Genomic DNA, 115,343 nt, shown 5'->3' on the forward strand with positions numbered 1-115,343 from the left:
TTATGGAGTTTAATTTTAGTTATTTTTTTTTAAAATTAAAGTTGAGGGCTTCGCCGTTTGAAAACTTCATAAGTTTATCTAATCAAAAATTAGGTTTTAAATTCTAACGACCTGTAGTTCTTAAATTTCCTCCAACTGGAGGAGGATTTCCACGTCCTCCAATACCATCGAAATTAAAATATCTGAATTTATATTCATTATCGACAATTAATGTAACGTCAGCCTCTATTTGGTTAGATTTGGCATACAGTATGAATTTATAGTATTGACCGTTAAAGGATATGAATTTAATCTCGTTGATTTCTCCCATCATCATCCCATAGACCATCTTCATATTTTTTGTGAAACTGTCTAAACTAACTTTATCCTTATAAAATGGGGCATACAAATCATATGCTTTTTGATAATCTTGTTTATTGAAACAAGCTACCCATTGTTTTAAGACGTTGTCCACTTTTTTATTTTGAGCACACAAGCTGAAACTAATCAGGGAAAACAACGCTACAAAAATTATTTTTTTCATTTCTATTTAAAAGTACTTTCAATTAATCGCGTGATCAGAATAGTCTTCGACAGGCTCAGACTTACGAACTAAAAAGTTAATGGGATACTAGGAGACTTACGAAGTTTCGAAAACTTCGTAAGTCTATATAAGAGTCATTTAAAACAAAGAACCCTGTCCTTTATCATCTATTTTAATATCACCAGGATTGGTAATCTCGAACGATATTTTCTTTTTCTGTACTGGCGGCTCTGCTCCTTCAGCAGCAGGTTTTTCAGATTCAGTTTTAGGTTTAACCTCTTTTACAGGTTCCTCTACCACCAAAGGCTTGGCTGCTGATTTAAAGCTTGGCTTTGCCTTTTTAGGCGCTTCTTTTGGTTTGTCCTCCCCTTCTTCTTTTGGTTCAAAAGTAGGGCTATCTTCATTCGGTTCAGGGCTTACTTCCGCTACCCGAATTTCATTCACCGTTTCTTCCGCACCGTCTTCTGGTTCCGCACCTTCTTTGCTGGGGTCAGTATGTACCTCTACCACCTCAAAATGCGAGTCTTCCAAATGGTCAATACCAATTTCTAGCTCTGCATCAACCAAAGTAATGTTCTTTACCGTATGCGGTGTTAACCTATTTCCGTTCGCTTTCCAACCTTTTACATCAATTAAGCTGGCCAATTCCAGCTCCAACGTTTCTGGTATCTTGGTTTTACCCTTTTCTACATCAACGGTTAACTTGGCATCTGCTTTACCAGTAATGAAAACCATTTTCGAACCATTTTCTTCACTGATAAAGCTCACCACTTTACCAATTGGCTGTACATCAAAAACAAATCGTTTTACGAAATAATTTTTGGCCTTGCCATCATAATGCACTACACCGTACACATGTTCAGCATTAAATTTCTGCATCAGTACAATGCCTTCGTCAAAATGGTTGTTCAGTTCAAAGGTGCTCAACTCATAAGTACCGTTACTATACACCTGCAAGATTTTATCATCGCCATCAAATTCCCCTAGATATTTACCTCTGCCATCCACATTCAGACGTTTCAAAATATCATCGTACCAAATTTTAATACCCGCCAACGTAGAAACACCCTTAGATTTTAGCAATACCTTTTTAATTGGAAATTTCACTACAATGTTACCCATCGAGCTTCGGCCCTTAATGGCAATATTGGCAAAATCAATATCAATGGCCAGTTTCTTCAACTTAGAATGAGGTTTCAACTGTACGTTAACAATCTCTGCCTCGCCATTAGGATTAGCCGTAAAGTACAGCACTTTTGAGCCTTTGGTTCCCTTGGTAAGGTCATATTCCTTATCACGAGTTACCCCAACTACCGAAAAACGTTTGATATAACTGATGCCGCTTCCGCCATCCTTATAAATCATGTTGTAAACCGTACGTTCATCGCCCTTTTTAAACACTTGGGCATGGATAATCTGCTTACCCACAAAAGTTTTATCCGATACTTTGGTCACAATAAAACGACCATCCTCACGGAACACAATAATCTCATCAATATCCGAGCAATCTCCAATATACTCGTCCTTTTTAAGGCCAGTACCAATAAAACCATCTTCACGGTTCATGTACAGTTTCACATTGGCCAAGGCTACTTTCGCAGCTTCCACCCTGTCAAATAGCCTAATTTCTGTTTTACGCTCACGGCCTTTCCCATATTTGGCTTTAATTTTCTCAAACCAAGCAATGGTGTAATCCGTTAAATGACGTAAATGGCCACGCACCGTCTTCATCTCATCCTCCAAAGCTTTCATCATTTCATCGGCCTTTTTCACATCAAAACGGGTGATGCTACTCATCGGCTTGTCGATCAGTTTCTTGAAATCTTCAGGTTGAATTTCTCGATATAAAGAAGCCTTAAATGGTTCAAACAAACGATGCAAAACTTCCACTACGGTGTCAAAATCTCCAGAGTTTTCGTACTCAGAATTTTTGTACATCCCCTCCTGGATAAAAATTTTCAATAAAGAGCTGAAAAACACCCGTTCCTGTAACTCATGCAAACGAATCTCTAATTCCTGCTTAAGTAAGGACTTGGTGAATTTCGTGTTTTGCTCTAAAATGTCGTTAACACTTAAAAAGTGAGGTTTATCATCCTTGATTACACAGGTATTTGGCGATATAGATACCTCACAATTAGTGAAAGCGTACAAGGCATCAATCGTTACATCGGGAGAAATACCAGGAGCCAAATGCACTACAATTTCAACATTGGCAGCCGTGTTATCCTCAATTTTTTTGATTTTAATTTTACCCTTATCGTTAGCCGCTAACACACTATCAATTAACGACCCAGTAGTAGTACTATATGGAACTTCGGTAATCACCAAAGTCTTTTTATCACGTTCGGTAATTTTAGCACGTACCCTAATTTTACCACCCCGCTGACCTTCGTTGTAGTTCGAAAAATCGGCCATACCACCCGTAAAAAAATCGGGCAGGATGTTACTTCTATTGCCTTTCAAAATTTCAATAGAAGCATCAATTAACTCCACAAAGTTGTGGGGCATAATTTTGGTGGCCAAACCTACGGCAATCCCCTCCGCACCCTGTGCCAGCAATAAAGGAAACTTTACAGGCAAAGTAAGCGGCTCGTTGTTACGACCATCGTAACTCAGTTGCCAAACCGTCGTATCGGCATTAAAAACTACATCGTTTGCAAATTTCGATAAACGAGCTTCAATATAACGTGGCGCAGCAGCACTATCGCCAGTAATCGGGTCGCCCCAGTTACCCTGACAATCAATCAATAGGTTTTTCTGTCCAATTTGCACCATCGCATCCCCAATAGAGGCATCCCCGTGCGGGTGGTACTTCATGGTATTACCAATCACATTGGCCGCTTTGTTAAAACGTCCATCATCCATTTCCTTTAATGAATGCATGATACGGCGCTGTACAGGCTTAAAACCGTCGTTGATATGCGGCACCGCCCTATCCAAAATTACATACGAAGCATAGTCCAAAAACCAATTTTCATACAAACCGTTGATAGGAATCACCGTGTGCTTATGTTCCTGCTCTTCGGGCAAATTGGTTTCGTTTAAATCGTCCAGTTCTTCACTCATGTGCTAAAAAAATTTTTGGGATGCGTAAATATAAGATTTGGTGCTCATTTAAAAGAGATAAGTTTTAAACAACTGCATAAAAAACCTTGTTGCAAGCACTTGCAAACAACAAATTAACACCAATTTCAAACCTGTTAAACTCAAACGAAGACTAATTATTTTTTTCTGAAAAGCAGGGTCATTCGCTCTTAACTTTCCAATGTCCCGCTTTCCGTTGCAATCTTTTTGTGGCTGTTGCTCAAACCTCACAGATTTTAAAAAAACTGTGAGGTTTCTCTAGACGAACCAAAAAGTATTTCCACTACAATCGGGTTTAATAATCAATTGCAGTGCTTTAACTTAAACCTCGTAGGTTTCTAAAGTCTCCAAATCGCAAAAAGCTAATAAAAATGCTCTATCAAAACATTAATTTTGGGCATTTAAAAATTACTTACAAAACCATTCAATGAAAAAGTTGCTCCTATTATTACTCCTTATCCCTTTTAACATCTTTGCGCAAAGCATTCCGTTTCAACTCACTCCTGCTGGGCATATTTTGGTAAAAGCCAAAATAGAAGGCAAAGAGGGCAATTTTATTTTCGACACAGGAGGTGGAATCAACTTGTTTTTTAACAACTTCGCCAAAGACCTTTCCCAACAACAAACCTATAATTTTTTCACCGCCTTTAGGGCAACTGGCGAACGCATTGACTGCCCTATTTTCTATAGCAAAGAAATCAGCTTTGGTGGAAAAAGCTTCAAGAATACGGTTTACACCACTTTCGACATGAAGATTAACGGCATTGATGGTTTAATTTCTTTACCGATGTTGGAAGACACCGACTTCATTATCGATTACAACCAGAAGCAAATCATTTTGGGAGAAATCAAGTCCACCAAAAACATTAAATCATTCGATATTCAATTAGCCACACAAGCAGATAATGCCACCGACATTTTCACTTATGTAGTGCTAAATGGCAAATACAAAATCAAAGTATTGTTAGATTCTGGTGCGGGCAGTAACTCTTTCTGGTTAAGCGATAAATTAATAACCACACTAAATTTGAATAAGGGAGCGCTTGAAACCATCGAAAAGAAAAGCGAGTTTAACGCAAATCAAATCACCAAAATATACAAAGGCTCCATTACTTCCATCTCTAATGATTATGCTACTGTAAACAACCCCAAAGTACACTTTATTGAGGGATTAATTTACGAAGGAAAAACCAGCATCAACTGGTTAGGCAACAAAATTGGTTTTAGCTTAAAGAAAAAGAAAATCTATATTTTAGATTAAGAAATGTCGAAATTACAATATGAGAGGATTTTCAGGGGCTTTCAAAAATCTAAGGTTTTATGATTTTAAATTGGTGCGGTCTAACTTTCAGATTGGAAGCTTCCAAATTTAAATCGGAAGCTTCCAAATTCAAATTGGTAACGTCCATTTTAGCAAAACTACCTTATCAAAATAAATCTTCTTTCAACCCTAAACCGCTTTTCTTATCTTCGTAGCTATGTCAATGTTTGAGATAAAAGATAAAATGGATGCGCTGGTTACCGAGCTCAACCAACATACCTACAACTACTATGTTTTGGCCATGCCAACCATAGCCGATTACGAGTTTGACAAGAAATTGGAAGAACTGGCTCAGTTGGAACAAGCGTATCCCGAGTATGCAGATCCCAACTCGCCTACTCAAAAAGTTGGCGGCGATATTACCAAAACCTTCAATACGGTAAGACATAAATGGCCGATGCTCTCCTTAGGAAACACCTATAACGAGCAAGACCTTAGAGATTTTGACGAACGTGTACGCAAGGCCATCGGCGATGATTTTGAATACGTTTGCGAGCTGAAGTTTGATGGACTTTCGATGAGCCTGACCTACGAAAACGGTGCATTGGTGCGTGCGGTAACCAGAGGGGATGGGACACAGGGTGATGACGTAACGGCCAACATTAAGACGATTCATTCTATTCCCCACAAAGTTAAGGGCGAGAACATTCCTGAAACTTTCGAAATCAGAGGCGAAGTATTTATGCACAGAGCCGCTTTTGACCGTTTAAATAAAGAACGCGAAGAACTGGGTGAAGTGACCTACGCCAATCCACGCAACTTTGCTGCAGGAACGGTAAAAATGCAAGATTCTAAAGAGGTAAAAAAACGTCCTTTAGATTGCTTCCTTTATGGACTTTACACCGATAAGCAGGTTTTTAAAACCCACTGGGAAAGTTTAGAGGCCGTGAAACAATGGGGTTTTCATGTTTGCGAACACACCAAATTAGCTGGAAGTATTGAAGAGGTTTTGGATTTCATCCACTATTGGGACGAGGCACGTTTTAAGCTCAGTTATGACATTGACGGGATTGTGATTAAAGTGAACAGTTATGGTCAACAACAGGAACTAGGCTTCACGGCCAAATCGCCACGCTGGGCCATTTCGTATAAATATAAAGCGGCCGAAGTACAAACAGTATTGGAGAAAGTGACCTATCAGGTAGGCCGTACGGGTGCGGTTACGCCTGTAGCTAATCTAAAACCAGTGGTGTTAGCAGGTACCACCGTAAAAAGGGCAACCCTGCACAATGCGGATGAAATTACACGTTTGGATTTACATGAAGGTGATACCGTTCTCGTTGAAAAAGGTGGAGAAATCATTCCGAAAATCATTAAGGTAAATTTAGATTTACGCAAGCCTGGAACAAAAGCGATTCATTTTATTGAAAATTGCCCCGAATGCGGTACGCCGTTAATTAGAAAAGAAGGGGAAGCCGCTTACTATTGCACCAATGAAGATGGATGTGGTCCACAGATTGTTGGAAAAATACAGCATTTTATTGGTCGCAAAGCGATGAATATCGATGGCCTGGGTGACGAAACGATTGAAACTTTTTATAAACGTGGATTGGTTAGGCATATTAGCGATTTATACAAACTACACGATAAGGCCGATGAATTGAAAAGCATCGAGCGTTTCGGAGAAAAATCGATAGAAAACATGCTGAAAGGCATTGAGCAATCAAAACAAATGCCTTTTGAAAAAGTACTGTTTGGTTTGGGGATCAGATATGTAGGTGAAACCGTCGCCAAAAAACTAGCCAAAGGTGTCAAGAACATTGACAATTTAGCAGCGGCATCTTTAGAAGAACTTACTGCTATTGATGAAATTGGGGTTCGTATTGCAGACAGCATTAATGAATATTTCGCAAAAAACAGCAACGTTGCGCAGATAAACGAATTGAAAGATGCAGGTTTATGCTTCGAAGTCAAAGAAAGTTCAAATAAGCCCCAAAGCGATAAATTAAATGGAAAAACATTTGTAATTTCGGGCGTTTTCGAAAAATACAGCAGAGACGAACTGAAGAATTTAATCGAAGAAAATGGGGGTAAAATTTTAAGCAGTATCTCCGCAAAACTCGACTTTTTAGTGGCTGGTGACAATATGGGGCCGTCTAAATTGGAGAAAGCCACTAAGCTGAACATCAAAATGATTAGCGAGGTTGAGCTAGAGGAAATGATTGAATGAGAAACTTAATTTTGAATGAATGAGTCTTGAATGAGTAAGTAATTAGCAATAAGCATAACCTCTTCAAAATTCTATCATTCAATAATTCAATAATTAATAATATATAATGAACAAATTTCACGGAACAGGTGTAGCAATGATCACACCGTTCAACACCGATGGCTCGGTAGATTATCAGGGTTTAGAACGCCTGATCAATCACTTGGTTAATGGAGGTATCGATTACCTTGTGTCTTTAGGTACAACTGGCGAAACTGCCACATTAAGCAAGGACGAGAAGAAGAAGGTGTGGGAGTTTACCGCTGAAATTAACAATGGCCGCTTGCCTTTAGTGGCGGGCATTGGTGGCAATGATACTTTAGGTGTTGCCGAAGAAATTAGAACTTTTGAAAGCAATGGCTACAGTGCCATCTTATCTGTAAGCCCATACTACAATAAGCCCAATCAGGAAGGTATTTACCAACATTATAAATACCTAAGCGAAACAAGTGAATTGCCTATCTTGCTTTATAATGTACCTGGCAGAACTGGCTCGAACATGTTACCAGAAACCACTTGCAGGCTTGCACACGACTTTAAAAACCTGATTGGAATTAAAGATGCAGCGGGATCATTTGACCAGTTTAACCAAATCATGAGGGATAAACCTGCAGATTTCATGTTGATTTCTGGAGATGATCCTGTAGCCTTACCAATGATGTCTATTGGTGCTGTAGGTGTCATTTCTGTAATCGGAAATGCCTTGCCTAAACAATTTTCTGACATGATCAGATTATGTTTAAATGGTGAATTTGTAAAAGCAACGCCTGCACATTTAAGTTTATTAGAATTTACGAGATTATGCTTTGCCGAAGGTAATCCAGTAGGTGTAAAATCTGCTTTGAAACAACTTGGCATTTGTGGTGACGATGTTCGTTTACCATTGGTGAAAGCTACTGAAGGTTTGAACGCAGCTATTGCGGAGCAATTGAAACAACTGGCGTAGCCATCGTATTAAAATAAAAAAGCCCCGATTGAAATTCAATCGGGGCTTTTTCTTTGGACTTCTTCATTGCGAGGCACGAAGCAATCCTGCAACATTAGAATAACCACCACTTTAAGATTGCTTCGTGCCTCGCAATGACGACAAAGGATGACACAAGCCTTCGTCATTTCGACGAACGAAGGAGGAGAAATCTAACGTTATGCTATAGCGAAGTTAAACCTAGCTAATAATATTATTTATCCTTGCTAGATTTCTCCTATCGTCGAAATGACGGTTAGTTCCAGCTAATTTAAACCTCGTAGGTTTTAAAAACCTACGAGGTTTGTGTAAAGTGTTTGAAATGACGACAACGTTGGTTCAAAATACCTAGAATCAAAAAAGCGCCTTGGTCAGGGGCGCTTTTTCATTAACAATGCGTTTAAATTAAGCTTTGTTTTTAGTGTCTTGCACTTCTAAGCGGATGCTTTGAGCTAAGTTTTTCAAATCTTGCATACCTTTACGTACACGTGTTCCAGCTGCACTGTTTGACTTGTTGTAAAATTTGTCCACATCAGCTTCTAAAGCTGCTACTAGTGCCTTTACTTCAGCAAATTTTTTCATTTTTAAAATACTCCTATTAGTTTTTAAGGTTTTGATTAATACTCTATTACTAATGTAAGACGTTTATTTTATAAAAAAAACTTTTGTCAAAATAAAAAATGAGGGTTTTTGCGTTTTTTTTCCACAAAACCTACACTTATAAACAGCAATCCGCTGTAAATCAAAGCTTCAACGAAAAAGCCCCGCACGTACGGGGCTTTTTTAAATGCTATTTTTATTCTGCGGAAGAAAACTTATTCTGCTGATAATAACCACGTTTCAGTTTTTCGGACACTTCACTAAAGGCATCCAGCGTACGCTGTACATCTTCTAAGGTATGTACCGCAGTTGGAATCAATCTTAACTCGATCATTCCTTTTGGAATAACTGGATATACCACAATAGAGCAGAAAATTCCATAATTTTCACGTAAGTCGTGCGTAAGGGATGTAGCTTCTAACAATTCACCTTTCAAAAAAACTGGTGTGACTACCGTATTGGTTACGCCAATATCAAAACCACGCTCACGTAAGCCATTTTGCAAGGTAGTAGCAATGGTCCATAATTTTTCTCTTAGCTCTGGATTATTTTTAAGCAGCTCTAAGCGTTTCATTAGACCAATTACCATTGGCATAGGCAAAGCCTTCGCAAAGGTCTGAGAACGCATGTTATACCTGAAATAATCCGTTAATTGTTTGGTTGAGGCAACGAAGGCACCAATACCCGCCATCGATTTTGCAAAAGTGGCAAAGTAAACATCAACACCTTCAATGCTGTCTTGAGCTTCGTGAGTTCCAGCACCCGTTGGACCCATAGTGCCAAAACCGTGTGCATCATCAATTAACAAACGGAAATTGAATTCCTTTTTTAATTCGATCAGCTCTTTCAATTTTCCTTGAGCGCCAGACATGCCAAAAACACCTTCGGTAATTAACAAGATACCGCCACCACTTTGTTCAACCAATTTAGTAGCTCTTTGTAATTGTTTTCGTGCGTCTTCTACGTTATTGTGTTTATAAACAAAACGCTTGCCCATGTGTAAACGAAGTCCGTCTAAAATACAAGCATGCGACTCTCCATCATAAACAACCACATCATTACGGTCAAGCAGAGCATCAATAATTGACACCATCCCTTGATAACCGAAATTCAATAAAAATGCATCGTCTTTACCTACAAATGCCGCAAGATCTTGTTCTAATTGTTCATGGTATTTTGAGTTACCCGACATCATACGTGCGCCCATAGGATAAGCCATACCAAATTCAGCAGCACCCTGCTCATCAGCTTTCCTTACTTCTGGATGGTTAGCCAAACCTAAATAGTTGTTTAAGCTCCAAACCAAATGTTCCTTGCCTCTAAACTGCATGTGAGGCGCAATCTCTCCCTCTAGTTTTGGAAAAGAAAAATACCCATGTGACCAGCTTTGGTGTTGACCAATTGGTCCCATGCGTTTTGCTACTTTATCAAAAATATCCAATGTTAAATGTTTATGTAAGATGTTATTATACTGTGTTAATAGTGCGCAAATTTAAGTTTTAAATCACGATTTGACAAGCTTAATTAAACGCTCCTACCCGTCATCTCGACCGTAGCGGAGAGATCTTTTGACTTTTCTTTTCATATTCTTGATCTAATCCATCTATTTTTAACCTGAGTTCGATTAATAAGTTAACGACAACATACTCTAAAAGCTGATGCTGAAATAAATTCAGCATGACGGAGTGTAAAATTTAACGTCACCCTGAATTTATTTCAAAGTCAGTGTTATATATCGTCTATTATATCACCAATAATCAGTGCAACAATTATCGAACTCAAGTTTTTACTCAGATTATTATTTGCTCCCCAAAGATTTCTCGGCTTCGTTACGCTCCGCTTGAAATGACGATCAGCTAAATAAAAAAGCCTTAGCAATATAAATTACCAAGGCTTTATCAATGACTTAATTATTGTCATTAGTCCACATTATCGTGCAAAAATGAGTTATTAGGTCTAATTCCTGTTTCACCATCCTCATCATTGGTCAAAGTAAATCTAGATACTTGTGATTCAGATGAGTGTTGGATTTGTTGTAATTGCATTTGCTTGCGTTGATAAGCAGGTACATTTTCCAACTCTTGTAGGCCGTTCGTGGTTCTTAACTTCATGCTAAGATCTTTCAACCTCAAAATTCTCTCTTTTGATTTTCTCAATTGTTCTTCAATTGATTCATCGGTCTTATCTTGGTCAGCATTGTAAGCCTCTACTGGTGCTACTGGCGCTGGTTGTTCTTCTACAATTTCTTCTGGAATAGAAGCAATCGGCGTTTCAAAAACAAATTCGGTTTCGGCTACTTTTACTTCGAACTCAAAACCAGGTTCTTCAATATTGGTAGGTTCTTCTGCTGTGATTTTCTCTTCCACCAATTGATGGAAAACGAAACCTGGCTCTTCCGTTACTGGCGCAGGACTAGGTGCTGCCGCTACTGGAGCAGGCTTAGCGATATTAAATAAATCGCCAAATAAGTCTGGCTGTTTAGTTTCCTCTGGTTGAACTTTCAATACGGGCTCATTGCTCACTGGGGCCTCTTTAGGCGTGATGAATGAGTTTACTGGCTCTACTGGTCTTACCAATGGGGCTTCTTCTGGTGTTAACAAAGAGATTTTTTTAACGTTTTGTTTGTCTTTCTCTCTTTGCTCGGTAGTTTGGAAACCAGTAGCGATAATCGTTACCGAGATCTTATCTCCCAAGTTCTCATCAATACAGTTACCCCAAATTAAGTCGGCACTTAAACCTGCTTTATCTTGGATATAATCTGTAATCACCGAAACCTCATCCATCGTTACCTCTTTTACACCAGAACTGATGTTTAAAAGGATATATCTTGCACCTTCAATTTCGTTATCTTTTAATAATGGCGAAGCTAAAGCACCCTCAACTGCTGCTAAAGCACGGTTATCACCATCGGCAGCATAACTACCCATGATACACACACCGCTTTCTTTCATCACCGTACGCACATCTTTAAAATCGACGTTGATATAACCAGGCACTGTAATGATCTCGGCAATACCTTTAGCTGCCGTGGTTAAGATATCATCTGCTTGTGCAAACGCAGAACCTAAAGTTAGGTTTCCGAAAATCTCACGTAGTCTATCGTTAGAAATCACTAAGTAAGAATCAACGTATTTCTTCAATTCTTCCAAACCGTCGTCCGCTTGCATCTTACGTCTTTTTCCTTCGAAAGAGAAAGGCGTAGTAATGATGGCTACGGTTAATATATCGAGTTCTTTTGCTGCTTTAGCGATAATTGGACTAGCACCAGTACCAGTACCGCCACCCATACCTGCCGTAATAAAAAGCATTTTGGTAGTTGGGCCCAACATATTTTTGATATCCTCTATATTTTCTATAGCGGAGTTTTTTCCTACTTCTGGAATTGAACCAGCTCCCATTCCTTCGGTTAAGCTAGCACCCAATTGTACTTTGTTAGGAATAGGGCTAAACTCCAATGCTTGCGCATCAGTATTACAAATAATAAAGTCTACACCAGTAATTCCTTGACGGTACATGTGGTTTACCGCGTTACCTCCACCACCTCCAACACCAATAACTTTGATGATTGAAGATTTATCTTTTAACATTTCGAACTTCATATTGTTATGAATCAGTAGTTTAAAAATCTAATTTTTGCTGTTCATTCCTCTTGTAATATTAACACTTTTTTAACAGTCGTTTTCCACAACTGTTAAGAATGTGGAAAATTCCCAAATTGTGGAAAAATATTAAGGCTTGATATAATCTTCGTCGCTAACATTCATGTCATCTCTGATAAATTCTGATGCTTTCCCTAGTAATTTATCAAACAATCCACTTCTTTTTGGCTTCTCTTTTACTTCACGTGGTTTCTCTACAAAAACGCCTGGTTGCTTCATTTCTTCCAACAATTCTTCGGCTTTTTGAATTCCTTTGATCAACAAACCTACCGAGGTTGCATACATTGGACTCTTCAAATCGTCGTAGATATTTTTAGGCATTTCTTCGTATTTAGACAAGTGCTCGTTTGGATAACCCACACGGCAATCTAAGCCTGTCACATACTCTACCATTTGGTTCAAATGTTTCAATAAAGCGCCACCACCTGTAATAACCACACCGCCAATCAAACGTTTTTCGTAACCAGATGATTTGATCTCGTAATAAACGTGCTCCACAATTTCTTCCATACGGGCCTGGATGATGTAGGCAAGGTTTTTAACAGAGATTTCTTTTGGCTCACGACCACGCAATCCAGGAACACAGATAATTTCGTTTTCCTTGTTCTCTTCGGCCAGGGCTGAACCGAAACGAGTTTTCAATAATTCTGCCTGGTTACGCATGACCGAACATCCTTCTCTGATGTCTTCGGTTACACTGTTACCTCCAAAAGGAATTACTGCGGTGTGACGAATGATGCCTTCGTGGAAAATGGCCACATCGGTAGTTCCACCACCAATATCAACTAAACAAACGCCAGCTTCTTTTTCTTCTTCGCTCAACACCGATTCAGATGAAGCCAACGGCTCTAAAATGAGCTCTTGGGTTTGTAGTCCTGCATTGGTTACACAACGCATGATATTTTTAACGGCAGTAACCTGACCAGAAATGATGTGGAAGTTAGCTTCTAAACGAACGCCCGCCATCCCTACTGGATCTTTGATTCCAGGTTCATTGTCGATGGTAAATTCTTGCGGCAATACATGAATAATTTCTTCCCCTGGAGGCATTACCAACTTGAACATATCGTCAATTAATTTTTCGATATCTTTCTTGCTGATTTCATTGTTCAGCTCTCTACGGGTTAAAATACCTCGGTGTTGCAAACTCTTGATGTGCTGTCCGGCAATACCTACGTTTACTACTCTAATTTCGACGTTCGATTGCGCGCTAGCGATTTCTACTGCTGCATTGATGCCCTGCACTGTTTTTTGGATATTGGATACCACTCCACGGGTAACGCCCGCTGATTCGGCTTTGCCAATGCCTAAAACTTCTATTTTACCATGATTAGTTCTGCGGCCCACAATTACGCAGATCTTGGTAGTGCCAATGTCTAATCCTACTACGATTGGAGATTGAATGGTAGTTTTCTCTTTGCCCATAACCATTATATTTATTTGTTGAGTTTGATATTATCTGTTTGTTTTTGTTCCCTGCTTTTCTTTGGTAGCTGGTTTTTCTTTATTTGTTGTTTGCTTCTGCTCTGTTTTTGTTGTCGTAGCTTTTTTCTCACCGTCCTTTTCTACACTTTTCGAAGCTTTATTTTTGTCTGCAGTACGCTCTGCCTTCTTAGCATCTATTTTCGCTGGGACTGGTGCGACGTTCTCCTTGTTCTCTTCTTTCTTCTTTTCCTCCGTACTTATCTGTTTTGCTTTATTAATCTCGTCTTGTATGGTTGCCTTCACTACGTTATCGATCACTTGCCTTTGCTGCGTAACGGAGTCGGGAATTAATGGTTTCTCTAGCTTTTTAATGCTTGTTGAATCTCTCTTCTCGCAAACAATTTGGTTAACGTATTTCAAATTAATAGTGCGATAGGCATTCCAACCTACTTTTGGCATGGCTTGCTTATAAAAGGCTAGCAAATTGGCCATCTTCACGTCTATATCTTTCGCATTGCCTAGTATAATCCGTTGGTTACCCACTCTAGGCACCATTTCTATATCATTTTTATCATTGATATAAAGTTGTTCTACCTGCGCATCCCAAAGGGTATCTTGTTTGATGAACAATGCTGCTTTATATAGATCTTTGGCATTGGCTGTCATCAAGGTATCTACCCTTCCATTAAATCCTTCCAAGATATTTCCTGTAGCCACCAATACGTTTGCCGTAAAGTTTGGCGACACAGGCATTTTCAATCCATCGCTATCCACATAATAATCTTGCCCACCTGCATTTAAAATTCTTAGTACAGGCTGGCGCTGCCTTACTTCTACATAAACTGTCCCGTTCATATCGGCATAGACCTTTACAAAACCGATGTAAGGGTTTGCAGCGATACTTTTTTCTATCTCATGAAGATTGATTCCTTCCAAGTTCCGACCAATTAAATCGCCTTGGTTTTGTTTCAAAATGGCATCAATTTCTTCTATCTCTATAAAGTTATCCGCTCCCGGAATCAATATTTCAATTTTGGCGCACTTTACCGATTGCTTTTTCGCGTCGATAAAACTCATCAATACCACCATTCCCGCCAAGCAAACCAGCCAGGCAAACCCTTTAAATATCGCTTTCCAGTTGATCCTTTTAAGCATGGGTTAACGTATTTTTTAATGGTTCAATAATGGTATCTATATCTCCAGCGCCAACGGTTAACACCAGCTCTGGGTTTTTATCTTTAATTAGTTCTACTACGCTTTCTTTGGCACAAACTTGTTTATGTTCACTGGTAATTTTATCCAATAGCATTTGTGAAGTCACCCCTTCAATAAGCAATTCTCTTGCTGGATAAATTTCCAATAGAATGATATCATCAGCGGTAGACAATACTTTCGCAAACTCGTCTGCAAAATCACGCGTACGAGTAAACAAATGCGGCTGAAAAATTACTGTCAGTTTTTTATCAGGATGCAATTGTCTCACAGCATCAAAACAAGCCCTAAGTTCTTCTGGGTGATGTGCATAATCATCTATATAAATATGCTCATTGGTTTTTACGATCGTTTCAAACCTACGTTTCACTCCTTTAAAGCTCGCTATTGCTTTTTTCACACTCTTTGGATGAATGCCCAAACTCAAAGCCACTCCAATGGCAGCCGTGGCATTCTCCACGTTATGCTTTCCAGGCATCGCCAATTTCAAATCCTTAATGGTGGTATAACCATCTTCAAAGTCGAATACGAAACAGCCATCTTCTACCCTGATATTTTTAGCATTGATTGCAGAATTTCCTGTAGCGCTGTACGTAATTCCAGCAATAGGCAAACCATCCTTAATAAACAAACGACCTTCTGATTTCAGCTGTGAAGCAAACAGGTTAAACGATTCGTGCAAATGACTTTCATCTCCGTAGATATCTAAATGGTCGGCATCCATTGAAGTGATGACCGCTACATCTGGATGTAAAGTCAGGAATGATCTATCGTATTCGTCAGCCTCTACCACCACTACGTTATTTTTACCATAGAGCACATTGCTGTTATAGTTAGTGGTAATGCCACCCAAAAACGCTGTACAACCAAAGCCCGTATCGGTTAATAGGTGTGCCACCATTGATGAAGTGGTTGTTTTGCCATGAGTACCCGCCACACCAATGCAGTACATGCCTTCACTAATGATCCCTAATACTTCGGACCGTTTTTTCAAGTCGAAACCTTTACGCTGAAAGTAGTTAAGGATATGCGAATCTTTAGGAATAGCAGGCGTAAACACAATTAGAGTGTCGCCGTATTTCTCTCTAAAAGCAACTGGAATCATCTCCTCTTCATCCACAAAAGAAATCAAGATTCCTTCCTGCTCCAGTTGGGCCGTCAAAGCAGTACGAGTTTTATCATAGCCGCAAACTACGCAGCCACGTTTTGCAAAATAGCGAGCAAGCGCACTCATGCCTATCCCCCCTATGCCTACAAAATAAACCCTATTGATGTTTGACAATTCCATTTTTTAAGCCCCTCTCTGCCTCTGGCATCTCTCCCCCTAGAAGAGAGAGAAAAACTTTTAGCAACAGTCTTTACTCTTTGTTCCTTATTCCTTTATCTAATTAATTTCAACACTTCTTTCGCTATCACTTCATCGGCATTAGCAAAAGCCATTTTTCCTATATTTTCACTCAGCTGCGCTGATTTTTCTTTATCATTTAACAAGCTTAGCGCTTGGGCCACCAAAGTATCTTCCGCCGAAGCATCTGTAATTAAGATGGCCGCATTTTCTTTGACCAAAGCCAAAGCATTTTTAGTTTGATGGTCTTCTGCTACGTTTGGCGAAGGCACCAAAATCACTGGCTTTTTAATCAGGCATAGTTCTGCAATGGTTCCTGCTCCTGCCCTGGATATAATCACGTCAGAGGCAGCATAGGCCAAATCCATCTGATTTAAAAATTCCAAAATGCGAAAGTTAGGATGATAGTCTAAGCCTAGTCTCTCCACAATTCCTTTGTAATAAAACTTGCCCGTTTGCCAAATCACCTGCACATCTTGTGCGATGATTTCGGCCAAATGCTTTTCAACACTTTTATTTAATGTTCCAGCACCCAAACTCCCTCCAGTTACCAAAATGGTTTTCTTTAGTGGATCTAATTTCAACAACTCAGCTCCTGCATGGCGGCGACCTTCAATCTCCACAATGTTTTTCCGCACTGGATTTCCAGTCTTCAAAATTCTATCTGCAGGAAAGAATGCTTCCATCCCGTCAAACGCTACGCAAATTTTTGACGCTTTTTTCCCTAGCAACTTATTGGTAATGCCTGCGTAAGAATTTTGCTCTTGTATCAAATAAGGTATTTTCTTTAGAGATGCAGCGTAAAGCAAAGGGCCTGATGCATAACCGCCAACACCTACTACAGCATTGGGTTTGAAATCGGTAATTAGTTTCATCGCTTTGCGTACACTACCTATAACCTTAAATGGTAGCCCAAGGTTTTTTAAAATTGAACCTCGTTGAATGCCACTAATATTTAGTCCCACAATTTTATATCCAGCCGCAGGAACTTTCTCCATTTCCATGCGCCCTTCTGCACCAACAAACAGGATTTCGCATTGCGGCGAAATTGCTTTTAGCGCATTAGCAATGGCAACAGCGGGAAAAATGTGCCCGCCTGTGCCACCACCAGATATGATAATTTTTGGGAAATTATTCATGTTATTAATTTGATGATTGGTTGATCAGCTAATTAGTTAATTCCTCTCATTGTCTCTAATTTTATTCTCTTCTATCATTATCAAATTAGCTAATCTCCACATCAGCTAATCCATTTAAGCCATCGCAGGAATCTCACCTACAATTACTTTATTACTATTACTTTTTTCGGCGCTACTTTTTTCGCTTGCTTTTCCTTCGTTTTCCTCTACATCTCTACTCACACTTAAAATAATGCCAAACGCAATACTGGTAAATATCATTGAAGTTCCCCCCATACTTACCAAAGGCAAAGGCACACCTGTTACAGGGCCTAGACCTACTGCTACCGCCATGTTTGCAAACGCTTGAATGGTTAAACTAAAGCTTAAGCCTGCGGCCAACAGTGCCCCAAAGGCCTTGGGACTTCGGGTCACAATCCGCACGCACCGGTATAATAGCACCAAATAAAGCACGATAATGGCTAAACCGCCTACCGTTCCATATTCCTCAATAATAATGGCAAAAATGAAATCGGAATATGGATGCGGTAAGAAGTTTCGTTCAGTACTGTTGCCAGGTCCCTTTCCCAGCACACCGCCAGTAGCCAGTGCAATTTTAGCATGGTCAGACTGGTATGTCTTATCAGAGTGTTGTAACTCTGGGTGTAAAAATGAATTTATACGTGATTTGTATGTTTCTCTTCGTGGACCTAAAAACACCACAAAAAGCAACAACACGAAACCACCTGCGCAAACTGTCAATATTTGTTTAATACTAATACGACCGATAATTAAAAGCAAAATACTTACGCCAAACAGCATTAACGCCGTGGATAAGTTGGCTAACGCAATAAGGATGAACACCACGCAAACGGAGCCCATAATTGGGATAAAGGCACTTTTTACGTCTTTAATATTTTCTTGCTTACGCGTTAACATCCTAGCTAAAAAGGTAATTAAAGCCAATTTAGCCAAATCGGAAGTTTGAAACGTAAGGTTAATCACTGGGATTTTAACCCAACGTGATGCATCATTTAACGATTGCCCGAAAACCAAGGTATACAGTAATAATGGTAGGGTAACAATCATCAAAATTTTGGAAATACCTGCGTAGTACTTATAGTCAAGCAAATGCGCAATGTAAATCATGGCAATACCCAGCAACACGAAAATCACGTGTTTGTACAACAGGTATTTTTCTACCGTAACACCTTTTTTATAGGCAATAGCTCCAGTAGCACTATACACCGCCATAATGGAAACCATGGACAAGAGGATAATGATGATCCAGATCCAACGGTCGCCTTTGGTACGTTCTAAAACTGCGTTGATGTTAAACATTTTTTTATTCTTTAGTTGATTACACAGATTTTATGATTTCACCGATTTCAACTCTTTATTTTTCGCCACCTAAGACACCTTAGGTCATTTAAGTTTTAACTCTTCTACTTTAGTCTTTTTACTTTGAACTTTTTACTTCTTTTATAATTCTTTAACTGCGGCTTTAAACTGATTACCGCGATCTTCGTAATTTTTAAATAAATCAAAGCTTGCGCAAGCTGGTGATAACAACACCGTACTTCCTTTTTTTGCCAAATGATAAGCTACCTGTACGGCCTCTTCTGCAGAGAACGTATTCACAATTACTTCCACATCATCTTCAAAAGCTTCGTGGATACGTTTGTTGTCTTTACCTAAGCAAATGATGGCTTTTACCTTACTTTTCACCAAGTCCTTTAACATGGTGTAATCGTTGCCTTTATCAACACCGCCCATAATCAACACCACGTCGGTATTTACACTTTCCAATGCATACCATGTTGAGTTTACGTTTGTTGCCTTTGAGTCGTTGATGTAAGTCACATCCGATATTTTGGCCACAAACTCTAACCTGTGATCAATATTCTTGAAATCACCCATGCTTTCGCGGATAGTTTCGTTACGTAACTCCAATACTTTTGCAACGATACCTGAAGCCATTGAGTTGTAAATGTTGTGCTTACCTTGTAAGGCTAGATCCGAAATTGACATGGTTAGTTTGTTGTTTAATTGTGTGTTGATATAAATTGTATTCTCTTCTAAATAGGCTCCAGGTTCTACTTTCTCAATAATGGAAAAAGGATACTGTTTGGCTTGTATGTTGACGGCTTGCAAGGCCTTCTTTGTTTCTTCGTCATCGGCACAGTACACGAAAACATCTGCGGCAGTTTGGTTTTGAACAATCCGCATCTTCGAGGCGGCGTAATTCTCAATTTTGTAATCATACCTATCCAAATGATCAGGTGTGATGTTTAACAAAACAGCGATATCAGCTTTAAACTCGTACATATCATCCAGCATGAAGCTGGATATTTCGAGCACGTACCAATCGTAATGCCGATCGGCCACTTGCGCTGCGAAACTATGACCAATATTTCCTGCCAAGCCTACGTTCAATCCTGCTTTTTTAAGGATATGATAGGTCAACATACTGATGGTCGACTTACCATTTGATCCTGTGATACAGATCGTTTTTGCAGCAGTATAACGCTTTGCAAATTCGATTTCCGAAATCACAGATATACCTTTCTCCACCAATGCTTTCACAATAGGTGCTTTTGGAGGAATGCCTGGACTTTTCACCACTTCAGCAGCGTTTAAAATCAATGCCTCGGTATGTTGGTTTTCCTCAAAAGGAATGTTCATTCTCTGCAAATCGGCTTTATAAGCATCGGCAATACCGCCAAAATCAGACACAAAAACTTCGAAACCTTGCTTTTGCGCTAGTTTAGCTGCACCTACTCCGCTTTCGCCTGCACCAAGAATAACCATCCGCTTTTTCTCCATATCCTAGCGTAGTTTTAAGGTTACAAAAGCGATAACCGCCAATAAAATTCCAATGATCCAAAAGCGGGTTACAATTTTAGCTTCGTGATAACCTTTCTTTTGGTAATGGTGATGTAATGGCGACATTAGGAAAATCCTTTTCCCTTCTCCAAAACGCTTCTTCGTGTACTTGAAATAGGTTACCTGTAAGCTTACCGACAAAACTTCTACCAAGAACACTCCACATATAATTGGAATTAATAATTCTTTTCTAATCATGATGGCGAACACCGCGATGATTCCACCAATGGTTAAACTCCCCGTATCGCCCATGAAAATTTGCGCTGGGTAGGAATTGTACCACAGAAAACCGATACAGGCTCCAACAAATGCACTGGCAAAAATGATGAGCTCGCCACTGTTAGGAATGTACATAATGTTCAGGTAGTCGGCGATGACCGTGTTACCAGAAACATAGGCAAATATCCCCAAGCTAATCCCAATAATAGCGGACGTACCCGTAGCCAAGCCATCAATACCATCCGTTAAATTGGCTCCGTTTGAAACTGCTGTTACAATGATGATCACGAAAGCCAAAAACACGATGAACGCATATTTCTCATAACCTTCACCTAAGAATTTCACCACTTTTGCGTAATCAAATTCGTTGTTTTTGTAAAAAGGAATATTGGTTTTCGTCGATTTTACATCCTGTGTATAATAATAAGCTTCGCCTTTTTTACGCAATACCATTGGTGCAGCACTTTGCACTTTCGCTGTATCTATTTTCGTCGTTTCATCAACGGTTTGGCGAACGACAATATTTGGATGGAAATACATGGTAAGCCCAACGATAATGGCCAAACCTACTTGCCCAACTACTTTAAAACGTCCAGCTAAACCTTCTTTATTCTTTTTAAAAACTTTAATATAGTCATCTAAGAAACCAATAGCCCCCATCCATAAAGTGGTTACGATCATCAAAATCACGTAGATATTGGTAATGTTTGCGAACAAAATAGTCGGGATCAAAATGCCCATCAAAATCATGACACCACCCATGGTAGGCGTACCTTGTTTTTGCATTTGTCCTTCTAAACCTAGGTTACGAACGGTCTCACCTACTTGTTTAAGGCGTAGGTAGTCGATAATTCTGCGACCATATACCGTAGTGATAATCAGCGAAAGAATAATAGACAGCGACGACCTGAAGGTAAGATATTGGAACAACCTCAACCCTGGGAAATCGTAGTGTTTATGTAGATATTCGAATAATAAATATAACATTAGCTGATTTGGTTTAGTTGTTCGTTAATGATCTCCTTATCATCAAAATGGTGTCTTACACCATTGATTTCTTGGTATTTCTCGTGTCCTTTGCCTGCAATCAGGATAATATCTCCAGGTTGCGCCAAATGACAAGCAGTTTTAATAGCTTCTCTCCTATCTAAAATACTGATGGCCTTACGTTGGTTAGTTGGCGAAACGCCAGCCTCCATGTCTTTAATAATTGATTGTGGATCTTCAGTTCTTGGATTGTCTGATGTTAAAATCACTTTATCGCTCCAATCACAAGCTACTTGAGCCATCACAGGGCGTTTAGTTTTATCTCGATCGCCACCACATCCAATCACCGTAATGACTTGTTCTGTTCCTTTTCTGATGTTAGCAATGGTACTCAATACATTTTGCACTGCATCTGGCGTATGTGCATAGTCTACAATTCCTACAATACCCGTTTTAGAAACGATGTAGTCGAAACGACCTTCAGCTCCTGAAAGTGCGCTCAAAGTAGTCAACACTTTCAGTTTATCCTGCTCTAGCAATACTGCCGTAGCGTAGGCCGCCAACAAATTATAAGCATTAAAAGAACCTACCATTTTGAAAAACACATCGGTTTGGTCTATTTCTAAATGCAGGCCACTAAATTTATTTTCAATCACCTTCGCCTTAAAATCAGCCATTTGTTTTAAAGCATAAGTTTTTTTGTACGCCTTGGTGTTTTGCAACATCACCATTCCGTTTTTATCATCGGCATTGGTTAAGGCAAAGGCCGATTTTGGCAAGGTGTCAAAAAACTGTTTCTTCGCTTTTAAATAGTTATCGAAGGTTTTATGGAAATCTAAATGATCGTGAGTAATATTTGAAAATACCGCCCCTGCAAAGGTTAAACCCGAAATACGGTGCTGCACCACCGCGTGAGAGCTTACCTCCATAAAGCAATATTCGCAGCCAGCATCAACCATATCTTTCAACAACTGATTTAAAGCTATTGGATTTGGAGTGGTATGTGTGGCAGGCACCACTTTATCTTTAATCTGATTTTGAACCGTAGAAATTAAACCCGTTCCGTAATTCAGACCACTAAATAATTGATACAATAAGGTAGCGATGGTCGTTTTTCCATTAGTGCCAGTGATACCTACCAATTTCAAATCAGCTGATGGATTACCGTAAAAATTACAAGCAATAATTCCAAGTGCTTCAGAAGAATCGGCAACTTCTACATAGGTTACAGACTCATTCAATTGACCAGGCAACTCTTCACACACAATTACGCTTGCGCCAGCCGCAATGGTTTGCTCAATAAATTGGTGACCATCTACCGCTGTACCTTTAATGGCAAAGAACAAGGTTCCAGGATTCACCAAACGAGAATCAAAAGCCAAGGCTGTTACCTCTATCTGAGGCAAACCTTTTAAGCTTTTGATCGAAACTCCATAAAGTAAATCTTGTAAATTCATATATTTTTTAATTTTAAATGAGTGAATTTTGAATGATTGGATGTAGGTTAAGCGACTTAAAACATTCCATCATTTAATCATTCTCTCATTCAATAATTCCTCTATTGCAACAATATCTCCACCATTAAGCCTTTACCTATTCTACTTCCCGCTTGAATAGACTGGCTAACCACTTTTCCACTTCCTTTTACACGAGCTTTTAAACCTACATTTCCAAGTAAAAACATAGCATCTTTTAGCCCCATTCCATTGACATTCGGCATCACTCCCTTTACAGGTGTATTCTCTTCGTAAGCCACACCATTGTTAGTGTCCACCGAGTTAAAATATTCTGATTTAGCAGCGTAAAGTGCCTTTACACCAAAAGCATTGTACACTTTTTTGGTAGCTTGGCTTTGTCCAGCTTTTGCTTCTGGCGCTACCGTGTTTCCTGCAAGATGTTCTTCCACCTTGTTATACATATTCACATCACTGGCATAAATACGATCGGCCACTTCTCTAAATACAGGTCCCGAAACTAAAGCACCATAATAAGCACCTTTCGGATCGTTAATTACTACGATCATAGAATACTTAGGCTTTTCCGCAGGAAAATAACCCACGAAAGAAGCTTGGTATTGTCTTTTTGCTTTATATCCTAAATTGGCATCAGCCACTTGCGCTGTACCCGTTTTACCTGCAATTTTATACAATGGATTATAAACAATTTGTTTACCACTACCATTGGTTACCACACCTTCCAACATCGCTTTCAGCTTGGAAAGGGTTTCGTCTGAACAAATTTTTTCGTTCATCACCTTAGCCTTAAACTGCTCAATAGGGTTGCCCAATCTTCTAATTTCTCTTACAAAAATTGGCGCTATCATTTTGCCATTATTGGCTATGGCATTGTACAGTGTCAACATCTTCAAAGGCGTTAACTGCATTTCATAGCCATATGCCATTTGCGGCAGGGTCATATTCTTATTCCAACTTTTGAAAGTTTTTGGATTTTTAACTACAGGTTTAGCCTCACCAGGAATCTGCAAACCAGTGAGTTCATTCAAATGCCATCTATAAAGGTGATCCGTAAACTGTTTTGGGTTATCACGATAGTTATTATTGATCAGCTGCGCAATCGCCGAGTTTGAAGATTGTTCAAAGGCTCTTTTCACCGTTAAAATGCCTACACTTCCATGCGAATCCTTAATGGTATGTCCACCGGGAAGTCTATAGTTTTCGGTTCCAATTAGGGTATTGGTATCTACCTTTTTATCTTCCAACAAAGCCATGTAAGAAGCCAACTTAAAGGTTGAACCCGGATCTTGGTTACCCGCAATAGCATAGTTGAATTGCTCTTTATAAACACCTTCTTCTACTTTAGTAAAATTGGCTACTGCTCTTATCTCACCAGTTTCTACCTCCATCACAATTACAGAACCGTGGTGCGCCTGACTTTTGATCAATTGCTTTTCTAGCGCACTTTGTGCTAAATCCTGTATATTGATATCGATGGTAGAAATAATGTCCGCACCATCTTTAGGCGCTACCTCTGCTTCACTATTTACAGGAATCCAAACACCGCCACTAATACGCTGCATAAGCCTTCTGCCTGTTTCACCGTTAATATAGTTACCATAAGCACCTTCCAAACCCACACCATTCTTTACATTTTCATTTTTATATCCAATGGTACGTGCTGCCAATGCCTTAAATGGCAAAATGCGTTTGTTCTTTTGAATAGCCATTAAACCACCGCTATGCTTGCCTATGTTATATAAAGGAAAAGCCCTTACAACTTTCAAGTCCTGATAAGAAACTTTGCGTTTGATGAGCACATATCTTGCACTATCTTGCCTTGCCTTGCGCAAATAACGAGAATAGTCTTTAGCACTTTTATCCTTAAAAAAGGCCGACAGCTTCATCGCTAACGAATCTACTTTCGAATTGAAAATCTTATCATCCTGAATACCACCAGCGAACATATCCATTCTCAACTCATATTCAGGGACAGAAGTAGCCAACAAACTACCATCTACAGAATAAATATTTCCACGGGTAGCTTCAATATCAAATTCCTTGGTCGACAGGCTATCAGCCATGGCTACCCATTTATGACCTTGCCTAAATTGTACATCAATTAACCTCACGAAAACGGCAAGCGCAAAAAGCACAATTAGCCCGAAAGCTAAGTATACCCTCATCAATATGTTTGCCCTGATATTCATTATTTAACCTCTACTACTATTTTTTTTGGTGGCTCTATCAATTCCTTCAAACCAAGTGTATCCACCTTCTTCGCCACTTCGGTCATTTTACTCTTAAACATCAAATCGGCTTTAAGCGATTTATACTCCCAACTCAATTCCTTCACCTCTTTACTTAAGCCATCTATGTTTCTTATATTTTTCACTGCCATATGGCTATTGGCGATGTAAACCATCCCAAGCACACATAGGAAAATCAAATAAGGCAACATATCCGTTGCTGTTTCTTTTGATACTGCCCCCTCCACAAACAGCTTTCTAAAAAAAACCGTCGCACTTCCTTCTTTCGATGGTCCTTTTAACCTCGGTTCTTCTTGGGGTTCAATAGGCTCATCTTCCGGCTCCTCTGCTTTTACCCTAAACTGATTCATAGCTTTTCTCCTATCCTCAACTTCGCACTACGAGCTCTGTTATTACGAGCAACCTCATCTTCATCAGCCACAATTGCCTTTCTTGTAATTACATTGAATGGCTTTTGGTCATTTCCAAAAAAATCCTTTTCCACCTCACCTCTAAACTTACCCTTGGCAAGAAAATTTTTTACCGGCCTATCTTCCAATGAATGATAAGACATCACCACCAAACGACCTCCAGGCTTCAACACATCGGCACACTGCTCCAGGAAACGCTCTAACACTTCAATCTCCGCATTCACTTCAATGCGCAAAGCCTGAAAAACCTGCGCCATATATTTATTCTCTTTCCCACGGGGGATATGAGCTGCAATCGCACTTTTAAAATCAGCCAAGGTTTGTATCGGATTCTCCAAACGCGAGGTCACAATGGTTCTTGCCAGCGATTTGGCATTTTGCACCTCCCCATACAAGCCAAATATCTTATGCAAATCTTCTTCCACATAAGTATTGAGCACTATTGCTGCCGTTAACGGACGCTGCTGATCCATGCGCATATCCAAATCCGCATCAAAGCGGATAGAAAAACCACGCTCAGGCTCATTAAACTGATGCGACGAAACACCTAAATCAGCCAATATGCCATCTACCTGCTTGTAACCCAACAAACGAAGGTTATTTTTTAAATAGCCAAAATTTTGATCCACAAAACGAAAGCGAGGATCATCGATTTTATTTCTTTGCGCATCAGGATCCTGATCAAAAGCAATCAACACTCCCTTATCGTTCAAATGCTTTAAAATTTCTCGAGAATGCCCACCGCCACCAAAAGTCACATCCACATACACCCCATCAGGCTTGATCGCCAAGCCGTCAATACACTCCTGCAGCAATACGGGAACATGGTAATTATTCTCCATCGGCACCTCCCTTATGCTTACCACCCATCACCTCTTCCGCCAATGCGGCAAAGTTTTCAGGAACGTCATCAAACAAATTATCGTAAGCTTTTTTATCCCACACTTCTATCTTATCTAATTGGCAAGCCAACACTATATCCGATTCCATTCCCGCATATTCAACCAATGTTTTCGGAAGGAGCACACGTCCTGCAGCATCCAGCGACAACGGCATTGCCCCACGCTGAAACGCCCTCACGAACTCACGGTTTTTACGTTCGAACATATTGAGCTTACTTAGCTCAGCCACGGTTTCATCCCAAACTTTTTTAGGATAAATGACCAAATTCTTCTCGAATCCTCGATTCACAACCAAGCCATCTCGCTCTACATCAAGCAATTGCTTCTTCAGCAAAACAGGCAACATCAAGCGCCCTTTCGCATCCAATTTGCAATCAAATTCTCCGATGAGTTGGTTCATTATAGTAGCTACACTTTTTATGTAGTGTAAAAGTAAGTCACTTCTACCACTTTTTACCACTTTTTACCACAAAAAAGTTTTCAACATACATTTCTTCCCACCTGAACCCACTTTTCAGTGATTTAAACAAAGATTTAAAGGTGGTAAAAAAAGAAAGCGGCCCAGACTTTGAAGTCAGGACCGCTTATATACAGCGAGTTAACTGCTGTTTATTTTTGAATGGCTGCCACACCTGGCAATTCTTTACCTTCCATATATTCCAACAAAGCTCCACCACCAGTCGACACATAGCTCACCTCATCTTCTAAACCAAACTTGGCAATGGCCGCAGCCGAATCACCGCCACCAATTAGCGAAAACGCACCATTTTTAGTAGCTTCTACCACTGCCTCGGCAACAGCTTTAGTTCCTTGCAGGAAATTTTCCATTTCGAAAACACCCATTGGACCATTCCATAATAAGGTTTTAGAGTTTTTAATGATGTCGCTAAATAACTCTACCGTTTTTGAGCCAATATCCAAACCCATCCAGTCAGCAGGAATATGACCACTGTCTACTTGATCTTTTTGGGCTTCGTTATCAAATTTATCCGCAATTACGGTATCTACTGGCAATACTAAATTCACGCCTTTTGCTTTAGCTTTTTCTATAAGCTCTAAACACAAAGCCATACGATCAGCTTCCAATAACGAAGTGCCAATCTCACCACCTTGTGCTTTCGCAAAAGTATAAGCCATGCCACCACCAATAATCAGGTTATCAACTTTTTCCAACAAATTTTCAATCAATAAAATTTTATCAGAAACTTTAGCGCCACCCATAATTGCTGTGAATGGTTTTTCGGCACCATGAATCACCTTTTCTGCATTTTTAATTTCTTCGGCCATTAGGTAACCAAAATATTTTGCATCCGGGAAAAACTGCGCAATAATAGTCGTTGAAGCATGCGCTCTGTGAGCAGTACCGAAAGCATCGTTCACATAAACATCTGCAAGTTTCGAAAGCTTCTCCGCAAAAGCAACGTCTCCTTTTTCTTCCTCTTTATAAAAACGAAGGTTTTCTAACAACAAAACTTCTCCAGGGAACAGGTTCCTTGCTTTATTAACGGCATCTTCACCAATGCAATCATCCGCAAATTTCACCTGAAGGTCTAACATACGAGACAAATCGCCCAAAATATGTTTTAAAGAATATTTATCGCTAGGCCCATCTTTTGGTCGGCCCAAGTGCGACATTAAAATCACTGATCCGCCATCATTCAGTATTTTTTGAATAGTTGGCAATGCTGCACGCATCCTTTTATCATCAGTAATGTTGAAATCGGCATCTAAAGGCACATTAAAATCTACCCTTACGATAGCTTTCTTATCCTTAAAATTAAATTGGTCTACTGTCTTCATTTCTATATTAGGTTTAAAATCATGATATAATGTGGGCCTATTCCAGCGATTTCAAATTCATCAGAAGCGATCTGAAAGCCTTGTTTCTGATAAAAATCTACCGCGGAACTACGTGCGTTGCACCAAATATACTCAGCTTTTGCATTTTTAATGTACGAAACTGCATATTTTAATAAAGCTGCACCATAACCTTTTCCAAAAAATTGACTATCGGTGGCCATGCCTCTTAGTTGATAAGCATTCCCCTCTTTGCCGTCCTTTTGTTGCGGAAAGAAAGTCGCCACACTTGCCACTTCTTTATCGTCTACATAATAAGCCAGATGAAAAATACCCTCAATGCTATCCGTTGGAAGAATACATGTTTCCAATTCCGCACCATTTCTAAGCATTTTGCTTCTTAATGGCAAAACCACTTCTAAAGGAACAAACTTAATCATAGTTCAATTTAATTTTTTCTACCACATCTGCCAAGCGATTGGAATAGCCAGATTCATTATCATACCAACCTACTACTTTTACTAAATCGCCCACAATAGAAGTTAACTGCGCATCAAAAATGCAGGAATGCGGGTTATTGATGATGTCGACTGAAACAATCGGATCCTCGGTATATTGCAAAACCTTATTCAGCCTTCCATCGGCCGCATCCTTAAAAGCAGTATTAATTTCTTCGATTGTTGTTTTCTTTTTTAGAATACAGGTAAAATCCGTTAAAGAGCCATTTAATACTGGAACCCTAATGCCCGCCCCACCCAATTTACCATCTAAATGCGGAAAAATATGCGTAATTGCTTTTGCAGCACCTGTACTGGTTGGAATGATGGACGAAGAGGCAGCCCTGGCCCTACGTAAATCATGATGTGGGGAATCATGCAAGTTTTGATCACCCGTCATGGAGTGCACCGTGGTAATGTAACCATCTTCTATTCCCCAAAGATCATCCAATATTTTTACCATTGGTGCGACATTATTAGTAGTACAAGAGGCATTTGAAAGTATTGCTGAAGAGAAATCAACTTCCTGATCATTTACCCCCATTACTACCATCGGCACCTCTTTGTCAGCCACAGGAGCAGACACGAGCACCTGCTTAGCTCCAGCTTGAAGGTGTTTTTCGGCAGATGCCTGATTAGCGAATTTACCCGTTGATTCAACCACCAAATCCACTTCCAAGTCTTTCCATGGCAATGATTCAGGTTTTGAATTAGAAATAATATTGATGCGTTTACCGTCTACCACGAGATACTGCTCATCGACACTAATTTCGCCTGGGTAAACACCATGTACGGAATCGTATTTGAACAGGTGAGCCAAGGTAGCAGGCGTAGTTAAATCGTTGATGGCAATGACATCGAAATTTCGCTCCAACACAGTGCGCAAGAACATCCTTCCAATTCGGCCAAAGCCATTAATGGCAATTTTCATTTGGTCTTGATTATAGCTGAAACCAACGCGGTTTCATGCTGCAAAGCTAGCCAATATCTAGGGAAAGAAAATCTATTTTTTAAATAAAGATGAAACTATGACACCTTAAGGGTATCCTTTAAAAAAACGTCCTTAATAGTATAGTTCTTGGTTCGTTTCCGACCTTTCACATAGGTAAGCACGGTGTTAAAAATTACACAAACGCCAATCTGGAGAAATATCAAGACAAAATTACCCAAATCCTGTAACATCACCGTCAAAGCAATCATCCCTAAATTAAAGGACACGGTAACCAATAAAATTTGCTTAGCGTTAAGGCCCAAACGCAATAAGCGATGATGGATATGATTTCGATCACCTTTAAATGGCGATTTTTTATTAATCACTCTGATGAAGAATATTCGCAAAGAATCGAACACAGGAACTATTAGCACTGCTACTGCAATAGAAGGCGCAGAATAGAAATAAGGCGCTGGCGTAGCACCAAGCTTATTAATTTCAATAAACTTAATGGCCAACACTACCGAAACTAGCCCGATGATTAAAGAACCAGTATCGCCCATAAAAATTTTAGCTGGTGGGTAATTAAAAACTAAAAAGCCCAATATGGCACCCAACATGGAAAATGCAATAAAGGCATAGGCCATATCATTACCTAATGCAAAAAACACTCCAAAGCAAAAACTCACCACAGCGCCCACGGTTCCGGCTAAACCATCTACACCATCGATTAGATTAAAAGCATTGTTGATGAAAATAATAAGGGCGATTGAAAAAATACCTCCAGCAATCGGATCCACATCCCAAATATTAAATACTCCATAAAGACTGGACAACTTAAAATCACCCAGTGTAACCAAAATTAAAGACACTAGAATTTGAAGTCCGAACTTTGTGGAAGGACTTACTCCATAAATATCATCCTTAATCCCTAAAGCAAACAAAAAAATACTTGAAGCAATTAAAAAATTGGCCTGCTCGTAATGTACAGTAGTGGCAAACAGCAATACCGTAATCGTAAAACCGCAAAAAAGACCTATACCTCCCAATCTAGAGATACCATCTTTATGCTCTTTTCTGTGTAAATCAACACTATCGAACAGCTTATGCTTATTCGCAACGTGTATAATAGAGGGCATAGAAAACCTCACCAGAAAAAATGCTAGCGTTACAATAGAAACATAGAATATCAAAGGATATTCTTCAAATAGTTGTTTGGGCATGTCTTTCTTAAATGATTGACAGTCAAATTTATGAATTATTTAAACAAATAAGTTGTGTTTTTTCAAAACAACTGAAAATAATCCAACGCTACAATCCACATTAATAGGTATTTGACTAAAAGAATTGCCTTATTTTACGGAGCTTCTTTAAAAGCAGTGCTAGTAAGGGAAGCGGTATTTGATTATGCCTTAAGGCAGCGTAATCATTTTGCATGGCAGCATAACGATGTTTCAAAGACTGGTTGCTCATACCACCATTACGCATATTTACCATTAGCATTGGTAGGTGAACCGAAGAAATACGATGCTTGTACAGAAATCTAAGCATCAATTCATAATCGGCAGCAGAACCATAGTTTAACTGATAACCTCCCAATCTTTTAAAAAGTTCACTTCTTATATATAGTGTGGGGTGAGCAGGCATCCAGCCCAATGCTAAATCAGCGGGCTTGGCTTTAGATGATCGCCATTTACGCAAAATACGAGAAATGTTATCTGGAGCAACGTAATTTAGATCACCATAAAGCGCATCTACCTTTGCTTCTTCAAATTTTTTCGCGACTTCTGCAATCACAGTGTTATTGGCCAGCATATCGTCCGCATTTAAAATACCGATTACTTCTCCTGTAGCCAGAGCAATTCCTTTATTCAAAGCATCGTACATTCCTTGATCTGGCTCCGAAAGCAAAATCGACAGCTGATCTTTATACTGTTGTGCGATATGATAAGTACCGTCGGTAGAATTTCCATCGATAAGTATATATTCAATATCGGGATAACTTTGCGCCAACACTGATTCGATACAATCTGCGATGTGCTGTTCTCCGTTATATACGACAGTAATGATGGTTATTTTCAACGAAATACTATTTATTTACTCAAAAGTAAGTCAAGTATTTTTCCAAAACAAATGAAGTCTAGCATTATCCATCCTATAGTACTCAAATCACATACCTAAAGCACATCCAGATAAGAGATTTGCGATACGGCTCATCTAAAAAATGATGTAAAAAAGCAATACCTAGAACTATGTATTTTCAAAACAATGAGTTGTTATTTTTTCAATTATTAATTTGACTAACAACAAAAAGTTGTAATTTGCACCTTCATTCAAACTAATGAACTACAACAGATTATCCTTAACAACAACTCTCATATTTATTGGTTTTGCCGTCTTTTTTTTAAGCTCTTGCTCCTTCAAAGGGCGACAAGCTTTACTAAAAACCCCTTATGATGCAGACACTGTAAAAACTGTAAGGGTAATTAACAGCAATACGGAAGCTCCTGGCTATTACAATCTGATTAAACCAGAAGACGAACTTGCCATTAGAAATGTGCAAGACATGAGTTTGATTGTAAAGCTTCCAGAGGGGGCAAACAACAATACAGCACAAACTTATACCACTTTTAAAGTAGATGCCAATGGCGAGATTGTGCTTCCTAAAATAGGAACCATAAAAGTTGCTGGCCTAAACCGAAGTCAAGCGGCAAAAGCCATTCAAAAAGCATACGAAACCAAAGAACTTAATGCGCCACTTATTGATGTCCGCATTGCAAATGCTTATGTAGTAATGCTGGGCGAGGTAAGCAGACAGGGCAAATATATCATAGAACGTGAAGACTACCAACTAATTGACCTTTTGGCTGATGCTGGAGGGTTAACACCCAATGCAAACAATAAGATGCTACGTATTTTTAGGGGCGACAGGGCAAATCCAGAAATCATTATGGTTAACCTCAACGACTATAATTTTTTGAAGGATCCTAAACTAAAGCTTCAAGCTAAAGATGTCATTTATATTGAACCACGTAGAGCGGCCGCAAACAGCCAAAATTTCCAGGCCTATTCTACTTTCATACAGATTGGTTTTGTTGTAGTCAATACCTTATTGTTAATTTATAGTATCACTAAATAATGGAACAGCAAGTCGCGGGGAACGCAAACGTGCAGCAAGATATCGACTATGTTAAAATAGTGAAGATTGTGCTTAGCAGATGGTATTGGGTGGCCAGCACCATTATCATTTCATTAATTGCGGCGTATATTTATTTATGGTATACCCCTGAAACATTTAGCACTAGCGCTTCTTTAAAATTTGAGGAGAAAAAATCAGAAATCTCAGAGCTACTTAACGTAAGAAGTGCCTATGACCGTAATAACAAAATGCAATCGGAGCAATTTGTGATTCGCTCAAGAGATGTATTGTTAAATGCCATAAACGATTTAGACTATCAAATTTCCTTCTATTTAAAAGGCCGTGTAAGAACTTCTGATATTTACCCGCAAAAGCCTTTGGACATTGCAATTATTGAACAGGACTCTGTAAAATTTAGCAGAGAACTTTTTGAATATGAAGCGCAAGATGCTCACTCATTTAAATTGAGCTACCAAGAAAACGGGAAGGAGGTTAACAAAACCTTTCAAAATGGGCAAATCATTACTGTTCCAGGAATCAAATTCAAAGTCAATAATAACGCATTCAACAAAACCAATAATTCTATCTACTGCTTTAGATTTAATTCTAAAAGTAGCTTTTTAGGCCGTATTGTTTCGGGCTTAAACATGAGCGAAACGAAAGGCACTAACATCCTTTCTTTATCTCAAACAGATATCAATCCTTATTTTGCCACAGACATCCTTAACGCCATACTTAGATCTTATGTGAATTACGATCGTAATCAAAAGACGATCTCTGCCACGCAAACGATCAAGTTTATTGATACGTTACAGCAGAATATGTCCAAGGTGGTAAGATCTTCTGGATCAGAATTGGAGCAGTTTAAAGTAGCCAATAAAGTATTGGATATTTCGGCGGCGGGGCAAGATGTCATGAAAAAGCTGACCGAACTTGAAACCGAAAAAAACACACTCAACTTACAAGGCATTTTCATCAACCAATTGGAAAAAGAAATTGTGGGCAACAAGAACCTGAATGCGATTAATTACAACTTACAGGGCATCACCGATCAAATGTTGGCTTCCCTTTTATCGCAATACAATGGTTTGCTTTTAAAAAGAGAAGAGGCATTAGTGACCTACAAAGCCAGTTCTGATGTGGTACAACAGATAGACAAACAGATATTGGACATTAAGGCCGCTTTTGTGAGTAATGCCAATAGCCAGCGACAAAAAAACAATAAAACCATTACTTTTTTAGATCAGCAAATTGCCTCCATAAAACAAACTTTCAATTCAATTCCTAAAGCTGAGCGAGACCTGATCAACCTTCAATCGAATTTTACCATTAACCAAAAAGTATATAGTTATCTATCTGAAAAAAAATTAGAAGCACAAATCAGTAAAGCAGCCATTACCCCTGGTGCAACCATTGTAGATTATGCCCTGTATAATACCAATTCGATAGCGCCTGTGCACAAAAAAACATATATCAGTGCGCTAATGATAGGATTAGTAATTGGCGTTGGCTTAATCTTTTTAGTGAGAATGCTTAACCCTTTCATTTATGACAAGGAAACGATTGAAAGCCTAACCACCATTCCAATTATTGGAGTAATCAGGAAATATCAGGACGCCATAGACGAAGACAACCGTCAAATTCTGTCCATCAAAAACCCAAAATCACTATTTGCCGAATCTGTCAGATCTGTAAGGACCAATCTTAGTTTCTTGGCTGCCGAAAAGGAAAGTAAGATCGTATGTATTACTTCTGAAATTTCAGGAGAAGGAAAATCTTTTACTACTGTAAATTTAGCCAGCACATTAAGTTTAATCGACAAAAGGGTAATTGTGATTGCTGCCGATTTAAGACGCTCAAAACTGCATCATACCTTTAAAACAAACAATTTGAAAGGCCTGAGCTCTTATTTATCTAATCAAGCTGAACTCTCGGAAATCACTTTTGATACAGAAGTAGAAAATCTTACCTTTATCCCTGCAGGCCCAGTGCCTCCAAACCCATCAGAACTATTGTATTCAGATAAAATGAAGGCTCTTTTAGAACTACTGACAAAATCTTACGATTTTGTAATTGTCGACTCGGCACCAGTTGGTTTGGTTTCGGATGCTATTCCTTTGATCAGAATGGCTGACGTCAATCTATTTGTAATCCGCTCGGGCGTATCTCGCTACCAAGCTGCCTCTGTTCCCGAACGACTTTCTAAGGAATTCAATTTATCTAATATCGCCATTATATTAAACGCTTTCGACAATGATATTCTGCATAGCAGATATTACACCACCAATTATACGGGTAGCTATTATGCCAATTACTACTACTATTCAGATTATTCGAATACTGGATATGGAAACGGCTATTATAGTGATGGACCGACAAAAAGATGGTGGGAATTTTGGAAAAAGAAATAGACAATGATCGACAATTTGTACAGATGGTATCCAGTGTATACGAATTCTAGGGCGGAGAAAAAGGCTTATCAAGAACTACAAAGAAAAGGTATTGAAGCCTATTTGCCTCTGAAAAAAGAGTGGCGTCAATGGAGTGACCGTAAAAAAATAGTAGAAGAACCCCTATTCAAATCATACATTTTCGTACGCATCTCAAACAAAGAGCATGCGGAAGTGCTCATGACCCAAGGCGTGAGTCGTTTCCTCTATTTTTCGGGCAAAATTGCCGTGATGCCTGACAAGCAAATGGAAGATTTGAAGCTTTTGCTCACTTCAGGTGAAGACCTAACGCTTATCGAGCATGAAATTCAACCAGGCGAAAAAGTATTGATCCATGCAGGGCCTTTTAAAGGAATGATTGCGGAGCTTGTTTCCATAGAAAATAAAAAAAGCTTGGTATTAAAATTAGAAAATTTAGGCTATGCCTTAGAAGTGAAAACTTCGATGGCTTACATTGAGCCTTTAAAATAAACTTGAAAATTAGCTGAGGTGAGGTTTAGCTAATTTGATGATAACGATACTGGTCATTGTTGATTAAAGCATTGATCATTTCAGCACGCTAGGTCCCGAAATGGGACTGAAAGGGCGAAGCTGTGAACCAAACAACAAAAACTCCTTTAAAACATTCCGAATAAATGTGCCGTATAGCTGGAATTATCAGTAAAAAGCTAAACGACAAAGAAACAAGTGCGGCCATAAAGCGCATGTGTAACGCTATGCGTAAAGGCGGACCTGACGGAGAAGGTTACCTGCTGCTACCTGAACTAAATCTCGCTTTTGGACATCGTAGGCTATCACTCATTGATTTGAGCGAAAATGGCAAACAACCAATGCCCTATCAAAATCAGCTATGGATTACCTTTAATGGCGAAATTTATAATTATCCCGAACTAAAAGTAGATTTGATTGCCAAAGGTTTTAGCTTCAATAACGAAACGGACACCGAAGTGATCTTAGCAGGTTACCAAGCTTATGGAACCAGCTTCTTTAAAGAGCTAAAAGGCATGTTTGCTTTTGCCCTGCTAGATCAACATACCAAGCAAACCTTTTTAGTAAGGGATGGTTTGGGCATTAAGCCACTGTACTATGCGCTAAATGATGGCCAGCTTTGTTTTGCTTCCGAAGTAAAGGCTTTTACAGCGTTTAATAGCAACTGGAAAGAAAACACAGATTGGCCCATCTATTTTCTCTCCTTTGGTTTTATTCCAGAGCCCTACACTACGCTTGAGGGTGTTCACAACTTACCAAAAGGCCACTTTTTAACTTGGGATCATCAGAAACAGCACGCCACTTTACAAAAGTTTGCGGACAACTACCCATTCCCAAAAGAAGTAGAACTACAAATAGCGCAACAGGAAATTAAGACAAAATTAGATCAATCCGTTAAAAGACACCTTATCGCTGATGCGCCTATTGGTGTATTTTTAAGTGGTGGAATTGACAGTAGCTTATTAAGTATAATTGCAAGCGAACAAACACAGCAGGTGATCAATACCTTAAGCATTAACTTTAATGAGCCTGAATTTTCTGAACAAAAATACCAGGAAATCATTGCCAAACAAATCAATAGCAAACACATTCGCTATACGGTAACGGCCAATGATTTCGAACAACATATTGACCAGATCTTCAATGATATGGACCAACCATCCAACGATGGAGTAAACTCGTGGTTTGTTAATAAAGTAGCTAAAGAAAACGGGTTAAAAGCAGTACTTTCAGGCATTGGAGCCGATGAACTTTTTGGAGGCTATCCATCCTTTAAAAGACATCCGCTGATTAAGAAACTGAAAAAGGCTCCTCGCTTTCTATTAAAAAGCGCTAAATATCTTCCTTCGGATAAACTTAAGCGCATCAGCTTTTTAGCTTACCAAAATCCCATTGGCGAATATCTTTTTTTAAGAGGTTTTTATACGCCAAATGTGGTAAGTAAATTGCTAAAGGTTCCAGAAAAGAAGATAGAGCAATTATTGAACAATTATCCCTTAGATAAGGAAGTTGAACAACTAAGTGCCGAAGACAGAATTTCTTGGTTCGAAACCAATGTTTACATGCAGAACCAGTTGCTTAAGGATACGGATTATATGAGCATGGCACATGGCATAGAAGTACGTGTTCCTTTTTTAGATCAGGATTTAGTAGCCAAAACATTAGCCTTACCAAAAGAGGCGAGGTTCAACGAACAACCTAAATCGATATTGATCAAGGCTTATCAAAATATATTACCAGAAGCGATCTGGAATCGCCCAAAAAAAGGTTTTACTTTCCCGTTCCAGCATTGGTTTACAACTTATAAACCGATGTTAAATGAAGAGCATTATAAGAAAAATGCACAAGCTTTGGCACTGTTAAAACAGTTCAAAAACCATCAATTACATTGGTCTAAGCTATTTGCGGTTTATCAAGTATTTCATCATGCAAAAAAAGCGTAACGAAATATTGTTCTTGAACCTTTATGCTTTCAGTTTAACTGGTGGAGTGGAAAAAGTGAGCAGAAAATTCATTTACGCGATTGGCCAACTATTAGGCACGCAACATTGGATGAGCTACTCGATGCACGATGAAAAAAAAAATACCGATATAAGCTATATTGCTCCTAACCGATATAAAACATTTGGAGGAGCTAAGCTAAGTTTCGTTGCTAGCAGTTTTTTAAAAGGACTTAAAAGTAACGTATTGGTGCTTTCCCACATCAACTTACTCCCTGTCGCGAAGTTGATCAAATTATTTAAACCCAAGCAAAGGATCATCATGTTTGCCCATGGCATTGAGGTTTGGGACGCATTGCCAAAATGGAAAACAAAATTCCTTCAGGATAAGGTGCAAATTTGGGCAGTAAGCAATTATACCCGTGATAAAATGATCGCACAGCATCAAATATCACCGCAGCAAATCAAAGTATTGAACAATTCTTTATCGCCATTCATTCAGCTGCCCCATCATTTTGAAAAACCACAACATCTACTAGAGAAATATCAAATTGGCGATGTTCCCGTAATCTTCACCTTAAATCGTTTATCGGCCTCCGAAAAATATAAAGGTTACGACAAGGTGATTACAGCACTAGGCAAATTAAAACAGCAAAATCAAGCTTTTATTTACCTTTTAGCTGGCAAAGCCGATGACGCCGAACACATTAGATTAACCAAACTAATTGAAGATAATAATCTCGCTAATGAGGTGAAAATGATTGGTTATCTTTCAGAAGAAGAGTTAACACCACATTTTTTATTGAGCGATTTATTTATCATGCCTAGTAAAGGCGAAGGTTTTGGCATTGTATTTATCGAAGCTGCCGCACATGGTTGCAAAGTGATAGGTGGTAATATAGATGGCAGTACTGATGCATTACTTAATGGAAAATTAGGGCAATTGATCAATCCTAATGAGGAAACTGAAATCCTTCAGGCCATTCAAAATGCATTAGCAGACAAGGCACATCAGCCTCATCAACAACAGCAAATGACTATCGAGCATTTCGGTTTCGATAGTTATCTGAAAAAAGTAAAAGAACTATTAAATCATCCTGTAGTCAATTAAGCAACCATCAGGTCGCTCGCATAATATAATGAACAACCAACAACACGATTGGAGTATAGAACCACAAAACTCACTATTAGACCTAAAATTAAAAGATACTTGGGCCTATAGAGATTTGCTTTGGCTTCTGGTACGTAGGGATTTTGTTTCCTTTTACAAACAAACCATCTTAGGGCCACTCTGGTTTTTTATACAACCGCTACTTACTACAATCATTTTTACGTTCGTATTTGGCAATTTAGCGGGCATCAGCACCGATGGTTTACCCCAGCCCCTTTTTTACATGGCTGGCATTACGGCTTGGAATTATTTTTCAGAATGCCTAACCAAAACTTCTACCGTCTTTAAAGACAATGCCAACATCTTTGGTAAAGTTTACTTCCCACGTTTAATTATGCCTTTGAGTATCGTAGTGAGTAATCTGGTAAGGTTTGGCGTGCAGTTTTTACTGTTTTTAATAGTGATGGGCTACTATTACTTTATGGCTAAAGAAGATTTTAGCATTACTTGGGCCATTTCGCTTTTCCCTCTGGTAGTCATATTAATGGCTTTATTGGGTTTAGGTTTAGGAATGCTCATCTCTGCAATGACTACTAAATATCGCGACTTGGCATTCTTAGTGACTTTTGGCGTACAACTGCTGATGTATGCGACCACCGTAATTTATCCACTAAGTACCGCGGTCGAAAACTATCCTAATTATGCTTGGATTATCGAATATAACCCCATGACACCACTCATAGAAACTTTTAGGTACGGATTTTTAGGTAATGGGACTTTTAGTTGGAGCGCAATTGGCTACACTACAGTGGTTACTTTGGTAATTTTGCTAGTTGGTATTGTGGTATTCAATAAGGTAGAAAAGAATTTTGTAGATACGGTTTAGCTATGCTAACGTTTTTGTCATTTCGAACAAAGTGAGAAATCTATATTAACATCATGAGTAACATTGCTATAAAAGCGGAAAACCTATCTAAAGCCTATCAACTAGGCGAAATCGGCACAGGTACCATTAGCCGGGATTTAGAACGTTGGTACGCTCGTATCCGTGGTAAAGAAGATCCTTTTTTACGCATTGGTGAAACTAACGACCGTACAAGTAAAGGTAGTTCCGATATTGTTTGGAGTTTAAAGGATATCAATTTTGAAATTGAACAAGGTGATGCTGTGGGCATTATTGGACGCAATGGCGCTGGTAAAAGTACTCTATTAAAAGTGTTAAGTAGAGTAACCTCCCCTACTTCTGGTCGCATTACTGGTAAAGGTCGCATTGCTTCTTTACTAGAAGTAGGTACTGGTTTTCATCCAGAATTAACTGGTCGTGAAAACATCTACTTAAACGGTGCCATTTTAGGTATGCGTAAAAAAGAAATCACTCGCAAGTTCGATGAAATTGTAGATTTTGCTGGTGTGGAACGGTATATAGATACACCCGTTAAACGTTACTCTTCTGGAATGTACGTACGCTTGGCCTTTGCGGTTGCTGCTCATCTAGAAAGCGAGATCTTAATCGTTGACGAGGTTTTAGCTGTGGGTGATGCCGAATTTCAGAAAAAGTGTCTTGGAAAAATGGGAGAAGTGAGTAAAGGTGAAGGGAGAACGGTATTATTTGTGAGCCATAATATGGTTAGCGTAAACCTGCTATGCCAAAAAGGAATTCTACTTAACCATGGTAATCTACAATTCATTGGGGACGTAAATAAAGCTATAGAAAGATATACTCAAATAGAGCAATCAATGTCATCTATCTATATCAATAAAAGTACAGCAAATTATTCTATCGAAGAGGTCAGACTGTTAAGAACTAATGATAGAGTCAGATTAAGTTTTTCAGATTTGATTAAATTTAGTATTAAGCTAAATATTACAGATTCAATCCAAAATGTTCATCTTGGCGTAGCATTAATTGACAAATGGAAAAGAAAGCTTTTTACCTCAACTATACCAATTAATCAAAAAGCTATTTACCTTCTCAGTTTTCCGCTAAATCTGCTGCTATCGGGGACTTATACCTTAGATATAGCCACATTTATTCCAAATGGAGCTAATTTTAATTATATAAAAGACATTTGCCCCTTTGAAATCGAAGACTTTGAATCAGAATCAGCTATTTATGGACACGCAGATGTTGGTGTAATAAATGTAGAATGTGTATGGGAGTAGCTAGTAAAATGAAATATTTAGGCAAAAAAATTCAACAGTACTTTCGAATCACTTGTATTAGACAAAATAAAAATATTTCAATTTTAAATCACAATTACATATCTCCATTTGTGCGCATCGAAACTAATTATGGAGGCAAAATTGATATTGGATCTAATAATGAGTTTTTATACGGTGTTTGCCTTATGACGTATGGTGGAAAAATAACAATAGGAAATAACTGTAGTATCAATCCTTACACTATTATTTATGGTCATGGGAACGGCGTAGAGATAGGGAGTAACGTATTAATTGCAGGGCATTGTATGATTATTCCATCCAACCATAATTTTAGAGACAACAAAGTACCAATCAATCAACAAGGGAGTACAAGCAGGGGAATCAAGATAGAAAATGATGTATGGTTAGGCACAGGTGTCAAGGTTTTAGATGGGGTGACCATAGCAAAAGGGTGTATTATTGCTGCGGGGGCAGTAGTAACTAAATCAACTGAAGCTTACGGTATCTATATGGGTGTCCCCGCAAAAAAAACAAAGAGCAGACTAGATGTATAAATTATGGAATAAGGCTATCAAGAGGATTTCTTATATTTTAACCCACAAGAAAACCCTATCTGAGCAAACTATATTAGGTAACTTGAAAAGTAATGAGAATTATGTCAAAGAAGATAATGATTATTATTATTTAGAGAATACTGAATTTAGCTATCAATTAAGAAAAAAAGGCAGTGATGTCAGGGTTCATAGGCAAATAGTTATTGAGAAAGAATATCAATCACTAATAGATTGCCTTATAGTTAATGACAAAAAGCCTAAGCTTATTGTAGATTGCGGGGCCAATATCGGTTTAACGGCTATACAATTTGCTCGAAATTTCCCTTATGCTCAAATAATATCTATCGAGCCCGATGAAATGAATTTTAGACAATTATCAATCAATACTCAAGATTTCCACAACGTCTACCCACTCCGAAATGCAATATGGACGTCGTTAGAAACCCTAAAATTAGATAAAAATTTTAGAGATGGTGAGGATTGGTCTATTCGCACCGTAAAATCAAGCGACGACTTTTATCAAGAAGTACAAACTATTACCTTACTCGATTTGCTTAAAGAGCTAGGACAGGAAAAGATAGATTTACTTAAAATAGATATCGAAGGTACTGAAAAAGAATTATTTAAAGACAAAAACACATACAGATTTCTGGATAAAACAGAATGTATTGCTATAGAAATTCATGACGAGTGTGTCGACCGTTTAAATATATATAAAATTTTAAGAGAACATGATTTCACTTTGTTTAATTCAGGAGAACTGACAATTGGCCTTAGAAAGTAAACCTGGGGTATCCATTATTGTTTGCTGTTACAATAGTAGTAAGAGATTACCAGAAACCATAAAGCATATATCCTCTCAAAAGGTTCCAGATGAAATTTCTTGGGAACTTATTATCATAAATAACAATTCGTCAGACGACACGAAAACTGTTGCCAAAGAAGAAATTGAGAAATACAAGGTTTTTGAGAACAGAAGTTTCATCATTGATGAATCAAGGCCCGGTTTAACTCAAGCCAGAGACACGGGGTTTAAAAATGCAAGATTTGAATGTGTCATAATGTGTGACGATGATAACTGGTTAAACTCAAATTATGTAAAACTAGCATATGAAATCATAAACCAGTCTCCGGATATTGGAGCAATTGGGGCTCTAGGGACGGAGTATTTAGAAGTCGAAAAGCCCTATTGGTTTGAACAATATAAAGCAACTTTTGCGGTAGGCAGGTTCTCTAATGTTAGTGGAAATATTACAAACTCCAATAACGGCTTGTATGGTGCAGGAGCATGCGTTAGGCGTTCTGCGTATTTAAGCCTTGTCGAAAATGGCTTTACTCCTCTTTCATCCGATCGAATAGGGGACGTATTGATGAGTGGTGGGGATTCAGAAATCTTTTGGGCTCTTGAATTAGCGGGTTTTTTCATTTGGTATGATGATAGACTTACCTTCACTCATTTTATAAGCAAAAAAGCATTATGTCCAAAAAATTTCTTAAAGAAAATGTACTATGGCACACGGTCTGAAATAATCCTAAGGCCATATAGTTATTTAATGAAAAATAAATCTTTTATAGTTCGCTCATCAATAAAAAAAGATTGGCGGTGGTTATTCTTGGCACACCTGATACCCTTTTTAGCAAAAGGAAGATTCCTAGATATCCTCATATTTAAAATAACTCAAAAGATAAATAATCGCATAGTGACATCGCATGTTGAGTACGGTAAAATTATTCAAATATTTACGGAAAAAAACTACAATTTGGTACAATACGCAAATCTTAAAAATTCAAAATGGTTGAATCTGAAGCACAAATCAAGCGAAAAATAATTTGTCTTACTCCGATAAAAAACGAAGCTTGGATTCTTGATTCTTTTCTTAAAGCTGCAAGTTTATGGGCTGATCATATAATTATTGCAGACCAAAATTCAATCGATAATTCAGTTGAAATTGCAAAAAAATATCCAAAGGTAAAGATAATACATAATGAAGAAAAGTCCTATATTGAATCTTCAAGGCAAAAACTTCTTATATCCGAAGCTCGGAAAATTGAAGGAGATAACAACATTTTCATTGCTATAGACGCTGATGAGTTCTTGATAGATTGGCAGGAAAGTCCAGAATGGCAAACAATTTATACTTTAGCTCCTGGAACAACAATTTGGATGGACTGGGTTAATTTATGCCCAGATTATGAAAGCATATTTTATTCTAGAGGAGGTAAAGCATTATTTGGCTACGTTGATGACGGTACTGAACATGAAGGACTACAAATACATAGTTATAGGGTACCCTTTGACAATAAGAAACCACAGGTCAGGTTTTCAGCAATAAAAAATCTTCATCTTCAATATGCATTTACAAATAGGTTAAAAGCAAAACACCGTTGGTACCAGTGCTTAGAAAGAATAAAATTTCCGAAAAAAAGTCGAATAGATATTTACCGCCAATATCATCATATAGACTTACCGATAAATGATAAACAACCAATAAAAAAATATTGGTTACATAATAACAATATTTTTCCAGAAACTATAAATGGAAATCAGTTTCCTTGGTGGGATGACGAAATTTTATTCTTTTTCGAAAGAAATGGAATAGAATATTTTCAGAAAATTGCAATTTGGGATAGAGAGTGGCTTAAATTAAATCCAAATATTTCCGACCCTAGAACTATATTTCAAAAAATAGTGCACCTTTGGTTAGCTAAATCTCAGTCCAATCCATTTTCTATCTACAATAAAATAATAAATAAATTATTAAGATATATAAATTGGTAAATAAACTATTTATAAAAAGTTGGCTTAAATTACTTAAGCTACACCCTATATCTGTGATTAAAACAATATATTTCAACTTCAGATTTCTCGATTTTCAAACAGCTCTACCACTTCCCTTCCTAATAGCTCGAAATGTAGTCGTAACATCAAGTATAGGTAAATTTATTTTAGAAAAAGACATAGAAGCGGGTTCAATTAAAATAGGCTTTGGAAACGTTGGGATGTATCCAGAAAGTTTAACAAAGACTATCATTGAGCTAAAAGGAACTATACACTTTAAAGGGCCAGCAAATATTGGCCCAGGTAGCAAGTTAATTGTAGGAATGGGTGGCTTTTTAACTATCGGACCAGGCTTTACAATAACAGCAAACTCTTCAATAATTTGTTTTGACAAAATTAAGTTTGGCAACAACAATCTAATTTCTTGGAACTGTCAATTTTTAGATACAGATTTCCATAAAATAGTTTCAAATGGAATTCCATCAGCTTCAAATAAACCAATTGAAATTGGCAACCATAATTGGTTCGGATCTAATGTTTGTATCTTAAAAGGAACAAAACTTAATGATAATAATGTTATTGGAGCAAATAGTACATTGAATAAGAACTATGATACATCTGAGAGTCTCATTGTTGGAAATCCCGGAACAATAAAAAAAACGAACATCAAATGGCAATAAATGCTTAAAAGAATATTATTTGTACATGACCAAATACCAGGTCAAGGAATATCTGGAATGATTATTTTTTACAGACATTTCGTACAATTAACTGATTATGAAATACATATATTAGTTCCAGACTATTGTCATTATGACAAATCTGATTTACCTCCTAATTTTTATATTCATTATTTTTCTCTTCGGAAAAAATATTGGCCACCTTTTAGAGAACAAAGTAGTTTATTAAGAAATATCCGAATAACCCAACTTTCAAAGTTAATAGTTAACAAACTAGACGCTATACAACCTTCAATTGTAATAACTGTACTCTATCATTATTTTGCTGTTGCAACTTTCAAAGCTTTGAAAAAACGAAACATTCCTCTTATAACTTTTCTACATGATAATTGGATGTTAAAAACAAATTCACTACACCTAAAAAAAGTCAGAAAAAAATTAGGCTCTAAAATAATAGAAAGATCAAATTTAAATCTATCTGTTACAAGGGAATTAATAAACGAATACTCTTCACATAGTAATGCTTCAGATTTATTTTATCCGATTCCTGCAGGTTTTACATATCCATATGCACCATCTAAAAACAGAATATTAAATCTCTTTTATGCAGGCACTATTGAGGAGCACCATTTCAAACTTTTTGAAAAACTTGCCGAAGAAATGAACAAATTGCCGCTCAAATTTTCTATTATAACCAACAGCACTAACAAACTTGAGCATTTAACTGATATTCAATATGTTCCCAGTTTCAAAACTAATACCGAGGCAATAAAATACATGCATGACAATGCAGATTGTATTCTCGTTAATTATGGTAGAACGTTTGATGAAAATCCATATGCCGCTACAAGCTTCCCAAGCAAATTTATTGAGTTTTCTCACTTAAGTAAGCCAATTCTAGCCGTAGCTCCTTTTAATAGTCCATTCAAAAATTTCTTAGAGAGTAAAAATTACGACTTATGTTGGGATGGCTATGATTTATCAGCGTTGGAAATAATAGTTACAAAACTATTACAGCCAGACATTTATCTTGAATATGCTAAAGCAATAAAAAAAATTGCTTTGGAAGATTTTTCATCTTTTCATTTACAGAATAAATTCAAAAACTATTTAATCTCCCTAGAAAAAAAAAATCAAAATGAAACATAAAATTTCGATTTTGATACCGTGTTATAATGCAGCTGCATTCCTACCTGAACTATTCGAAGGCATATCTAAACAAACTTGCCCGTTTGATGAAATAATATGCTATGACGATTGTAGCACAGATGATACAGCCAACGTCGCTAGAAGACTGGGTGCAAAGGTGCTAGTAGGAAAGATAAATCGTGGCCCAGCCTTTGCCAGGAACAGGATGATAGAATGTTGCGAAAGTGATTATATACATTTTCATGATGCTGACGATCTTATTGACGAAAGATTTGTTGAGATAATGAAGAAAAATATTGTTAATAAGAGTATGCAGCTTTTGTGTAATACTCACGTCCTCGACAGGACAGATCGTTTAAAAAATCTTGGAGACATAGTTTATACCGCACTAAATCATCAAAACGATCAACTAAGGTTTTTTTTAGAAAATATAGGGTTCGCAAGTATGGGATTATACAGCAGAAATGCATTACTATCAGTTGGTGGATTTAATGAAAATTTAAAAGGAAACGAAGATCCTGATCTTCACATCAGGCTCTCACAAAAAGGTTTTGTTTTTAAGTCCATAAAGGAATTCCTCGTTACGAAACTGGAACATAATGATTCTTTTTCACATAAAAACTGGTTTCAATGTTTATCTGATAAGTTTAGATGTTTAGAAAACTATTCTAAAATCCTAGATAAAAAATACTATCCTATACTTGCTTTCCAAGCTGCAGAATTATCAAAATACTTTTATCGAGAGGGTGACAAAAATCTAAGTAAAAAAGCGAGAATGCTATCATTTAACTTAGGAATCCGAAATATCCAAACCTCTAATTTTTCAAAAATAATAAGCCGAATATTTGGCCCAAAATTTTATCTGTGGCTATATAGAAAAAGAGTTGATTTAAGACTTATATGATTAATCACCTAGTATCAATAATAATACCTTTATATAATGCAGAAAAATACATATCTGAAACTATCAGAAGTATTCTTAATCAAACCTATAAAAACTGGGAGCTAATAATTATTAACGATGGAAGCTCAGACAATAGCTTAAATGAAGTCGAAAAATTTTTTGATCATAGGATAAAAATCTTTTCAATTAGTAATTCTGGTGCATCAGTGGCTAGAAATATTGGATTAGCGAAAGCAAACGGGGGGCTTGTACAATTTCTAGATGCTGACGATGTTCTATCTAACGATAAAATTGAAATTCAAGTTGAAGCAATAAAAAACAATGCAAATTTCATTGCTGTATGTTCCACAGCACATTTTAGTGAAGATGCTTGCTTTAAGCACAGTAAACCAAATCCATACGAAGATGCATTCTTAACCTATTCGACGGTTCCATCGGACTTTCTAATTAACCTATGGGGTGGAAACGATGGAAAAGGGAGCATGATTCAACCAAACGCTTGGTTGATCCATAAAAATCTAATTGATAAGGTTGGAGGGTGGAACGAAAAACTAACTTTAGATGATGATGGAGAATTCTTTGCCAGAATTATTCTAGGAAGTGAAAAAATTATAAAAACAGATGGGACCAACTTCTACAGAAAATATAGCAATAAGAATAATCTTTCTGGATTACGTTCCGAAGCATCATTATATAGTTTGTTAAATTCAGTTTTGTTAAAAAAAAAGCATTTACTAGAACGTGATAATTCTCAGCCTGCAAAATTCGCAATTCAAAGAATGTTGTTTGATGTAGCACTATTATCCTATCCGAAATTTAATCATATAACAAAAATTGCATTTAAGAACAGTGTAACCCAAAATCCAAAGGATATTCAATTAGGTGGACGTGTAATAAATTTTATTGCAAATCATATTAGTTGGAAGATAGCAAGACATTTACAAATAATCTTCAGATGACATTTTTCTTATCATTTTTCCAAAGTAAAAAAGAGCACCCGATTCCTGCATATAGCTTTTGGGAATATTACATCAAAAATGGCATAGAAGAAGCAGGTTACGATTGGATCGAAGATAAATTTATTGACTGGGCCGAGGGTTTAATATATGATGAAGACAGTATTGAATTAGCAAACTGGAAAGCAATAGTATGGGAAAGAGCAATAAGTTATATAAAGAAAAGTAGGCCATCTGTTTTCTTGTCATACCTTTATCCAAAGCAAATAGATATCCAGGCAATTAAAGAAATTCAAAAACTTGGGATACCCTGTGTGAATTTTTTTTGCGATCATGTTAGAGACTTTAAGTCTTTACCTAAAGAATTCTATGTTTTCGATTTAAATTGGGTACCGGAAGTAGAAGGATTAAACCTTTATAAAAAAAACAAGCTAAATTATATCCACTTACCTATGCCTATGTGGGTAGATCCAAAATTCAGATTTATAGAAAATACTTTTAATAATGACGTTACTTTTATTGGTTCTAGAGATATACAGCGTACATTATTATTTAATAAATTATTAAATGATAATAAAAACGAAAGTATTAAGATATATGGGAAAGGATGGTTCAAGAACGACCTGCATGTAAATAACTTTCCAAAAAGAAAAAATCTTGGAGAAAAAATCAAAAACCAAGCTAAATCATTAGTTAAAAATGGGTTAAAACCATATTTAAGGTCTCTCTCTCAAAGAAATTTAAACATTCTTCCGTCGCTTGAAGTTCAAAAGAATATTTATGGTACCGTTAGCTTCGAAGAATATATAAAAATCACTAAATCCAGCTGCATTACACTTGGCATTAATCGCTATCCTAACATTAATTTTCCGCTACACAAGCCTCATACTTATTCAAGGTTAAGAGATATAGAAGCACCAATGCTTGGGGCCTGTTACCTCACGGAAAAAGCAGAAGACTTGAATTATTTTTATCCTCACAATAAAATACTGGTCTATGAGAATATAGATGAACTTAACGAAAAAATATCTGAGATAAGAGGCTATCGCAACAATGAAAGGTTTAATTATATTAAAAACATACAGGATATTTCAATCAATGAACTTAGTATCCCCTGTTCCATTTATAAATTGAAAAGTAAATTATAAATATGTATATAAATACATTTTTAAAAATAAAACCTATTAGCGATAAAAGTCAGAGTGATTATGCTTTCAACACTTCATTAGAAGGCTTACGGGGAATATGTGCAATTGGTGTATTGTTGGCACACGGCTTTGCTAAATCTTGGTTGGATAAAAACTACAGTCCACCTAGTTTAATTCCATATTTTTCTTTCGGAAGTTTAGCCGTTTATATCTTTTTTATGCTATCTGGATATGTAATTGGCTTAACTGTTTTGAAAATGCAATCTTTCCAAACCCCAAGCTTTTACAAAAAAAGACTTATTAGGCTGTATCCTATCTATCTTCTTACTTTTCTATCTTTATTATGGCTAGGTACAGATACAAGTACCTGGCAAACTATTGGCAACATGCTTATGCTCCAAAATTCAAGAGATTATTTTGGAATCCATATTCCTGTTATCAGTAATTTAGCTCCTATATGGAGCTTAAATTATGAAATAGTTTATTATCTTATTTTTCCAATAATTTTCTTTTTAAAACCAAATTTTATAGTTACAATATTAATTCTTCTAATTTTAAGCACGCTTGGTTACTATTCAAATTTCCCTACATTCATTGCAAATTACAGTATTGGTTATATTTTTTGGATAACTGGTTTAATGTTATGCTGGAAACTGCAAGAAAGTAAAGAAATTAAATATTCTGTTTTCAGTTATATCTTTCTATTTATTTCGAGTCATCATTTAGCCTACGGTGATATTATATTTAAAATGTTAAAGTTAAATTCAGAAAAAGACCATGTATTAGGCCTTGGAATACTTTTTTATCTGCCATTATGTATTTGCGCTCTAGCTGATTTTTCAGGTAAAACATTACCCTTCAAGAAATTACTACTAGCAATTTCTTATGCATTGCCAGCTATTATATTTTGTTATTTGATAAATAGCAATAGAATTTTTGAAAATGATAGATGGATATCTTGTCTAATATTTTATTTATTATCTATACTGACATATCGGTTTTATAGTCCTCACAAGTTTATAATAAATGCTTCTGCTAAAATAGGAGCTATTTCATATGCTTTATATATAACTCATTTACCTCTTATGCTCATCATAAAAAAATATTTCCCGTACAACGGTCCTTATTGGTACTGGTTAAAGTTCAGTATTTGGGCGAGCTTAACGGTGTTGGTATCATATGCATTAGAAAAGAAATTACAGCCGAAAATTGTTCAATTTTTAAGAGAGAAAAATGTCATATAATATTTGCATCTATTATAAATTAGAACCTGAAGAAGACAAATTCTTTAAAAATGATTATATAGTCCGTAGATTCTTAAGAAGGCTTCTAGGCAGGCAAAAAATAGGAGGGATTGGAAGAGTTTATCTAAATTTATTAAAAAGTTTAAAAGAACTAAATATCCAATTTTCTATAAATAAACCGTTTCATAAATTAGAAAAGAACGATATTCCGATTGTACTTGGAAGAGGGAAGCATTGTTTAAAAGGCTATAATCAACCGAATAAAATCATCGCTGGTATAGCGCTTATGACACACCCATCTGAATGGCCAGATTTATGTAAAGAGTATCCAGTTGTAAAATATTTACAACATTCTAAATGGGCAAATGAGGTATACGTTAAATATTATGGAAATCAAATATGCGACACTTGGTTTAGTGGTATTGATATAGAGAAATGGAAACCCGCATCATCTGAAAGAAAAATCGACTTTTTAATTTATCAAAAGTTTCATTGGGATATAGAAAAAAAAACCGAGGAACTACTTACTCCAATAATATCAAAACTTAAAGAGAATAATTATAGTTTTGATATTATTAAATACGGAAATTATAAAGAAAAAGATTACTTTAAAAAGCTATCTAATACTAAAGCTCTTTTGTTTTTTTCAGAGCATGAAAGTCAAGGTTTTGCTTGCTGTGAAGCTATGTCAATGAATATTCCAGTGTTAGCTTGGGAGCAAGGCTTATGCTTAGATCCAAATAGATTTAGATGGAATGACCCAATAATACCTGCCAGTTCAGTACCATTTTTTAGTGAAGTTTGCGGAATGACATTTAAAGACTCTGCAGATTTTAACGACGTCTTACCAAAATTTATCAACAAAATAAAAATAGACAAATTTCAACCTAGAGAATTTATCAAAAAACATCTTTCACTTAAAAAAAGTGGCCTCCGTCTTATAGAGATTATTGAAACAGTTTATAATGAATATTACTAAAAATAACAATCATTCATTTTAAATTTAGAGTGATAAAATATGATATGAATAAAGTTTCTCTTCAAATTTCTTTAGCTCCTTCAGACTATAGACACTCACTTTACTTATTAGAACATCAAATTAACGTTTTTAAAGATCAAGTTGATGAGATTTTATTAACGTATGATACACACAAAAGTAAGGGGCACTTCTCTTCAAATTGGGAGCTATACAATGAGAAGATGTGGCATTTTCTTTATAACGTAGAAAAAAGTTCTTCTAAAATAAGATTGGTGAAAATTGATTATAGCAGAGAAGTAAATTTTATAATAGCCAATACTTTCTTCAAAAAAAATAGAATCCCTGCAAAAGATTGGCGAGGAGGTCCATTCTACACTTACTTTTTTGGAATTTACGCTTCGTCGAATCCATTTGTGTTGCATATAGACTCAGACTTATTTTTTGGTGGATTAAGTAATACCTGGATTTCCGAGGCTATTGAGTTGTATAACAATGACAAAACTATTCTATTTATTAACCCTTTAGCAGGGCCTCCCAAACCAGATGGCCAACTTATCGGACAAGACTATAGGCAATATCAAAACTTGAGCTATCATTTTGCTTTTAAAGGTATGAGCACTAGAATTTTTTTCGTTAATAAAAATAGATTATCCGAACACACTTTTTCTAACATAAGAACGAAGAAAATCGAAGAATTAATAAGAGCCCTTTACCGAGGTAACCCACCTTTTATTTTGCCTGAACAATTTATTAGTGCTAATATGGCAGAACAGAAAAGAATTCGCGTAGATTTCAAAGGCAAAGCACCTGGTCTTTGGAGCTTACATCCTCCTTATCGCACAAACTGGTTTTATGAAAACTTACCAACTATCATCAGGAAAATTGAACAAAATGAAGTCCCAGAAAGTCAAAATGGCTTTTATGACATTGTAGATGAACTAGTTGACTGGTCAGAAGCGAAAGCTAAATTCAGAAAAATTTGAAAAAAATTGTCTTAGTGTCCCCGTTCCCTCCTGTACAAAACCCTCGTTTGTACAAAGAATATCTTCTTTTAAAAAACCAAGGATATGATGTGAATGTAATTTATGCTGTTAGGGATAAATGGGCTAATATTACACCACTAAATAAAGATTTCATTTTGGTTGCCGGCAAACATGGATCCCTTACACATTTGTTTTCCAGAGTATTTCACAAATTTATAAGACATTTTTTGGCCTACGAGTTTAGCTATCATAGATCGTCGTGGCTGATGCTTTTGAAAGCTTCTAGGATTAAGGCTGATCTCTATATAGGTCACGACTTAACCTCCTTGCCTATCGTTGTAAGAGCAGCAAAAAGACATAAAGCTAAATGTGGTTTTGATGCTGAAGATTTTCATAGAAATGAAGTGTCTGACGATATAAATTCTTCTTTTTACAAGGCCTCTAAAACTATAGAAAATAAATATCTACCCCAAATTGATTATCTCACCTGTGCCAGTCCTTTAATTGCAGATGCCTATCAGAAATTATATCCCCAATTGAGGGCACAAACTATTAACAATGTATTCTCTAAATCATATATCATTGAAAATGAATCGCTAAGATTACCAAACGAAAAATTAAAGCTTTTCTGGTTTTCGCAAACTGTAGGCGAAGGACGCGGGCTGGAAACCGTTATCGAAGCAATGGGTCTCTTACAGCCGTTAAATATAGAATTAACTATCCTAGGGGCAGCGAATAAAGAGATTCAAAAAATATTCAACACACTTGCCTGTACAAATAATTTGTCACTTAGTCAGATTATTTATCTAGATACTGTATCGCCTAATCAAATATTTGAGATAGCCGCATTACATCATATTGGCCTTGCGCTAGAAATTAGTAAACCTTATAATAGAGATATCTGTCTTACCAATAAAATATTTACTTACATTAATGCTGGCCTAGCAATTATCGCTTCTGAAACTAAAGCACAAAAAAAATTATTGCAAGAAAATAAGAATATCGGATTGCTTTTTCAAATAGGAAATGTTGTTGAATTAGCAAATCAGCTAAAAATCTATTATGAACATCCCTATTTACTGGATCAACATCGTAGAGCAGCGAAAAAACTAGCTAAGGATAAATTTAATTGGGAAAAAGAAAGTCAAACGCTTTTGAGTTTGATTAAAACAACTATGGAAAATTGAAAAAGTTACTAATTATTTCTCCATATTTTCCACCCTGCAATGCTGCCGATATGCAGCGTATACGAATGAGTCTTCCTTATTTTGAAAAATTTGGCTGGGAAGCTGAAGTTGTCACCTGCGAAACAAAACCACATGACATTGATACAGATGAACTTCTTTTAGAAAGTGTTCCACCAAGCACAAAATTACATTACGTTAAAGCATTTAACAAAAAAATAACCAGCAAGCTAGGTTTAGGTAGTATAGCTTTACGCAGTTTATGGTTCTATAAAAAAAAAGTGAATCAGTTATTAAAGGAAAAACAATTCGACTTAATTTATTTTTCTACCACCCAATTTCCCGTTTGTATCTTAGGAGCCTATTGGAAAAGAAAATTTGGCACCCCCTATGTCATTGATATACAAGACCCTTGGCATTCCGAGTACTATCGAGATAAACCCAAATACCAACGTCCAAAAAAATACTGGTTTTCCTATCATTTAAATAAATACTTGGAACCAATCGCCATGAAATCTGTTGATGGTTTAATTGCTGTTTCGGAACAATACATCATCGATTTGAAAAACAGATATCAACTCAGTATCCCAAGTGCCACAATTACTTTTGGGGCCTTTGAAAAGGACATGGAAATTGCGAAAAAAAACCAGTTAAAGTATCCATCAGTAGTTCAAAAAAATAATGAAATACAAGTAGGTTATATAGGCAGAGGTGGGTATGATATGCAAGAAGCTATTAACATCTTATTTAAAGCATTTAAGTTTGGTCAACAAAGCCAAGCTAGTTATTTTGAAAATTTCCACTTTAATTTTCTAGGAACAAGCTACGCTCCTAAAGGGGAAGGTGAAAAAACCATTGCCCCGTTGGCTGAGAGCGTAGGCTTAGAAGCTTTTGTGACAGAGCAAACTGATCGGATACCTTTTTATCAAACTATAAATACATTAGCCGCCATGGATATGCTGTTCATCTGTGGTTCTAACGATAATAAATACACCGCCTCTAAAATTTATCCATATTTACTTCTAGAAAAACCATTATTGGCTATTTTTCATGAAAAAAGCTCTGTTGTAGATATTCTAAGTAAATGTAGCAATGCAACAGTAATAACATTCCAAGAACATACCAGCATACAAATAGAAAAAATTATTTCGTTTTTTTACCTCTATAATAAGACGTCTTATAAGCTCAACAAAGAGACCTTCTTTTACTATACTGCAGAAGAAATGACCAGAAGACAGACTGATTTATTTCAAAATATAGCACCAACTCATAAAAACCCATGCTAAGTAATATTAAACGAACATTTTCATTTATTAAATCTCATCCAATTGGACGTCGAAAACCTTTAGTAGCATTTGTCAGACTTATAAAATGGCAGCTCCAATCTTCAATAAATAAAGATTTAATGATTAAACCATTCATAGGAAATGTTAATTTTTATGCTAAAAAAAGATTAACAGGAATAACAGGAAACATTTATGTGGGCTTACATGAGTTTAACGACATGGGTTTCCTATTACATTTTCTAAGAGAAGAAGACCTATTTTTTGATATTGGAGCTAATGTGGGCTCCTATACATTATTGGCAAGTGGGCATGTCGGTGCTAAAACAATAGCTTTTGAACCAATACCACATACATTTGAAATACTCTCCAAAAATGTATCTTTAAATAGATTAGAATCTAAAGTTACGCTTTGTAATAAAGCTCTGGGAAGCAAAATAGGAATTATAGAATTCACTTCTAACTTAGATACTGTCAACCACGTAATTTCAAATGATGAAGATAAAAATGATGTAATTAATGTAGAAGTATCTATTTTGGATGAATTTATAGAATCAGACCCTATTCTATTAAAAATTGATGTAGAGGGTTTTGAAACAGAAGTCATTAAGGGGGGTAAAAAAGTTTTAGAGAACAAAAGGTTAAAAGCAATCATTATTGAACTAAATGGAAGTGGCAACAGATATAACTATAAAGAAGAAGATATACATAATTACTTTATTTCAATGGGTTTCACTCCTTATTTATACGATCCTTTAAAAAGAGAATTTAAACAGGCTTCAGCATTTGGGGCGTTCAACACTATATACATCAGAGATATCGACTTTGTGAAAAACAGGTGTAATAGTGCTAAAATAGTAACAATACTTGGTATTAGTTTTTAAATTCAAAATGAAAAAACTCGTAATCATTGTTACTCATCCAATTCAGTACTATGTACCTATATTTAGGTTATTAGCAAAGCAATGTAAATTAAAGGTATTATATACTTGGGGAGAAGATGGTATACGACCTAAATATGACCCAGACTTTGGAAAAACCATCTCTTGGGATCTACCTTTATTAGAGGGCTATCAATATGAGGTATTAGAGAATATTGCTAAGCAGCCTGGCTCTCATCACAACAAGGGCATTATCAATCCAAACATAATTAAGAAAATAACTTCTTTCGCACCAGATGTAATTTTGATATATGGGTATAATTATCATAGCCATTTTAAAGTAATGCGTCATTTCAAAGGTAAGATACCTATTTGGTTCAGAGGAGACTCTACCTTGTTAAACGAACAGATTGGATTTAAAGCTATCATAAAAAAAATCTACTTACGATTAATTTATGGGTTTGTAGATAAAGCCTTTTACGTAGGTACAAATAACAAAATCTATTTCAAAAATTATGGTTTAAAAGAAAGCCAGCTCTTTTCTGCACCACATGCAGTAGATATTGAACACTTTGCTGAAAACAGAGCTGCAGAAGCGAGAGATTTAAGAAAAAAAATAGGGATAAAGCAAGATGATATTTTAATTTTATTTGCAGGAAAATTTGAGCCAAAGAAAAACCCAGAATTACTCATGACCGCATTCCTTGAGTTAACTCTTGGAAAATCAACAAATCTTGGCTCATTAAAAAATTCGCAATCTTTATTTGAAGTAACGAAAAAAGAAAATATTCATTTGTTATTTGTTGGAAACGGAATATTAGAAGAAAATCTAAAATCTATGCACACCAAAAACAGTACGTCGAAAATTACTGAACAAATTGTAAAGCAAATTCATTTTATGGATTTCCAAAATCAAAAGCAAATGCCGATAGTTTATCAAGCTTGCGATATTTTTTGTCTACCTAGTCAGGGGCCTGGAGAGACCTGGGGATTAGCAGTAAATGAAGCAATGGCTGCTGGAAAGGCAATTATAGTATCAAATAAAGTAGGTTGTGCAGTAGATTTAGTGAAAAATGGATCAAATGGCTACATCTTTAAGTCAAACAATATAAATGACTTAAAAGAAAAACTTTCCCTTATAATCAACCAAACGGATCTTATTAATAGTTTTGGCAAACAATCTCGAGAAATTATTGAAAATTGGAGATTCGAACATCAAGTGGAGCAATTCATTACAAATCTAAATGCAACAAACTAAAGGATTTTTCATTCCTGCATTTCTAGTTTTCTTTTTGTCACTAAGCTTATATGATTTACCTGCACTGAGTTATTTAGTGGCCTGGCTTGGTTCGTTTTATATTTTTTATCTTACTTGGCTTTCTCCTTTTAAAATCATTAAAAAAGACCTACCTCTAATACAGCAAATTATGCGGCCTATTTTCTTATTGCAATTGATTTTTGCAGGCTTCATGTGCTGTACCTCCATTTTCTATTTTCTAGATCACTTAGGTTACGAGTACTTCGAAAAAGTTAGTTCAACTAATTTTGTTACCAGTGAACAAACTTACCTAATAGCGAAGTGTCAAAGATTAAGTTTCCTTGGACATATAGCAATAGTTTGGGGAATTTTAATTGTCCAGCAACGAAAACAAAATAGACAATATTATTCCTTTGCCGCGAAAAAAAAAACAGATACAATTTGGTTAAAAATAGGCTTTATAAGCTATATCTCAGCTATTATGTTTCAGTCCTTTTCTGGTATGTTTCAATTTTCAATCTATTTAAATAATATTGCCATTTTTTGTGCGTCACTAACTCTTCTGAAGGGCTTAAGAAATAAAAATGGTTTATTGATTACATACGGAGCTATAATGTTTGGTTTCAATTTCGTCAATGCAACTCTAACTGGTTATAAAGAACATATTTTAGTAAATGTAATTATATTATTCGCATTACTATTTCCATACTACAAACGCACAATTGCCTTTTTTACACTACCAACAGTTTATATTCTACTATATATCTTACCTACTTATGCCTCGGTAATCAGATTACAATCATGGAGTGGAGAAAAATCTGCTCAAGAAGCAAGAAGCGAAGCGTTTGAAACCATCTTGCAAGATGAGAATGAGGAAGAAATCGTAGAAACAAATTGGGGTTTTTTAACTACTCGATTTTCTGAAATTAGTATGTTTACTGGATTTGCTTCGCATGTCCCAGAAAGAAAGGATTATTATGGTTTTCAAATTCTAGAAGATTCTTTCATAGCATTGTTGCCAAGGATATTTTATCCCAACAAGCCGATAACAGAAGTAGTGGCTATGGAGCGAGTTTATGAAGCTGGTCTCATAAACCGAGAAGCGAAAGTTTCTGCAAAAACACGTCCCATTGTGGATGGCTATTTATCCTTTGGCTATGTAGGTGCATTCTTTTTTCTATTTATTTTAGGTGTCCTTGCACAACTTTTAAACGATACCGCAGAACGCTGGTTTGGTGGTTACGAATTCGGTTGTATAGTAATGTTTAATGGCTGTTTCCAAGCACTATGGAGAGGTAATAATTTCGAATTCATGCTTAATAATATAGTCTACGGTTTCATTACGATGTGGATAGTATTTCTCGTACTACGCAAGATGAACATTTTAGTGCCAAAAAGGTAACTTTATCAAACAAATCCAAATAAAACATTTACCACCTATTTACGTTCAAAACATACAACATTTGATACCATGAACACCATTATTAAAAAACAAAGAACATATATCCCACAAGACCTCGAAATCAAATGGGAAAACCTATCTCCTATTTTTGAGGAACTACAAAATCGAAACATCGATAGCAAAACAGATCTGGAACATTGGCTTCGCGACAAAAGTGAGCTTGAAGCAGCATTAGAAGAAGATTTTGCCTGGCGTTACATCAAAATGAGTTGCGATACCGCTAACGAACAACTAGTAAAAGACTTCCAATATTTCGCAACCGAAATTGAACCACAAATAGCACCAATTGCTAACGAACTAAACAAAAAATTAGTAGAAAGTCCTTTTATTGAAGAGCTAGATCAACAGAAATACTTTGTTTACTTACGTGGTGTACGAAAAGCTTTAGAATTATTCCGAGAAGAGAACATTCCGCTATTTACCGAATTACAGGTAAAACAACAACAATACCAAGGCATTACTGGAGCAATGAGCGTTACAATTAACGACCAGGAATACACCTTGGAACAAGCTGGTAATTTCCTAAAAGATACCGATAGGAACGTTCGTCAAAACGCTTGGGAAACCATTCAGCAAAGAAGACTGGTGGATAAAGACCAATTGAACATCCTTTTTGACGAGTTGGTGAAGCTACGTCATCAAGTAGCCTTAAATGCTGGCTTCGAGAACTATCGCGACTACATGTTCCAAGCACTAGGCCGTTTTGATTATACACCGAAAGACTGTTACGATTTTGCCGAAGCCATCGAAAAGGAAATTGTTCCAATCTTAAAAGAACAGGCCGAAAAACGTGAAGAGGCATTAGCTCTGGAAGATTTACGTCCTTGGGATTTAGACGTGAGCACTACTGGGAAACCAGCACTGAAGCCATTTCAAAATGGCAATGAACTCATCGATAAATCCATTGCTTGTTTTAATAAAATAGACGCCTCGTTGGGCGAAAAACTTTCCATCATGAAAGCAAACCAGCTTTTTGATGTAGAAAGCAGAATGGGTAAAGCACCTGGAGGTTACAATTATCCATTGGCAGAAACTGGTGCACCTTTCATTTTCATGAATTCGGCCAACTCCTTCCGTGATTTAACCACCATGGTACATGAGGGAGGTCATGCCATCCATACATTTTTAACAGCCAATTTAGAGTTGAACGACTTTAAACACTGTCCTTCGGAAGTGGCCGAATTAGCTTCAATGAGCATGGAATTAATTTCTATGGATCAGTGGTCGGTATATTTTGACAAAGAGGAAGATTTAATAAGGGCAAAAAAAGAACAACTGATTGACGTGCTGAAAACTTTACCATGGGTCGCAGTGATTGATCAATTCCAACATTGGATTTACACCAATCCAGACCATAATGCCGCCGATCGTGAAGAAGCCTTTAAACAAATATACCAAAGATTTGGTGCTGGCTTTGCCAATTGGGAAGGTTACGAAAAGCAATTTGGCAATGTATGGCAAAAACAATTGCACCTGTTCGAAGTGCCTTTTTACTACATCGAATACGCCATTGCGCAATTGGGTGCAATAGCCGTTTGGAAAAACTACAAAGAAAATCCGCAAAAAGGCTTACAACAATACTTGGATGCCCTAGCACTAGGCTACACCAAGCCCATGAACGAGATTTATGAAACCGCTGGAATAAAGTTTGATTTTAGTGCCGCCTATATCAATGAGTTAGCTGGCTTTGTAAAAGAAGAATTGGAGAAGTTAGGTTAGCAGTTTAGCATAAGACAATCTCTTCTATAGCAACTAAAAATTAATAAACGATGTAACCAATGAACCAGTATACCAAAGCTAGGTTTCAAGTAGGGCTTAAGTAGGGTTTAAGTAGGGATAGTGTACCATGAGTGTACTATATTATGCATGCATAACAAAAACATTAATCTTAAAATAGGATATTCAATTCTTCGTTACATTCAGAATGATAAGAAGTCTATTTATTTTTTTAAGTTTGAAACATCACCAACCAAACAATAGCGCATGCTAAAAAACCTGTTCAGAAAAAAATCAGTTAATAAAATATTAGCCGATGCCGCAAAAGGCTATGGCGACCACGAGGCATCTTTACACAAAACTCTAGGCGTGAGAGACCTTACCGCTTTTGGAATTGCCGCCATTATAGGGGCTGGTATTTTCAGCACCATTGGTAAAGCAAGTGCCGACGGTGGACCTGCGGTAATCTTTTTATTCATATTTACTGCCGTTGCCTGTAGTTTTGCAGCTTTTGCCTATGCCGAATTTGCTTCAATGGTACCTGTTTCTGGTAGTGCGTATACCTATTCCTACGTTGCCTTTGGCGAATTGGTCGCCTGGGTAATTGGTTGGTCGCTCATTATGGAGTATGCCATTGGTAATATTACGGTAGCCATTTCCTGGTCCGATTATTTTACGGGACTGCTGTCCTCCATTAAAATACCCGCATTAGGCATCAATGGAATTCATGTACCTGATTGGGCGAGTATGGATTACCTGAGCGCCTACAATGGGCATAAACACGCCGAAGCTTTATTAAACGCTGGCAAAAGCATGGCCAACATTGATGAAGCGACTCGAGTCGCGGCCAACGCATGGAACACCGCCCCTCAAATCGGTGGTTTTCACCTTGTGGCCGATATTCCTGCACTAGGCATCATTATTTTCATCACTTGGTTGGTATACAGAGGAATGAAGGAATCTCGAAACGCCAGCAATGCCATGGTAATTGTTAAGCTAGCCGTAATTTTATTGGTGCTGGCGGTTGGTGTTTTCTATGTAGATACAGAAAACTGGAATCCTTTCGCCCCTAATGGTATTTCGGGCGTACTCAAAGGAGTATCGGCAGTATTTTTTGCCTATATAGGATTTGATGCCATTTCAACTACTGCCGAAGAATGTAAAAACCCACAACGTGATTTGCCTAAAGGCATGATGTGGGCCATCGTAATTTGTACGGTATTGTATATTGCCATTGCATTGGTACTTACTGGAATTGTAAAATACAATACTTTGGCCGTTGGCGACCCTTTAGCTTACGTTTTCGACCAAATAGATTTAAAACTCATGAGTGGCATCATTGCCGTAAGTGCGGTATTTGCTATGGCATCCGTATTATTAGTTTTTCAAATGGGACAGCCGCGTATTTGGATGAGCATGAGCCGCGATGGATTATTGCCAAAATCATTTTCTAAAATTCATCCTAAGTATAAAACACCTTCTTTCTCTACCATCGTAGTTGGTTTTGTAGTGGCCATTCCTTCATTATTCATGAACCTTACTACCGTAACCGATTTATGTTCAATTGGTACCTTGTTTGCATTTGTGTTAGTATGTGCAGGGGTATTGGTACTTCAAAACAGGCCCGATGTACAACGTGGTAAATTCAAAATCCCTTATGTAAATGCAAAGTTTGTAATTCCTGTACTTTTTGCAGGAGCAATTATTTTAGCCTTTACAAAATTTAACAAGGAAGCCATAGGTTTTATTTCAAACACGCCTAAAGTAATAAACCCCGTTAGTTTTGTTACTTCGTTAAATAATGAAGAACTAACCACCATCAAACAAGAAATCACTGCAAGTCCTGTAGTATTACAAGGCAAACAAATTGATGCGGAAGCTTATTTGAGTAACCTTAATTCAGATCAATACGAAAGCTTCTTGAGCAAATCATCAATAGATTATCATAAGAAATATGAAAGTGGTTGGCATTTGTTCAAACACAAAATCCCAATGTGGATTTTCTTGATCATTTGCTTAGTCATTACCTATTTATCCATCACCAAAAACTTGTCCTTAATCCCTGTATTAGGCTTAATTTCATGTTTATACATGATGTGCGAATTAGAACTCAGCAACTGGGTTGGTTTTGGAATATGGTTAGTAGTAGGTTTGGTGATTTATTTCCTATATGGTTATAGGAACAGTAAATTGGGGCAAGAAGAAAACAGTTCTTTAGTCCAGTAGGTGATTGGGTATTTACTCATTCAAAACCTTAATCATTAAATCATTGATCTTCCAGTGAAAATCATACAGATATGTGCGGCTTATAAACCTGCATACATTTATGGTGGGCCAACCATGTCGGTATCCAAACTGTCGGAAGAGTTGGTAAAAGCAGGTCAAGACGTAGTGGTGCTAGCTACTACTGCGAATGGAAAAACAGAATTAAATGTTCCTTCAGGTCTAGAGCAAATCGTTGATGGCGTAAAAGTCTTTTATTTCAAAAGACTAACTAAAGATCATACGCACTTTTCTCCTGCCCTATTTAGTTTTCTACGAAAACTGATTGTAGAAGAGAAAAAAGCGGGTCGTAAAAACGAGCTGATTATACACATCCATGCCTGGTGGAATTTAGTCTCTATTTTTTCGTGTTTAGTTGCTAAAATACATGGTGTAAAGGTTGTCTTATCACCTAGGGGGATGCTAACCAATTATAGTCTTAACAACAGAAATTCAAAGCTTAAAGATGCCATCCACTTCTTTCTCGGCAAAAACCTTTTAAAATATTGCCATATCCATGCCACTAGTGAAAAAGAGCAGGAAGACATTTTGGAAACTTGCATACCAAACAATACTAACATTATCGCAAATTTCGTTGAGTTAGGTGACGCAACACCAACAAGTGGCTCCCTAACCGCAGCTATACCAACTGAATCATCCACCTATCAGCTACTTTTTCTTTCTCGTATAGAAGAAAAAAAAGGACTTGAACTACTATTCAATGCCCTAGCAAAAGTGAATATCTCGTGGAACCTTTCCATAGCAGGTAGCGGTGAAATAAGTTATTTGCAACACCTCTATCAACTTGCGGATCAACTTAATATCAGTTCTAAAATCAAATGGCTAGGGCAAGCAGATAAGAATCAAAAATTTGAGCTTTTAGCAGAGCACGATTTATTAGTACTTAGCTCCCATAATGAGAATTTTGCAAATGTCGTCATCGAAAGTTTGTCTGTAGGTACGCCCGTATTAGTGAGTACCGAAGTTGGACTGGCAGATTATGTGACTAAAAATAATTTAGGTTGGGTGGTGCCAAATGATCCAGACCAACTAATGGTGGCCATTATAAAATCCTTTGAGGACACACAAAAACGTGCTCAAATTAGGGCCAGCGCTCCATCAAAAATTAAGCAAGATTTTGATGAAACTACGCTAGCAAACAAATACATCAGCATGTACAAGCATTTATTAGGGAAATCATGAGCGCTTATAAAGAATACGGCTATACCCATACACAGGCAGACCATACACAACATTATATCTGGCAACCTATTGTATCATTGTTAAATAACAACTCCACAATTCTAGATTTAGGTTGTGGAAATGGTGCTTTCGCTAATGAATTAATAGTGAAAGGTTTTGATGTTTATGGTACCGATGCTTCCAGTAATGGTATTGAACAGGCCAACAGTATAAACCCTAATCACTTTTTTGTACAGGACCTATCTTCTGATGATCTACCTATCGACCTAAAAGACAAAGAATTCAAAACCATAATTTCCACCGAAGTAATTGAACATTTATATGATCCACGCGCTTTTATTGCCTTTGCAAAAAGAGTACTCCTCAAAAATGGCGGTGGAGAGTTCATCCTTTCAACTCCCTATCACGGCTATCTCAAAAATCTAGTTATTGCCATCACAGGAAAATGGGATCAGCATGCCAACCCACTTTGGGATGGTGGACATATTAAATTATGGTCAAAAAAGACACTAAGCAAACTCTTAGAAGAGCAAGGCTTTAAGATAACCCACTTCATAGGTTGCGGAAGATTACCCTATCTTTGGAAATCAATGGTGATTAGAGCCACAATTCAATGAAGCCAGCATTTAGTTTCATCATCTTAACTTTCAACGAAGAACAACACCTTCCTCGTTTGCTCAATTCTATTGCAAGATTAAATGCACCAATCTTCATATTAGATTCGGGAAGTACTGATGACACGCTAAAAATTGCAGAAAGTTTCGGAGCCATGGTAAAGTTTCATCCTTTTGAAAATCACCCAAAACAATGGGATTATGCCCTTAAAAATTTTGAGGTTCAAACCCCTTGGGTAATCGGATTAGATGCCGATCAGATCGTGACGCCTGAACTGCTTGAATTACTGATCAACTTTAATGACGAAACCTATGGGAATGTAGAGGGTATCTATTTTAACCGCAAAAACATCTTCAAAGGAAAATGGATTAAACATGGCGGCTATTACCCTAAATACCAATTAAAAATGTTTCGCTATGGCATGGGATACTCCGACCTTAACGAAAATATGGATCACCGGTTTATCGTCACAGGAAATACCACCATTTGGAAGAAAGGGCATCTTCTTGAAGAAAACCTCAAGGAAAATGAAATTCGTTTTTGGATCGACAAGCACAACCGCTACAGTGATTTGGTAGCCAACGAAGAAATAGAGCGGATGGAAAACCTCCGAAAGCAAACCATCAAACCAAAATTGTTTGGCGACCCCTACCAACGCACAGCTTATATAAAAAGCATATGGTGGAAACTACCTCGTTTCCTTAGACCTTTCATCTATTTCACTTACCGAATGACTTTCCAATTAGGTTTTTTAGATGGACGAACAGGTATCCTATTTCATTTCCTGCAAGGGTTCTGGTTCAGATTAATTGTCGACGTAAAAATTGCTGAGAAGTTAAACCAAAGCAAGCAAAAATGAGTAAGCTCAGTCAAACCATTAAAAGCTTTTGGGACGAGCCCTATTTTAGGTTCATCTGCTACTTCCTCTTGCTATCCTTATTCCTATATGAATTTAACACTGCTTACATTGGCATTACTGCCAAAGGCGGAATTTATGTGCCATTTTTAGACCAGCATCTCAACTACATCAATTGGTGGCGTAATTTCACCATAGATAGTGCGGCTACGGTTTTACGTTGGATGGATTACATCGTTTATACTAACGACTACCAACTAAAAGTAATTGGCAGACATGGCTTCACAATGGTGTATACCTGTTTGGGCTATGGGATCATGAGCGTTTTCAGTGCCTTTGTCATTACGTTTCCTGGTTATATTAAAGCTAGATATGGCTTTTTACTATTTGGACTAGTACTCATTCAACTACTAAATACCTTAAGACTCATCGTATTGTCTTTGTATTGGGACAAGAGAAAACCACTACTCACCATTGACCACCATGATCTATTTAACATCATAGTTTATGTCGTTTTAATCCTACTGGTTTACGGATGGCTCAAATGTGCGAGCAAACGTGGCAAAGTGTAGTGTGTTTTACTCCCTTTTGCTATAAACATATTCGTTTTAGTTATATCTTCGCAATCAATTATTTAACCAACAAATCATTATGTATATTTTAGGAATTAACGCCTATCACGGAGATTCGTCGGCCTGCATTTACAAAGACGGCCAATTAATTGCTGCTTCGGAAGAAGAGCGTTTTAGACGAATAAAACATTGGGCGGGCTTTCCTATTGAAGCCATAAGATTTTGTTTACAGGAAGCAGAAATTAGCATAGAGGAGATAGACCATATTGCTATCTCTAGAGATCCTAAAGCTAATTTGGGCAAAAAGGCTTTAACAGCTTTAAAAAACAGGTTAAACCTCAGTAACGTCATCAATAGAGTTAAAAACCTTAAAAAAGCAGCTTCTATCGAAGAAGAATTCATCGAACATTTCAATTTAAAAGCTGGCGAGTTAAAAGCGAAATTCCATAATGTAGAGCACCATAGGAGTCATTTAGCAAGTGCTTTTTTTGCCTCTCCCTTTGAAGAATCAGCATTACTTTCTATTGACGGCTTTGGCGATTTTACCAGTACGATGACAGGACTTGGTAAAGGCAATAAAATTGAAGTCCTGGAAACCGTTTCCTACCCTCATTCTGTTGGTGTGTTTTATACCACCTTTACGCAGTGGCTTGGCTTTCCTCATTATGGCGACGAGTATAAAGTAATGGGTTTGGCACCATACGGTCAACCTACCCATTTGGAGCAATTGCGAAAGGTAATAAAGTTTAAGGATAACGGACTTTTTGAACTAGACCTAAAATATTTCAACCATCCTTCTAAGGGAGTGAATATGGTTTGGGAAGGTGGCATTCCTGCAATGGACAGTTTGTACAGTGAGGCTTTGCTCAATGAATTTGGACCCGCTAGAAAAGCCGATGAACCTTTAAGCCAAGATCATAAAGATTGGGCAACTTCTGTTCAGAGAATCACCGAAGAGTTGATTTACCATCTATTGACCCATCTTCAACAAAAAACAGGTTCAGATGCCGTTTGTATTGCAGGCGGAGTAGCCCAAAATTCCGTAGCTAACGGAAAAATTTTACTGAAAACACCATTTAAAAAAGTATATATCCCACCAGCAGGACATGATGCTGGAACTTGTATAGGTGCAGCTTTATGGGTATATAACCAATTGCTAGATCAGCCTAGAACAGCTCCTATGCTCCATGGATACCTTGGCAGCCGTTTTAGTAATGAAAACATTGAAGAATTATTGAAGCAGAAGAATATTAGCTACCAAAAATTGGAAGGCGAAGCACTTTTCAGTAAAGTAACCGATTGCCTAATCAACGCTGGTGTGGTGGGATGGTTTCAAGGTCGTGCAGAATTTGGCCCAAGAGCCTTAGGACACCGTTCTATCATTGCTGATCCAAGAAGAGAAGACGCGAAGGAAATCTTGAATACTAAAATCAAAAGAAGGGAGTCCTTCAGACCTTTCGCACCTTCTATCCTAAAACAACATATTCCGCATTATTTCGAACAAGTAGATGATGTTCCTTTTATGGAGAAAGTATTCCTCATCAAAGAAGAACAACGGGCAAAAATCCCCGCAGTAACCCATGTTGATGGCACTGGCCGTTTACAAAGTGTGGAGCAGTCAATAGAACCAAAATACTACGGACTGATCAATAATTTTTACGAAAAAACAGGCGTTCCCATTTTGCTAAATACCTCTTTCAACGAAAATGAGCCTATTGTAAACACACCAGAAGAGGCTTTAAACTGTTTCTTAAGGACTAAAATGGATATGCTGGTATTGGAAGATATCGTTATCGAAAGATAGCTAACTCGATATTTCATTAACAAAAAAGCCCCGCATGTTGCAAGGCTTTTTTGTTTATAACTTGAATGCTAATTAAATCTACTCATTTTCAAGAGGAGCATTAATCGCTTTCCACAACATATCCTTCAATTCTACCAAACCCTGTTGAGCTACTGATGAAATAAAAATATGAGGGATTTGAGGCAATTCCTTTTCCATCTCCGTCTTTAACTCCTCATCAAGCATATCCGATTTCGTTACGGCCAATAAATGGGGCTTCTGCATCAATTCTGGATTAAATTCCCTTAATTCGTTCTTCAATATTTCGTACTCTTCCAAAATAGTCCTGCTCGTATCAGCTGGAACCATAAATAACAGCACAGAATTACGCTCAATATGTCTTAAAAACCTAAAGCCTAACCCCTTTCCTTTCGATGCGCCCTCAATAATCCCAGGAATATCAGCCATAATAAATGACTTCGAATCACGGTAAGAGACAATGCCTAAATTAGGCACCAAGGTAGTAAAGGCATAATCTGCAATTTCAGGCTTCGCGGCCGACAATACCGAGAGCAAGGTAGATTTTCCTGCATTAGGGAAACCCACTAAACCTACATCGGCCAACACTTTCAGCTCCAACACCACCCATTCCTCTTTACCTGCTTCACCTGGCTGTGCAAAACGTGGGGTTTGTAAAGTAGCCGATTTAAAATGGGCATTGCCCAAACCTCCACGACCAGCAGCTGTTAAAATTTTGGTTTCACCATCTTCCGTAATTTCAAAAAGCACCTCTCCAGTTTCGGCATTACGAGCAATAGTACCTAATGGCACTTCTAAAATCTCGTCTTTACCCTGCTTACCAAATTTATGCCCACTACCTCCAGCGCCGCCATCTTCAGCAATAATGTGCTTACGGTATTTCAAATGCAGCAAAGTCCAGAATTGGGTATTACCTTTCAAGATAATATGCCCACCACGACCACCATCTCCACCATCAGGGCCACCCGTAGCCGTATGTTTATCACGATGCAAATGTGCCGAACCTGCCCCCCCTTTTCCCGAGCGACAACAGATTTTTACATAATCAACAAAATTGGAACCTTGAGACATGGAAAATGAATGAATAAATTAGTAAATGTGATAATTAGCTGATATATCTAAGGCCAGCAAGTATCGTTAGTTTTGTGTTCTTATTTTCAATCAAGTTAGCGGAATTCAAAATCTTTGTGTTCTTTGCGCCTTCGCGGTTGAATCTATATAAAAACAAACATCCGCAAAAATAACCAATGTATTTTATACGGATGCTAGTCATCAGCTAATTCTCAAATCATCAAATTAGCTAATTAATATTATTTTAGTAGTTATCGATTACCTCACAAAGGCTATTGAAAATCACTTCAATTTCGCCAATACCATTTACCTTTATCAATTTATCTTGACCTTGGTAATAAGGCAATACATGAATAGTTTTGTTAAAATATTCGTCGATACGCTTTTTTAACTTTTCAGCATCATCATCAGGTCTACCGCTAATTTTATGGCGCTCCGCAATACGACGGGTCAATTCATCTTGATCTACGTCTAAAGCAATTACACCATTGATTTTTTCACCCTTAGCCACCAAAAACTTATCCAATTCCTCTGCCTGAGGAACTGTGCGGGGGAAACCATCAAAAATAAAACCCTTTGCATCAGGATTTTTATCTACTTCCTCTTCCAACATCGCAATGGTAATACTATCTGGCACTAACTCGCCATCAGCAATTAATTTGCTCACCTGTTGTCCTAGCGGGCTTTGGTTTTTAATGTGGGCTCTGAATAAATCGCCTGTTGAAATGTGTACTAACTGATATTTATCAATTAACTTTTGAGATTGGGTGCCTTTGCCTGCACCTGGAGGGCCAAAAAGAACTAAATTTAGCATCAAATTAAGTTAACTACGCTCCTAAAAGGAAATCTATTTATTGTATTGAACTGGCTCATCTTAAGCCATTTCTTTATGAGGTTGCAAATATATAAATATATATTAGCTCTACGGCCATTTTTTTCAATTTTTGGCACCAAAACTTTAAAAACTGCTAATCAAAAACAAGAAAAGGCCATAAACAAAAAAAGGCAGAAGCTATGAACTTCTACCTTTCTTGTGCTCTCGTAGGGATTCGAACCCCAAACCTTCTCATCCGTAGTGAGATGCTCTATCCAGTTGAGCTACGAAAGCATTTCCGTATCGTTAACGGACTGCAAAAGTAATGTTTCAAATTTAAATTCACAATTTTTGTTGCATTTTTTTCTAACAATACTCCTAATCATTTGAAAAACAATCCACTTGCTACTATTTAAAGCTAGCCCCGCTACAGGCTCATACAGCACAGGCCTTAACCACAAGGCTGGTATCCGCCAATATCGGGTTTAATTGGCAGGTGCTGTGCAGGGCTTAACGTTCCCTAAACCCCATTGAAGTGGCAATACTTTTTATCGCTACCTGTCATCCTGAACGCAGTGAAGGATCTGTTTGTTCATGCAAATCAGAAACAGATTCCTCATACCTCGGAATGACAAAAAAACAGGCAAAAAGATTAAAACGAAAAGCGGGACTGCGCTTTGATCCTAGCAATAGTCTCGCTTTTCTAAAAATTTAACTGGAATATTATCCAGCAACTACTTTATTAATCGCTGCAAAGTCAGGCAAATTTCCTGCATCTTCTAAAACTTCCGCATAAATCACTTTACCCTCTTCATCAATCACAAAAGCCGAACGTTTAGCGATACCTTTTAAACCTAAGAAGTCTTCGTATAATGCGCCATAAGCTGCCGCCGTTTCCTTATTAAAATCAGATAGCAATGGGAACTGATAAGCTTGGTCTTCTTTAAACTTGGCTAAAGTAAATGGCGAATCAACCGAAACACCTAAAACTTGTGCGTTTAAACCATCATAATAACCAAAGTTATCTCTCATAGTGCAAAGTTGTGTGGTACAAACACCAGTAAAAGCCAACGGGAAAAAGTGAAGCACAACCTTTTTACCTTTAAAATCGCCTAAAGAAACTTCTTTTAACTCAGTATTCTTTAATTTAAAATCTGGAGCCTGATCTCCTACTTGTAATGACATATATTATAATTGTTAATGGTTAATTATTAATGTTAAATAATGAACAGCCTAGCCAGCTAATTGAAAACTGCGAATTGAAAATTATTTACGGTAAACTGCTAACTGCTAACTGATCCTTCACCAACGCCAACCCTTCCTCAAAACTATGCGGTTGGTAATTCAAATCAGTCATAGCTTTGTCTAAAATAAAACCAGTTTTTTGAGGTCGCTTCGCTTCTTGAGCCAAGGTGTCAGAACTTACTTCTGTAATTAAACCCTCATCCAAATTCCAAAACCGCGCTACCCTTCTCACCAATTCCGCAATACTCATCATATCCTTTCCAGAAATATGATAAACACCTTTCGCCTCGTGTTCAACAATCAACAAACAAGCCTTTGCCAAATCCTCTGCCAAAGTAGGCATGCGCCATTGGTCATTCACTACATTAATAGGCACACCTTTTTCCAAAGCGCCCTTTGCCCAAAGTATAATATTACTACGGCTCATATCCTTTAATATACCGTAAACCAAAATTGTCCTTACAATTGCCCAGTTGCCTTTCATTTGTTGGGTAACCCGTTCTCCCTCCAACTTACTTTCTCCGTAAAAACTTACGGGCTTGGGTTCATCCTCTTCTTGATAAGGACCATTCAATCCGTCATAAACAAAATCAGTAGATACATATATAAAATGTATTCCCAACTTTTCGCAAAGCGATGCCAGAAAAGCCGTTGCCTTTACATTTAAATTCCAACAGGCTTCATTTTGCTCATGGCACGTATCTACGTTAGTCATGGCAGCAGTATGTATAAGCGCATTGGGCCTATACTTTTCCAACACAGTCTTTACTTGTTCCGTATCCAAAATATCCATCTGCTCATACACGTAACCTTCTTTTATCGGATATTTATTTTCACCCCTGTTGGTAGCAATCAAATTCACACCTTGATCCGCTAAAACCTGCTCGGTTATTTTCTGCCCTAAAAGGCCATTGCTACCCGTAACCAATACTGTTTTCATAATGGCTAAATTATCATTTATTAAACTGTTGAAAAACATTTTATTTCTATATAAAATTTACATTAAAATTTAATAACTTTGCCATCCGAAAAGCAGGCGCACAAAAACGCCTTTAACATTTTGATTTTTATAATTTTACCAAATACAAAATATGCCTAATATTGGAAAGATAGCGCAAATTATAGGTCCGGTAGTTGACGTGAGCTTTGTTAACGATGCCACTTTACCTAAAATTTTCTCTGCTTTAGAGATTAAAAAAGAAAATGGTCAAAAAATCGTTCTAGAGGTTCAACAACATCTTGGTGAAGACCGTGTACGTGCCATTGCAATGGACTCAACCGATGGTTTAGTACGTGGAATGGATGCGGTTGATACTGGTGCACCTATTAAAATGCCTGTAGGCGATGAGATCAAAGGTCGTTTATTCAACGTAGTTGGTGAAGCTATCGACGGAATTAACACTTTAGATAATTCTGCTGGTAAGCCAATCCACAATGCTCCTCCTAAATTTGATGAGCTTTCTACCGAAACTGAAGTACTTTTTACAGGTATTAAAGTTATCGACTTATTAGAGCCTTATGCAAAAGGTGGTAAAATTGGATTATTTGGTGGTGCGGGAGTAGGCAAAACCGTATTAATCATGGAGTTGGTAAACAACATCGCTAAAGCTTATGCTGGTTTATCAGTATTTGCTGGTGTAGGCGAGCGTACTCGTGAGGGTAACGACTTATTGCGTGAGTTTATCGAGTCTGGCGTAATCAACTATGGCGACGAGTTCTTGCACTCAATGGAAAAAGGTGGATGGGATTTAGACAAAGTTGATACTGAAAAATTAAAAGAATCAAAAGCAACATTGGTATTCGGTCAAATGAACGAGCCTCCTGGTGCACGTGCTCGTGTAGCATTATCAGGTTTAACGGTTGCTGAATATTTCCGTGATGGTGATGGCGAAGGCGCTGGAAAAGACATCCTTTTCTTCGTTGACAACATCTTCCGTTTTACTCAAGCAGGTTCTGAAGTATCGGCACTATTAGGTCGTATGCCTTCAGCGGTAGGTTACCAACCAACCCTAGCAACTGAGATGGGTTTAATGCAAGAGCGTATTACTTCAACTAAACGTGGTTCAATTACCTCAGTACAGGCAGTATATGTACCTGCGGATGACTTAACTGACCCTGCACCGGCTACAACATTTGCCCACTTAGATGCAACAACCGTACTTTCTCGTAAAATTGCTGAGCTAGGTATTTATCCTGCGGTAGATCCATTGGATTCTACTTCACGTATCCTTTCTCCTGCAGTTTTAGGTGACGAGCACTATAACACTGCACAACGTGTGAAAGAAACTTTACAACGTTATAAAGAATTACAAGATATCATTGCGATCTTAGGTATGGATGAGTTATCTGAAGAAGATAAATTAACGGTACACAGAGCTCGTCGTGTTCAACGTTTCTTGTCACAACCTTTCCACGTTGCTGAGCAATTTACAGGTTTAGCTGGTGTATTGGTAGACATTAAAGATACCATCAAAGGCTTCAACATGATCATGGACGGTGAAGTTGACGAGTATCCAGAAGCTGCATTTAACTTAGTTGGTAGCATTGAAGATGCTATTGAAAAAGGTAAAAAATTATTGGCAGAAGCTAATTAGTATATAGTAGCTAGTACTTAGTATATAGAAAGGCTCTTTATCTAAGTACTAACTCATTAATTTATTTAGTGGATTAGTCTAAATACTAATTACTAAATACTAACTACTAAAGAATGAACTTAGAAATATTAACTCCAGATAAGAAAGTTTTCGAAGGCGAAGTAACTGCGGTTACTGTTCCTGGAACTTCTGGTTCTTTTCAAATCTTAAAAGACCACGCTCCTATCATTTCTACTTTAGAAGATGGTCCAGTGATTGTGAAAGAAGCAACAGGCGAAAATATCTACAACATTAAAGGCGGTGTAGTTGAAGTACTGGATAATAAAATTATTGTTTTGGCCGAAGCTATTGTTGCTTAAGCTAAACAGAAAATAAAAGAAAGCCCTGAACGAAAGTTCGGGGCTTTTTGCTTTATAATATCTTGCCGTCATTTCGACGAGGAACGAGGAGAAATCTAGCAATATGAATGTTATCCCTCCAATAAATTACTTGCCCCGAATAATCAAGTCAATCCATGCCTCGCAATAACGACAAACTCCCCTTCCGTTTATTACCATACATCAACAAGCAAGCAGCAATTTCTTCCTAACTTCGTTAACATCATTTAAAACGAATTACGATGAAAGAAGAATTTATCACCCTACCTCTAATCAAAAATGAAGAAGCCAAACGTTTCGAATTATCAGTAGATGGACATACAGCATTTATCGATTATGAAGAAGATGAGAAAATCATTAAGCTCATTCATACAGAAAGCCCTGAAGCTTTAGCTGGCAGAGGAGCTGCAACCGCATTGATTGAAAAAACGCTAAACTACCTGGAAGAAAACGCTTATGCTTTAGTTCCTTTATGTCCTTTAGTTTTTGCTTACGTTAAAAGGCACCCAGAATGGAAAAGGCTAGTGCCCTCTAAATATCTAAGACTTTTTGATAGATAGATATCTTCATAAGCATTTCCTTATTCTGATGAAGAATAATTATCTTCATCTTAAGATTGATTACGCTCATGAAAAAAATGTGGCTTTGTCTCTTAATGATTATAGGAAGCTTTTACACAAAAGCGCAGTCGTTAAGGTATTTTGATTCGAACAATAACGAAATTTCGAAAGAAAGATTTGATGAGATAAGAGAAACAGGGAAATTTCTACGAATGCCTGGTGACTCCATCAATCACACAAAGCTCATTCTTAGAGAAGAAAAAGGAAAACTAGCAGACTACACTACATTTAAAGCGGCAATAGAATCCCATACAGGGAAAAAGCTATCGGAAATTTCACCTACCGTGTTTATTTACTATCCAGGTAAGGATCCCTGCAACACTTCTGGCACTGCTACCCCCGCATCAAAAAATGCTTGGCATGCGGAACTACAAAAAGGTGTTTGGAAATTATGCGAAACAAAGCCTCTGTACATATCCAAGAACATTAATGACATGGATGGAAAAGGTTCATCTGTACTGCCCTGGGTTAGCGATCCTGAGCATATTGTAGAAAAAACTTTCTTTAAGCAGCGCTATCCTTGTGGAAGCTTTGTTGTGATTGCCCCAGATGGTAATTACATCAGTCATTTTGGAGAATATGCTAAGGACAGTGTTTGGAAAGCCGTAAAACAAATCAAGAAACAAATGGGTAAAACCGAAGATGAAAACTAGTCTTCAATACCGCCCCTTACGCCTACCCTTTCTCAACAAGTTTTCCTGACATTTATCACTTTTAGGCAGAAAATTGCAAAAATTACAATGCAAGCATAACATCTATACCGAATACCGATTCCATATTTGGTCTACCATTGATAATGTTTTAGTAGAAAAAAGAGTATTTTGTCAAAATTAAAATCCGAAAAATATAAAAATAACAGAACTATATTCTAAATTAAATATTTTCATTTTGCCTATTGCTATTTTTTGAACCGAATACTAAATTGGTATTTATAAAAACAGCACAAAATAATTGAACTCCTCAAAAATGAAATTGATCAACTTAAATAGCTTCCTTCACCTCTTTGGTATTACCGAAGTGCTGCTACTTAATGTGGTACTTTCAAAACAGAGTAAGGGTTCTTTTTAAGATATGATGTAACAGACTAAAAAAGCGTCCCCTTCTTCAAAAAATGGGACGCTTTTTTTAAAATAATATAAACCACCTTGATTTAAAATCAAGGTAGCATCATCATCAATGAAGACATAATAAAATAGATGAAAATGAATTATTACAATTCGAACACGGTGATTTATTTAAACGGCCAGTTTGTAAAGGCCAACGAAGCCAAGACCGATTTATACGGACAATCGCTTCACTACGGCTTTGCAGCATTTGAGGGCATAAGGGCTTATAAAACCCACAACGCCACTCGTATTTTCAAGGCTCGGGAACATTTCGAAAGGTTAAAACGCTCCTGCGAATTAACTGGAATTCCTTTTAACTGGAATATTGAAGACCTAATTAGACAGACTTACCGCCTGCTCGAACTGAATAATTTAAAAGATGCCTACATCCGTCCTTTGGTATTTAGCGAACCACAAATGACCTTGGTTACTCCCGAAAAAGTATCCATCATGTTGTGTGCTTGGGAATGGGCTGCCTACCTTGGGGATAGACAATTGAAAGTATCCATTTCACCTTTCGAACGTCCAAACCCTAAATCAATCCACATTGAAGCTAAAATTAGCGGCCATTATGTAAATTCTATTTTAGCTACTTCTGATGCTAAGAATAAAGGTTTTGACGAGGCACTATTGTTAGATGCAAATGGTCACGTGGCCGAAGCACCTGGAGCCAACATTTTTATCGAAAAAAACGGAAAACTATATACGCCTGCAAAAGGAAATATCTTGCCTGGCATTACTCGTGCAACCATCATTGAGCTTTGCCGTGTGCTGGACATTGAAGTGATTGAACAAGAAATCAACGTTGATTTCCTAAAAAATGCCGATGGCGCATTTTTCTGTGGAACAGCTGTTGAAGTGGCAGGTATCCACACCATTGATGAAGTGGTGTACCGACAAAGATGGAGAGATAGCATTGGCGCTACCTTGCAAAGAGCATATAAAAACCTGGTGCTGGAGAAAGTGAATTACGAAGTGATTATTTAAATTTCTTCTTTTCGATAATTTGTTAGTATGTTTGGGCTGTAAGAAAAAACAACATGCGTTTAACCACAGTCATTATTAACAACATTATCGTTATTCCTCACCAGAGGGAAGGCAATCGTTGTATATAATGAAAAAGATACTATAGCGAAACCGCCTCCCAAAAAGAGGCGGTTTTTTTTGACCTCATTTTTTAACCTAAACAGAACAAACAACAATATAAATGGAATTAAATAAGTACAGTAAGACATTTACGCAAGATCCTACACAACCAGCAGCACAAGCCATGCTTTATGGAATTGGTTTAACTGATGCCGATATGCACAAAGCACAAATTGGCATTGCCAGCATGGGCTATGATGGTAATACCTGTAACATGCACTTGAACGATTTAGCTCAAGTCGTGAAAACAGGGGTCTGGAAAAATGATTTAGTAGGTCTTACTTTTAATACCATTGGCGTAAGTGATGGCATGAGCAACGGTACAGATGGCATGCGCTACTCTTTAGTGAGCCGCGACGTAATTGCCGATAGTATCGAAACCATTTGCGGGGGACAGTATTACGATGGTGTGATTTCTATTCCAGGTTGTGATAAGAATATGCCAGGAGCAATTATGGCCATGGCACGTTTAAATCGCCCTTCAATCATGGTTTACGGAGGTACTATTGCTCCAGGTCATTACAAAGGCGAAGAATTGAATATCGTTTCAGCTTTTGAAGCTTTGGGCCAAAAAATCTGCGGTAATTTATCCGACGAAGATTACCAAGGCATCATTAAACACACTTGTCCAGGTGCTGGTGCTTGTGGTGGTATGTACACGGCAAATACCATGGCCTCGGCTATTGAAGCTTTGGGAATGAGCTTGCCTTACTCATCATCTAACCCTGCAATCAGCGAGGAGAAAAAACAAGAATGTTTGGATGCAGGAAAATACATCAAAATCTTGCTTGAAAAAGATATCAAACCTTCTGATATCATGACTAGAAAAGCATTCGAAAATGCCATTCGCTCCATCATCATCTTAGGTGGAAGTACCAATGCGGTATTACACTTTATTGCGATGGGTAAAGCCATTGGCGTGGAAATTACACAAGATGATTTCCAACGCATGAGTGATGTAACCCCTGTTTTGGCTGATTTTAAACCAAGTGGAAAATACCTGATGCAGGACTTGCACCAATATGGTGGCATTCCAGCAGTAATGAAATATTTATTGAATGAAGGATTGCTACACGGCGATTGCTTAACGGTAACTGGTAAAACAGTAGCGGAGAATTTGGCCGATGTAAAATCTATCATGGATTATGACCAAAAAATCATTCAAAAGTTAAGCGAGCCGCTTAAAGCTACTGGTCACTTACAAATTTTGTACGGCAATCTTGCAGAAAAAGGTTCGGTAGCAAAGATCAGTGGTAAAGAAGGTGAAAAATTTGAAGGACCAGCTCGCGTATTTGATGGTGAGCATGACTTAATTGCTGGTATTTCCAGCGGTCGTGTTAAACCTGGGGATGTAATTGTGATTAAAAATTCTGGTCCTGTAGGCGCACCAGGCATGCCAGAAATGTTGAAGCCAACTTCGGCAATTATCGGCGCTGGATTAGGAAAATCAGTGGCTTTAATTACTGATGGCCGTTTTTCTGGTGGCACACACGGTTTTGTGGTTGGACACATCACGCCAGAATCTTACAAAGGTGGCTTAATTGGCTTGGTAGAAGATGACGACCCTATTTTGATTGATGCGGTAAATAATGTGATTAGCCTACAAGTCAGTGAAGAAGTGATTGCAGAGCGAAGAAAGAACTATCAGCAGCCTGCTTTAAAGGTCACCAAGGGTGTACTTTATAAGTATGCAAAGACAGTTTCAGACGCCGCCAGCGGTTGTGTAACCGATGAAATGTAACAATTAACCTAAACCGAAAACTTCCATTCATAAAATATAGAAACTATGGAAACCTTACAAGATACAGAAACGAAAAAGGCGACAACCAGCAGCTCCCCTACCTTTAAAGGCTCGGGTTCACAAATGTTGTTGAACTGCCTTATTGAGGAGGGTGTAAGCACTATTTTTGGCTACCCAGGTGGTGCAATTATGCCTATTTACGATGCGCTTTATGACTATGCCGACAAACTACAACATATTTTGGTCCGCCATGAACAAGGTGGTATCCACGCTGCACAAGGCTATGCTCGCACCAGCGGAAAAGTGGGTATTGCTTTTGCAACCAGTGGTCCAGGGGCTACCAACTTAGTAACAGGTTTGGCTGATGCGCAAATTGACAGTACGCCTTTGGTTTGTATCACTGGACAAGTATTTGCCCACCTTTTAGGTACCGATGCTTTCCAAGAAACAGATGTGATTAACATTACTACGCCCGTAACCAAATGGAACTACCAAATTACGGATGCGAAGGAAATTCCAGAAGTACTGGCTAAGGCTTTTTACATTGCCAAAAGCGGTAGACCTGGTCCTGTTTTGATTGACATTACCAAAAATGCGCAGCTACAAATCGAAGAGTTTGAAGCTTATGTAAAATGTAACCATATCCGCAGTTACCGACCTAAACCAAAAGTGAGGGTTGAATTTATTGAGGAAGCCGCCAAACTAATTAATAATGCTAAAAAACCTTTTGTATTATTTGGTCAAGGAGTGATTTTAGGTGGTGCAGAAAAAGAATTTAAAGCATTTATCGAGAAAACAGGTATTCCTGCTGCTTGGACAATCATGGGCGAAGGTGCCATTCCAACCGACCATCCGTTAAACGTAGGGATGTTAGGCATGCACGGTAATTACGGACCAAACGTGTTAACCAACGAATGTGATGTTTTAATTGCTATCGGGATGCGTTTTGATGACCGTGTAACTGGTCGTCTGGATAAATATGCGAAACAGGCAAAAGTGGTTCATTTGGATATTGACCCGGCTGAGATTGACAAAAACGTAAAAGCTGAAGTGGGCATTTGGGGCGATTGTAAGGAAACACTTCCAATTTTAACCAACCTAGTAAAAGAAAATAAACATGAAGCTTGGGTTGCTCTTTTCAGGGACTACAACCAGCAAGAGATAGACCAAGTCATTACCCCTGAGTTGTACCCTTCTGGTGAAGAAATGACCATGGGTGAAGTGTTGCGCACCTTAAATGAACTTACTGGTGGCGACGCGGTAATTGTAACTGACGTTGGTCAGCACCAAATGGTGGCTTGCCGTTATGCGAAATTTAACAAAACACGTAGCAATGTTACTTCGGGTGGTTTAGGAACCATGGGCTTTGGTTTACCTGCAGCTATTGGGGCTAAATATGGCGCTCCAGAGCGTACAGTGGTAGCCATTATTGGCGACGGTGGTTTCCAAATGACTCCACAGGAATTAGGAACCATTATGCAATTTGGTGCAGCCGTTAAAATTTTGATTTTAAACAACCAGTTCTTGGGAATGGTACGTCAGTGGCAACAGTTATTCCACGACAAACGCTATTCTTTTGTGAACATTACCAGCCCTGATTTTGTAGCCCTGGCCAAGTCATACTACATTGAGGCTAGCAAGGTTGACCAAAGAGCTGAACTTAAAAAAGCATTGGAAACCATGATTAACCACGAAGGTTCATACCTTTTAGAAGTAATGGTAGGCAAGGAAAACAATGTTTTCCCAATGGTACCACAAGGTTGTAGCGTAAGCGAAATTAGATTGAAATAATTAGAGCAAAGAACAAGGACAAAAGATAAAAGACCGATTGTCACTCATCTTTATTCCTTTATCCTTAATCCAAAAAACAATGAGTAACGACACCATAAAATATATCCCTGGAGATGCCAACTACGAAGGCAAGCAGGATTTCACCATTACGGTTTATGCTGAAGACAGGGTTGGTTTATTGAACCGCATTTCGATTATATTTTCGAAAAGGAAAATCAACATCGACAGCTTAAACACTTCCCCTTCTGAGATTGCAGGTATACACCGTTTTACCATTTTGATTAACGAAAGTCATGAAGTGGTAAGGAAATTAGCCCGACAGATTGAGAAGCAAGTTGAGGTGCTGAAAGTGTACTTCAATACGGATAGCGAAGTGATTTGGCAAGAACTGGCCCTTTACAAAGTATCTACTGAAGAGATTACCGAAAAAGTAACCGTAGAGCGTTTGTTGAGACAATACGGCGCAACGGCGGTAGTAATCAGAAAAGACTATACCGTTTTCTCGGTAACTGGTCATAAAGAAGAAACTGATGCCTTGGTAAAAGCACTGGAACCTTATGATTTGATTGAATTTGTGAGAAGTGCTAGAGTGGCCATCATTAAAGATAGCGCTGGTTTCCATGAAAAGCTGAAAGAATTTGAAGCGGAAGAACCAGGAGAAGAACGTGTAGAAAATGAGTTCTTGGATAAGGGCGATAAGATTTTTACGATGTAGGAAGTAGTCGGGAAGACCGAATGTTGGAAAAGTCAGAAAAGACGGGAAGACCGAGTTTTACCACTCTATAGCTTGCGGACTTCTCGGACTTCCGGACTTTGTAAACTAAACCCGATTGAAGCGGAAATACTTTTTGGTTAATCTAGCGAAAAAGATTGCCACGTCGTTCCTCCTCGCAATGACGACAAAGGAGCGAATGACGGATGACCAAAAAGATTGAAGCAAAAAGCGGGACTAAAATAACCGAAGCGCACAGAACCATGCTTTACCAGAAAATAGAGCAAGGATTAAGGAGCAAAGAATAAAGATAAATAGTATAGAAATCGGTGAAATTAAACCGAATAAAAAATTAACCAATAAAACAATAAATCAGTGTAGCAAATATCTGTACAATCACAATAAATGCAATCACTAAAAAACTAAATAGAACAATGGCAAATTATTTTAACACATTACCACTTAGAGAAAAATTGAACCAATTAGGTGTATGCGATTTCATGGAAAACGATGAGTTTTTGGATGGCGTAAATGCATTAAAAGGTAAAAAGCTGGTAGTTGTAGGCTGTGGCGCTCAGGGCTTAAACCAAGGTTTAAACTTGAGAGACAGCGGTTTGGATGTATCTTATGCGTTGCGCAAGGAAGCTATCGAGCAAAAAAGAGATAGTTGGAAAAATGCGACTGACAACAATTTTAAAGTAGGTACTTACGAAGAATTGATCCCATCTGCGGATGTGGTGATTAACCTTACGCCAGATAAACAACATACTGCGGTGGTAAATGCGGTAATGCCGTTAATGAAACAAGGCTCTACCCTACTTTATTCTCACGGTTTCAACATTGTAGAGGAAGGCATGCAAATCCGTAAAGACATTACTGTAATTATGGTAGCACCTAAATGCCCTGGCTCGGAGGTTAGAGCGGAGTATTTGAGAGGTTTTGGTGTACCAACCTTAATTGCCGTACACCCTGAAAACGACCCAGAAGGTAAAGGTTTGGCACAAGCTAAAGCTTACTGCGTGGGTACAGGTGGTCACAGAGCTGGTGTTTTGAAATCATCTTTCGTGGCTGAAGTAAAGTCTGACTTAATGGGCGAGCAAACTATTTTATGTGGTTTGTTGCAAACGGGTTCAATCCTTTCTTTCGATAAAATGGTTGAAAAAGGAATTGATGCTGGTTATGCTTCTAAATTGGTACAATATGGTGTAGAGGTGATTACCGAAGCCTTAAAACATGGTGGTGTAAGTGGTATGATGGACCGTTTGAGCAATGTAGCGAAGATTAAAGCTTTCAAAATTTCTGAGGAGTTGAAAGACATTATGCGTCCTTTATTCCAAAAGCACCAAGATGATATCATGAGCGGCGAATTTAGCAGCACCATGATGGCTGATTGGGCTAATGGCGATGCAAACCTATTGAAATGGAGAGCTGAAACAGGTGAAACTGCTTTCGAAAAAACACCCGCTGGTGATGTAAAAATTGGCGAACAAGAGTACTTTGACAACTATACTTTGATGGTTGCTTTTGTGAGAGCTGGTGTAGAATTGGCTTTTGAAACCATGGTTGAGGCTGGTATTAAACCAGAGTCTGCTTACTATGAGTCGCTACACGAGACTCCGCTAATTGCCAACACGATTGCTCGTAAGAAATTGTTTGAAATGAACCGTGTAATTTCTGATACAGCTGAATATGGTTGCTACTTATTTGACCAAGCTTGCAAGCCTTTGTTAACGGATTTCATGAAAACGGTAGATACTGATTTAGTGGGTAAAAACTTTAACGAGGGTAAAGATGGTTCGGTAGATAATGCTGAGCTAGTAGCGATTAATGAGATTTTACGTGACCACCAAGTGGAGGTTGTAGGTAGAAAATTGCGTAAGGCAATGACTGCAATGAAGTCGATTAAGACCGCGTAAAACACCACCTAACCGTCCTTTTGGGGAGGAGAATTTAAAGAATAATACCAGACCTCGTAGGTTTTAAAAACCTGCGAGGTCTACAAAAAAGAATGTTATCCTGAGCCCATCGAAGGAATTCTTTTCTAATTTTACGGAAAAGTCTTCGACAAGTTCAGACTGACAAACTAACTATAAATAATTTATAAAAAGATGGCGAAAACATTAGTAGAAAAAATATGGGATGCTCACGTAGTGAAACGTGAAGAGGGCTTTCCTGATATTTTGTACATTGATACGCATTTAATTCACGAGGTTACTTCGCCTCAGGCTTTTGATGGTTTGAGAAAACGTGGCATCGGGCTTTTCCGTCCGAAACAAACAGTAGCTACTGCCGACCATAACGTACCTACTTTAAATCAGCATTTACCAATCAAGGAAGAGCTTTCGAGATACCAGGTAGATATGTTGACTAAAAACTGTGCGGAGTTTGGCGTAGAACTTTATGGTTTAGGTCATCCTTTCCAAGGAATTGTACACGTGATTGGTCCTGAACTGGGCATTACCCTACCAGGAAAAACCATGGTTTGCGGCGATAGTCATACTTCAACACATGGTGCTTTTGGTGCCATTGCTTTTGGTATTGGAACTTCACAGGTGGAGCAGGTTTTTGCTACGCAATGTTTGCAACAATCAAAACCTAAAACCATGAAAATTGAGGTAAATGGAGAGTTGAGAAAAGGTGTGGGTGCAAAAGACATTATCCTTTACATTATCTCTAAAATTTCTGCCGCTGGTGGTACAGGTTATTTTGTAGAGTTTGCAGGTTCGGCCATCCGTTCATTAAGCATGGAAGCGCGGATGACAGTGTGCAACATGAGTATCGAAATGGGTGCTCGTGGTGGTTTAATTGCGCCTGACGAAACCACTTTCGAATACGTAAAAGGCAGAAAATTTGCCCCAGCAGGCGAAGAATGGGACAAAGCTTTGGCCTACTGGAAAACTTTATATAGTGATGAGGATGCAAAATTTGATGCCGTATTAACTTACAATGCTGCTGACATTGCTCCAATGATTACTTATGGTACCAACCCTGGAATGGGTATTGGCATTGCCGAACATATTCCTGCAACTAGCGCTCAGCCACAAAGCGAGCAAGTATCTTACAAAAAGGCTTTAGATTATATGGGCTTTGCTGATGACGAAAGCTTGTTGGGTAAACCTGTAGATTATGTTTTCATTGGAAGTTGTACCAACTCTCGTATTGAAGATTTACGTGCCGTTGCAGAGTTTGTAAAAGGCAAACAGAAAGCCGACAATGTAGAAGTTTGGATTGTTCCTGGTTCTAAACAAGTAGAAGCACAAGCCATTGCAGAAGGTTTGGATAAAGTTTTTGAAGCCTCTGGTTTCCAATTACGCGAACCAGGTTGTTCGGCTTGTTTGGGAATGAACGAGGATAAAATTCCAGAAGGAAAATATTGTGTTTCTACTTCGAACAGAAACTTCGAGGGCCGTCAGGGACCAAACGCAAGAACGATGCTGGCAAGCCCGTTAACAGCGGCAGCAGCAGCGGTTACAGGTAAAATTACGGATGTAAGAGAGTTGTTGGAAGAAGCTTAACATACCTGTCATGCTGACGAAGGAAGCATCTCCAAGCGATGAAACAGATTCTTCGTTCCTCAGAATGACAAGAAAAAAATATGATTTTAGAAGTTGCCATATTAAACGTAATCCCAAACCTAACGGCAGAGTTTGAAGCGGCTTTTGCAAAGGCTCAACAAATTATTGCAAGCATGGAAGGTTATGTTTCGCATCAACTTCAAAAATGTATTGAAGATCCTGCCAAGTACATCTTATTAGTAAACTGGACAGATTTGGAAGCACACACCCTAGGGTTTAGAGGCTCGGAAGAATATCAAGAATGGAAAGTTTTATTACACCATTTTTACGAACCCTTCCCTACTGTAGAACACTTTGAAAAAGTTAAAAGTTAAAAGTTAAAAACTGCACATATCCATAACTTAAATGCCCTTGGGTGTCTAAGGTGATAAAAAAAAGAAAATATGCCAGAAATATATTGGGACGGCAAGCTTTACAACGAACAGCATCATTTCGTATCTGATTACGGAGCAGATGTTTTGCAATGGCTTGATGCAAAAGAGGGAGAAAATATTTTAGACGTGGGTTGTGGCACTGGTGATTTGGCTGCTAAAATCCAAGAGGCTGGCGCAACTGTTTTGGGAGTTGATGCTTCTGCGGAGATGGTAGAATTGGCCAAACAAACCTACCCTAGCATTTCGTTTGAGCAAAAAGATGCTACTCAATTGGATTATAGTCGTGAGTTTGATGCAGTGTTTAGTAATGCCACTTTTCACTGGATAGAAAACCAAAGAGGATTGCTCCGAGGCATTTATAAAAGTTTGAAACATGGTGGTCGTTTAGTGGCCGAATTTGGGGGCAAAGGAAATATCAAATCTATTGTGGATGCCATTGAAGCTGCTGCCAAACAACTGCATTTGGAGCACAGGGTAATTTCTAATTTTTGGTTTTTCCCTTCCATTAGCCATTACGCAACCCTGTTAGAATCGGCAGGTTTTGAAACAGAACAAATGTGGCTGTTTGACAGGCCAACCAAATTGGTAGGCGAAGACGGCATGCTCAAGTGGATCAATCAGTTTGCACAACACGCTTTTGTAAACTTAAATGAAGACGAAGCTAAAGCAGTGACCGATTTAGCGGTAAGCATGCTAAAACCCAATCATTTTAAAGATGGGGAGTGGACAGCAGATTATAAAAGATTAAGGATAAAAGCAATAAAGAAGTAATAAGTTTTAGATGATAAGTTGTAAGTCCAAACAACATAACCTAGAATTAATGGTAATGAAATAAGCGACAGACGAGTCTTGATACTTGATACTCGCTACTTGATACTAGTTAAAATGAAAAAATTTGAAACATTAAGCTCATCGGTAGTACCATTACCTATTGAGAATATAGATACCGACCAAATTATTCCAGCAAGGTTTTTAAAAGCTACTACACGTGAAGGCTTTGGTGAAAACCTATTCCGAGATTGGCGTTACAATGGTGATAATACCCCTAAAGCAGATTTCATATTAAACGACTCTACTTACAGTGGCAAGGTATTGGTTGCAGGTAAAAATTTCGGTTGTGGCAGTAGCCGCGAGCATGCTGCTTGGGCTATTCAGGATGCTGGCTTTGATGTAGTAATCAGTAGTTTCTTTGCTGATATTTTCAAAGGAAATGCCCTAAACAATGGCTTGTTGCCTATTCAAGTAAGTGATGAGTTTTTAGCAGCCATTTTTGTGCAAGTTGCCAAAGATGCTAATTCATCATTAACGGTAAACCTTGAAGAACAAACGGTAACCATTGATGCGACTGGAGCAAAGGAAAGTTTCGAGATCAATCCGTACAAAAAATCATGCTTGATTAACGGCTACGATGACATCGATTTCGTTCGCAGTCAAACTGATTTGATTGAAGCTTACGAGCAAAACCGAGCTTACCAACCAAAAACATTATAAGTTAAAGTAATCGACGTTAAACTTGATTTTTACTTTTGACTTTAAACTTTTGACTTAAATAAAATGAGTAATCCAATAGTTCAAATCTCCAACTTCAATTTAAAATACGGCAATAAAACCGTGTTAAGGGATTTGGAATGGACTATCCAAGAGGGAGAAAATTGGTTATTGACTGGCTTTAGCGGCAGCGGTAAAACAGCCTTATTGAAAGCCATTGCGGGTATAGAAAAAAGTACAGACGAGATTGTCGTCAATTTTGATCGACAAAGCAATGCGAGACCCGTCTGTCAGTACATTGCCCAATGGTATCAATTTAAAAATGTAGAAGGCGTAGCCAATTTCTACTACCAACAGCGCTATAATGCACAACAAGTACAAGACACCTTAACCGTAAATGCCGAGTTGGCACATTACGCAGAGGAAAACAATTTGAACTTGGCCAAGTCCGAACCTATTTTAGAAGCACTTGGCTTTGCTCCTCTTAAAAATGCACAGCTAATCGAGCTGTCAAGCGGTGAACATAAAAAGCTGCAACTGGTAAAAGCTTTATGGTTAAAACCACAGCTATTGTTACTAGACCAACCTTACACGGGTTTAGATATTCAATCTCGTCAAAACCTTAACAATTTATTAGATAGATTAACCACCGAAGGTGTACAAATCATCTTGATCAGCAATGAAACCGAAATCCCTGCCTGTATCAATAGGTATGGCGAAATCATTGACGGACAATTGGAGGAACATTTCACTTTCTGCACCAGAAACGAAATCGTGATCGAAGATCGCCCTATTCCCGAGTTTTTACATGAAGCACCGCCTTCAAGCAGTGAGACTTTGATCAAAATGGTGGATGTAAACATCAACTATGGCGAAAAGCAAGTGCTTAAAAACGTGAATTGGGAAATTAAGGCTGGTGAAAAGTGGCTATTGCAAGGTCATAACGGATCGGGAAAATCAACTTTGTTAAGCTTAGTGAATGGCGATCATCCGCAAGCTTATGCCAACGAGATTTATCTTTTCGGCAACAAACGTGGCTCGGGCGAAAGCATTTGGGATATTAAAGAGCATATTGGTTTAATCTCCCCAGAATTACATTGGTATTTTGATTTTAATGCCACCGTTTGGCAAAGCATCGCCTCTGGCTTTTTCGACAGCATTGGACTATACAAAGAAATTGGCTGGCACAAACGCACACAGGTAGATGAACTCATCGAATACTTTGGTTTAACCGAGAATAAAAATGATTTATTAGCTCAGTTGCCACTTGGTAAACAACGCTTGGTTTTATTGGCCAGAACGGTGATTAAAAACCCAGAGTTATTAGTGTTGGATGAGCCTTGTCAAGGCTTGGATGCGCATCAAACCCTTCAATTTAATACCTTAATTGATGGTTTGTGCACCACCAACAGAACCTTGATTTACGTATCGCACAGCGATGACCAGCTACCGAAAAATTTAACACATCAGCTATTGCTCAGCAAAGGCGAAGTGATACATAACCACATTTATAAAAAGAAAGAAGAATTAGAAAGCGTATAGCAGATACCTTAAATAAATCCGTCATTTCGACGAGGAACGAGGAGAAATCTAACACCCAATTCTTGATGCTAGATTTCTCTCTATGTTCGAAATGACGACCGACTTAAAAAGGATTGAAACACAAGAAGACGCTCAAAAAAACATACAATGAAGAAGCATATATTAGTAATACCTGGTGATGGCATTGGCCAAGAAGTAACCCAATGGGGAAAAGCTGCCCTAGATCAAATTGCAAAAAACTATAATCACGAATTTACTTTTGATGAGGCTTTAATGGGGCATGCCGCTATCAAAGTGACAGGCAATCCGCTACCCGACGAAACTTTAGAGAAAGCCCGTAAAAGTGATGCCATTTTATTTGGTGCCATTGGTCACGCCATGTACGACAACGACCCTTCTTTAAAAGTTAGACCTGAGCAAGGTTTATTAAAAATCAGAAAAGAACTGGGATTATATGCCAACCTTCGCCCCATCCTATTATTCGATGAATTGCTGGAAGCCTCAAGCATCAAAGCACACATCTTAAAAGGAACTGATATTTTATTCTTCAGAGAATTAACTGGCGACGTTTACTTCGGCGAAAAGAAACGTTCGGAAGACAGAAATACCGCTTCAGATTTGATGATTTACCATAAATATGAAGTAGAACGCATTGCGCACAAAGCTTATCAAGCAGCACAGCAACGTAGTAAAAGATTATGTTCAGTAGATAAAGCAAACGTATTGGAATCATCTCGTTTATGGCGTGAAACGGTACAGGAAATTGCCAAACAATATCCTGACGTAGAAACCGAGCACATGTTTATCGACAATGCAGCCATGCAGTTGATCAAAAATCCGAAGAAATTTGATGTAGTATTAACGGCTAATCTCTTCGGAGATATCCTCACCGATGAAGCTTCCCAAATTGCTGGTTCAATGGGTATGCTCGCCTCTGCTTCGGTAGGTGACGGTGTTGGTTTCTATGAGCCTATCCACGGTTCGGCACATGATATTGCTGGCAAAAACCTAGCTAACCCACTGGCATCCATCCTCTCGGCTGCACTGATGCTCGAAATTAGTTTTGGTCTACCAGAAGAAGCAAAGGCTTTGGTAAACGCTGTAGATCAAGCCTTAAAAGATGGTTACAGAACTGGCGATATTGCCGACCAAAATACTGAAGCAAGCAAAGTGTTAGGCACGCAAGAAATGGGGAATAAAGTGCTGGGCTTGATAAAGTAAAAAGTTAAAATTAAAAAAGTTAGAAACCTAGAGTAAAGTAGTAAACAGGCTTTTGCCTTTTGAATTTTTACTTTTTAATTCAAATATTATGTTACACGACCCAAATAAAGTACACATTTTTGACACCACCTTGCGTGATGGCGAGCAGGTGCCAGGTTGCCAATTAAGCACCCCTCAAAAAATTGAAATTGCGAAATCGTTGGAACTACTAGGTGTAGATGTAATTGAGGCAGGTTTCCCTGTTTCGAGCCCTGGCGATTTTAATAGCGTAATTGAGCTTTCTAAAGCAGTAAACGACCCTATTATTTGTGCTTTAACCAGAGCCAATAAAAATGATATTGATGTAGCTGCCGATGCTTTGCGTTATGCCAAAAGACCACGTATCCACACAGGTATTGGCTCTTCTGACATGCATATTAAAACCAAGTTCAACAGCACTAGAGAAGAAATTTTAGAGCGTGCTATTGAAGCGGTAAAGTATGCAAAAAAATATGTGGAAGATGTAGAGTTTTACGCAGAAGATGCGGGCAGAGCCGATATCGAATACTTAGCCAAAATGATTGAAGCGGTAATTGCTGCTGGCGCTACAGTAGTAAATATTCCAGACACCAATGGTTACTGCCTGCCAGATCAATACGGCTCTAAAATCTTGTACTTAAAAGAGAACGTAAAAAATATCGACAAGGCCATTATTTCTTGTCACTGCCATAACGATTTGGGACTGGCTACGGCTAACTCTATTGCTGGCTTGCAAAATGGTGCCCGTCAGGTAGAGTGTACCATTAACGGTATTGGCGAACGTGCTGGTAATACTTCTATGGAAGAGGTAGTGATGATTTTGAAGACGCACAAATCTTTAGGACTTCATACCCACATCAACACCCAAGGCATTTACGAAATCAGTCACCAAGTGCGTAACTTAATGAATATGCCAGTGCAGCCTAACAAAGCCATTGTGGGTGCCAATGCATTTGCACACAGTTCGGGTATTCACCAAGATGGTTTCTTGAAAAACCGTGAGAACTACGAAATTATTAAGCCTACAGATGTGGGTTTCCCTGATGCAACCATTGTATTAACCGCAAGAAGTGGTCGACATGCTTTGAAACATCACTTAGATAGATTGGGACATACTTTAGATAAAGAACAATTAGCCATTGCTTACACCGCATTTTTAGATTTAGCGGATAGCAAACAAGGCATCAATGATGATGACTTAAACCAATTAGTGGCTTTGCATTTAGCAACCAAGTTGAGCTAATGGAGACTGCTTCGTATCCTCGCAGTGACGCATCTATTTTCGTCATTGCGAGAAGGAACGACGAAGCAATCTCCGACAACTCACAATTAATTGCCTAACCACCATGTATCCCTCTCAGAGGGGGCAGGGGGAGGAAGTACATCATACATTGAATTAAGTGAACTAAACCCGATAGCAGTGGAAAGCTTTTTGTTTTTAACTTATCATCCAGAGCGCAACCTGTACCGATATTTCGGTAGCGAAGGATCTATCGTAAGGCATTGAAGAAATAGATCCCTCGTCCCTCGGAATGACAGCACGAGGTTAAAACAAAAACTTGTAACGATAGCGGGACTATCGTAACCGATGAAAAGCTGCAACTGCTTTTCAAAAAAAAATAGAATAAAAATGTAACGCTCCGTCATACGATGGATTTAGAAAATGGATACAACGACAACACATACTTTCGACTTCGAACAAGCTTTTACAACCTTACAAGGGGTGGTAAAAAGAACTCCGCTGGAGTATAACGCAGGACTTTCGTTAAAGTACAATGCCAATATTTATTTGAAGCGAGAGGATTTACAAATTGTACGTTCTTATAAATTACGCGGTGCTTACAACAAAATTAGCGGACTAACTGCCGATCAATTAAAGAACGGTGTAGTATGCGCCAGTGCAGGCAACCACGCACAGGGTGTAGCTTATTCTTGCAAAAAACTAGGCATTAAAGGTGTCATCTTTATGCCCGAAATTACACCCAGACAAAAAATTACGCAGGTAAATATGTTTGGCGGCGATAACATTGAGGTGATTTTAGTAGGCGATACTTTCGACGACTGCTTAAAAGAGGCTTTGGCTTATTGTGAAGAAAAATCGGCCACTTTTATTCCTCCGTTTGATGATGAGAAAGTAATTGAAGGACAAGCTACGGTGATGATGGAAGTATATCAGGATTTACCTGAATTAGATGCCATTGTGGTGCCAATTGGCGGTGGTGGCCTAGCCTCAGGCGTAACCGCTTACCTGCAAACCGTAAAACCCAACGTTAAAGTTTTTGGGGTGGAGCCTATGGGTGCGCCGTCGTTAAGTGAAGCGCTGAAACACGGTGGACCTGTAACGGTAGAAAATATAGAACGTTTTGTAGACGGCGCAGCAGTGAAAAGAATGGGCTGGATTACCTATAAATATTGTAGCGATTTACTAAGCTCAACCTATTTAATTCCAGAAGGACAAATTTGCACCACCATTTTAAAACTGTACAACGAAGATGCCATTGTAGTGGAGCCTGCTGGGGCTTTGTCTGTAGCTGCATTAGAGCAAGTAAAAGATCAAATTGCGGGCAAAACGGTAGTATGTATCGTAAGTGGCGGCAATAACGACATTGAACGGATGCAGGAAATCAAAGAGAAGTCGTTACTTTTCGAAGGATTGAAGCATTACTTTATTGTGCGTTTCCCGCAGCGTCCAGGGGCTTTAAAGCTTTTTGTAAACGAAGTTTTAGGGCCACAGGATGACATTACCCGTTTTGAGTTCATCAAAAAAACCAATCGTGAAAATGGACCTGCCTTGGTAGGGATTGAATTAGCAAAAAAAGAAGATTACGCTGGGATTTTACAACGCCTAAAGGAATTTAAGTTTGATGTTATTGAACTGAACCAAGATGCAACTTTGTTTGAGTATTTGGTTTAAAAATTAGCCACAGATACACAGATAAAAAATCTGATTAAAACATCTGTGCATCTGTGGCAAACAATAAAACTTTTCCATTACTTTTTATACTAATGAATAGGAGACCCTTAGTGTCTCCTATTTCTATTTAAAGCACTCCAAAAAAATATCCATTTCACAACCAAACAGCGTAGTATTCAAAAAAATAATTATACATTTTTTCTGTTACACAAGTTTATAAAAGTGGCTTAAAACAGATAAAAACAACGCTCCTCTAGTTTTGTTTATTAAATTTTATTTTTTGGCACAAGCCTTACTAATATTTTGGCAATAGTTTTGATATAAGTTTAATAACACACAAATGAAATTTGAATTTGAAATATCCTAATACACACCGTAGGAGTTTCTAAACCAAAAACAAACCACAACAAGATGAAAAAACTAACCCTACTCCTACTCTGCGTTGCCACACTAGGTTTGGCTTCATGCAAGAAAGACACCATTGTTGGTCCTAACAATTTAACAATCATTAAATACATTGAAGCAAATCAATGGCAATTAAGCAATGATGGATTGACGTATTCTGCAACTATTAATGAGCCAAGCATCAATCGTAGAACGTTTGAAAATGACGGGATATTAGTATATGTCTCTAGAGGAAACACAGATTTTTATGAACAATTACCATTTGTTTATAATGTTGATGCTTACAGCTACTCGGTAACTCCTGGATCATTGACAATTGATGTTCAAAGTTCCGACAATCAGGATTTCCAGCCAATTAAGCCAACTGGTAGAACCCGTGTAAAAATAGTACTGGTGGAATCATTCCAGTAAGCTAATATCTCTAAAATTTAAAAAGCGGGCAGTGTTTTTATAGCACTGCCCGCTTTTATTTTATAGTTTGGGGCTTTCATTCTGTAGATAATATCTTCCTGCTGGCTACATGGAGCTTTAATCCTTAGCATGACACATTACTGTTGGCTACATGGAGCTTTCATCCTTAGGATAACATCTTCCCGCTGGCTACATAGGGTTTTCATTCTTAACATGACACCTTCCTGCAAGCTACTTGAAGCTTGCAATTTATAATAACGCATTCACTCATTTATGATAGTGAAAAAATACTTGGCAAAAGTTTCTCTTACCCTCACAAAAATCAAACGTTTGCGTACAAAAACATATTAAAAAGTTACACAACTATCCGTGTTACCTCATATGCATGCTAAAAGCATTCATCATCCCATTTGTCATCTGAAAAACATGCCTCATTGCGCAAGCGTTTGCGCTAAGTTTTAATAGAAACCTTATCTACCCATGCTTTAGATTTGCTAATACTTACTAACCAAACTATTAGCCAAAAACAAATCTTTGCAGACCTATGACCTAAAATCATTTTCATTCTAGTCATCCACAGGAATGAACAAATTAGATCTACCCATCGCTCTCATGATGAAAAAGATTAATCCATAATTAATACCATAACAACTTGAAACAAACCCTTACAAAAACCATTGACCGATTTTGAAGCATTACACTTCACCAAACTAACTAAGTGCATTAAGAACAAAACTTCAGTTCCAATGAAACAAAAAACTAACCAGACAAGAAACAATCCACTTCAGAGATTAAAGGGAGAAAAACCTTTCCATCTCTTTTTTGCCACCATGAAAGTTGCCACCATACTTACGGTAGGGGTCTCCACTTTCGCCAGCGCAAAAAACATCGCTATCTACAAAAATCTAAATAATACGGAGGAAATGGTAGCCCAGCAAACCGTTTCGGGAACCATTAAAGACGCCAATGGACTTGGCATTCCAGGGGTAACCGTAACCGTTAAAGGCACCAACAAAGTTACTTCTACCGACAATGCAGGTAACTTTAGCATCCAAGCCAAAACGGGAGATGTTTTAGTCATTAACTTTATAGGCTATACCACTAAAGAAGTTACCGTAAATGGAGCTTCTTTAGGTAACATTATGCTGAATGAATCTTCGGAAACCTTAGGCGAACTGGTAGTAGTAGGTTATAGCACTCAAAAAAGAGAAAGTTTAACGGGCTCGTTAAACACCATTAAGGGCACTGAATTAAAAAACGTAACCTCTCCAAACGTACAAAACTTGCTTGCAGGTAAAGCACCTGGTGTATTTGTGGCACCAGGCTCTGGCCAACCAGGGGCCGCTGGCGCAGTAGTTATCCGTGGTCAGGCTACCTTAAGCGGAACTACATCCCCTCTTTGGGTATTAGATGGTGTAATTATAGGCTCAAGCCCAGGCGAACTAAACCCAGAGGACATTGAAAACATTACCGTTTTAAAAGATGCTGCATCTACTGCAATCTACGGTTCTCAAGGAGCTAACGGTGTAGTGGTAGTAACTACCAAAAGAGCCAAGGCTGGACAAATGAGTATAGATGTTTCCTCTAGAGCTGGTTTAACTACTCTAACTAATGGCAACCTACAGGTAATGAATGGCGCAGAGCTTTATGATTATTTTGCCTCTTTTGCCAACGCCAATACCATTAGCTTTCCACGCTGGAAACCAGAGTTACGCAATAGCAATTTCAGCTGGTGGGACCTAGCAACCAGAGAAGGTTTTAACCAAAACCATAACGTCTCTATACAAGGTGGCACCGAGAAACTTCAATCATTCCTATCCGTTGGTTACTACGATGAGTCGGGAGCAGTTAGAGGTTACGACTATGAGCGTTATAACTTCAGGTTAAATACTGTTTTTAAACCATTAAGTTGGTTAACCATTAAACCATCTATCGTTGGGTCTCGTCGTGGAGTAACCGACCAACAATATTCTGTGACTTCCATGTATTCCAATTTGCCATGGGATAGCCCGTATGATGCAAATGGAAACCTAGTCCCTCACCGCTCTAGTACTTGGGTAAATAGTGTAAGCACCAACTATCTATATGATTTGCAATGGAACAAATCTGCCAATACCAACTACGAGTTCATGGGAAATTTTGATTTCGATATCAAAATCACCAAAAATCTTACCTTCTCTTCTGTTAACAATTACAGGTACAACACGTATTCAGGAAGCGGCTACACCGACCCTAGATCTAGCGGAGGTGAAAGTGTATTAGGCCGTGTAACTGATTACAGATCTGAATATGCAAGACGATATACCAACCAATTATTGCGTTACAACAACACTTGGGGTAAACACGATTTAAATGCTTTGGCAGGTTATGAATTTAATGATTACTGGGCTAAAACATTAGATGTATATGGAACGGGGATAGTACCAGGTTTTGAAGTTTTGGATGTAACTTCAAAACCAGAAAGAACCAAAGGAGGCATTAACGAATGGGCTGTACAATCTTATCTTTTTAACGCCAACTATGCGTATGATGGAAGATATCTGGCACAGTTCTCTATACGTAGGGACGGTGCATCCAATTTCGGAAAAAAATATGGTGATTTCTTCTCTATCAGTGGCGGTTGGAACATTAACCGCGAAAAATGGTTTAAGGCTAACTTTATCAACACCTTAAAGTTAAGAGCCGCTTATGGTACGGTGGGTAATCGTCCTGCTGGCTTATATCCACAATTTGATTTGTATGCCGTAAATACCGCAGCAGGTTACAATGGTGTACCAGGTTTGTTAATTAGTCAAGCAGGAAATAGTGAGCTAACTTGGGAACAAACTTATACCAAAGGGCTTGGCTTAGATGTGGCTGCATTTAACCATAGATTAAGACTCTCTGTAGATTATTATATCAAAAATACCGATAACATTATTACAAATGTACCAATATCTCAAGTTTCTGGCTTGGGCTCAATGGCTCAAAACGTAGGAGAGATGAGAAACGAAGGTATAGAAATAGCAGTAGGAGGTGATATTATTCGCAGTAAAGATCTGACCTGGAGTCTTGATATCAACCTTGGTCACAACAGAAACAAGCTAACTGACATTTATAAAACAAGAAATCCAGATGGTACTTATAGTGCAAAAAACATCATACAAAGTGACGGTTTGGGTATAGCTGGTTCTGCAAGTAGATTACTACAAATAGGTTTGCCAGTTGATACTTATTACATGCCAGAATGGGCAGGTGTAAACCCTGATAACGGGCTACCCATGTGGTACAGAGTAACCAGAGATGCTAATGGAGCCGAAATCAGTAGAACAACAACTTCTAACTACGCACAAGCAACGCAAGAAAAGCTAGGCAAGGCTACACCAGATGTTTTTGGCGGCATTAATACCTCGCTAACATGGAAAAATTTTGATTTAAATGCGGTATTTGGTTATTCAATAGGTGGTAGAGTGTATAACTATTCTCGTCAAGAATATGATGCGGATGGAACCTATACCGACAGGAATCAAATGAGATTAATGGATGGCTGGAGCAGATGGCAAAAGCCAGGAGATGTGGCTACTCACCCAATTGCCCGCTACAACAACCAAGATAAGGGAAATTCTGTTTCTTCTCGTTTCATAGAAAGCAATGACTTTTTCAGGTTACGTTCACTAACAATGGGCTATAAAGTAAATTTGAAAAAATACAACATCAGAAACCTTAGAGTATACTTATCTGGAGAAAACCTATTCGTGATCACTAAATATTCGGGCGTAGACCCTGAAATACCAACTAGTGGCGGAAGTGTTTTATTTTCTACAGGACCAGGTGTTTATCCTATGACGAGAAAATTCATGTTAGGCTTAAATGTTTCATTCTAAATACAAAATATAATGAAAAAGATATTAACGATATTACTTATAACGCTTGCGGTATCTTCTTGTAAGGTTGATAGAGAACCTTATGGTTCGATGAGATCGAAAGAGATATCAGCCAATCCAGAAGAATCAATTGATGGTTTATTAAATGGAACCTATGCCCAGCTTAAAGCTTGGTCAGATCCAATGCATCGTTTAGGCGAATATGCTGGCGATAATATTGTGATTAGGGGATCTTCTACTGATGCTTTTTATGAATTTATCTCTTTTGCGAGAACGCCCAACAATGGCAGATTAACCACTTTTTGGGATAGCAGCTATAAAGCCATTGCTCAGGCGTCAAACATCATTAACATGATCCCTCTTGGAAAAAATGCCACTTTAGATAGCAAAATTGGAGAATGCTATTACATCCGTGGAATGATGTATTTTTATCTGGTTCGAGCATATGGTCGTCCGTATTATCAAAACCCAGAAACCAATTTGGGCGTTCCAATTGTAAATGGTACACCAGAAGACCTTAAAAATGCCACTTTTCCAGATAGATCTACCGTAAAAGCAACTTATGAGCAAGCCATTGCTGACTTAAAAAAGGCAGAGGAGTTAATTACTGTAAATAGAGGTCCTATTTTTGCATCCAAAGCAGCTGCTCAAGCCATGCTTTCAAGAGTGTATCTTTACATGAGCGGAACTTACGAAAATCCAAATCAAGCTTTTGCACAACTAGCCGTAGATTATGCCAATAAAGTGATCAGTTCTCCTCAATACAGTTTATTACCTAGAGAACAGTTCATGAAATACAATACCTACACGCCAGAAAACAACAAGGAAACGATCTTTGCGATTAAACGCGTTGCCTCAGAATTCTCTGGCTTCGATCACTATTATGGTGTAGGCGGTATGTACTCGAACATTGGAGGCATGGGCTGGGGAGAAATGTATTCCAGCGCTAAATACCTTGCGCTTTTGGATGAAACCGGAAGAAATGATTGGAGACCTAACAAATATAAAATTGTAGATGCAAGAGCTGCCTTTATTGAGCCTACTTACTCCAAAAACTCATCGGGCGCTACTACTGAAGTTTTCAGATTCATTAAAGACGATGTTAACAATACCTCTAACTATGTGCAACTAAACACCACCCGTAATGGCGGTAACATTACTTGCGCTGAAGGAACAAACGTTTTTACCTTAACACCAATTGATGCTACCCAAGAAATTTACAGCATCACTTATAAAGATGGTAAAACTTATACTGGGGTAATCGACAACTTCATTACCTTAAATCGCGTATATCCGCAGTTTTATATTGTAAAATGTTCTCGTGAAGGCGAAGACTCTCAACTACACTCACCGCTGATCAGCAGATTGGGAGAAGTTTATTTAAACAGAGCTGAAGCCTATGCTAAATTGCAAAACTATACTTCGGCACTTAACGATTTAAATACCATCAGAAACCGCTCAATTGTAAATGGTGGCTACACTTCTTTAAATGCAACCAATGCTGGCGAAAGAATTGATAAAGAAAGACAACTAGAACTAGCTTATCAAGCTGAGCGTAGTTTCGACGTTTTCCGAAATGGGAAAGCACTTACTAGAGCTTATCCTGGACCACAAAGCCAAACTGCTAGTATTGCGGCTACAGACTTTAGGGTAGTTTACTATATTCCGCAAAGTGCCATAAACGCCTATGCTGGAAAGCTAACCCAAAATCCTACTCAATAAAAATTTAAGGCCACAGATGCACAGATAAAATATTTCTTAAATAGATTTCTTAGAAATCTGTGTATCTGTGGTTAATTGTTAATAATGTTAAAATTCCAAAAAGCGGCCAATGTGTACATACACTTGGTCGTTTTTTTTATGCTCGCCGCTGTTCAGTTGCAAGGCCCTAATGTGCACGCCATTTCTTTCCAAAAGCAATTCATCATAAAAACCTTTGTAGTAAATGTCTCTTACATTAAATTTCTTGGCCGACCAACTTGCTTTTAACTCTACCCATTCTGGATAAAAACAAACCTGCTCCTTCGTTACCTTAAGTTCTAGCTGTTGTGCTTGTTGCTTAGAAAGTACCACTGCATTGCCCAACATTTTGGCAGTGTAGGTACTGGTTGGATGGTTGTAAACTTCTCTTGGCCTGCCCTCCTGCTGCAATTTGCCTTCTTTTAAAATCACCAAACGATCTGCCATAAACAAACCATCCGTAGCATCATGCGAAACCATGATGATGGTCAATCCAGTTTCTTTCGACAAACGCTTGATATCTGCCCGCAGCTGGTTCTTTAAAATAGCATCAACCTGCGAAAAAGGCTCATCCAACAACAACACTTTAGTATCGCTCACCAATGCCTTAGCAATGGCAACGCGTTGTTGTTCGCCCCCACTCAGTTCAATAATCTTTTTGTTTTTTAGGGCGGTGATGCGCAAATGCTCCATTACCTCCATGGTTTTTTGCTGCTTAAACGCCACATTGGTGTTAGAAAGCATAGAGGCAATATTATCATACACCTTGGCGTAAATGTTCAGCGAAAAATCCTGAGTCACCATTTTCATATCGACATGCCCAGGAATAAGCTGCTCATCGGGCCCCTTCACACGTTTCCCATTAAATAACACCTCGCCTTCATCTACTTTCAATAAACCATAAATAGATTTTAACAGAGTAGATTTACCACTACCACTTTCGCCAATGATGGCAACAATTTCGCCCGCTTGAATATCGAAACTAACTTCAGAAATACCCGATAATTGATCGGCTTGATGTTGCTTAGTTAAGTTCTGGATGCTTAAGATTTGTTCACTCACGGCATAAAGATAGAGAAAGTACAGAAGTAATGGAGACCGAAAGTTGGAAAGTTAAGATTGTACTCGCATTTGTCTAATGGCTTTTCACTTTTCCGATTTACTGGCTTGCAATAAAAAATCCTGCCCCTTAAAAAGAGCAGGACGTTTAATTTGTGTGTTGTGTATGTTATTGTTTGGTTTTAACCAATAACTATTGAGCGTTTTTTAAAGCCTGTTTAATTCAATCCAAACGTTAAACCAAACGACATGCTTTTTAAGCCTTTTTGTGCATCCGTATCAAACATATCGTTGGCGTTGTATTTAGCAAATAAACCTAAGCCTCCGTAGCCAATTCTCACTGTACCTCCGTAACGGAAAGGCGCAAAATGGTAATCATCTTTTATTTTCACCTTACCGAACTCATCGCTGATCTGTTTAACCTTTCCACCTAATAAAAATCCTATTTCAGGTCCAATTACAAATCTAAAACGCTTACCGTGGTTGTTTTCCTTAGTTCTAAACTCAAAGTTTAATGGTATATGAACGTAACTGCTTGAGAAACGGTTTTTACTAAAAATCACATCCTCTTCCTTAAACTCTAAAGTTGGTTTGTTTTTTTGGATCGTAATGTCTCTGTCCAAGCGAATATGCGTCCAATCAAAACCACCTGCCAAATAAATTTTAAAGTGGTTGTTAAACCTATAGCCAAACTGCAAAACATCAAAAGAAAGTGTACTTGTTTTCCAAGGTTTATAGTCAAGAAAATCATTGGCCGACGATAAGGTGAAACTGCCATTGTCAATCAATTTGGCCAAACCAATATCCAAACGTGTAAAGGTAATCCCCCCCACAAAGCGGCCTTTATTTTGATCAACCTTGCCCGTACTATCTTTCTTCTCACCTATGGTAATGCCAACGCCGTAGTTAATCTCAAACTTTTTGCGTTTCACGCTATCTTTAACCTCTTGCGCTTTTAAGCTTCCTGCTGCCATAAAAGTAAGTCCACTTACCAATACAACTTTTAAAATTAGATGTTTCATTTGTGTGTTTGTTTATGTTGTTATAAGGTTGGAAAGTTGAAATGTTGGAAGGTCCTTTAATCCCAAATCCTGCTCCTATTTATTATTTATTTCTAGGCTGGAAGTTGAAAGATTAAACGGCTATAAAATCATCCTGCTAATCCTTTAATCCCAAAATCCTGCTCCTATTTATTATTTTTCTTATTCAATTTAACAAAGCCAATATTCAATCCAATAATCGATGAATTATCATCATCATCCGTATTAAATTTGATCAGCTTCTTTTCTCTTTTATCTACCTTTTCAACCACATAGTTAATCAAATCGCCCATGTTACGTATGCCTTTTTTATTCGCTTCAACAGCTTGATCTGCGGTATCGTCATCAGTCAACTTACCTAAGTTAGCCATCATGGTTTCGTTATTCGAAATTGCATTCACATCTGGAACTACATTTGCCGTGTTCACTACATCCAAGGCTTTAACTTCGGCTCGTTTAATAGGTAGATGCTCATTTGAAGTAGATGGTTGCACCAAGGCAATATTATTTTTTGGCTCCTCTACCAAGTTCGCCAAAACGGCTGCTGGCACCTCCTGTTTTGCAAGGATGCGATTAGCCACCGCATGTACCTTAGGGCTAGCAGCAGGTGCGGTATCATTTGCTGCACTTGCTACTTCAACAGTCGAAACGGGTTGCGCTACCACAGATTGTACTGCCGCAACTTCTGTAGTGGTGCTTTGCAGATAAATCTTTTCTCCGCTTTGCATAAACATCACAGCCGATGCCACTACCACCACGCTGGCCGCTGCCACCCACATCAATGGGAACTTACGCTTAGGTTTAACACCTAATTGCCCCTCAATATTGGCCCATAAATTTGCTGAGGGTTCAACCTCTGCATTCATAAATTTGTCTCTAAACAAATTGTCAAAATCATTATCCGGCATGTGTTGCATAACCAAAGCCCTCCAATTTTAAAATTTCCTGTTGTAAAATCGCCCTAGCTCTCGAAAGCTGCGATTTGCTTGCACCTTCTGTAATCCCTAAAGTTTCGGCAATTTCTTTGTGTGAGTATCCCTCAATCACGTACATGTTAAACACCATCCTGTAGCCATCGGCTAACTTCTGTATCACTTTCATCAAATCCTGCATCCCTAGGCTGCTAAAATCAAAACCGTTCGACGGTTGTTCATAAGCATCCTCAATAGGCACTACATTTAACGAGCGTAAATTCTTCCGGTAACTTTCAATAGCAGTGTTCACCATAATGCGGCGTATCCATCCCTCAAAAGAACCTTCCCCCTTAAACTCCCTCACCTTTTGAAAAATCTTTACATAACCCATCTGCAATACGTCCTCGGCCTCCATCCTGTCTTTAGCATAGCGCATACAAACCGCCAACATTTTCGATGCAGTCTGCCTGTATAGCATCTCCTGCATCTGCCTGTTGCCAGCCTTACAGCCTTCCATCAGTTCATCTAACGTATATAATTTAGCCACTTTCATTTGTTCGCTTGCATAAAGGTAGATGTAGGTTTCTACCAAAAGGTTGCAAGCACGTTAAAAAATATTTTTTTTTCAGAGGAAACACAACCATTCCACCTTTGGGAATAGCACTTTTTTGTTTTTCGAAAAGCAAAAATAGAAGTTCTTTGGTGATTTCAGCCCCGCTTTCGCTACAATCTTTTTGTTTGCTTTGCTGTTAAACCTTGTCATGCTGAGTTTATCGAAGCATTTATTAACAACCAATCCTTCGACAAACTCAAGATCACACCAACAAAAAGGATTTCCGCACAATCGGGTTTAGGTCACTAGGGTCAGGTAATCCTTTTGATATTCCGCTATTTCGAGCGCGGAGAAACCTAACCTCTATAAACAAATTGCTAAATTTCTCCTCGTTTGAAATGACGGACAGAACTGCGATCTTGCCTATTTCTCCAACTTGCGATCTTCCCCTCTACACACTGTTTCATTTCCGTCTTACTTTTAGTTAACTTTAAGTAAATCAAAAACTAAGAACTAAACTAATGAAAATTGTAAAACTAATTTTATGCGTACTTTTTGGGCTAATGTTCATTAACGCAGGGCTCGACAAATTTTTTCATTTTTGGCCAATGCCGAAATTAGAAGGAGAAGTATTAAAAGCGGGCATGGCAATGGGTACAATTAAATGGCTAATGCCATTAATTGCAGTAATAGAACTATTGGGCGGATTACTATTTGCCATTCCAAAAACACGTGCGCTGGGAGCCATTGTCATTTTACCTGTAATGGTCGGTATCGTTCTGCACAATGCTACCTACATGCCCGAAGGCTTGGCCATTGCCGGTCCGATGTTATTGATTAACCTTTGGATGATTTTTGACAACCGGGGCAAGTACAAACCAATGGTAAACTAATTTAAATACGATTTATACTTACGAAGTTTTAAAAATTTCGTAAGTCTAATCAATGCTATTACTCAATATTAACAGGTCTGTTCTTCGGATACTTCACTTGATATTTCAGGTCTAACTTTTTCTGTTCATTAGGCTGCAACAAAAACTGCCAAATCAACTTACCAGTAACCTCATCCAATTTCGCTTTCGAAAGTTCCTGCTTCTCAACACTAATATCGCTATTGGTTGCTACAGGGATTTGGTCTTCTATTGTTAAGTTAATGGCTTGGCTTTTTCTGTTCTTCATCTCAATTACAAAATGCCTGCTATCCTTTTGCGACGAACCAATAAACTGCCTTTCGGTATATCCTTTCTGCTTCTCACGCTTTACCGAAACGTTTTTATCAACCCCCAACGATATCGTCAGTGTATCCGCTTGTTGTACATCCAACAAGGTTTTGCCCAAATAAGTTCCCTCAAAGAAAATATTAGCTTCGCCACTAATCAAATTAATATCATTAAAATCGGTGATTTTAGCGGTCAAAAAAGCATCAGCAGACACTTTTGGAACAGCATAATATTCGTATGCCGCTTTAAAGTCGTAGTTACCTATATCTACCGCCGCTTGTTTGCCATCACTCAAAATGGTATAAGGCATTTTAATTTCAAAGCTCACATTGGTTTGTTTTTCTACGCTGGCTACTTCCAACGGAACAGAAGCAATTGAACTTGTTCCCCTAACACGCACTTGAAGACCTGCCGCCCGTCCCTGTAAAGCATCATCAATTTTCTTATTATACCCTGTTACCACCACTTCTTGCAAGGCCTTTGTATCTTGTTTCAACCGTACATTTAATTGCCCGTAAGAAGCCGTCAACTCCTGCGAATCATAACCGATATAAGAAAACACTAATTGATTTGCACCAACAGGCATTTGTATCGAATAATTACCATCTGGATCAGTAACTGTACCTACCGATGAATTTTTAACCCTTATAGAAACACCTGGCAAGGCAGAATTGTCAGTGTTGTCTACCACCTTGCCTTTAACCAAATTAGAAGTTGCCGCAGTTGGATTAAAAAACGAATATCCAGCACTTAAATAACCCAATGAATAAGTTGGCAACTTTGGCTTTTCATTATTATTAGAAGGGTTTCCAGAAGACAAAGTGAGTTTTACATTTTTCCAATCTTCGCCCGAATTTTGGCTAACGTTGGCTTTATAAACCAACTGTATTGGGCTGGCAACATCAATTGCCCTAATATCATAACTTGGATACCAGCTGGCATTTTTCACCAAGTAAGTCAATGTGAATTTACCTTTGGTAGCCGTTTTGGTAGAAACCTTAACCACTACATCGCTCGCATTACCAATAGGCTTGCCATCTACCTCTGCAATTTGTCTATTTAATTTATTAAGTTGCTCCTGTAGCTGATTGATTTCCTTTTCTATCGAAATCTGTTTGGCCTTCGCTTCGCTTAAACGTTGCTTCTGAAAATCTAACGCAGCTTTAAGTTTAACCAAATCGTAATTTACATTTGGTCCCATTACCGTTTGGTTCTTCATCAACATTTCCTCTTCCGATTTATAAACGGCAATTTCATTTCTCAATGCCATCATCTTATCCGAAATTTCTCCTGCCTTGGCTTCTAGTGTGAGCTTTTGTTCTGATTTTTTCTTTTCTAGTAAGAAATTATTTTGGCGTGTAACCGATAAAATGGTGAAACTTCCTTCGCCTTTGGCTTGTAAACTTTGGGTTTCAATACTAGAAGAAAGCCCCGAAAAAACCAGTAAGCTCACCCCTTGAGGCAGTTCCACCAAATCTGACTGACGTAGCACTTGGGCACCGTTCATGAACACCGTCACACCAGCGATTTTAGAATTTACATTGATTTGATTGTCTTGTGCAAAAACTGCGAAATGAATAAAGAGCAGCAATGCAGATAGTAGTTTCTTTCCCATATTTAATGAATTTATACTACCATGATGCAAGCGCTCTTCAATTTACATAACGTCAAATAAAAAAGACATCTTTTTTAGAATGGCAAACCGTTAATGACTTTAAGACTTACGAAGTTTATAAAACTTCGTAAGTCTAACCTAAATTCAGCGCATAAAAAAGGCATCACTGTTAGAGTGATGCCTTTAAAACTTTTGTCATTGCAATGACGCTTTGCCTAATGGATGCCTTTAAAAATCCTGCTCCATCTAATTTTGTTCAGGAATGAACCTTCACCATCTAAGCTCAGCCAAATAAATAACGCTTTGCCCACAATGTGGTCTTCAGGAACAAAGCCCCAATAGCGTGAATCGGCAGAAGCATGACGGTTATCGCCCATCATCCAATAGTAATTCATTTTAAAAGTATAAGTTGTCGCTTTTTGACCATTTATCATCCAGTCGTTACCTACCTTCTCTAATTTATTTCCTTCGTAAATACGGATAGCTCTTTCATATAATGGCATGTTTAAACTATCCAATTTCACTGTCCATCCTTTTTTAGGAACTACAAATGGTCCGTAGTTGTCTAAATTCCATTTTCTATTTTTATCATGGGGAAAAATCAATGGATCGTACTCTTCCGACGGTGTCAATTCTTCAGTCACTGATTTAATGTAAGGAGACTTTTTCAATTCCTTAACCAAATCTGGCGTTCCTTCAAATCTAAAAACCGTAGGCAATGCCGTAGGACCAATTTTAAAGCCCATATCTTCGAAAAGCTTCAAATTTACTTCAGCAGTATTGAACTCCACAGTATAACCAAAACCTCCAGTACCAACTAAAGGTGACGGCGTACCATTTACTACAGCTAAACCATTTCTCATCGCAATAGTATCACCAGCAATAGCGATACAGCGCTTAATAAAATTTTCACGTTTATCAACGGGTCTGCTCACTACATGAAACTGCGACCAAATCGATTCCCTGCTTTCACCTCTTAGTTGCATTTGATAATAGTTATCATCCTGCCTTTCTAACACCACGGTATCTCCCTCTGGGAAATTGAAAACCACCACATCATTACGTTTGATATCCTGAAAACCAGGCAACCTTCTATATTTCCATTGTACCCCATCCCAATAAGCTTTGGTACCAGTTAACGGCATGGTGTGGTGCGCAAAAGGGAAGGCTATAGGAGTCATGGGTACACGAGCGCCATAGTTTACCTTACTTACAAAAAGGAAGTCGCCAACTAAAAGTGAGCGTTCCATAGAACCAGAAGGAATGGTGTAGGCCTCAATAAAAAACACACGGATAATGGTTGCCGCAACCACCGCAAATACAATGGCATCAACCCATTCTCTAGTCTTCGTTTTTTTCTTTTTAGGCTTGTCTGAATCTTTTCTTTTTTGCCAGAATTTCCAATTCATTGCTTAATCTCTAAAATTAAATATATCAGCTATGCTGTAAAAACCTTTTTTATTTTGTAGCCATTCTGCGGCTACTACTGCACCTAAAGCAAAACCTGCCCTGCTGTGTGCGGTGTGTTTAATCTCAATATCATCAACCTCTGAACTGTACACTACAGTGTGCGTTCCCGGTACGTTCTCTATCCTAAGCGACTCGATAAGGAGTTGATCATTTCTTAGTTTTTCTGAAATTGGCGTTCCTTCCAATTCATTTACCCACTCCTTTTTATTGTCCATCTCTTCAATAATCCCCTCCGCAATGGTCATGGCAGTACCACTTGGCGCATCCAATTTTTGGGTATGATGTATTTCTTCCACCTGCACCTCATAAGCTGGATAATTGTTCATCAATTTAGCCAACACTTTATTCAAATGGAAAAAGATATTCACCCCAATGCTAAAGTTAGAGCCATAAAGTAAAGTATTGTTACTGGCTTCGCAATCATTTTTAATTCGTTGCAGTTCGCCGTACCAGCCTGTAGTGCCTACTACTACGGGCACATTTGCTTCAAAGCATTTATAAATATTGTCTACTGCGGCATGTGGCGCACTAAAATCGATGGCTACATCAGCCTTTTCCAAATTGTCAACGGTTAAATCATCCAGATTTTCGATTCCTATTTTAAGCACAATTTCGTGCCCTCGCTCCAAAGAAAAACGTTCGATAATTTGGCCCATTTTGCCATAGCCTAAAAGCGCTATTTTCATAATTTAAGCGTAAGTTTTAATGCCGGCGCAATATTAAGGCCGTACATCGTGTTTGTGTTGATGATAGAAGGCGATAACTTGATAGATAAGCTCTCGTCAACGTTGAAATATTTTAAACGAGCGGTAACATAAGCATCCAGGACATTCAGTCCATATAAACCTACCAAGGAGATCAAAACGACTTCTCGGTTACGTTTATAAATATTTTTAGCTACAGTAAGCGCATTAACATCTGGATATTGTGTTAAACCATTATTCGGGTCGGGGGCATTGTTGTTCGCCTGACGGTATTGTAGCTCTCTCAGAAATCGCTTATAGTTATTGTTGTTATCGATGTATGACATTACCAGTATGGTTCCTCCAGCATAGATAGCCCCGATTTTACCAATGAGGTAAATTTTTTGGCCGATTCTTTTACCTTCAGTCCTACCGTTTTTCACGTCATCCACCACTAAGCCATAATTATATAGCTGTCCAAGTCCAGGAAACATTAATGATCGGTATACTGCTTTTTTCCCTGCAATTTTGCCTTGGTTAACATATTTTGCAGGCGCAATGGTATCTAATTTAGCGGTAGTATCTTGCTTTGCAGGGCTCACAGGTTTCTGCGCATTTACCTGGGCAAACGTGAAACAAATGACTACAGAAAGCAATAATGCTCGCATTACCAATCTAACAGTTCTAAAATTCGATTAAGATCATCGTTGCTTACAAAAGGAATTTCAATAGCCCCTTTGCCATTATCTTTTACCTTTAGCTTAACGTTGGTCGCAAATTTTGAGGCCAAATCGTTCTGCAGTTTTTGATACTCAAAAGAAACTGCTTCTACTTTAACTGGCGCTTTTACTTGCACCTGGTGAATCCCACGAACGAGTTCTTCTACCTTACGTACCGACAGTCCTTTATCAATAATTTCCTGATGGATAAAAAGTTGCTTTTCTTCGTCATCCACAGAAATAAGTGCACGAGCGTGCCCCATCGATATTTTATTATCGCGAATAGAAGCCTGAATAGCAGGAGGTAATTTTAACAAACGTAGATAGTTGGCAACTGTTGTACGGTTTTTACCTACACGTTCTCCTAACTGCTCAGCCTTTAGGTTACATTCATCTATCATTTGCTGAAAACTCAAGGCTACTTCAATGGCGTTTAGGTTTTCACGCTGTATGTTCTCAATCAATGCCATTTCCAACATCTGTTGGTTATCGGCAGTACGAATATAAGCTGGAATTTCTGTTAAGCCAGCAAGTTTAGAAGCTCTAAATCTACGTTCACCAGAAATCAATTGATATTTATCACCGTTTTTACGTACGGTAATAGGTTGGATCAATCCTTGTACTTTAATCGAATCAGCTAGTTCATTAAGTGCTACCTGATCAAATTCAGTACGCGGCTGATAAGGGTTTGTTTCAATATCAGCAAGGCTAATATGGCTAATACTGCCAACTTGTGGCGTTGCTGGTGAGGCAGTTTCTACGGCAGGCTTAACGGCATTTACCGTTTCATTATCATCCAAAAGAGCACTTAATCCCTTGCCTAATCCGGTTTTTCTTTGAAAAGTCATCTATAAATATTAAATACTTGCTGTTTTTACTTCCTGCTCTGCATCAAGCAATCCGTTTTTACGAACAATTTCTCTTGCTAAGTTTAAATAGTTGATTGCGCCTTTACTATTGGCATCGTGCATAATTACTGATATACCGTAGCTTGGGGCCTCACTTAAACGGGTGTTACGCTGAATAATGGTTTCAAATACCAAATCTTGGAAATGTGTTTTTACTTCTTCAACCACTTGATTAGACAAGCGTAATCTCACATCGTACATGGTTAAAAGAATTCCTTCTATTTCCAAAGCTGGATTTAACCTGTTTTGTACAATTTTAATGGTGTTCAATAATTTACCTAAACCTTCTAAGGCGAAATACTCACATTGTACGGGAATAATTACCGAATCGGCAGCGGTTAGGGAGTTTATGGTAATTAAACCCAATGATGGAGAACAATCGATAATGATGAAATCATATTGATCCCTTACCTTGTCCAATACCGCTTTCATTTTATACTCACGGTTGGTCAAGTTAATCATCTCGATTTCGGCACCTACTAAATCAATATGTGCTGGCAACAATTCGAGATTTGGCGTTTCCGTTTTTACAATGGCTTCTGATGGTTCAACATCATTGATAATGCATTCGTAAATGCTGTTCTTGATGTTTCTTGGGTCAAAGCCAATGCCCGAAGTAGAGTTAGCCTGTGGGTCTGCATCAACCAAAAGCGTTCTATATTCCAAAACGGCCAAACTAGCTGCTAAATTAATAGATGAAGTGGTTTTACCTACTCCTCCTTTTTGGTTTGCTAAAGCAATTATCTTACTCATTTATTCTCCTTGAAAACGCCACAACTTGTAATGGCTTAATTTTAAACTAAAAATCTTGAAAAAATGCTATTTTTGTGATGTTTAGGCATTTTTTAACAATTAGCTAAGATACAAACTAAAACTAAATATTAGTATCGGCGCTGTTTGTGTTTTACACATCTTATTAACAATTTTCCCATGGTAACCATCATCGCCGGCACTAACAGAACCAATAGCAATACGCTAAAAGTTGCTAAATATTATCAAAAAGAACTGGCTAAAAAGGGCTTACAAACCTCCTTGCTTGACTTAAAAGATCTTCCAGCAAATTTTATCGCCGAAGATTTATATGGAAAAAAATCTGAAGCCTTCGAAAAGATACAGGAAATGATGACCAATACCAGCAAATTTCTGTTCGTGATTCCCGAGTATAATGGCAGTTATCCTGGGGTATTAAAAGTACTGATTGATGCCTGTGCTTTCCCTGAAAGTTTCTATGATAAAAAGGCTTGCTTGGTAGGTATCTCCTCTGGAAAATACGGCAATATTAGAGGAATTGAGCATTTCAATGGGGTTTGCGCCTACTTGCACCTACATGTAATGCCGTTACGTTTACACATCTCCTACATCAAACAGGAGATTAACGAAAACGACGAGCTCTTTAAAGAGGATACATTAAAGTTCACAGACCAACAGATGGATAAGTTTATTGCTTATTGAGTCGGTAAGTCAGAAAAGTAGAAAGACCGAAAGTTGGCCGAGCCATTAGCTCAGGTTAATTGTTTAATTGGTTAACTGGTTAACTGAACCTAGCTCCTAATTACTAATCCCTAGTTCCTAACCGCTAATCCCTATTTCGCTAAGGCATAAACTGCAAATGAGGCCAACCAATGGTCGCCGCCGTAATTTCCTTTAAAGATCAAAGGCAAAGCATTTGCCAAGAAATGATTAGCGGTATCTTCAAAATGTTTCTTAAGTGGATGGCTTTTTGGAAGTTGAGCGGCAACTCCTTTCATACACCAAGCTCTCGTAAACGAAAGACCAACCAAATGCACGGTTTGATAATCACTTAAATCGCTCACAATAGGCATTTCACTAATACGTTTGATGCTTCTTTCTTCGTAGAAATTATCGAACCATTTGATAAAATCATCTTTAGCCAAAACCCGTCTCATTAAATCAGCAATTTCCAAGCTCGGCGAAAAGAAATCAGCACCGTCAGGTTCCATATAAGCGGGTGTTTTTTGGTTATCGAGATAGAAATTTTTGGCTTTATCCATTAGCTGTATTTCAAAAAACTTATCGTTTACCGCTCGTGCCCAATCTATCGCAAACACCAAAGCAAAGGCGGTATTGCCGTGCACACCCGTGCGGTTCGGATAAGTTTGTTTAGGTAAATAAGCTTTCCAAAGCTCTAAAATCTGTTTGGTGAGTGGCTGTAGTGCGGCATGCCATTTTTTGGCCATTGGGTTATCCCATTCTACCAATTCCTGATCTAATTTTAGCAACCAGGCCCAACCATAAGTACGCTCAAATATCTTAGCCAGCTCGTATTTTTGAAAGTAGTCCGCCTCCGCCTGCATATTTTGTAGGGTAAACGTTTTATTAAGCTTGGCGATGATCTCTTCTTTATTTTTGAGATTTGGATAAGTGCGCAATAAATGCACCAGCATCCAATGTCCATGTACCGAACTATGCCAATCGAAACAACCGTAAAATGCTGGATGCAATTCTGCAGGCGTCAACTTAGCATCGGCTACCGAATTAATACTATGTGCCGTTTTATTAGGATATTCCTTATCCATACAGCGGAGTGGCAACACAGACAGCTTTTCGGCAATCTCTTTATCTAATTTAGGAACGGTTTGGGCAAACCCAAATGAAGAAAGCATCAATAAGAACAGTAATATTTTTTTCATATAGTAGCTATTTTATGTTACTAAGAAATCTCTTTAGCCAATTAGCATCTTTATTCCTTGCTCCTTTATCCTTATTCCATTTAAACCGTAAACCTAATCCATTTATCTCCTTCGTAGCCAAAAATAAAATGTCCTGGGTGGATCATTTCGGCAATGTCTTCGACTAATGAAACTCCTTCTAATGCTTTGTTAGTTTTATAATCATCTGCTAAAAGGCAAACCCTGTTAAATTTCACCGCAGGCCATTCTTCACTCATCAGTACGGGGGCTGTCCTCATTAAATCGCCAAGTTGCCTTCCTTGTTCATGGAAAATAATATAAACTGCTTCCAGCGGTGAAGTCGTTAACACAGCTCCGCCTAATTCGGCAAAAGACGACAACTCAATATGGGGTTGACCTAAGGTATCTAAAAAACAAACAGGCACTTTATCCATGAACTTGATTTTATGTTCAACAATGGCCAAACGTTCCAACAATTCCTCTCGCAATTCGGCATTATTTTCAGCATTTATAAGTTCACTTAAAGAAGGCATGTTTTATGTTATTAGTTTACGAAAAAATTAACCATTAAGAATATTAAGAAAAAGTAGTTTTGTTACCTCGAAAACTTAATGTACCTTAACTTTCTAATTGTACAAAAATAGTATTTCCCTTTTCGATGCGTGCCATTAAGCTCAATATATTTTGTTTTTGCTGTATCATTCTTTTATTCTCGTGTAAAAGCGATAAAGATGGCGACAAAAAAGTATTCAATATCAATCTCGATCAAAACCTAACTTCATTAGACCCTGCTTTTGCTCGTAACCAAAATGCCGTTTGGATGATTAACCAAATTTTTAATGGCTTGGTACAGGTGGATAAGGACTTGAACACGATTCCCTGCATTGCCAAAACCTGGCAAATCTCTAACGATGGGCTGACTTATACCTTTAATCTGCGCAATGATGTCTTTTTTCAGGACGACCCTTTGTTTAAAAATGGTAAAGGCCGAAAAGTAGTGGCTGATGATTTTGCTTATAGTTTTTACCGACTGATTGATCCGAAAGTAGCTTCTTCTGGCGGATGGATTTTTAGCGACAAGGTGAAGGACCGTAGCAGTTTCACGGCTTTAAACGACACTACCTTTCAAATAACACTGGTAAAGCCCTTCCCTGCTTTTATGAACTTATTGACGGCTCAATATTGTTCGGTTGTTCCCAAGGAAGTGGTGGAACATTATGGAAAGGATTTCAGAAATCATCCTGTGGGCACTGGGCCTTTTAAGTTTAAATATTGGAAAGAAGATGAGGTATTGGTGCTGCTTAAAAACGAAAACTATTTTGAGAAAGATAGCAGTGGTAATCGCATGCCTTTTTTAGATGCGGTGAAGGTGACTTTTATTAACGACAAACAAAGTGCGTTTATGAATTTCCTTAAAAAGGATCTAGATTTCTTTTATAGTGTTGATGGCAGCTACCGCGATGATATTTTAACCAAAAGTGGTCAAATGACCAGTAAATACAAAGGTGAATTTCAATTGATCAAGGGAGCTTATTTATGCACGGAATATGTAGGTATTTTGGTAGATCCAGATAAAGATATCGTTAAAAATTCGCCACTACGATTTAAAAAAGTTAGACAGGCCATTAACTACGCCATTGACCGCAAAAAACTAATCAAATACCTTCGCAACAGCATAGGCACGCCAGCCACATCGGGTTTTATTCCCAAAGGGATGCCTGGTTTTGACAGCACTAAAGTAAAAGGTTACGATTACAATCCTGCGTTAGCAGCCAAATTACTTGCCGAAGCTGGTTTTGCCAATGGCAAAAGAATGCCAGAAATTAAATTGAGTACCTCAACTACCTACAAAGACCTGATCGAATTTATCCAAGGAGAATTGGGGAATATTGGCATTAGGGCAAAAGTTGACGTAAGTCCAAGTGCAAGCTTAAGAGACTTGATGTCGAAAAACGAGGTGGGCTTTTTCAGAGGTTCGTGGATTGCCGATTATCCAGATGGGGAGAATTACCTTTCAGTATTTTATTCTAAAAACAAAGTTCCTTTTGGGCCTAACTACACCGGATATTTCAATAAGGAATTTGACAAGCTTTTTGAGCAAAGCTATTATGAAAATGATCCGAAAAAACGTTTTGAGCTTTACCACAAAATGGATAATATGGTATTAGAAAATGCTTCGGTAGTACCTATTTTATATGACCAATCTGTAGTGATGTTACAAAACAACATTAGTGGCTATGTGATTAATCCGCTAAGCTTAATGATTTTAAAAGGGGTGAAAAAGAAATAAGCAGTCTCTTTAGCTAACCTAATTCTTCCCGATATTCTTGTTGTAATTCCAGCAGGCATTTTGCGCAAAGACAACCGTCATACAGTTCACTCACGTATTGTACTTCGTTAATGCTTAATTGCACCACGCTACACTGACATTTGGTATAGGCGTTGGCCTTACACTCAATAGCAGTCCCACATCGCTCGCAAGCAATAATTTCGTGTTTACTATGTTTTTGAATGTTGTTCATTAGTTCATTGATTCACTAGTTCACTTGTCGTGATGGAGAATACTAATTAACCAATGACAAATCAACCAATGAACTAAAGACAAAAGTACGGACAAAAAATAAGGTTCTGAACTTTCGTCCAAAACCTTACTTTGTTTTTATATTTTGTCATTCCGAGGAACGAGGAATCTATTTTTTGTAGCACAACTTACAGATTCTTCACTTTGTTCAGAATGACAACTAGCGGATTACCCCGAACAGCTAATGCAACCTTCTTCCATTGAACAAACTGGTCCGTCTACAATTTCCTCTGCAACTTGATCTTGAGGAATATTTGCAGGAATTACAGCTTCAATTGCTTTACCACCTTGGTTTTCTACCGTAAACTTAACTGCTTGAGAAGCCGCTTGTGTACGTAGGTAGTACATACCCGTTTTCAATCCTTTTTTCCAAGCATAGAAGTGCATTGAAGTTAGTTTTGAAGTATTTGGTGCATTGATAAATAAGTTTAATGATTGAGATTGGCAAATATATGCGCCTCTATCAGCAGACATATCAATGATGTTCTTCATCTTAATTTCCCAAACTGTTTTGTACAGTTCTTTGATATAATCAGGAATTTCTGCAATGTCTTGAATAGAACCGTTAGCTAAGATAATTCTATCTTTCATTTGAGGGCTCCACAAACCTAAAGCCACTAAGTCTTTCAATAAGTGTTTGTTTACCACGATAAACTCACCACTTAATACCCGACGGGTATAGATATTTGAAGTGTATGGCTCAAAACACTCGTTGTTTCCTAAGATTTGAGAGGTTGAAGCGGTTGGCATTGGTGCTACCAATAATGAATTGTATACACCTGTTTTTACCACACGTTTGCGTAAGGCATCCCAATCCCAACGGTTGCTATCTGGTGTAACGTTCCATAAGTCGAACTGGAATTTCCCTTTAGATAGTGGAGAACCTTTGAAAGTTTTATATGGACCATGTTTCACCGCCAAATCAGCCGAAGCAGTCATTGCAGCAAAATAGATGGTTTCAAAAATGTCTTTGTTCAATTGTTTAGCGGCATCGCTTTCGAAAGGATAACGCATTAAGATAAAGGCATCAGCCAAACCTTGTACGCCTAAACCAATTGGACGGTGACGGAGGTTTGAGTTTTCGGCCTCTTTTACTGGATAGTAATTATGATCGATGATTTTATTCAAGTTCAAAGCAGCCTGATAAGTTACCTCGTATAATTTTTGATGATCAAACTCACCATTGATTACGAAACGAGGCAATGCCAATGATGCCAAATTACATACCGCTACTTCATCTTTAGAGGTATACTCGATAATCTCGGTACACAAGTTAGAAGACTTGATAGTTCCTAAGTTTTGTTGGTTCGATTTGCTGTTTGCAGCATCTTTATACAACAAATAAGGGGTTCCAGTTTCAATTTGAGAATCTAAAATAGCGAACCAAAGTTCTTGTGCTTTTACTACTTTACGAGCTCTTCCTTCTTGCTCATATTTAACATATAGCTTGTTGAATTCTTCGCTATGGCAATCTGCTAAACCAGGAGCCTCATCTGGAGAGAACAAGCTCCAATCACCATTCTCTTCTACACGTTGCATGAATAAATCAGAAATCCAAAGTGCATAG

General features: G+C 38.0%; 97 protein-coding genes and 1 tRNA gene (1 of these 98 running past the window's edge). 57 read left to right on the top strand and 41 right to left on the bottom strand.

The genetic code is table 11. From position 1 onward, the window contains the following. Positions 1 to 103 precede the first annotated feature (103 nt). Together DUT70_RS09520 and DUT70_RS09525 are read right to left on the bottom strand one after the other, a co-directional pair. Positions 104 to 523: a hypothetical protein gene (locus DUT70_RS09520; RefSeq protein WP_113647084.1), complete on the bottom strand. Its 420-nt coding sequence runs from the start codon at positions 521 to 523 to the stop codon at positions 104 to 106. A 138-nt stretch (positions 524 to 661) separates the two neighbouring features. Continuing rightward, complete coding sequence (locus DUT70_RS09525) at positions 662 to 3,589, bottom strand: DNA gyrase/topoisomerase IV subunit A (RefSeq protein WP_113647085.1); 2,928 nt, start codon at positions 3,587 to 3,589, stop codon at positions 662 to 664. A gap of 445 nt (positions 3,590 to 4,034) precedes the next feature. Here DUT70_RS09525 and DUT70_RS09530 point away from each other — a divergent pair, with 445 nt between their 5' ends. From DUT70_RS09530 to dapA, 3 genes are all read left to right on the top strand, one after another. Further along, on the top strand, positions 4,035 to 4,868 hold the full coding sequence (locus tag DUT70_RS09530) for an aspartyl protease family protein (RefSeq protein WP_113647086.1): 834 nt from the start codon (positions 4,035 to 4,037) through the stop codon (positions 4,866 to 4,868). 217 nt (positions 4,869 to 5,085) lie between these two features. Next, complete coding sequence (gene ligA / locus DUT70_RS09535) at positions 5,086 to 7,098, top strand: NAD-dependent DNA ligase LigA (protein WP_113647087.1); 2,013 nt, start codon at positions 5,086 to 5,088, stop codon at positions 7,096 to 7,098. 106 nt (positions 7,099 to 7,204) lie between these two features. After that, positions 7,205 to 8,083: a 4-hydroxy-tetrahydrodipicolinate synthase gene (gene dapA, locus DUT70_RS09540; RefSeq protein WP_113647088.1), complete on the top strand. Its 879-nt coding sequence runs from the start codon at positions 7,205 to 7,207 to the stop codon at positions 8,081 to 8,083. A gap of 423 nt (positions 8,084 to 8,506) precedes the next feature. On the opposite strand, the gene DUT70_RS09545 is transcribed toward dapA, so the two are convergent. From DUT70_RS09545 to DUT70_RS09640, 20 genes are all read right to left on the bottom strand, one after another. Then, the gene (locus tag DUT70_RS09545) at positions 8,507 to 8,683 is read right to left on the bottom strand and encodes a histone H1 (RefSeq protein WP_113647089.1); all 177 of its coding nucleotides are present in this window, start codon (positions 8,681 to 8,683) and stop codon (positions 8,507 to 8,509) included. Positions 8,684 to 8,897: 214 nt separating this feature from the next. Further along, positions 8,898 to 10,142 (bottom strand): aminotransferase class I/II-fold pyridoxal phosphate-dependent enzyme, encoded by a 1,245-nt coding sequence (locus DUT70_RS09550; protein WP_113647090.1) that lies wholly within the window; start codon positions 10,140 to 10,142, stop codon positions 8,898 to 8,900. Between the two features lie 478 nt (positions 10,143 to 10,620). Beyond that, complete coding sequence (ftsZ, locus tag DUT70_RS09555; protein ID WP_113647091.1) at positions 10,621 to 12,300, bottom strand: cell division protein FtsZ; 1,680 nt, start codon at positions 12,298 to 12,300, stop codon at positions 10,621 to 10,623. 129 nt (positions 12,301 to 12,429) lie between these two features. Further along, complete coding sequence (gene ftsA / locus DUT70_RS09560; RefSeq protein ID WP_113647092.1) at positions 12,430 to 13,785, bottom strand: cell division protein FtsA; 1,356 nt, start codon at positions 13,783 to 13,785, stop codon at positions 12,430 to 12,432. A gap of 30 nt (positions 13,786 to 13,815) precedes the next feature. Continuing rightward, entirely contained in the window at positions 13,816 to 14,940 is a 1,125-nt protein-coding gene (locus DUT70_RS09565; protein WP_205529769.1) for a cell division protein FtsQ/DivIB, read from the bottom strand. Continuing rightward, positions 14,933 to 16,285 carry a UDP-N-acetylmuramate--L-alanine ligase gene (murC, locus tag DUT70_RS09570; protein WP_113647093.1) on the bottom strand — a complete coding sequence of 451 codons (1,353 nt, stop codon included), beginning with the start codon at positions 16,283 to 16,285 and terminating at the stop codon, positions 14,933 to 14,935. The genes DUT70_RS09565 and murC overlap by 8 nt, the downstream gene beginning before the upstream one ends. A gap of 92 nt (positions 16,286 to 16,377) precedes the next feature. Further along, positions 16,378 to 17,481, bottom strand: a complete 1,104-nt coding sequence (gene murG, locus DUT70_RS09575; RefSeq protein WP_113647094.1) for an undecaprenyldiphospho-muramoylpentapeptide beta-N-acetylglucosaminyltransferase — start codon at positions 17,479 to 17,481, stop codon at positions 16,378 to 16,380. A gap of 114 nt (positions 17,482 to 17,595) precedes the next feature. After that, a complete protein-coding gene (locus DUT70_RS09580) occupies positions 17,596 to 18,801 on the bottom strand; it encodes an FtsW/RodA/SpoVE family cell cycle protein (protein WP_113647095.1) in 1,206 nt (401 codons plus the stop codon). Positions 18,802 to 18,942: 141 nt separating this feature from the next. Then, a complete protein-coding gene (gene murD / locus DUT70_RS09585) occupies positions 18,943 to 20,286 on the bottom strand; it encodes a UDP-N-acetylmuramoyl-L-alanine--D-glutamate ligase (protein WP_113647096.1) in 1,344 nt (447 codons plus the stop codon). 3 nt (positions 20,287 to 20,289) lie between these two features. After that, complete coding sequence (gene mraY, locus DUT70_RS09590) at positions 20,290 to 21,552, bottom strand: phospho-N-acetylmuramoyl-pentapeptide-transferase (protein ID WP_113647097.1); 1,263 nt, start codon at positions 21,550 to 21,552, stop codon at positions 20,290 to 20,292. Continuing rightward, a complete protein-coding gene (locus DUT70_RS09595) occupies positions 21,552 to 23,009 on the bottom strand; it encodes a UDP-N-acetylmuramoyl-L-alanyl-D-glutamate--2,6-diaminopimelate ligase (RefSeq protein WP_113647098.1) in 1,458 nt (485 codons plus the stop codon). The genes mraY and DUT70_RS09595 overlap by 1 nt, the downstream gene beginning before the upstream one ends. Positions 23,010 to 23,110: 101 nt before the next feature. Continuing rightward, positions 23,111 to 25,216: a penicillin-binding protein gene (locus tag DUT70_RS09600; RefSeq protein ID WP_113647099.1), complete on the bottom strand. Its 2,106-nt coding sequence runs from the start codon at positions 25,214 to 25,216 to the stop codon at positions 23,111 to 23,113. Beyond that, complete coding sequence (locus DUT70_RS09605; RefSeq protein ID WP_113647100.1) at positions 25,216 to 25,626, bottom strand: FtsL-like putative cell division protein; 411 nt, start codon at positions 25,624 to 25,626, stop codon at positions 25,216 to 25,218. Before DUT70_RS09605 ends, DUT70_RS09600 begins: the two co-directional genes overlap by 1 nt. Further along, positions 25,623 to 26,528: a 16S rRNA (cytosine(1402)-N(4))-methyltransferase RsmH gene (gene rsmH / locus DUT70_RS09610; protein WP_113647101.1), complete on the bottom strand. Its 906-nt coding sequence runs from the start codon at positions 26,526 to 26,528 to the stop codon at positions 25,623 to 25,625. The genes DUT70_RS09605 and rsmH overlap by 4 nt, the downstream gene beginning before the upstream one ends. Next, positions 26,518 to 26,988: a division/cell wall cluster transcriptional repressor MraZ gene (gene mraZ, locus DUT70_RS09615; RefSeq protein ID WP_113647102.1), complete on the bottom strand. Its 471-nt coding sequence runs from the start codon at positions 26,986 to 26,988 to the stop codon at positions 26,518 to 26,520. The genes rsmH and mraZ overlap by 11 nt, the downstream gene beginning before the upstream one ends. Before the next feature lie 209 nt (positions 26,989 to 27,197). Further along, positions 27,198 to 28,388, bottom strand: a complete 1,191-nt coding sequence (locus DUT70_RS09620; protein ID WP_113647103.1) for a phosphoglycerate kinase — start codon at positions 28,386 to 28,388, stop codon at positions 27,198 to 27,200. Between the two features lie 2 nt (positions 28,389 to 28,390). Next, positions 28,391 to 28,825, bottom strand: coding sequence for a GNAT family N-acetyltransferase (locus tag DUT70_RS09625; RefSeq protein WP_113647104.1), 435 nt, complete (start codon positions 28,823 to 28,825; stop codon positions 28,391 to 28,393). Beyond that, the gene (gene gap / locus DUT70_RS09630) at positions 28,818 to 29,813 is read right to left on the bottom strand and encodes a type I glyceraldehyde-3-phosphate dehydrogenase (protein WP_113647105.1); all 996 of its coding nucleotides are present in this window, start codon (positions 29,811 to 29,813) and stop codon (positions 28,818 to 28,820) included. The genes DUT70_RS09625 and gap overlap by 8 nt, the downstream gene beginning before the upstream one ends. Before the next feature lie 95 nt (positions 29,814 to 29,908). Further along, positions 29,909 to 31,036 (bottom strand): MraY family glycosyltransferase, encoded by a 1,128-nt coding sequence (locus DUT70_RS09635; RefSeq protein ID WP_162926600.1) that lies wholly within the window; start codon positions 31,034 to 31,036, stop codon positions 29,909 to 29,911. Between the two features lie 115 nt (positions 31,037 to 31,151). Continuing rightward, positions 31,152 to 31,895, bottom strand: coding sequence for a glycosyltransferase family 2 protein (locus tag DUT70_RS09640; protein ID WP_162926601.1), 744 nt, complete (start codon positions 31,893 to 31,895; stop codon positions 31,152 to 31,154). A 259-nt stretch (positions 31,896 to 32,154) separates the two neighbouring features. Between DUT70_RS09640 and DUT70_RS09645 the strand changes: the two genes are divergently transcribed. From DUT70_RS09645 to DUT70_RS09795, 31 genes are all read left to right on the top strand, one after another. Further along, positions 32,155 to 32,952 (top strand): polysaccharide biosynthesis/export family protein, encoded by a 798-nt coding sequence (locus DUT70_RS09645; RefSeq protein ID WP_113647107.1) that lies wholly within the window; start codon positions 32,155 to 32,157, stop codon positions 32,950 to 32,952. Further along, complete coding sequence (locus tag DUT70_RS09650; protein ID WP_113647108.1) at positions 32,952 to 35,363, top strand: GumC family protein; 2,412 nt, start codon at positions 32,952 to 32,954, stop codon at positions 35,361 to 35,363. Before DUT70_RS09645 ends, DUT70_RS09650 begins: the two co-directional genes overlap by 1 nt. A 3-nt stretch (positions 35,364 to 35,366) precedes the next feature. Then, positions 35,367 to 35,873 carry a UpxY family transcription antiterminator gene (locus DUT70_RS09655; RefSeq protein WP_113647109.1) on the top strand — a complete coding sequence of 169 codons (507 nt, stop codon included), beginning with the start codon at positions 35,367 to 35,369 and terminating at the stop codon, positions 35,871 to 35,873. A gap of 164 nt (positions 35,874 to 36,037) precedes the next feature. After that, a complete protein-coding gene (gene asnB / locus DUT70_RS09660; protein ID WP_113647110.1) occupies positions 36,038 to 37,834 on the top strand; it encodes an asparagine synthase (glutamine-hydrolyzing) in 1,797 nt (598 codons plus the stop codon). Next, the gene (locus tag DUT70_RS09665) at positions 37,818 to 38,942 is read left to right on the top strand and encodes a glycosyltransferase family 4 protein (RefSeq protein ID WP_113647111.1); all 1,125 of its coding nucleotides are present in this window, start codon (positions 37,818 to 37,820) and stop codon (positions 38,940 to 38,942) included. Before asnB ends, DUT70_RS09665 begins: the two co-directional genes overlap by 17 nt. 28 nt (positions 38,943 to 38,970) lie before the next feature. Further along, positions 38,971 to 39,828 (top strand): ABC transporter permease, encoded by an 858-nt coding sequence (locus tag DUT70_RS09670; protein WP_205529770.1) that lies wholly within the window; start codon positions 38,971 to 38,973, stop codon positions 39,826 to 39,828. A 53-nt stretch (positions 39,829 to 39,881) separates the two neighbouring features. Beyond that, the gene (locus DUT70_RS09675; protein ID WP_113647113.1) at positions 39,882 to 41,105 is read left to right on the top strand and encodes an ABC transporter ATP-binding protein; all 1,224 of its coding nucleotides are present in this window, start codon (positions 39,882 to 39,884) and stop codon (positions 41,103 to 41,105) included. Continuing rightward, positions 41,096 to 41,659, top strand: a complete 564-nt coding sequence (locus tag DUT70_RS09680) for an acyltransferase (protein WP_205529771.1) — start codon at positions 41,096 to 41,098, stop codon at positions 41,657 to 41,659. Before DUT70_RS09675 ends, DUT70_RS09680 begins: the two co-directional genes overlap by 10 nt. Then, positions 41,652 to 42,443: an FkbM family methyltransferase gene (locus DUT70_RS09685; protein WP_113647114.1), complete on the top strand. Its 792-nt coding sequence runs from the start codon at positions 41,652 to 41,654 to the stop codon at positions 42,441 to 42,443. Before DUT70_RS09680 ends, DUT70_RS09685 begins: the two co-directional genes overlap by 8 nt. Beyond that, on the top strand, positions 42,427 to 43,488 hold the full coding sequence (locus DUT70_RS09690; protein WP_113647225.1) for a glycosyltransferase: 1,062 nt from the start codon (positions 42,427 to 42,429) through the stop codon (positions 43,486 to 43,488). Before DUT70_RS09685 ends, DUT70_RS09690 begins: the two co-directional genes overlap by 17 nt. Further along, complete coding sequence (locus DUT70_RS09695) at positions 43,452 to 44,438, top strand: glycosyltransferase family 2 protein (protein WP_113647115.1); 987 nt, start codon at positions 43,452 to 43,454, stop codon at positions 44,436 to 44,438. Before DUT70_RS09690 ends, DUT70_RS09695 begins: the two co-directional genes overlap by 37 nt. Further along, positions 44,432 to 45,118 (top strand): acyltransferase, encoded by a 687-nt coding sequence (locus DUT70_RS09700; protein ID WP_113647116.1) that lies wholly within the window; start codon positions 44,432 to 44,434, stop codon positions 45,116 to 45,118. Before DUT70_RS09695 ends, DUT70_RS09700 begins: the two co-directional genes overlap by 7 nt. Beyond that, positions 45,119 to 46,267, top strand: a complete 1,149-nt coding sequence (locus DUT70_RS09705) for a glycosyltransferase (RefSeq protein WP_113647117.1) — start codon at positions 45,119 to 45,121, stop codon at positions 46,265 to 46,267. Continuing rightward, entirely contained in the window at positions 46,257 to 47,171 is a 915-nt protein-coding gene (locus DUT70_RS09710; RefSeq protein WP_113647118.1) for a glycosyltransferase family 2 protein, read from the top strand. The genes DUT70_RS09705 and DUT70_RS09710 overlap by 11 nt, the downstream gene beginning before the upstream one ends. Further along, positions 47,168 to 48,130: a glycosyltransferase family 2 protein gene (locus tag DUT70_RS09715; RefSeq protein WP_113647119.1), complete on the top strand. Its 963-nt coding sequence runs from the start codon at positions 47,168 to 47,170 to the stop codon at positions 48,128 to 48,130. The genes DUT70_RS09710 and DUT70_RS09715 overlap by 4 nt, the downstream gene beginning before the upstream one ends. Beyond that, positions 48,127 to 49,275 carry a glycosyltransferase family protein gene (locus DUT70_RS09720; RefSeq protein WP_113647120.1) on the top strand — a complete coding sequence of 383 codons (1,149 nt, stop codon included), beginning with the start codon at positions 48,127 to 48,129 and terminating at the stop codon, positions 49,273 to 49,275. Before DUT70_RS09715 ends, DUT70_RS09720 begins: the two co-directional genes overlap by 4 nt. A 2-nt stretch (positions 49,276 to 49,277) precedes the next feature. Then, positions 49,278 to 50,519 carry an acyltransferase family protein gene (locus DUT70_RS09725; RefSeq protein ID WP_113647121.1) on the top strand — a complete coding sequence of 414 codons (1,242 nt, stop codon included), beginning with the start codon at positions 49,278 to 49,280 and terminating at the stop codon, positions 50,517 to 50,519. Continuing rightward, the gene (locus DUT70_RS09730) at positions 50,509 to 51,498 is read left to right on the top strand and encodes a glycosyltransferase (protein WP_113647122.1); all 990 of its coding nucleotides are present in this window, start codon (positions 50,509 to 50,511) and stop codon (positions 51,496 to 51,498) included. Before DUT70_RS09725 ends, DUT70_RS09730 begins: the two co-directional genes overlap by 11 nt. 44 nt (positions 51,499 to 51,542) lie before the next feature. Then, a complete protein-coding gene (locus DUT70_RS09735; protein ID WP_113647123.1) occupies positions 51,543 to 52,481 on the top strand; it encodes a hypothetical protein in 939 nt (312 codons plus the stop codon). Positions 52,482 to 52,528: 47 nt separating this feature from the next. Then, positions 52,529 to 53,668: a glycosyltransferase family protein gene (locus tag DUT70_RS09740; RefSeq protein ID WP_205529772.1), complete on the top strand. Its 1,140-nt coding sequence runs from the start codon at positions 52,529 to 52,531 to the stop codon at positions 53,666 to 53,668. Further along, positions 53,665 to 54,951, top strand: coding sequence for a glycosyltransferase (locus tag DUT70_RS09745; protein WP_240432065.1), 1,287 nt, complete (start codon positions 53,665 to 53,667; stop codon positions 54,949 to 54,951). Before DUT70_RS09740 ends, DUT70_RS09745 begins: the two co-directional genes overlap by 4 nt. Before the next feature lie 119 nt (positions 54,952 to 55,070). Continuing rightward, positions 55,071 to 55,832 carry an FkbM family methyltransferase gene (locus DUT70_RS09750; protein ID WP_205529773.1) on the top strand — a complete coding sequence of 254 codons (762 nt, stop codon included), beginning with the start codon at positions 55,071 to 55,073 and terminating at the stop codon, positions 55,830 to 55,832. A gap of 7 nt (positions 55,833 to 55,839) precedes the next feature. Then, positions 55,840 to 57,087, top strand: a complete 1,248-nt coding sequence (locus tag DUT70_RS09755) for a glycosyltransferase family 4 protein (protein WP_113647127.1) — start codon at positions 55,840 to 55,842, stop codon at positions 57,085 to 57,087. Further along, entirely contained in the window at positions 57,074 to 58,489 is a 1,416-nt protein-coding gene (locus DUT70_RS09760; RefSeq protein ID WP_113647128.1) for an exosortase Y-associated Wzy-like protein, read from the top strand. Before DUT70_RS09755 ends, DUT70_RS09760 begins: the two co-directional genes overlap by 14 nt. 69 nt (positions 58,490 to 58,558) lie before the next feature. Continuing rightward, positions 58,559 to 60,268, top strand: a complete 1,710-nt coding sequence (locus DUT70_RS09765; protein ID WP_113647129.1) for a M3 family oligoendopeptidase — start codon at positions 58,559 to 58,561, stop codon at positions 60,266 to 60,268. A gap of 264 nt (positions 60,269 to 60,532) precedes the next feature. Further along, entirely contained in the window at positions 60,533 to 62,491 is a 1,959-nt protein-coding gene (locus tag DUT70_RS09770) for an amino acid permease (RefSeq protein WP_113647130.1), read from the top strand. A gap of 54 nt (positions 62,492 to 62,545) precedes the next feature. Further along, positions 62,546 to 63,730, top strand: a complete 1,185-nt coding sequence (locus DUT70_RS09775) for an XrtY-associated glycosyltransferase XYAG1 (protein ID WP_128353343.1) — start codon at positions 62,546 to 62,548, stop codon at positions 63,728 to 63,730. Continuing rightward, positions 63,727 to 64,347, top strand: a complete 621-nt coding sequence (locus DUT70_RS09780) for a class I SAM-dependent methyltransferase (RefSeq protein ID WP_113647132.1) — start codon at positions 63,727 to 63,729, stop codon at positions 64,345 to 64,347. The genes DUT70_RS09775 and DUT70_RS09780 overlap by 4 nt, the downstream gene beginning before the upstream one ends. Beyond that, a complete protein-coding gene (locus DUT70_RS09785; protein ID WP_113647133.1) occupies positions 64,344 to 65,204 on the top strand; it encodes a glycosyltransferase family 2 protein in 861 nt (286 codons plus the stop codon). Before DUT70_RS09780 ends, DUT70_RS09785 begins: the two co-directional genes overlap by 4 nt. After that, a complete protein-coding gene (gene xrtY / locus DUT70_RS09790) occupies positions 65,201 to 65,773 on the top strand; it encodes an exosortase Y (RefSeq protein WP_113647134.1) in 573 nt (190 codons plus the stop codon). The genes DUT70_RS09785 and xrtY overlap by 4 nt, the downstream gene beginning before the upstream one ends. Positions 65,774 to 65,852: 79 nt before the next feature. After that, positions 65,853 to 67,577, top strand: coding sequence for a carbamoyltransferase family protein (locus DUT70_RS09795; protein ID WP_113647135.1), 1,725 nt, complete (start codon positions 65,853 to 65,855; stop codon positions 67,575 to 67,577). A 78-nt stretch (positions 67,578 to 67,655) separates the two neighbouring features. Here DUT70_RS09795 and obgE read toward each other — a convergent pair whose 3' ends face one another. From obgE to DUT70_RS09820, 5 genes are all read right to left on the bottom strand, one after another. Then, positions 67,656 to 68,666, bottom strand: coding sequence for a GTPase ObgE (obgE, locus tag DUT70_RS09800; RefSeq protein WP_113647136.1), 1,011 nt, complete (start codon positions 68,664 to 68,666; stop codon positions 67,656 to 67,658). Between the two features lie 244 nt (positions 68,667 to 68,910). Further along, a complete protein-coding gene (locus DUT70_RS09805) occupies positions 68,911 to 69,480 on the bottom strand; it encodes an adenylate kinase (RefSeq protein WP_113647137.1) in 570 nt (189 codons plus the stop codon). Between the two features lie 220 nt (positions 69,481 to 69,700). Next, positions 69,701 to 69,774, bottom strand: a tRNA-Arg gene (locus tag DUT70_RS09810). Positions 69,775 to 70,203: 429 nt separating this feature from the next. After that, positions 70,204 to 70,665, bottom strand: coding sequence for a redoxin domain-containing protein (locus DUT70_RS09815; protein ID WP_113647138.1), 462 nt, complete (start codon positions 70,663 to 70,665; stop codon positions 70,204 to 70,206). An 85-nt stretch (positions 70,666 to 70,750) separates the two neighbouring features. Next, positions 70,751 to 71,665 carry an SDR family oxidoreductase gene (locus tag DUT70_RS09820; RefSeq protein ID WP_113647226.1) on the bottom strand — a complete coding sequence of 305 codons (915 nt, stop codon included), beginning with the start codon at positions 71,663 to 71,665 and terminating at the stop codon, positions 70,751 to 70,753. A 151-nt stretch (positions 71,666 to 71,816) separates the two neighbouring features. Here DUT70_RS09820 and atpD point away from each other — a divergent pair, with 151 nt between their 5' ends. The 20 genes from atpD (at position 71,817) to DUT70_RS09920 (ending at position 98,345) form a co-directional block, all read left to right on the top strand. Next, complete coding sequence (gene atpD / locus DUT70_RS09825; protein WP_113647139.1) at positions 71,817 to 73,319, top strand: F0F1 ATP synthase subunit beta; 1,503 nt, start codon at positions 71,817 to 71,819, stop codon at positions 73,317 to 73,319. Positions 73,320 to 73,432: 113 nt separating this feature from the next. After that, positions 73,433 to 73,678 (top strand): ATP synthase F1 subunit epsilon, encoded by a 246-nt coding sequence (atpC, locus tag DUT70_RS09830; RefSeq protein WP_113647140.1) that lies wholly within the window; start codon positions 73,433 to 73,435, stop codon positions 73,676 to 73,678. Positions 73,679 to 73,938: 260 nt separating this feature from the next. After that, the gene (locus DUT70_RS09835; protein ID WP_113647141.1) at positions 73,939 to 74,256 is read left to right on the top strand and encodes a GNAT family N-acetyltransferase; all 318 of its coding nucleotides are present in this window, start codon (positions 73,939 to 73,941) and stop codon (positions 74,254 to 74,256) included. 68 nt (positions 74,257 to 74,324) lie between these two features. Further along, a complete protein-coding gene (locus tag DUT70_RS09840; protein ID WP_128353344.1) occupies positions 74,325 to 74,969 on the top strand; it encodes a hypothetical protein in 645 nt (214 codons plus the stop codon). Positions 74,970 to 75,518: 549 nt separating this feature from the next. Further along, positions 75,519 to 76,409, top strand: coding sequence for a branched-chain amino acid transaminase (locus DUT70_RS09845; RefSeq protein ID WP_113647227.1), 891 nt, complete (start codon positions 75,519 to 75,521; stop codon positions 76,407 to 76,409). 220 nt (positions 76,410 to 76,629) lie between these two features. Continuing rightward, positions 76,630 to 78,309, top strand: a complete 1,680-nt coding sequence (gene ilvD, locus DUT70_RS09850) for a dihydroxy-acid dehydratase (RefSeq protein ID WP_113647143.1) — start codon at positions 76,630 to 76,632, stop codon at positions 78,307 to 78,309. A gap of 45 nt (positions 78,310 to 78,354) precedes the next feature. Then, the gene (gene ilvB, locus DUT70_RS09855) at positions 78,355 to 80,100 is read left to right on the top strand and encodes a biosynthetic-type acetolactate synthase large subunit (protein ID WP_113647144.1); all 1,746 of its coding nucleotides are present in this window, start codon (positions 78,355 to 78,357) and stop codon (positions 80,098 to 80,100) included. A gap of 79 nt (positions 80,101 to 80,179) precedes the next feature. After that, complete coding sequence (gene ilvN / locus DUT70_RS09860; RefSeq protein WP_113647145.1) at positions 80,180 to 80,815, top strand: acetolactate synthase small subunit; 636 nt, start codon at positions 80,180 to 80,182, stop codon at positions 80,813 to 80,815. Between the two features lie 431 nt (positions 80,816 to 81,246). Next, positions 81,247 to 82,728 carry a ketol-acid reductoisomerase gene (ilvC, locus tag DUT70_RS09865; protein WP_113647146.1) on the top strand — a complete coding sequence of 494 codons (1,482 nt, stop codon included), beginning with the start codon at positions 81,247 to 81,249 and terminating at the stop codon, positions 82,726 to 82,728. 192 nt (positions 82,729 to 82,920) lie between these two features. Beyond that, positions 82,921 to 84,327: a 3-isopropylmalate dehydratase large subunit gene (gene leuC, locus DUT70_RS09870; protein WP_113647147.1), complete on the top strand. Its 1,407-nt coding sequence runs from the start codon at positions 82,921 to 82,923 to the stop codon at positions 84,325 to 84,327. A gap of 80 nt (positions 84,328 to 84,407) precedes the next feature. Next, complete coding sequence (locus tag DUT70_RS09875; protein ID WP_113647148.1) at positions 84,408 to 84,701, top strand: antibiotic biosynthesis monooxygenase family protein; 294 nt, start codon at positions 84,408 to 84,410, stop codon at positions 84,699 to 84,701. 69 nt (positions 84,702 to 84,770) lie between these two features. After that, a complete protein-coding gene (locus DUT70_RS09880; protein ID WP_113647149.1) occupies positions 84,771 to 85,532 on the top strand; it encodes a class I SAM-dependent methyltransferase in 762 nt (253 codons plus the stop codon). Positions 85,533 to 85,646: 114 nt separating this feature from the next. After that, positions 85,647 to 86,252 carry a 3-isopropylmalate dehydratase small subunit gene (gene leuD / locus DUT70_RS09885; RefSeq protein ID WP_113647150.1) on the top strand — a complete coding sequence of 202 codons (606 nt, stop codon included), beginning with the start codon at positions 85,647 to 85,649 and terminating at the stop codon, positions 86,250 to 86,252. A gap of 63 nt (positions 86,253 to 86,315) precedes the next feature. Beyond that, positions 86,316 to 87,791: an ATP-binding cassette domain-containing protein gene (locus DUT70_RS09890; RefSeq protein ID WP_113647151.1), complete on the top strand. Its 1,476-nt coding sequence runs from the start codon at positions 86,316 to 86,318 to the stop codon at positions 87,789 to 87,791. Between the two features lie 147 nt (positions 87,792 to 87,938). After that, entirely contained in the window at positions 87,939 to 89,012 is a 1,074-nt protein-coding gene (gene leuB / locus DUT70_RS09895; protein WP_113647152.1) for a 3-isopropylmalate dehydrogenase, read from the top strand. Positions 89,013 to 89,100: 88 nt separating this feature from the next. Beyond that, entirely contained in the window at positions 89,101 to 90,273 is a 1,173-nt protein-coding gene (locus tag DUT70_RS09900) for a 2-isopropylmalate synthase (RefSeq protein WP_113647153.1), read from the top strand. Positions 90,274 to 90,693: 420 nt separating this feature from the next. After that, positions 90,694 to 91,944: a threonine ammonia-lyase IlvA gene (ilvA, locus tag DUT70_RS09905; RefSeq protein WP_113647154.1), complete on the top strand. Its 1,251-nt coding sequence runs from the start codon at positions 90,694 to 90,696 to the stop codon at positions 91,942 to 91,944. A gap of 411 nt (positions 91,945 to 92,355) precedes the next feature. Beyond that, positions 92,356 to 92,760 (top strand): hypothetical protein, encoded by a 405-nt coding sequence (locus DUT70_RS09910; protein ID WP_113647155.1) that lies wholly within the window; start codon positions 92,356 to 92,358, stop codon positions 92,758 to 92,760. A 746-nt stretch (positions 92,761 to 93,506) separates the two neighbouring features. Beyond that, entirely contained in the window at positions 93,507 to 96,623 is a 3,117-nt protein-coding gene (locus tag DUT70_RS09915) for a SusC/RagA family TonB-linked outer membrane protein (protein WP_113647156.1), read from the top strand. Between the two features lie 12 nt (positions 96,624 to 96,635). Continuing rightward, positions 96,636 to 98,345 (top strand): RagB/SusD family nutrient uptake outer membrane protein, encoded by a 1,710-nt coding sequence (locus tag DUT70_RS09920; protein ID WP_113647157.1) that lies wholly within the window; start codon positions 96,636 to 96,638, stop codon positions 98,343 to 98,345. An 87-nt stretch (positions 98,346 to 98,432) separates the two neighbouring features. Here DUT70_RS09920 and DUT70_RS09925 read toward each other — a convergent pair whose 3' ends face one another. The 4 genes from DUT70_RS09925 to DUT70_RS09940 all read right to left on the bottom strand — a co-directional run bounded on the left by DUT70_RS09925 (position 98,433) and on the right by DUT70_RS09940 (position 101,929). Further along, on the bottom strand, positions 98,433 to 99,425 hold the full coding sequence (locus tag DUT70_RS09925) for an ABC transporter ATP-binding protein (RefSeq protein ID WP_113647158.1): 993 nt from the start codon (positions 99,423 to 99,425) through the stop codon (positions 98,433 to 98,435). Between the two features lie 215 nt (positions 99,426 to 99,640). After that, on the bottom strand, positions 99,641 to 100,444 hold the full coding sequence (locus DUT70_RS09930; RefSeq protein WP_113647159.1) for an outer membrane beta-barrel protein: 804 nt from the start codon (positions 100,442 to 100,444) through the stop codon (positions 99,641 to 99,643). Positions 100,445 to 100,608: 164 nt separating this feature from the next. Further along, positions 100,609 to 101,328: a hypothetical protein gene (locus tag DUT70_RS09935; protein ID WP_128353345.1), complete on the bottom strand. Its 720-nt coding sequence runs from the start codon at positions 101,326 to 101,328 to the stop codon at positions 100,609 to 100,611. Positions 101,329 to 101,359: 31 nt separating this feature from the next. Then, a complete protein-coding gene (locus tag DUT70_RS09940; RefSeq protein WP_113647228.1) occupies positions 101,360 to 101,929 on the bottom strand; it encodes an RNA polymerase sigma factor in 570 nt (189 codons plus the stop codon). Positions 101,930 to 102,450: 521 nt separating this feature from the next. On the opposite strand from DUT70_RS09940, the gene DUT70_RS09945 reads away from it, so the two are divergent. Beyond that, the gene (locus DUT70_RS09945) at positions 102,451 to 102,822 is read left to right on the top strand and encodes a DoxX family membrane protein (RefSeq protein ID WP_113647161.1); all 372 of its coding nucleotides are present in this window, start codon (positions 102,451 to 102,453) and stop codon (positions 102,820 to 102,822) included. A 58-nt stretch (positions 102,823 to 102,880) separates the two neighbouring features. Here the strand turns inward: DUT70_RS09945 and DUT70_RS09950 are convergent, their stop codons facing one another. The 6 genes from DUT70_RS09950 to DUT70_RS09975 form a co-directional block, all read right to left on the bottom strand. After that, positions 102,881 to 104,764 (bottom strand): DUF4139 domain-containing protein, encoded by a 1,884-nt coding sequence (locus tag DUT70_RS09950; RefSeq protein ID WP_113647162.1) that lies wholly within the window; start codon positions 104,762 to 104,764, stop codon positions 102,881 to 102,883. 215 nt (positions 104,765 to 104,979) lie between these two features. Next, entirely contained in the window at positions 104,980 to 106,173 is a 1,194-nt protein-coding gene (gene lepB / locus DUT70_RS09955; protein WP_113647163.1) for a signal peptidase I, read from the bottom strand. A 3-nt stretch (positions 106,174 to 106,176) separates the two neighbouring features. After that, on the bottom strand, positions 106,177 to 106,920 hold the full coding sequence (dapB, locus tag DUT70_RS09960; RefSeq protein WP_113647164.1) for a 4-hydroxy-tetrahydrodipicolinate reductase: 744 nt from the start codon (positions 106,918 to 106,920) through the stop codon (positions 106,177 to 106,179). Beyond that, the gene (locus DUT70_RS09965; protein WP_113647165.1) at positions 106,917 to 107,585 is read right to left on the bottom strand and encodes a DUF5683 domain-containing protein; all 669 of its coding nucleotides are present in this window, start codon (positions 107,583 to 107,585) and stop codon (positions 106,917 to 106,919) included. Before DUT70_RS09965 ends, dapB begins: the two co-directional genes overlap by 4 nt. Further along, positions 107,585 to 108,484 carry a ParB/RepB/Spo0J family partition protein gene (locus DUT70_RS09970; protein ID WP_113647166.1) on the bottom strand — a complete coding sequence of 300 codons (900 nt, stop codon included), beginning with the start codon at positions 108,482 to 108,484 and terminating at the stop codon, positions 107,585 to 107,587. Before DUT70_RS09970 ends, DUT70_RS09965 begins: the two co-directional genes overlap by 1 nt. Before the next feature lie 9 nt (positions 108,485 to 108,493). Next, positions 108,494 to 109,297: a ParA family protein gene (locus DUT70_RS09975; protein WP_113647167.1), complete on the bottom strand. Its 804-nt coding sequence runs from the start codon at positions 109,295 to 109,297 to the stop codon at positions 108,494 to 108,496. A 177-nt stretch (positions 109,298 to 109,474) separates the two neighbouring features. Between DUT70_RS09975 and DUT70_RS09980 the strand changes: the two genes are divergently transcribed. After that, positions 109,475 to 109,996, top strand: coding sequence for an NADPH-dependent FMN reductase (locus tag DUT70_RS09980; protein WP_113647168.1), 522 nt, complete (start codon positions 109,475 to 109,477; stop codon positions 109,994 to 109,996). A 131-nt stretch (positions 109,997 to 110,127) separates the two neighbouring features. Here DUT70_RS09980 and DUT70_RS09985 read toward each other — a convergent pair whose 3' ends face one another. Together DUT70_RS09985 and DUT70_RS09990 are read right to left on the bottom strand one after the other, a co-directional pair. Further along, positions 110,128 to 111,195: a DUF2891 domain-containing protein gene (locus DUT70_RS09985; RefSeq protein ID WP_113647169.1), complete on the bottom strand. Its 1,068-nt coding sequence runs from the start codon at positions 111,193 to 111,195 to the stop codon at positions 110,128 to 110,130. Between the two features lie 80 nt (positions 111,196 to 111,275). Beyond that, complete coding sequence (locus DUT70_RS09990) at positions 111,276 to 111,728, bottom strand: hypothetical protein (protein WP_113647170.1); 453 nt, start codon at positions 111,726 to 111,728, stop codon at positions 111,276 to 111,278. Between the two features lie 125 nt (positions 111,729 to 111,853). On the opposite strand from DUT70_RS09990, the gene DUT70_RS09995 reads away from it, so the two are divergent. Beyond that, positions 111,854 to 113,485, top strand: a complete 1,632-nt coding sequence (locus tag DUT70_RS09995; protein ID WP_113647171.1) for an ABC transporter substrate-binding protein — start codon at positions 111,854 to 111,856, stop codon at positions 113,483 to 113,485. Positions 113,486 to 113,498: 13 nt separating this feature from the next. Here the strand turns inward: DUT70_RS09995 and DUT70_RS10000 are convergent, their stop codons facing one another. Next, entirely contained in the window at positions 113,499 to 113,717 is a 219-nt protein-coding gene (locus DUT70_RS10000) for a cysteine-rich CWC family protein (RefSeq protein ID WP_113647172.1), read from the bottom strand. A 227-nt stretch (positions 113,718 to 113,944) separates the two neighbouring features. After that, on the bottom strand, positions 113,945 to 115,343 hold the 3' portion of the coding sequence (locus DUT70_RS10005) for a ribonucleoside-diphosphate reductase subunit alpha (RefSeq protein ID WP_113647173.1). The gene runs 986 nt beyond the window's last position; only the last 1,399 of its 2,385 coding nucleotides appear in the window; the start codon falls outside the window, past its right edge; the stop codon is at positions 113,945 to 113,947.

The organism is Pedobacter chitinilyticus (assembly GCF_003313385.1).
Taxonomy (GTDB): Bacteria; Bacteroidota; Bacteroidia; order Sphingobacteriales; family Sphingobacteriaceae; genus Pedobacter; species Pedobacter chitinilyticus.

What these genes read in the sequence shown, in the direction of transcription:
- atpC (WP_113647140.1), top strand. Translation starts at nt 73,433, where the DNA reads ATGAACTTAGAAATATTAACTCCAGATAAGAAAGTTTTCGAAGGCGAA.
- DUT70_RS09970 (WP_113647166.1), bottom strand. Translation starts at nt 108,484, where the DNA reads ATGACTTTTCAAAGAAAAACCGGATTAGGCAAGGGATTAAGTGCTCTT.
- DUT70_RS09805 (WP_113647137.1), bottom strand. Translation starts at nt 69,480, where the DNA reads ATGCTAAATTTAGTTCTTTTTGGCCCTCCAGGTGCAGGCAAAGGCACC.
- leuB (WP_113647152.1), top strand. Translation starts at nt 87,939, where the DNA reads ATGAAGAAGCATATATTAGTAATACCTGGTGATGGCATTGGCCAAGAA.
- ligA (WP_113647087.1), top strand. Translation starts at nt 5,086, where the DNA reads ATGTCAATGTTTGAGATAAAAGATAAAATGGATGCGCTGGTTACCGAG.
- DUT70_RS09975 (WP_113647167.1), bottom strand. Translation starts at nt 109,297, where the DNA reads ATGAGTAAGATAATTGCTTTAGCAAACCAAAAAGGAGGAGTAGGTAAA.
- DUT70_RS09620 (WP_113647103.1), bottom strand. Translation starts at nt 28,388, where the DNA reads ATGAAGACAGTAGACCAATTTAATTTTAAGGATAAGAAAGCTATCGTA.
- DUT70_RS09930 (WP_113647159.1), bottom strand. Translation starts at nt 100,444, where the DNA reads ATGAAACATCTAATTTTAAAAGTTGTATTGGTAAGTGGACTTACTTTT.
- DUT70_RS09755 (WP_113647127.1), top strand. Translation starts at nt 55,840, where the DNA reads ATGAAAAAACTCGTAATCATTGTTACTCATCCAATTCAGTACTATGTA.
- ilvC (WP_113647146.1), top strand. Translation starts at nt 81,247, where the DNA reads ATGGCAAATTATTTTAACACATTACCACTTAGAGAAAAATTGAACCAA.
- DUT70_RS09625 (WP_113647104.1), bottom strand. Translation starts at nt 28,825, where the DNA reads ATGATTAAGTTTGTTCCTTTAGAAGTGGTTTTGCCATTAAGAAGCAAA.
- DUT70_RS09565 (WP_205529769.1), bottom strand. Translation starts at nt 14,940, where the DNA reads ATGCTTAAAAGGATCAACTGGAAAGCGATATTTAAAGGGTTTGCCTGG.
- ftsZ (WP_113647091.1), bottom strand. Translation starts at nt 12,300, where the DNA reads ATGAAGTTCGAAATGTTAAAAGATAAATCTTCAATCATCAAAGTTATT.
- DUT70_RS09980 (WP_113647168.1), top strand. Translation starts at nt 109,475, where the DNA reads ATGGTAACCATCATCGCCGGCACTAACAGAACCAATAGCAATACGCTA.
- xrtY (WP_113647134.1), top strand. Translation starts at nt 65,201, where the DNA reads ATGAGTAAGCTCAGTCAAACCATTAAAAGCTTTTGGGACGAGCCCTAT.
- DUT70_RS09920 (WP_113647157.1), top strand. Translation starts at nt 96,636, where the DNA reads ATGAAAAAGATATTAACGATATTACTTATAACGCTTGCGGTATCTTCT.
- DUT70_RS09815 (WP_113647138.1), bottom strand. Translation starts at nt 70,665, where the DNA reads ATGTCATTACAAGTAGGAGATCAGGCTCCAGATTTTAAATTAAAGAAT.
- leuC (WP_113647147.1), top strand. Translation starts at nt 82,921, where the DNA reads ATGGCGAAAACATTAGTAGAAAAAATATGGGATGCTCACGTAGTGAAA.
- DUT70_RS09685 (WP_113647114.1), top strand. Translation starts at nt 41,652, where the DNA reads ATGTATAAATTATGGAATAAGGCTATCAAGAGGATTTCTTATATTTTA.
- lepB (WP_113647163.1), bottom strand. Translation starts at nt 106,173, where the DNA reads ATGAATTGGAAATTCTGGCAAAAAAGAAAAGATTCAGACAAGCCTAAA.
- DUT70_RS09760 (WP_113647128.1), top strand. Translation starts at nt 57,074, where the DNA reads ATGCAACAAACTAAAGGATTTTTCATTCCTGCATTTCTAGTTTTCTTT.
- DUT70_RS09985 (WP_113647169.1), bottom strand. Translation starts at nt 111,195, where the DNA reads ATGAAAAAAATATTACTGTTCTTATTGATGCTTTCTTCATTTGGGTTT.
- DUT70_RS09750 (WP_205529773.1), top strand. Translation starts at nt 55,071, where the DNA reads ATGATTAAACCATTCATAGGAAATGTTAATTTTTATGCTAAAAAAAGA.
- DUT70_RS09965 (WP_113647165.1), bottom strand. Translation starts at nt 107,585, where the DNA reads ATGCGAGCATTATTGCTTTCTGTAGTCATTTGTTTCACGTTTGCCCAG.
- atpD (WP_113647139.1), top strand. Translation starts at nt 71,817, where the DNA reads ATGCCTAATATTGGAAAGATAGCGCAAATTATAGGTCCGGTAGTTGAC.
- DUT70_RS09580 (WP_113647095.1), bottom strand. Translation starts at nt 18,801, where the DNA reads ATGTTTAACATCAACGCAGTTTTAGAACGTACCAAAGGCGACCGTTGG.
- DUT70_RS09940 (WP_113647228.1), bottom strand. Translation starts at nt 101,929, where the DNA reads ATGAAAGTGGCTAAATTATATACGTTAGATGAACTGATGGAAGGCTGT.
- DUT70_RS09635 (WP_162926600.1), bottom strand. Translation starts at nt 31,036, where the DNA reads ATGCCCAAACAACTATTTGAAGAATATCCTTTGATATTCTATGTTTCT.
- DUT70_RS09935 (WP_128353345.1), bottom strand. Translation starts at nt 101,328, where the DNA reads ATGAATGCAGAGGTTGAACCCTCAGCAAATTTATGGGCCAATATTGAG.
- DUT70_RS09655 (WP_113647109.1), top strand. Translation starts at nt 35,367, where the DNA reads ATGATCGACAATTTGTACAGATGGTATCCAGTGTATACGAATTCTAGG.
- DUT70_RS09695 (WP_113647115.1), top strand. Translation starts at nt 43,452, where the DNA reads ATGGTTGAATCTGAAGCACAAATCAAGCGAAAAATAATTTGTCTTACT.
- DUT70_RS09900 (WP_113647153.1), top strand. Translation starts at nt 89,101, where the DNA reads ATGTTACACGACCCAAATAAAGTACACATTTTTGACACCACCTTGCGT.
- DUT70_RS09645 (WP_113647107.1), top strand. Translation starts at nt 32,155, where the DNA reads ATGAACTACAACAGATTATCCTTAACAACAACTCTCATATTTATTGGT.
- DUT70_RS09915 (WP_113647156.1), top strand. Translation starts at nt 93,507, where the DNA reads ATGAAACAAAAAACTAACCAGACAAGAAACAATCCACTTCAGAGATTA.
- DUT70_RS09705 (WP_113647117.1), top strand. Translation starts at nt 45,119, where the DNA reads ATGCTTAAAAGAATATTATTTGTACATGACCAAATACCAGGTCAAGGA.
- DUT70_RS09595 (WP_113647098.1), bottom strand. Translation starts at nt 23,009, where the DNA reads ATGAATTTACAAGATTTACTTTATGGAGTTTCGATCAAAAGCTTAAAA.
- DUT70_RS09835 (WP_113647141.1), top strand. Translation starts at nt 73,939, where the DNA reads ATGAAAGAAGAATTTATCACCCTACCTCTAATCAAAAATGAAGAAGCC.
- murG (WP_113647094.1), bottom strand. Translation starts at nt 17,481, where the DNA reads ATGAATAATTTCCCAAAAATTATCATATCTGGTGGTGGCACAGGCGGG.
- DUT70_RS09820 (WP_113647226.1), bottom strand. Translation starts at nt 71,665, where the DNA reads ATGAAAACAGTATTGGTTACGGGTAGCAATGGCCTTTTAGGGCAGAAA.
- ilvN (WP_113647145.1), top strand. Translation starts at nt 80,180, where the DNA reads ATGAGTAACGACACCATAAAATATATCCCTGGAGATGCCAACTACGAA.
- DUT70_RS09675 (WP_113647113.1), top strand. Translation starts at nt 39,882, where the DNA reads ATGAGTAACATTGCTATAAAAGCGGAAAACCTATCTAAAGCCTATCAA.
- DUT70_RS09735 (WP_113647123.1), top strand. Translation starts at nt 51,543, where the DNA reads ATGAATAAAGTTTCTCTTCAAATTTCTTTAGCTCCTTCAGACTATAGA.
- murD (WP_113647096.1), bottom strand. Translation starts at nt 20,286, where the DNA reads ATGGAGAAAAAGCGGATGGTTATTCTTGGTGCAGGCGAAAGCGGAGTA.
- DUT70_RS09725 (WP_113647121.1), top strand. Translation starts at nt 49,278, where the DNA reads ATGTATATAAATACATTTTTAAAAATAAAACCTATTAGCGATAAAAGT.
- DUT70_RS09845 (WP_113647227.1), top strand. Translation starts at nt 75,519, where the DNA reads ATGAATTATTACAATTCGAACACGGTGATTTATTTAAACGGCCAGTTT.
- DUT70_RS09715 (WP_113647119.1), top strand. Translation starts at nt 47,168, where the DNA reads ATGATTAATCACCTAGTATCAATAATAATACCTTTATATAATGCAGAA.
- asnB (WP_113647110.1), top strand. Translation starts at nt 36,038, where the DNA reads ATGTGCCGTATAGCTGGAATTATCAGTAAAAAGCTAAACGACAAAGAA.
- DUT70_RS09520 (WP_113647084.1), bottom strand. Translation starts at nt 523, where the DNA reads ATGAAAAAAATAATTTTTGTAGCGTTGTTTTCCCTGATTAGTTTCAGC.
- DUT70_RS09785 (WP_113647133.1), top strand. Translation starts at nt 64,344, where the DNA reads ATGAAGCCAGCATTTAGTTTCATCATCTTAACTTTCAACGAAGAACAA.
- DUT70_RS09795 (WP_113647135.1), top strand. Translation starts at nt 65,853, where the DNA reads ATGTATATTTTAGGAATTAACGCCTATCACGGAGATTCGTCGGCCTGC.
- gap (WP_113647105.1), bottom strand. Translation starts at nt 29,813, where the DNA reads ATGAAAATTGCCATTAATGGCTTTGGCCGAATTGGAAGGATGTTCTTG.
- DUT70_RS09525 (WP_113647085.1), bottom strand. Translation starts at nt 3,589, where the DNA reads ATGAGTGAAGAACTGGACGATTTAAACGAAACCAATTTGCCCGAAGAG.
- mraZ (WP_113647102.1), bottom strand. Translation starts at nt 26,988, where the DNA reads ATGAACCAACTCATCGGAGAATTTGATTGCAAATTGGATGCGAAAGGG.
- DUT70_RS09720 (WP_113647120.1), top strand. Translation starts at nt 48,127, where the DNA reads ATGACATTTTTCTTATCATTTTTCCAAAGTAAAAAAGAGCACCCGATT.
- DUT70_RS09780 (WP_113647132.1), top strand. Translation starts at nt 63,727, where the DNA reads ATGAGCGCTTATAAAGAATACGGCTATACCCATACACAGGCAGACCAT.
- DUT70_RS09770 (WP_113647130.1), top strand. Translation starts at nt 60,533, where the DNA reads ATGCTAAAAAACCTGTTCAGAAAAAAATCAGTTAATAAAATATTAGCC.
- DUT70_RS09545 (WP_113647089.1), bottom strand. Translation starts at nt 8,683, where the DNA reads ATGAAAAAATTTGCTGAAGTAAAGGCACTAGTAGCAGCTTTAGAAGCT.
- ilvB (WP_113647144.1), top strand. Translation starts at nt 78,355, where the DNA reads ATGGAAACCTTACAAGATACAGAAACGAAAAAGGCGACAACCAGCAGC.
- DUT70_RS09665 (WP_113647111.1), top strand. Translation starts at nt 37,818, where the DNA reads ATGCAAAAAAAGCGTAACGAAATATTGTTCTTGAACCTTTATGCTTTC.
- DUT70_RS09765 (WP_113647129.1), top strand. Translation starts at nt 58,559, where the DNA reads ATGAACACCATTATTAAAAAACAAAGAACATATATCCCACAAGACCTC.
- DUT70_RS09840 (WP_128353344.1), top strand. Translation starts at nt 74,325, where the DNA reads ATGAAAAAAATGTGGCTTTGTCTCTTAATGATTATAGGAAGCTTTTAC.
- ftsA (WP_113647092.1), bottom strand. Translation starts at nt 13,785, where the DNA reads ATGGGCAAAGAGAAAACTACCATTCAATCTCCAATCGTAGTAGGATTA.
- obgE (WP_113647136.1), bottom strand. Translation starts at nt 68,666, where the DNA reads ATGTCTCAAGGTTCCAATTTTGTTGATTATGTAAAAATCTGTTGTCGC.
- DUT70_RS10000 (WP_113647172.1), bottom strand. Translation starts at nt 113,717, where the DNA reads ATGAACAACATTCAAAAACATAGTAAACACGAAATTATTGCTTGCGAG.
- DUT70_RS09730 (WP_113647122.1), top strand. Translation starts at nt 50,509, where the DNA reads ATGTCATATAATATTTGCATCTATTATAAATTAGAACCTGAAGAAGAC.
- dapB (WP_113647164.1), bottom strand. Translation starts at nt 106,920, where the DNA reads ATGAAAATAGCGCTTTTAGGCTATGGCAAAATGGGCCAAATTATCGAA.
- DUT70_RS09890 (WP_113647151.1), top strand. Translation starts at nt 86,316, where the DNA reads ATGAGTAATCCAATAGTTCAAATCTCCAACTTCAATTTAAAATACGGC.
- DUT70_RS09530 (WP_113647086.1), top strand. Translation starts at nt 4,035, where the DNA reads ATGAAAAAGTTGCTCCTATTATTACTCCTTATCCCTTTTAACATCTTT.
- DUT70_RS09880 (WP_113647149.1), top strand. Translation starts at nt 84,771, where the DNA reads ATGCCAGAAATATATTGGGACGGCAAGCTTTACAACGAACAGCATCAT.
- DUT70_RS09710 (WP_113647118.1), top strand. Translation starts at nt 46,257, where the DNA reads ATGAAACATAAAATTTCGATTTTGATACCGTGTTATAATGCAGCTGCA.
- DUT70_RS09650 (WP_113647108.1), top strand. Translation starts at nt 32,952, where the DNA reads ATGGAACAGCAAGTCGCGGGGAACGCAAACGTGCAGCAAGATATCGAC.
- DUT70_RS09875 (WP_113647148.1), top strand. Translation starts at nt 84,408, where the DNA reads ATGATTTTAGAAGTTGCCATATTAAACGTAATCCCAAACCTAACGGCA.
- DUT70_RS09680 (WP_205529771.1), top strand. Translation starts at nt 41,096, where the DNA reads ATGGGAGTAGCTAGTAAAATGAAATATTTAGGCAAAAAAATTCAACAG.
- DUT70_RS09910 (WP_113647155.1), top strand. Translation starts at nt 92,356, where the DNA reads ATGAAAAAACTAACCCTACTCCTACTCTGCGTTGCCACACTAGGTTTG.
- ilvA (WP_113647154.1), top strand. Translation starts at nt 90,694, where the DNA reads ATGGATACAACGACAACACATACTTTCGACTTCGAACAAGCTTTTACA.
- DUT70_RS09945 (WP_113647161.1), top strand. Translation starts at nt 102,451, where the DNA reads ATGAAAATTGTAAAACTAATTTTATGCGTACTTTTTGGGCTAATGTTC.
- DUT70_RS09990 (WP_113647170.1), bottom strand. Translation starts at nt 111,728, where the DNA reads ATGCCTTCTTTAAGTGAACTTATAAATGCTGAAAATAATGCCGAATTG.
- DUT70_RS09670 (WP_205529770.1), top strand. Translation starts at nt 38,971, where the DNA reads ATGAACAACCAACAACACGATTGGAGTATAGAACCACAAAACTCACTA.
- DUT70_RS09950 (WP_113647162.1), bottom strand. Translation starts at nt 104,764, where the DNA reads ATGGGAAAGAAACTACTATCTGCATTGCTGCTCTTTATTCATTTCGCA.
- mraY (WP_113647097.1), bottom strand. Translation starts at nt 21,552, where the DNA reads ATGTTATATTTATTATTCGAATATCTACATAAACACTACGATTTCCCA.
- leuD (WP_113647150.1), top strand. Translation starts at nt 85,647, where the DNA reads ATGAAAAAATTTGAAACATTAAGCTCATCGGTAGTACCATTACCTATT.
- dapA (WP_113647088.1), top strand. Translation starts at nt 7,205, where the DNA reads ATGAACAAATTTCACGGAACAGGTGTAGCAATGATCACACCGTTCAAC.
- murC (WP_113647093.1), bottom strand. Translation starts at nt 16,285, where the DNA reads ATGGAATTGTCAAACATCAATAGGGTTTATTTTGTAGGCATAGGGGGG.
- DUT70_RS09605 (WP_113647100.1), bottom strand. Translation starts at nt 25,626, where the DNA reads ATGAATCAGTTTAGGGTAAAAGCAGAGGAGCCGGAAGATGAGCCTATT.
- rsmH (WP_113647101.1), bottom strand. Translation starts at nt 26,528, where the DNA reads ATGGAGAATAATTACCATGTTCCCGTATTGCTGCAGGAGTGTATTGAC.
- DUT70_RS09600 (WP_113647099.1), bottom strand. Translation starts at nt 25,216, where the DNA reads ATGAATATCAGGGCAAACATATTGATGAGGGTATACTTAGCTTTCGGG.
- DUT70_RS09995 (WP_113647171.1), top strand. Translation starts at nt 111,854, where the DNA reads ATGCGTGCCATTAAGCTCAATATATTTTGTTTTTGCTGTATCATTCTT.
- ilvD (WP_113647143.1), top strand. Translation starts at nt 76,630, where the DNA reads ATGGAATTAAATAAGTACAGTAAGACATTTACGCAAGATCCTACACAA.